Below are 112,290 nucleotides of genomic sequence, written 5' to 3' on the forward strand. Positions count from 1 at the left end.
TCACCGGGGATCATTTTTTCATCCTGTGCAATTCGTTTTCCGCTTCTGAGGTCGGCCAATGCATCGTCGTAGGAAAACCGCCCGGAGGGATGATTGCATACGACTATAATCGACTTTCGACGCTTTGCGACAAAAGGCCTGCTCGCTACGTTAAGGTATTCAAGGCCTTCGATATCCTTCAAAAACCAAGGTTGATTTCGCACGCCTAACGCGATGACAAAGTCGGGTCGGAGTTGATCCAAAACCTCCAAAAGGATCGGACGTGATCGTATCACCGCTTCTTCGTCGGGCAGAGACCAGTGTTCAGGTAGGTAAGACGTGAGAAAATTGTAGAAAGCGATCCTCCGGAAAGCTTCTTTGGGGCTGAACCCATTTCCTGCAACTTCCCAACCCGCGAACAATGCAGCCAAACCGCCAGCCTTGGCCCAAAAGCGGTGCGTATTCGTTCCGTCGACATAGGCTTGGGTATAATCTTTGGTCCAATTGCGCTCATCTCCTCTTGGCAAGCTCATCGTATCGACGCCCTCGCCGTAGTGCGAGGCACCAAGTATCATGATTTTCTGAGCCTGCTCATGATACTCTTCTCCGACCCAAGGGAAAAAGCCTTCCTCCAATTCTACCAAATTCGTCTCCTCACCTGATCGGCTCGTGCACGGTCACCAGCTTGGTGCCGTCGGGGAAGGTTGCTTCCACCTGCACGTCGTGGATCATTTCCGGCACGCCTTCCATCACCTGGTCGCGGGTCAGCACATGGGCGCCGGCTTCCATCAGTTCGGCCACCGGACGGCCGTCGCGCGCGCCTTCCACCACATAGTCGGTGATGAGCGCCACGGCTTCAGGCCAGTTGAGCTTGACGCCTCGTTCCAGCCTGCGGCGCGCCACCATGGCGGCCATGGAGATCATCAGTTTGTCCTTTTCACGCGGCGTCAGGTTCATGCGTCACTCTCTCGCTGTCACAGCTTGCGGATTTCATAGATGCCAGACTTTCGGCAGATTTTCATTCTCCCGCAAGACCCTTAGGGCGGGAATCAGGCTTTTTCTCAACGCATAGCCGTCCGGGGCGACGACGCGGGCGACGAGCTTGCCGTTCCATTCGCTGGCCCCGCCGGCAGAAGCGCCCAGCGCCTCACGCACCTTCGGCATCAGCGCCTCGGCGCGCGGCCCGCAGTAGAGCAGCGTGGCAAAGGCGACATCGCCGCCAAGCACCGCCGTCTGCGACACGAGGTTCTCGATGTCGCCGGTCATGCGCACATCTTCCGCATGGAGCAGCGTGCCCTGCCGGCGCACACGCCAGCGATCACGGAACTGGCCGCGCTGCACAGCCTCGCCCATGGCCTTGCGGCCGAGAAGCACGGCTTCGACAGCCAGAAATTCGGCGGTTTCGGCAAGATCGACATCCAGCCGGCGGTTGAGCGAGGCATCATCGAAAAGGATGGTTTCCTGCGGCAACCAGTCGAGCCTCGCGCCCGCGCCAACACGCAATTCGCTGTCGATCGTCGCCGGGCCGCTGTCGGACTTGTAGATCTTCTCGCAGGCCTGCGTGGTGACCGTCAGCGCCGTGCCGGGCTCCGCCGTCATCGCCCATTGCAGCCTGTCGCCGCCGGTCAGCCCGCCGGAGGTGTTGATCAGCACAGCCTCCATCGACCCGTCGAAGCTCTCCGGGATGCGGATCTTGGCCGCACCTTCCTGATAGAATTCGTCAAGCCGCGTCTTGCCGGCCGAGAGCTTGGCCTTGACCTCGCCCCTTCCAAAGGTGCGCTGCGCCCGTCCCGGAATGTCTCGGATCAAGACGTCCACTCCGCCCTGAGGGGCGCTTCCTCCAAGCCGCATTTTCTCTGACCGCACATTGATTGACCTCGTATTTTTCACTCACACAAGGAAAAGCAAGTTTCGTGCCGCCGGTGAAATGAATTTCGTTTTTCGTTGAAAGCCGGGGCATTGATGGCTCCGGCACCCCGGTTTTGTGGACACAATAGCAGCAGATGCCTGCCCGGCGCGCACATTTTCTCCGCAGGCTGCGTGCGGAAGCATCAGACCGTCAGGTGGCGGCGCGCCTCGGGAGTGTCCAACGTCTCGGCGGGACCTTCATGCACGATCTCGCCGCGGTCCATGATGTAGACCTGATCGGCGAGTTCCCGGCAGAAATCGAGATATTGCTCGACGAGCAGAATGGCCATGCCGGTTGAATCGCGCAGGTAACGGATCGCCCGGCCGATATCCTTGATGATCGAGGGCTGGATGCCTTCGGTCGGCTCGTCGAGGACGAGAATCTTCGGCCGGGTAACCATGGCGCGGCCGATGGCAAGCTGCTGCTGCTGGCCGCCGGACAGATCGCCGCCCCTGCGCGACAACATCGATTGCAGAACGGGAAACAGGCTGAAGATGTCGTCGGGGATCGTCCGGTCTCGGCTTGCAAGCGGCGCAAAGCCGGTCTCCAAATTCTCCTTCACCGTCAAAAGCGGAAAGATCTCGCGCCCCTGCGGCACATAGCCGACGCCGAGCTTCGCCCGGCGATAGGGCGCCAGCCCGTCAAGCGGCTCGCCCTGAAAGGTGATGGAGCCGCCCGATGTCGGATGCTGGCCGGTGACGGCGCGCAACAGCGACGACTTGCCGACGCCGTTTCGCCCCAGAACGCAGGTGATCTTGCCCATATCGGCGGACAGCGAAACGCCACGCAATGCCTGCGCCGCGCCGTAATGGAGATTGACGTTATCGATGGTCAGCATGGCGGTGGACCTTTGTTCGGATGATAGACACTCTGGACATGTCAAATGGGCATTCTACCTGCGGCCTGGATCCTCGGGTCAAGCCCGAGGATGACACGTAGGGAAACAATTGCGCTTGAGCAAAATACGCTTTTGAGGATGACAGGCATGAGAATGTCGTCCTTGCCGCGCCTACCCTCACTGTGTCATCCTCGGGCTTGCCCCGAGGATCCAGGCAACACGACAAAACGCCATGGCAGGCTACGTCTACATCGTCACGAACCGGCCGCACGGAACGCTCTATATCGGCGTGACGTCCGATCTTGAGCGTCGCGTTTTCGAACACCGCGAGGGACTGATCAAAGGTTTCACGAGCCGCTACGGCTGCCGCAGGCTCGTCTGGTACGTGGAGCACTTCGAGATCGGCAGCGCGATCGCTCGGGAGAAAGCTTTGAAAGGCTGGAACCGCGCATGGAAAATCGCGCTTGTTTCTGATTTCAATCCCGGTTGGGATGACCTCTATGAGCGCTTTGTCTGAGCGATCCGGCCTGGATCCTCGGGTCAAGCCCGAGGATGACGCGGGTGGTGTGCGCGGTGGCACGAAAGCGGTCTCATCATTACTATCCTCCGCAAAAAAAGATGCAGAGAAAGCGCGAACCTTTCCTACCGTGTCATCCTCGGGCTTGACCCGAGGATCCAGGCGGTTTGACGAAGCCGTCCCTTGCACGTGGTCCACCATCCCTCACCGCCCCAGATAGTTCTCGATGACCTTCGGGTCGTTCGATACGTAGTCGATCGAGCCCTCGGCCAGTACGGAGCCCTCGGCGAGGCAGGTGACCTTGACGCCGAGGTCGCGGACGAAGCCCATGTCGTGTTCGACGACGACCACGGCGCGGGTTTTCGCGATCTCGCGCAAGAGGCGCGCGGTTTCCACCGTTTCGGCGTCGGTCATGCCGGCGACGGGCTCGTCGACCAGGAGAAGCTTCGGCTCCTGCGCCAGCAGCATGCCGATCTCGAGCCATTGCTTCTGGCCGTGGGAAAGATTGGCGGCAAGTTCGTCCTTGCGCGCGGTCATGCGGATCGTTTCGAGGATTTCCTCGATGCGGGTCCGGTCCTCACTGGTCAGCCGGTAGAACAGCGTGGAGAACACGCCGCGCTTGCGGTTGAGCGCCAGTTCCAGATTGTCCCAGACCGTGTGGCTCTCAAACACCGTCGGTTTCTGGAATTTTCGGCCGATGCCGAGCTGGGCAATGTCGGCCTCGTCCTTGCGGGTCAGGTCGATCGTGTCGGAGAAGAACACCTCGCCCGTATCCGGTCGGGTCTTGCCGGTGATGATGTCCATCATCGTCGTCTTGCCCGCACCGTTCGGGCCGATGACGGCGCGAAGCTCCCCGGGCTCGATGACGAAGGAGAGGCTGTTCAGCGCCTTGAACCCATCGAAGGACACCGAGACATTGTCGAGGTAGAGCAGGCTTTTTGCGCGTTTTTCCATCGGGCTCATCGTGCGCCCTCCTCGCTCGGGGTGACATCCATGCCGGCCTCGGCCTCCTCGGAACGTTCGTTGCGCGCCGCCGCGTCATTGCCGTTCTTCTTGAACCGGTCGGAAATCGTGCCGACGATGCCCTTTGGCAGGAAGAGGGTGACGGCGACGAAGAGACCGCCGAGCGCGAACAGCCAGAAGGCGGGGAAAAGCCCGGTGAAGATGGTCTTGCCGCCATTGACGAGGATGGCGCCGATGATCGGGCCGATGAGCGTTGCCCGTCCGCCGACCGCCGTCCAGATGACGACTTCGATGGAGTTGGCCGGCGCGAATTCGCCCGGATTGATGATGCCGACCTGCGGCACGTAGAGCGCGCCGGCAACGCCGGCCATCATGGCCGAAACGACGAAGGTGAAGAGCTTGTAGTTTTCCACCCGGTAGCCCAGGAACCGCACCCGGCTTTCGGCATCGCGCACCCCGACTAGAACCTTGCCGGACTTGGAGCGAACAATCGCCGAGGCAATGAAAAGCCCGATGGCAAGGAAGATGGCGGAGGCCGCAAAGAGCGCCGCGCGCGTGCCGTCGGCCTGCACGGAGAAGCCGAGAATATCCTTGAAGTCCGTCAGGCCGTTATTACCGCCGAAGCCCATGTCGTTGCGGAAGAAGGCGAGCAGCAGGGCATAGGTCATAGCCTGGGTGATGATCGAGAGATAGACGCCGTTGACCCTTGACCGGAAAGCGAACCAGCCGAAGGCGAAGGCCAGCGCGCCGGGCACGAGCAGCACCATCGCAATCGCGAACCAGAACATGTCGAAGCCGTGCCAGAACCATGGCAGTTCCTGGTAATTGAGGAACACCATGAAGTCCGGCAGGACCGGGTCTCCATAAACGCCGCGCGGGCCGATCTGGCGCATCAGATACATGCCCATGGCGTAGCCGCCGAGCGCGAAGAAGGCGCCGTGGCCAAGCGAGAGAATGCCGCAAAAGCCCCAGACGAGATCGAGCGACAGCGCCAGCAGCGCATAGCAGAGATATTTGCCAAACAACGAGACCAGATAGGTCGGCAGGTGAAACGGGCTTCCCCTCGGAATGACGAGGTTCAGCACCGGCACCAGCAGGGCGATGCCGAGGAGTATGGCGATCGCGATCGAGATCCTGCGGTCGAGCGAGCGGAAAACATAGGCCGTAATCATGATTCAACCGCCCTTCCCTTGAGTGCGAACAGACCGCGCGGCCGTTTCTGGATGAACAGGATGATGAAGACGAGGACCAGGATCTTGCCGAGAACGGCGCCGGCATAGGGCTCGAGGAACTTGTTCAAGATGCCGAGCGAGAAGGCGCCGACGAAGGTGCCCCAGAGATTGCCGACGCCGCCGAAGACCACGACCATGAAACTGTCGATGATGTAGGACTGGCCGAGATTGGGCGAGACATTGTCGATCTGGGACAGCGCGACGCCGGCAAGCCCGGCCACGCCCGAACCGAGCGCGAAGGTGAAGGCATCGACCCAGGGCGTGCGGATGCCCATGGAGGCGGCCATGCGCCGATTCTGTGTTACGGCGCGCATCTGCAGCCCGAAAGCGGAGCGTTTCATCAAGAGAAGCAGAGCGAAAAACACGGCAAGCGAGAAGACCACGATCCAGAGCCTCGACCAGGTGATGACGAGGCCGCCGAGATCAAACGCACCGGACATCCAGGAGGGATTGCCGACCTCGCGGTTTGTCGGGCCGAATATGGTGCGCACCGCCTGCTGCAGGATCAGAGAGACGCCCCAGGTCGCCAGAAGGGTTTCGAGCGGGCGGCCATAAAGGAAGCGGATGACGCCGCGTTCGATCACGAGGCCGACGGCGGCGGTAATCAGAAAGGCAACCGGAAGCGCAATCGCCAGCGACCAGTCGAACAGGCCGGGATAGGACGTGCGGATGACCTGCTGCACCATAAAGGTGGAGTAAGCGCCGAGCATCACCATCTCGCCATGGGCCATGTTGATGACGCCCATGACGCCGAAGGTGATGGCAAGGCCGATGGCTGCCAAAAGCAGCACCGAGCCGAGCGACAGCCCGTACCAGACGTTCTGCGCGGCATCCCAGAAGGCAAGGCGCTTTTCGATCTTTGCCTGTGCCGCGTCGACCTCATCCTGCAGTTCCGGATCAAGCGAACCGCGCGCCGAGAGAAGGATGGAGATCGCATCGCGTCCGCCAATCGCGGCGATGTCGTTGATCGCCTCGGCCTTGGCCTCGATCGGACGGGAGGAATTCAGGATGGAGATGGCGCGGGCCTGGCCGAGGACCGCGGCAATCTCGCCGTCCTCCTCTGCTGCGAGCGCCTCTTCGATAAGCGCCAGATTGTCCTCGCTCGGCGCATCCATCATCGATCGGGCGGCCGAGAGACGAACCGCGGGATCGGGGCTCATCAGCGTCATGCCGGCAAGGGCGGCATCGATGGCGCTGCGCAGATTGTTGTTGACCTTGATCTTCTCGAGGTCGCGCTTGGACATCTCGCCAAGCTCTTCGCCGGTCAGCGGGTCGATCAGACGCAGATTGCGGCGGGATTCGCCGTCGGCGGTCATGAAGACCTTGCCGTCATCCTCGCGGTAGTAGAGATCGCCATCGGCGAGCGTTTTCAAGACCGGAATAACCGCCGGATCACCGGTGGCCGCAAGCGCCTTAACAATGTCTTCCGTCTGGTTGAAATTACGGGCTTCGGAGAACCGGTCGATCAGCGATCCGACGTCATCGGCAGCCCGTGAAAGCGAGGGCGCACATGCCAGTACCAGTATTGCAAATAAGATAAAGGTTCTGAAATAGCGCGGTAGTAAAGAAATGGACATGTGCGCCCCCAACGTTGACAGTCCGCCTCAAAAAGGACTGTCCCCCTGTTCACCCGGCGCGAAACACGCGCCGGGAGCCGAGTTGCCGTTCTTATTCAGCAGCCATTCCGCCGCACTGGCCGGTTTCGACATTGAAGTTGCCGCACGACATCGGCGCGCGCCAGTCGGCAATCAGGTTCTTCGAATCCGGCAGGTAGTCGGACCAGGCATCGCCGGCGACGAGACCGGGCGTTTCGTAAACGATGTCGAACTGGCCATCATCCTGGATCTCGCCGATCAGCACCGGCTTGGTGATGTGGTGGTTCGGCATCATGGCCGAATAGCCGCCCGAAAGGTTCGGGACCGAAACGCCGACAAGCGCGTCGATGACGGCATCCGGATCAGTGGTGCCGGCCTTTTCAACCGCCTCAACCCACATGTTGAAGCCGATATAGTGGGCTTCCATCGGATCGTTGGTCACGCGGGCATCGTCGCCGGTAAAGGCATGCCAGGCGTCGATGAAGTCGTAGTTCGCGTCCGTGTCGACGGACTGGAAATAGTTCCAGGCGGCCAGATGGCCGACGAGCGGCGCGGTGTCGAGACCCGCAAGCTCTTCCTCACCGACGGAGAAGGCGACGACCGGGATATCGGATGCGGCGATGCCCTGGTTGGCGAGTTCCTTGTAGAAGGGCACATTGGCGTCGCCATTGATGGTGGAGACCACGGCCGTCTTCTTGCCTTCGGAACCGAAATTCTTGATGTCGGAAACGATCGTCTGCCAGTCGGAGAAGCCGAAGGGCGTGTAGTTGATCATGATGTCTTCTTCGGCAACGCCGTGATCCTTGAGATAGGCTTCGAGGATCTTGTTGGTCGTGCGCGGATAGACATAGTCGGTGCCGGCGAGCACCCAGCGCTCGACACCTTCATTCTCCATCAGGTAATCGACGGCGGGAATGGCCTGCTGGTTCGGCGCCGCACCCGTGTAGAAGACGTTGCGCTGGCTTTCCTCGCCCTCATACTGGACGGGATAGAAGAGGATGCTGTTCAGTTCTTCGAAGACCGGCAGAACCGATTTGCGCGACACCGAGGTCCAGCATCCGAAGACAGCCGAAACGCCGTCGCCTTCGATCAGCTCGCGCGCCTTTTCGGCAAAGAGCGGCCAGTCGGAGGCCGGGTCGACGACAACGGCCTCAAGCTGCTTGCCGAGAAGACCGCCCTTTTCGTTCTGCTCCTCGATGAGCATCAGCATGGCGTCCTTCAGCGTCGTTTCCGAAATCGCCATGGTGCCGGAGAGCGAGTGCAGGATGCCGACCTTGATCGTGTCTTCCTGCGCCAGCGCGCCAGTCGCGGTCGACGCGGTGAGTGCGGCCAGAAGAGCAGCACCAGTCATTGCCTTTTTGAAATTCATGTTTTTCCCCTCAACGGATTATCGCCTTCAAGGCGTTTGGAAATCGCGGCGTCCGTCAGAAAACGCCTGCGACAACTATCGTTGAGGGAGAGAGAACCCCACATACGTCATTTGACGTAGGTGGGGTGGAAGTTTGTTGATGATGGTCTTTACCGCTCACATCCGGCATGCCGGCCTTGAGCCGGCATCCAGAGCCAAATGCTGAAGACCATCGCGCTTGAGACACTGTCGCAAAGGGTGTTTTTTGTGGCCCTGGACCCCGGATCAAGTCCGGGGTGACGGGTAGACAAGCGCCTTCTGTCTACACAAACGGCCCGCAGGGTTTGCTCAAGGCCTGTTCCTGAGCGCCTCGGCTTCGGCATAAAACTTCTTTTCCCAGTCCTTGTGGTTGTCGAGGCCTTCGCGGATGAAGGGCGTGAAGATCGCCATGTTCATCAACAGCCAGTTGACGAACTTCGCCGGAAAGCGCGTCGGCTTGACGAAATCGACGAACAGCACCACACGGGTCTTGTCCGTATGGTTCCAGGCCTCGTGCTCATAGGCATCGTCGAAGATCAGCACCTTGCCCTCCTCCCAGTGGCAGATCTGGTCCTTGACGCGGATTGCCAGTTCGTCGGGACCTGCCTCCGGCACGATCATGCCGAGATGAAGGCGCAGCACGCCGTTATAGGGGCCGCGATGGGCCGGCAGGTGTTTTCCAGGTTCGAAGATCGAGAACATCACGGTGGTGAGACCGGGTATCTTCTGCGTCGCCTCCCAGGTCTTCGGGCAGGCCTTGATGTTCTGTTCCGATTTCAGCCCGTAGCCGAGCAGGAAGAAGGTCTTCCAGTGATTGTCGTCGGAAATCGTCTTCACGTCGGTGGAGATATCCTGGAAGCTCGGAAGCTCGCTCTGGCGTTCCAGCACCTTGTCGAGTTCGGCGCGGATGGCAGGTGCCGCCGCCTCGATCTCGTTTGACCAGGGAAAGGTTGCATTGTCATAAACGGGCGGATTGCCGTAGATCGCATGCTTGTAATTGAGCTTTTCCGCCCAGTTGACGACGCCCATGAAGAACCGCGTCACCGCGCTCGGACGCTCCATCGGCGCGATGCCGTCGGTCCCGAAGCTCTGGCCGTCATTGTTTTTCGTTTCGGTGTTCGTCATGAACCTCTCCTATTTGCGGCTTTGCAGCTTCGAATGAACGCTTTCATCCTAACATTCCCCGGAAAAAGGAAAAAGTGCGGCGAATGGCGCGAATCGGCCCGCGATTTCGCTTGCCATCGAAAGCCATTGCCTGAACATTCGAAAAAGCCAAGTTTCTTTTCAAGGGCCGCCACCGCACACGCTCCATGACACCACGCCAACGCATCATTCCCGTCCGGCGCGAATATAACCGCTGGGTCGCCAACCAGACGCTGGAAGATTATGCGTTGCGCTTTACCGCAAAGAGCGCGCGCCGGTTTTCCTCCAGCCGCATCTCGCAGACGGCCATCGGCGCGATCTCCTTTCTGGCGCTGGAAGCCATCGGCGGCACGATCACGCTGTCCTATGGCACGACCAATGCCTTCTTCGCCGCCATCGTCGCCTCCGCCGTGATGCTGCTTGCCGGCCTCCCGATTGCCAAATACGCGATCCGTCACGGCGTTGACATTGATCTTCTGACGCGCGGCGCCTCCTTCGGCTATATCGGCTCGACGGTGACATCGCTGATCTATGCGAGTTTCACCTTCATCCTGTTTGCCATCGAAGCCTCGATCATGTCGGGGGCGCTGGAGCTTGCCTTCGGCATTCCCTTGTGGATCAGCTATATCATCTCCGCCGTGCTGGTGATCCCGCTTGTGACCTACGGCGTGCAGATGATCTCGCGATTCCAGATCCTGACCCAGCCCTTCTGGATCATCCTCAACATCCTGCCCTTCATCTTCATCGCCTTCATGGACTTCGAAAAGTTCGAGCTGTGGCGGGCCTTCGGCGGCATCAGGGCGGAAAGCGCGGCTCCCGGCTCGGCAGCCCCCTTCACGCTTGCGGGCTTTGCGGCGGCGGCCGGCGTCATCTTCGCGCTGATGCCGCAGATCGGCGAGCAGGTCGACTTCCTGCGCTTCCTGCCGGCAACGGGCAAGCGCAAGTTCCGCCATCGGCTGGCGATCTTCCTCGCTGGCCCCGGCTGGGTCGTCGTCGGCGTGCCGAAGCTGATGGCCGGCTCGTTCCTGGCTGTGCTGGCGCTTTCCACCGGCATGCCGGCAACGGCGGCGGCCGATCCCGCGCATATGTACCTGACCGCCTTCGGCTACATGATCCCGAATGAGACCGCCGCGCTTCTGCTGATGGCCGCCTTCGTCGTGGTCTCGCAGTTGAAGATCAATGTGATGAACGCCTATGCGGGCTCGCTTGCCTGGTCGAACTTCTTCTCGCGCCTGACCCACAGCCATCCGGGCCGGGTCGTTTGGCTGGTGTTCAATGTGGCAATCGCGCTGCTTCTGATGCAGCTCGGCATCTACCGCCTGCTGGAAGCCTCGCTCAGCGTTTTCTCCATCGTCGCCATGGCCTGGCTGTCGACGATCTCGGCAGATCTCTTCATCAACAAGCCCCTCGGTCTGTCACCGCCCGGCATCGAGTTCAAGCGGGCGCATCTTTATGATATCAACCCCGTCGGCCTCGGCGCCATGGCGCTTTCCGGCGGCGTTGCGCTCGCCGCCCATTTCGGACTGTTCGGCGCGCTTGCCGTGTCCTTCGCGCCGTTCATTTCGCTTGTCGTCGCGCTCATCGCCTCGCCGCTGATCGCCTGGGGCACGGGCGGGCGTTATTATCTGGCGCGCAGGCAGCGCAAGGGCTGGCAGTCGAAAACGTCGATCACCTGCTCGATCTGCGAACATCCCTTCGAGCCGGAAGACATGGCCTGGTGCCCCGCCTATGCCGGACCGATCTGCTCGCTCTGCTGCTCGCTCGACAGCCGCTGCCATGATCTGTGCAAGCCCAAGGCCCGGCTCAACACCCAGATCGCGACCGTTGCCGGCGCGCTGCTGCCCGGCCGTGTCGTCGAGCAGCTCTCCACCCGGCTTGGCCGCTACGGCATCACGGTCGCGCTGTCGATCACCTTCATCGGCGCGATCCTGTTCATGATCGCCTACCAGATGGCGCAGGCCGCGCCGGAAACCAGTTCGGTGGTCTACGACACGGCACTGATCGTGTTTTTCGTCTTTTCCATGCTCGCCTGCATCGTCGCGTGGTTCTACGTGCTCGCTCATGACAGCCGCATGGTGGCCGAGGAGGAATCCTCGCGCCAGACGACGCTGCTCCTGAAGGAGATCGCCGCGCATGAGAAAACCGATGCCGCGCTTCAGGCTGCTAAGGAAAGCGCCGAAGCCGCCAACCGCGCCAAGAGCCGCTATGTCGTCGGCCTCTCGCACGAGCTTCGAACGCCGCTCAACGCCGTCTCCGGCTATGCACAACTGCTGGAGCGCGATCCGGCCATTCCCGAGGCCCGTCAGCCCGCGATCAAGTCGATCCGCCGCTCCGCCGACTATCTGTCGGGCCTGATCGACGGCCTGCTCGACATCTCCCGCATCGAATCGGGCCGGCTTCAGGTGTTCTCCAACGAGATCAACCTCACCGAATTCCTCGACCAGATCATCGACATGTTCGAAACCCAGGCGCGCGCCAAGGGGCTTTCCTTCGAGCACCGGCTCGACCGCAACCTGCCGGCCTATGTGCGCACCGACGAGAAGCGGTTGCGCCAGATCCTCGTCAACCTGCTCTCCAACGCGGTCAAATTCACCGACAGCGGCAGCGTCACGCTTTCGGCGCGCTATCGCAGCCAGGTCGCGACCTTCACCGTCACCGACACGGGCAGCGGCATCGCCACGCGAGACCTCACCCGCATCTACGAGCCGTTCGAGCGCGGCGGCGGCAGGAGCGAGAAGCCGGGCCTCGGCCTCGGCCTCACCATCACGCGGCTGCTGGTCAATACGCTCGGCGGCGAAATCGAGGTGGAAAGCGAAGAAGGCGCCGGCACGAGCTTCACCGTGCGCCTCATGCTCGCCTCCATCGAGCGGCCGCAGCCGGCGCGCATTGCCGGAGAAACCGCTGCGAAAACCGGCTATGACGGGCCGCGGCGCACGATCATGGTGGTGGACGACAACGCCGATCACCGCGCGATGATGAAGGATATTCTCAAGCCGCTCGGGTTTGACGTGCTGCTTGCCGAAAACGGTACGGCAGCGCTTGCGTGTCTTGAGACCGAAATGCCCGATCTCTTCCTGCTCGATATCCGCATGCCCGGCATGAACGGCTGGCAACTGGCGACACGGCTGCGCGACGCCGGCATTGCCAGACCAATCGTGATGCTTTCGGCCAATATCGGCGATGACGCGATCATCGGCCACGGTGACGACAGCCACAATGATGCGCTTTCAAAGCCGGTCGACCTCAAGCGCTTGCGCGACGTGCTGGCGCTCCATCTCGGCCTGGTCTGGCGGGATCACCCCGCAGCGCTCCGCGATGAGACGCCCGAGCCGCCGGAGGACCCGCCCGCGCCGCCGGATTCCGACCTTGAGGAATTGATCCGGCTTGCCGAGATCGGCTATCACCGTGGCGTAAGGGAAAAACTGGCGACACTCTCGGCGGAAGGAACCTACGAGCCTTTCGCACTACGCGCTTCCGCCTTTGTTGCCCGTTTTGACATGGACGGCCTTATTACCCATTTGAACTCGTACAAATCCGGCGCGGCCGGAAAGGATATCGCCCACGATGGCTGAGAACGCCGCACAGGAAATCGTCCTTTTGGTCGACGACAGTCCGGAGGCGCTCAGCTTCCTGACCGAGGCGCTCGAGGCGAGCGGCTATTCGGTGCTGATCGCAACCTCCGGCGAGAGCGCCATCAATATCGTCGCACGGATCACGCCCGATATCGTGCTGATGGATGCGGTGATGCCGAAGATGGACGGGTTCGAGGCCTGCCGGCGGCTGAAAACGGGACCGGCAGCCGAAAGCCCCGTCATCTTCATGACCGGTCTTTCGGAGACCGAGCACATTGTCCACGCGCTGGAATCGGGTGGCGTCGATTACCTGACCAAGCCAATCAATATCGATGAACTCAGGGCCCGCATCCGCGTCCATCTCGCCAATGCCCGATCGGCCCAGAGCGCGCGCGTGGCGCTCGACGCAACCGGCCGCCATCTGCTTGCCGCGGGACCGGACGGCATGCCGCGCTGGATGACGCCTCAGGCCGGCAGGCTGATCGGCGATGCAACCGGCGGTTCGCCGGACATGAAGATCGTCGGCAGCCGGATCGCCGCCTGGCTTGCGGAAGGCAATGCGGAAGCAGCCCCCGGCAGCCAGCCGATGCTGCCGGTCAACGCAAACGGCAAGACACTGTTTCAACTCGCATTCCTGGAGAGGACCGGCGCGGACGAATTCCTGTTCCGCGTCACCGCAGCCAACCCGGTCAGTGATGACGAGACGCTGAGAAAACACTTTCCCCTGACGATGCGTGAATCCGAAGTGCTGCTGTGGATCGCCAAGGGCAAGACCAATCGCGACATCGCCGACATTCTCGGCCTTTCAACGCGTACGGTGAACAAGCATCTGGAAACGATCTATGTGAAGCTCGGCGTCGAAAACCGCGCCTCCGCCGCAGTGAAGGCGGCCTATGTGCTGCATGATATTTAGACGCTGCTCCCTGACACCGTCATGCCGGCCTTGAGCCGGCATCCAGGGCCAAACGATAATACCTTCTCGACCGGAATTCACTGATACGCCCGTCATGTCGCCCTGGACCCCGGATCAAGTCCGGGATGACGGCAGAGTGTGGGGCATTCGTCGGTGGAGACAATAGCCTCCTGCAGCCACAAAAAAGGCGCGGGGACCAAACCCCGCGCCTTCAACATTCACCTATTCGGCGAAACTTACGCCCCGAGCCCTTCAAACAGCGCCGTCGACAGATAGCGCTCGGCAAAGGACGGGATGATGACGACGATGGTCTTGCCCTCGTTTTCCGGGCGAGAACCGACTTCGATTGCGGCCTTCAGCGCGGCGCCGGAGGAGATGCCGACGGGCAGACCCTCGACGCGGGCCACTTCGCGGGCAAGGGCGAAGGCATCGTCGTTTTCGACCTGGACGATCTCGTCATAGACCGAGGTATCGAGCACGCCGGGCACGAAACCCGCGCCGATGCCCTGGATCTTGTGCGGGGCGGGCGAGCCGCCGGAAAGCACCGGAGAGGCGGCGGGCTCGACGGCCACGACCTTCACCTCCGGCTTCTTCTGCTTCAGCACCTGGCCGACGCCGGTGATCGTGCCGCCCGTGCCGATGCCGGAGACGAAGAAATCGACAGCGCCGTCCGTGTCGTTCCAGATTTCTTCCGCCGTGGTGTTGCGGTGGATTTCCGGGTTCGCCGGGTTTTCGAACTGCTGCGGAATGACGGCGTTCTCGATCTCGGCGGCCAGTTCCTCGGCCTTGGCGACAGCGCCCTTCATGCCCTTCGGCGGTTCGGTCAACACCAGTTCGGCGCCGAGAAGCGCGACCATCTTGCGGCGCTCGATCGACATCGATTCCGGCATGGTGAGGATCAGGCGATAGCCCTTGGCCGCGGCCGCGAAGGCGAGCGCGATACCGGTATTGCCGGACGTCGGCTCGATCAGCACCGACTTGCCGGGCGTGATCTTGCCGGCCTTTTCCAGCGCGTCGATCATGGCGAAGCCTATGCGATCCTTGACCGAAGAGATCGGGTTGAAGAATTCGAGCTTGGCCAGAAGATTGGCCTTCACGCCCTTCTCCTTCGCCAGCTTGTCAAGACGGACGATCGGCGTGTCACCGATCGTGTCGAGAATAGAGGAATATACCTTCCCGCGTCCGGGCTTGCCGTTCTGTTCCATGGTGTTTGCTCCCTGAGTGAGTTATCTTCTAGGTAGGGTTCGGCAAGGGAAAATACGAGGCACGAAACAGCGCTCCCTGGCCAGGTTCAGGAATGTCATTCCAACCTTGAGCGCTTTCAAGAAATCCCATTCCCGGCATCGCCGTTTCGCCAACGCCTACCCCGCGAAATTGACGAACAGCCAGAAACCGACCCCGCCGACGGCCATCACCGCGAGCGTGACCAGCCCAAGAAACCGGCCATAGACGCGCGTGCCGCTGCCAAGGGCGAGCACCACCTTGGTGATGAGGTTGGAGGCTGCCGCGATCAGCACGGCGAAGGCGGCCGTCTGGACCGGGAGCGCGCTGCCGGCCATGTGGGCGGTCGACAGCGTGATCGCATCGAGATCGGGAATGCCGGAGACGAGCGCAATGACCGTGATGCTGTCCGGTCCGAGAAAATGCACCAGCACCCTGGCAATGAAACCGACAGCACCAAGCAACGCCCCGAAACGCAGCACCGCGCCGAGTTCGAACGGGTTGGAAAGCTCTATCCCGGCCTTGGCGTCAACCGCGCGGTTGCGCCCGATCAGGATCAGGCTCGCCGCGACGAAGACCAGGAGGCCCGGCGCCAGCGCTGCGGCCAGCGGCACGATCAGCGCCGGGGCAACGGCCGAGCCGATGATGAAACAGCGCACCAGCGACAGCCCGCCGGCAATCGAGGCGGCCCCTGCCAGTTGGCGCGAAAGCGCGGGTTCGGCGGTGGAGATATGGGCAAAGGACAGCGTCGTCGCCGTCGACGAGACGATCCCGCCGGTCGCGCCCGCAAACAGGATGCCCCGTTCCGGACCGGCGACCCGCATCGCCACATAGCCTGCATAGGAAAGGGCCGCGATCATGATCGTCATCAGCCACACGGTGAACGGATTGAACCCGCCCCACGGGTCGATCGCCCGGTTCGGCAGAAGCGGCAGCGCCACGAAGCTCATGGTGAGAAGCACCAGCGCCGAGCGCAGCTCCACCCATGTCATGGTTTTGAGGAAGCCATGCAGGCTGTGGCGCGCGGCGAGCAAAACGGTCGTCACCACGCCGCCGGCGGCGGCCAACCGCATATCGCCGGTCGCCGAGACAATGCCGAGGGCAAAGACCACGAGGGCCGCGATCACGCCGGTCACGGAAAAATCATTGCGCGGCGTTGCGGCGCGATAGGTAAAGACGATGAAGGCCGCCATCAGCCCGATGCCGAGCGCTGCCGGCACGACCGGACCGGAAACCGCGCCGAGATAGCCGGCAAGCCCGCCGAGCAGGCCGACCAGCGCAAAGGTGCGGATGCCGGCGGCGCGTTCGCCATCGGCCATCTCGCGCTCCTGCCAGCCGCGCTCGATCCCGACCAGAAGCCCGATCGCGAGCGCCAGACCCACGCGCTGAAACGCTTCCATCATATCCATGGGCAAGCCTCCCAAAAAACGAAAGATTGCAGGCTCACCGTCCTTGCACGCGAGAGACTAGCGCATTGGCCGAGAAACGAAAACCGCAAATGAGGCCCGGCATCCTGCCTTGCCGGTCTTGCTATCCCGACGCTTCCCGCTACAAACGGAAGCATTGCGAGGAAGCCGCCATGCCCGAACCACACCACCTTCTGGCCTTCATCCTCATCGCCCTTGCGATGGTGATGACGCCGGGTCCCAACATGATTTACCTGATTTCGCGATCGATCTGTCAGGGCCCTGCGGCCGGCCTGGTCTCGCTTGCCGGTGTCGGGCTCGGCTTCGTCATTTACATGCTCTCGGCGGCGTTTGGTCTGACGGTTCTGCTGATGGCAGTTCCTTACGCTTATGACACGATCCGGTTCCTGGGGGCCTGCTATCTGCTCTACCTCGCCTGGAACGCGGTCAGGCCCGGCGCTGAGCCGGCCTTTGCCGTGCGCAGGCTTCCATCGGACAGCATCCGCAAACTCTTCGTCATGGGACTGGCCACCAATCTCCTGAACCCGAAATCGGCGGTGCTGTACCTTTCACTTCTGCCACAGTTCATCGATCCTGAACGCGGGCATATCCTGTCGCAGACGCTTGTGCTGGGCTTTGCGCAGATCGCCGTCAGCCTTGCGGTGAACACGCTGATCGTGCTCGGCGCAGGCGCCATCGCCGTCTTTCTGGCAAAGCGGCCGCTCTGGTCGCGCATCCAGCGCTATCTGATGGGCACGGTTCTCGCAGGCCTTGCCGCACGCATGGTGTTCGAGGCGCGGCGCTGATTGCCGCTGCGCCGACCGGCCGGACATCAAACGCCCGTCGAGCCGAAGCCGCCTGCCCCGCGAACCGTCTCGGTCAGGTCGTCCACCACGGTCACCGGCATCTGCGTCACCGGCGCGATGATGACCTGGGCGATACGCATGCCACGCTCGATGGCAAAATCCTCGGTCCCGAGATTGACGAGCAGCACCTTCACCTCGCCGCGATAGTCGCAGTCGATGGTGCCGGGCGTGTTGAGGCAGGTGATGCCGTGCTTGAAGGCAAGGCCGGAGCGCGGGCGGACCTGCGCCTCGAAACCGTCCGGAATTTGAAAGATGAAGCCGGTCGGCACCAGCGCGCGGGCGCCTGGCTTCAGCACCAACGGCTCGGCCTCGGGCACGGCGGCGCGGATATCCATGCCGGCGGACCCCGTCGTCTCATAGGCCGGCGGCGCGATGCCGTCCGCGTGTTCCAGGCGTTTGAGTTTCAAAGTCATTGTGCTTTCTTTTTCCATCGTGTTTTCGGCCTGTCTCTTCTCTCCTCCGTCATGCTCGGGCTTGACCCGAGCATCCAACCACCTTTGTCGCGAGCGGAACCTGCGGCTTGCATCAATGGCCGGGCCGCGACACGCCCGTCGCGTGGAGATGTGCTTGGATCCTCGGGTCAAGCCCGAGGATGACGCCAGAGCGGGCGGAGGGACAGCGTCCCAAATCCGTTTACGATATTGCGCCTCGCGCATCGAAATTCTCTCGCCCGCATCCTTGCCATGCCTCACAAACAGGTCAATTGCATCTTGGCCCTCAAATCGCTAGATAGGCCCCCATCAACAGGATATTGCATCGATGCCCGAAACGCTTGCCGAGGCGGTTGCCCGCCGCCGAACCTTCGCGATCATCTCGCACCCGGATGCCGGTAAAACCACGCTCACTGAAAAGCTGCTACTGTTCGGCGGCGCCATTCAGCTTGCCGGCGAGGTGAAGGCGAAGAAGGACCGCATCCAGACGCGTTCCGACTGGATGAAGATCGAGCGCGAACGCGGCATTTCGGTGGTCACCTCGGTGATGACGTTCGAGTATGAGGACACGGTCTTCAACCTGCTCGACACCCCCGGCCACGAGGACTTCGCCGACGACACCTATCGCACGCTGACGGCGGTGGATGCGGCGATCATGGTGATCGACGCGGCCAAGGGCATCGAGCCGCGCACGCTGAAACTGTTCGAAGTCTGCCGCATGCGCGACATCCCGATCATCACCTTCGTCAACAAGATGGACCGCGAGGCCCGCGACACGTTCGAGATCATCGACGAAGTGGCCGAAAAGCTGGCGCTCGATCCCGTGCCGATGACCTGGCCGATCGGCCAGGGCAAGAGCTTCGTCGGCACTTATCACTTACGCGACAGCGCCATTCGACTGGGCGACAGCGAACGCGAGCTCACCAAGGTGAACGGCCCGGAAGTGGTCGCCGAAAAACTGCCCGAACATGAACGCCAGGACTGGGCGGAAATGGCCGAGCTTGCCATTGACGGTTATCCGGCCTTTTCCCGCGAGGCTTTCCTCGAAGGGCACATGACGCCGGTCTATTTCGGCTCGGCGCTGAGGAATAACGGCGTGCGCGACCTCATTCACGCGCTGTCCGAATTCGGCCCGCCGCCGCGCGCGCAGGTCGCCGATGTCCGCACGGTTGAGGCCACCGATCCGAAGATGAGCGCCTTCGTCTTCAAGATCCAGGCAAACATGGACCCCAACCACCGCGACCGCATCGCCTTCGTTCGCGTCTGCTCGGGTGAACTGAAACGCGGGATGAAGGCGCGGCTTTCGCGCACCGGCAAGCAGATGGGGCTGACGGCGCCGCAATTTTTCTTCGCCTCGCAGCGCCAGCTTGCCGACACGGCCTATGCCGGCGATGTCGTCGGCATTCCGAACCACGGCGCGCTGCGTATCGGCGATACGCTCACCGATGGCGAACAGCTCGTCTTCCAGGGCGTGCCGAACTTCGCGCCGGAAATTCTCCGCCGCGTCCGGCTTGAAGACGCGATGAAGGCGAAGAAGCTGAAGGAGGCCCTACAGCAGATGGCCGAGGAAGGCGTGGTCCAGCTCTTCACCCCGGAAGACGGCTCGCCGGCGATCGTCGGCGTGGTCGGCGCGTTGCAGCTCGATGTCCTGAAGGAGCGGCTGAAGGCGGAATACGGCCTGCCGGTCTCCTTCGAGATGGCGCGTTTTTCCATCTGCCGCTGGATTTCGGCGGAAAAGGCCGCAGACCTCGACAAATTCGTCTCGTCCCATCGCGGCGATATCGCCCGCGACCTCGACGGCGATCCGGTGTTTCTGGCGCAGGACGGTTTCTCGCTGAACTATGAGAGCGAGCGCGCCCCGGAGATCAGGATGATCGCGATCAAGGAATATCACCAGGCAAAGGCGGCGTGAGGCGATGAGCGAGAAGGAAGTCATCGGCATTTGCGGCATCGGGCGGATGGGAAGCGCGATCGCCGACCGTCTTGCGGCAAGAGGGTTTCGCCTCGTGCTTTGGTCGCGCAGCGGCGTAACGGATGAATTCGCCGACAAGAACCGCGCCGAGATCGCCCTCAACGTCGCCTCGCTCGCCTTCAAGTCCGACATCATCATCACCTCGCTGATCAATGACGCGGCGGTGGAAGCCGTGCTTGAGAAGCTTGTCGAAACCTCGCTGCCGGGCAAGCTGGTCGTCGAGGCGTCAACGGTAAGGCCGGACACGCTGAGACGCTTTTCGGAGAAGATCAAGGCCAAGGGCGGCAGCGCCATCGACGCGCCGATCTCCGGCGGCCCCGAACTCGTGCGCGAAGGCACGGCAGGCGTCTATGTCGGCGGCGCCACGATCGATTTCAAGCGCTATCTCCCGGTCGCCGAAGCGCTCTCCGACCGTATCCACCATACCGGCGCGCTCGGCGCGGGCGCTGCCGCCAAGATCGTCAACAACATGATGCTCTGCGGCTACTGGGAAGTGCTGAAGGAAGCGCTCCTGACCGGCAAGAAGGCCGGGCTTTCGGTCGAGACCATGCTGGACGTGCTGTTGACCAGTCCCGGCGGATCGCCGGCGCTCAAATTCCGCGCACCGCGCATTCTGGGCGAGGACAAGAGCGTCGGTTTTCCGGCAAAAGGCGCGCTCAAGGACGCAACGCTCTTTGCCGAAGTCGCCGAAAACTTCGGCATCGAAACCCCCGCCATCAAGGCGGCGCTCGAAAGCTACCGCGCCTGCATCGCGGACGGCCACGGCGACGAGGACCTGTCGGCAATGGTGCGAACGGCGCTCGCAAAGGGGTGAGCATATTGCGGCGTTTTCGCTGCCGCTCCGAGGTCGGCCACTCTCCGTCATACCGGCCTTGAGCCGGTATGACGGCGAAGCTGCAGTCAGCAACCGATGGCATGCATCGAAGGAAATCCGACTTCCCCCTTCAAAAGCGGAAGTTGGATTCCCGCCCCGCTACCGTGCATAAAGCCTGTCCAGCCGGACGAAGCGGCCGACGACTGCGAGCAGCGCGATGGTCAGCAGGATCAGCACGGAGGAGAGCGCGTGCGCCGTCGGTCTCAGCTCGAAGGAGGCTTCGGCGTAAAGGCGCACCGGCAGCGTCGTCAGCCGGGCGGTGGTGAGGAAACTCGTCACCGTCACCTCGTCGAAGCTTAGGAGGAAGCCGACGATCGAGGTGGCGAAAAGGCCCGGCAACAACCCCGGCACGATCACCAGCAGGAAGCGCTTCCAGCCATTGGCGCCGAGGCTTGCGGCCGCCTCTTCCTGCGCCTCGTCCAGCCCGATCACCGACGCCGTCAGAAGCGTGATGGCAAAGGGCAGTATCACCACGACATGGATTGCGACGAGGCCGATGAAGGCAGGCACCGCAACGTAGATCTGCAGCAGTTTCAGCATGCCGACGCCAAGCGCGACATGCGGCAGCGTCAGCGGCAGCAGCCAGAAGGCGAGCAGCGCCGAGCGGCCACGGAAGGGAAAGCGCGCCAGCGCGAAGGCCGCAGGCACCGCAATGACCAGCGACACGGCAAGGGCCGCGAGCGCCACCTTGACCGAAACGATGAAGGAATCCGTGTAATAGCCGGAGACGAAGACCTCGTGATACCAGCGCAGCGTGAAACCGCGGAAGCCGGCAGCGGTCGCAAGTTCCACGTCGTTGAAGCTTTGGACAAAGACGAGGCCGAGCGGCAGCAGCAGCAACACGACGGAAGCGGCAAACAGCAGCCAGGAGATGATCGGGCCGGCGAAGTTGACGACAGGCTCGACAAAGCGCGGCAGCGCGATCGGCCGGCTCTTGCCGCCGTAACGCCATGTCATCAGCCGGTTGAGCGCGAGCGTCGCGAGCACGGCAAAGGCAAGGCCGGTAACGGTCATCACCAGCGCCAGCGCTGCAGCAAGCGAGGTGTTGAGATTGTGCATGGCCTCCTGCAACACCAGCATGCCGGTGGTCCAGACCTTCTTGCCGCCCAGCATGGTGGCGGAAACATAGGAGGTCGAGGACATCAGAAAAACAACGATCGTGCCGGATTTGAGCCCCGGCAGGGACAGCGGAAGATCGACCGTCAGAAAGCGGATCGCGGGCGAGGCGCCGAGGCTTTGGGCCGCCTCATGCACGCGCGGCGAGGTGTTCTGCAGATTGTCGTAGAGCGCCAGCACCATGAAGGGCATGAACACCTGGGTCAGCGCCACAATCACCGCGCCGTGGTTGAACAGCATGGTCTTGACCGGCGGAATGCCGAACCAGCCGGTGACGATGTTGATCAGCCCTTCCGGCGACAGCAGAAGAATGATGCCGAGCGAGCGCACGACGACATTGGTCAGAAGCGGAATGAGAACGATGGCAAAGGCAAGAGCGCGGTATTTCCCCGGCATGCGCGCCAGCCAGTAGGCCACCGGATAGCCGAGCAAAGCGGAGGCGATGGTGACCGCGACCGACAGCCAGATCGTCTCGAACACGACCCGATAATAGAAACTGTCGGAGGCGATATCGATGAACTGCTGCAGCGAGGGCGTCTGGATCAGCGGTCCGAACGGGTCGGAATATTCATGCAGGGACAGGAATACCACCGCGACGAGCGGCGCGGCAAAAGCGATCAGGAGCCAGATGGTGACCGGCGCTGAAAGCGCCGGCCCAAGCCATTTCCTCATCCGGCAATCTCCCGGTCGTAGATGGACTGCCATTTGTTGCGGTTGCTATTGATGTAATCCCAGTCGAAGTCGACAAGCGTGTCGATCTGGTCAGGCATGATCAGCTTGCTCTGAATGTCTGCCGGGATATCGGCATTGGTAACCGTCGGGGAGTAGTAGATCTCCTTGGCATAGGCCTGCATGACTTCCGGCGACAGGTGCAGGTTGACCCATTCTTCCGCAAGCTTCTGGTTCTTCGTGCCCTCGGTGATGCAGGCAACGTTCATGGCAAGCGCCTTGCCTTCTTCCGGATCGGCGAGCGCGAAATCGGGGTTCCGCTCCTCGATATACTTTTCGCAGAAGCTGCCGAACTCGACCGACAGATCGGCAATGTCCTGGTCGAACATATCGAAAAGCTGTGCCTGGCTGCCCTGGATGGCGGCAAACGGCTTCAGTTCCTTGACCTTGTCAAAACCTTCCGGCGCCATCTTGGTCTGGTCGCCGAACCATGAAAGCGTCGACATCATCAGCGCGGAGATGCCTTCGGCGCCGAGGCCGTTCGGCCAGGCGATGCGGCCCTGCCATTCCGGCTTCCACATGTCCTTCCAGGACGTGATCGGCGCGGATGCCTTGGTCTTGTTGTAGACGATGGTGCAGGGGTTGATGGCAACGCCGTAACCGCCCTTCCTGGCGATCGGGTAGAGATACTGGGCGTTTTCGACCGCATCGGTTGCCGGCTGGGTGACGCCATCCTTCACCGCCTGACGGCTTTCGAAGATATTGAGGTAGAGGACGTCGAAGCTCGGGCGACCGCGCTCGGCATAAGCGCGGGCGCGGCGCTCGACGGTGCCGCCGAGAACATAGGAGATCTTGCAACCGTATTTGTCGACCAGAACCGGCTCGATATACTGTTTGACGATCTTTTCCTGGGTGCCGCCCCAGATGCCGACGACGAGTTCGTCACCCGGCTTCGGGTCCGGCGTCTGCGCGCGAACGAAGGAATAGGGAGCGGCAAGCGTGGCGGCCCCGCCCAGAATGAGTTTGTTGAAGGAACGTCTCTTGATGTTCATGACAGCTGTTCTCCTGGTTTTATGTTTTTAGATAAAGGTGGTCCCGCCCGGTTCGGCGGTGACCCGGCATGCAGTGCCGACCGGCGGCGGCGGCGTATCGGACGGAACGACAAGCCGGATCATGCCGCAGGCGGCCTGGATATCGGCCTCATAGGTCTCGCCAAGATAGGCTGCATTGACGAGCGTTCCTGAAACCGAAAGCGGAGAATTCTCCTGGCCGAAGCGCAGCCTTGAGGCGCGCAGCACCAGCTTGGTGGCTTTTGCCGGCGCACCGGCGCAGGTGATGCCGGGGGCGGAAAACACGCCGTTTTCCACCTTGCCGTCGATCACCGTGCGGTGGCCGAGGAAGGTCGCGGTAAACGGGCTCTTCGGCTGATCGCAAAGCGCAAGCGGGGTGCCGATCTCGCTCATCACGCCTTTGCTCATCACCGCCACGCGATCCGACATGGAAAGCGCTTCGGACTGGTCGTGGGTGACGAAAATGGTGGTGATGCCGAGGCGCTGCTGCAGCGAGCGGATCTCGTTGCGCATGTCGGCCCTGAGATTGGCGTCGAGGTTGGAGAGCGGTTCGTCGAGGAGCAGCACGTCCGGCTCGATCACCAGCGCGCGGGCAAGGGCAACGCGCTGCTGCTGGCCGCCGGAAAGCTGGCCGGGATAGCGGTCGGCATAGGGACCGAGGCCGACGGTTTCCAGCGTCTTCGCCGCCCGCTCCCGCCATTCGGCCCGCGAGGCGTTGCGCATCCTGAGGCCGAAGCCGACATTGTCGATCACGGTCAGATGCGGAAACAGCGCATAGGACTGGAAGACGACGCCGATATTGCGCTTGTGCACCGGCTTGTGGCTGATGTCCTTGTCGTTGAGGATGATACGACCGCCCGACGGCTCGACGAAACCGGCAATCATCCGGAGCGTCGTCGTCTTGCCGCAGCCCGACGGACCAAGAAGCGACAGAAGCTCGCCCTTGGGCACTTCGATCGTCAGCCCGGAAACGGCCGTGGTATCGCCATAGGTCGCCGAAACATTGTCGAGGGTGAGATAGGGCTTAGGCGCCATTTGCGGTGTCCTCATTCAGAACGGAAAGCGCGAGACGGCTGGCCGCGTGACAGATCGTCAGCGTCTGCGGCTGAGCGTTCATCCCATCGGCAGATGCCGGGTCTTGTGCATGGAGAGAAAAGGCGGGCCAGGCGGCGGCCTGAAGCGACAGGCGGAGGCTGAAGCCCGCCGGCACTGTGACATAGGCCGCGCGCAAACCGACGCTCACCGGCGCACCCGTCATTTTTGTCCGGGTTATTCCGGTCTGGATCACGTTCGCGCTTCCGGTGGGAGATACCAGAGAGAGCGTGGCAACGAGATCGAAGACCGATGCTTCCGTAGATATGGTGATGTCAGCCCTGACGGGCCCGCAAAGGGTGAACGGAGTCGCCTGAGGCGCGGTGGTATAGACGGCGACATCGGAACGATCGTCGGCCGGAGCCCGGTCGACGAAGCCCGCGGGTTCCCCCGCATGACCGCCGACAAGCGGCGCCGGGCGGAAAGGATCGCTGACGAGCACGTCCTCGCCATCGCCCGGTTCATCGGCAAGCCTGCCGTCATTGGCAAAGGTTGCGGCAAGCCCGCCGGAGCAGGGTGCCATCGTCGTCTCGGTCGTGGAGGGCCACCGATGATACGCCCTCCAGGCGCGCTCGCCCATATCGAACAATGTGAGAGCCGACGGCGGGTCGCCCTTGCCTTTCAGATAGAAATCGAAAAACGCGACATTGGCCCGATCGACCGAATAGGCTTCGGCCTCCGGCATGCGAACCGAACCGCTCGCCCCGTTCCACGGGATATGCGTCCATGGGCCAATGGCAAGATGGGTGGTTTCGGGCGAGGCGTTGCGGAAGGCGCTGTCGGCGGCAAGCGTGCCCTCCAGCATGAAATCGTACCAGCCGCCGGTATGCAGCACCGGAATGTCGAGAGAAACCTCCCGCAGGAGACGTGCGGGCGAAACCTGGTCCCAGTCCGCTTCGAGGTTATCCATCCAGCGTTTGAGATGGGAGAGGTCGGGCCGGTCCATAAGGTATCGCGCGGTTTCCGCCAGACCGCTCAAGGCTGCAAGGGCCGCGTGCGTCTCGCGATCACCGTCATGGGCGGCCTTCAGCAACGCCATCTGCAGCGCCCAGCCAACCATGCCGGCATAGCGCGGCGCGCCGCCCTCATAAGCCCAGTCCCTCTCCGGTGCGAAGGAGCCCATGGCCGGCGCCATGGCATCGACTTGTCCGCCGCCGGCCAGCGCCAGATATTGCGTGATCGCCTGATAGGAAAAGCCGTAAAGCCCGATCTTTCCGTTGCAGCCGTCCAGGCCCCGCGCCCACGTCACCGTCTCCGCGCCATCGCTTACTTCCTGGCGAAGGCAGTCGAAATCCCCTTCCGACGCGCCCATGCCGCGCACATCCTGCACCACCACGAGATAGCCGTGGCGGGCGTACCAGGAGGGGTGGGCGAGCACGACGGTGGAGGCGATTTCCTTGCCATAGGGCTGGCGCATCAAAAGAACCGGCCAGTCCCCCTCGCCCGCCGGGCGATAGACATCCGCCGCCAGCGCCACACCGTCTTTCAGGGTGAGGTGCTCGACGCGCTTTGAAACAGCAGATGTCGGGTTTCGGGCGAGCAAAGGATCAGTCCTTGAACATGGTCTTCTGGGTGAGCCTCTCCATCGGGAAGGCGAGAACCTCTTCTGCAAGCGCCACAAGGCTTTGCGCCGAGCGCTCGACATGGATCCTGCCGCGTTCGGCGTCGGCGGCGGCGGCATTGCCGCAGGCCCCGGAGGGGTGCAGGTCCTGGGTCTGCCAGCCGAAACCGATCCGGCCCTCAGCCGTCAGCACCTGATTGCCGCGCTCCATCTCCACCGACATGGGCTGGAAGTCATCGGCGTACTGCATGTCGACCAGATCGGGATGCAGATGCAGCATGGTCGAGGTTTCGGATTCGCCGCCATGAATGCCGTGTTTCAGCTCGTGTTCACTGTAGAGATCAGCCTGGCTGGCCCCTGCAGAAACCCATGAGGAGACGGCGAACATGCCGCATTTGATGCGAAGCTCGCGGCAGACGATCTCCATCACCTGCGGCTGGCCGCCGTGGGAGTTGGCAAAGATGATCTTCCTGCAGCCGGCGCGCGCCACGCTCTCGCCGATCTCGAACCAGAGCCGGGCAAGCGTTTCGTAGGACAGCGTCAGCGTGCCCGGATATTCCAGATGTTCGACCGACTTGCCGACCGCCTGCATCGGCAGAACCAGAACCTTCATGTCGTCCGGCATGATTTCGACGGCGCGGTTGATGATGCCGGCATTGATGGCGCTGTCGACGCGAACGGGAAGATGCGGGCCATGCTGCTCTACGGCTGCCACCGGCAGGATCGCGACGAATTCCGACATGTCCATATCGGTGAAGTCCTTGGTCGTATGGTCCCACCACCAGTGCGATTTGAGCGGCATTTGGCCTTCCTTCCATCCAATCGTCCGGGCAAAGCTTCGCCGGCGGCGCGAGCGACGAGGCTCGGCACGGCAGAAACCGGACTAAGTTTTATGCAATTTCGATTTGTGCCTACATTATGATCACGGCATTTGACATTCCGCAATTCCGCCTTGGGTTATATGCGGTATAGGCTCAGGCTTATACCGCTGCGAGCGCGGCAAGACCGGCCATGGCGGCAGGCGTCGGCCGCGCGTCCAGGTCCGCACCGTAACGCCTTGAAACATCACGGATAAGATTGCGCACCCAGCGATTGGCCGGGCTCTTGTGCGCGCGTTCGTGCCAGAGGAGGTAAAGCCGCATATTGCCGAAATCGCGCGGCGCGGGGACGACGCAGAGGCCGTAATCCGGATAGCGGTCCACAACGAACTCGGCATAGGGACGCGCCGTCGTGAAGATCAGGTCGGTGCGAGCGACCACCGGCGGCACCAGCGCATATTCAGGGACAGACAGCGCCACCCGGCGATTGACGCCAAGCTGCTTGAGCCGACCGCCGATGGGACTGAAGGCGGGACGCACGACCGAACCGAGCGAGAGATGCGGCAGGTCGAGATAATCATTGAGTGACATGCTGCCGTTTCCGGCAAAGGGATGATCGGCCCGCATGATGCAGGCCGTCTCGCAATCGAAGATCGTGCTGGAGCGCAGGCTTTCATGCGGCGCCGGCCAGTTGGCAACAAGCAGATCGGACGCGCCGGAACTCAGTTGTTCGGTGAGATCGTCATTTTCCGAGGGCGCGAAAAAGTCGATCGAAGCGGCCGGGGCCTCCCTGCGCAGCCGTTCGGCGATCGGCGGAATGAGAAAGCCGTTGAAACAGCTCATCGCCGAGACCCGCATGGCGAATGCGGTGGTGGCTGGATCGAAGGCCTCTTCCGGACTGATGGTCTCGCTGAGTTCCGCCAGGATGCGGCCAAGCGAGGTCCGCACCGTCTCTCCCCGCTCCGTCACGGCCATGCCCTGCCCGCTCCGGACCAGAAGCGGATCATCGAAAACCTGCCGCGCGCGCTTCAGCACCGCGCTGACGGAAGGCTGGCTCTGGCCGAGCCTGGATGCGACGCGCGAGACATTCTGCTCGCTCAACAGAAGGAAGGTCGTGCGTAAAAATCGGACATCAATCGTGCCGTTCTGATCCGTGATCATGCAAATCGCCTTTCACATGCACAAAACGGTCTCCCGGAATCTTGAAATGCAATTTCCGTGCCGAACGGCGAGGAATCAGCGCTTCACGCGCCGGGCGAACAGAAAATCCGGGCTGGCGGACGCTCGAAGGTCTTTTTCCCGTTTCGCCAGCCACAAAGGGCCGGCGCCACCGTCGCCACGGCCTCGGCCGGGGTTTCGGCATCAAACAGCACCACCGTCGCCGGACCGCCTTCCACAATGGCGGCGGGCTCTCGTCCCAGCAGACGGTCGGCCTGCCCGGTCATCATGTCGTAGACGGTCGCAAGATCGTCCGGCGTTCCGAGCTGGGCGATATTGGCATAGAGGTTGGCCATGCGCATCAGCGAGGCATCGCCGAAAGGGGTGAACGGGTTCAGCACGTTGTTGGTGGAAAGCGTGGCGATGCCGCCTGCCGCAATCAGCCTGTGGCCGGGCGTCATGCCGCGCGGCACCAGATGCGTGAATTCGCGGCCATTGAGATAAAGATCGGTCGCCGGCAACACGGTCAGCGCGATGCCCGCCTCGGCAAGTCCCGCAAGCGCTTCGGCAAAGGCGACCGGTTCAAGCACGGACAGCTTGGTGACGTGACCGATGGAGACGCGCCCCTGATAGCCGCGCCGCTTCGTCTCGGCGATGATTGCGCCAAGATTGGAGCCCTCCGGCTTCAGGTCGAAATCCACATGGAAATCGACATTGACGCCAAAGCGCTCGGCGAGATCGAAGATTTTCGTTACATGGACCGCCGGATCGGCATCGGTATAGGGGCAGCCGCCAACCTGATCGGCGCCGTTTGCGAGCGCCTCGGCCAGCATTTCCTCTGTGCCCGGATCGTTCGTCAGCCCCTCCTGCGCAAAGGCGCAGATGATGATCTCGATGGCATCGGCATAGTCGCGCCGGATCGCCTTGATCGCCTCGAAGGAGCGGAAACCCGCGCGCGGATCGATCTCCACGAAGCTGCGCATCAGCGTCGTGCCATGCGACATCGCCTGCTCGACGACCGTTGCCGCGCGCGCGTAGACATCCGCCTCGGTGAAGGCCGCCTTGGCCTGCGCGGTTTCCCGCACGGCTTCGGCAAGCGTCCCCTCGCAAAGCGCGCAACGACCGATGATTCCCGCCTTGTCGAGGTGGATATGGGTTTCGGTGAGCCCCGATGTGGCCAGCCTGCCCTCAGCGTCGAAGGACGGCGCATCACAGGCGATGCCGCTTGCAACGGAAGCGATGCGGTCGCCGGAAAAGGCGATATCCACCGGCGTCGGATGGCCTGCGAGGCGGGTATTGCGGATCAGGAAATCGATATCAGCCATAGCTCACACCAGTCTCCCGGCTTCGGCGACCTTGCGCCCGGCCTTGAAGACGGTGCGGGCCACGGGGCGCTCGGCCAGCGTCTCGGCAATGCTGCCGCAATCGACCAGAATGAAATCGGCAGGCGCACCGGGGGAAAGCGGGTCGCCCCGACCGAGCACCGCGCCCGACGCCCCGGTCACCAGCGCAAAGGCCCGTTGCAGATCATCGTCGGCGCGAAAATCCTGCCGGTCGCAGATGATGCCGGCGCGCTCGATCAGATCGCCATTGCCGAAGGGCGACCATGCATCGCGGATATTGTCGGAGCCGACAAAAACGCGCACGCCGGCTTCGGCCAGCCGCTTGACCGGCGGCATCGGCACCGGACCGGGGCCGTTGGTCATTATCGACACGCCGGCGCGCGCCAGAAGCGAAGCCGTCCTGCCGAATTCCGCATCATCCAGTTCGCCAAGGCAGAAGGCATGGCTGACGGCCACCCTGCCCTGAAGCGAAGAGGCAATCGTGCGCTCGGCAATCTGGCGCAGCTCAAAGGCACCAAGTGACCCGCCGTCATGCAGATGCAGATCAACGCCGACATTGTGTTTTTCGGCAACGGCAAACACGGCATTGAGATGACCCTCGATATCATTGTCGATGCCGGCCGGATCCAGCCCGCCGACAAGGTCAGCGCCAGCCGCAACAGCCTCGTGCAGCAGCTCTGCCGTGCCCGGATCACGAATAATGCCGGACTGCGGAAAGGCAACAATCTCGATGTCGATCAGATGACCATGGCTTTCTCGCAGCGACAGCACCTGTTCGAGCCCTTTCAGCCCGATCTCGGTGTCGATATCGACATGGCTTCTGACGGCGACCGTCCCCAGCGCCGCGATCTTCTCGATCAGCGCCCCGCCGCGCGCCGTCACCGGAAGCGCGACCGTGCGGCGCAGCGCGCGCTCGGCGGCAATCCGTTTGGCTACCGTCTCGCCCGGAATATGCGGAATGAAGGGAAGGCCGATCAGCGTCTTGTCGAGATGGATATGCCCGTCGACAAGCCCCGGCAGGATCATCTTCCCGCCGCCGTCGAAGCGCTCGGCCGTATCGGGAGCATCAACCGTCCCTTCCGGCGCAAATCCGTCGACAAGCCCTTCCTTGATCAGAAGCGAAACGCTTTCGCCCTTCGCATTGCGGATATTTTCAACGGCGATATGTGCAGGCAAGGGCTTTCCTCAGTCGATCAGGCGAAGGCGGCGGGCGGCGGCAACGCGGTAGAGCCGGTCTCCGCCCCATGCTTTCTGCTCTTCCGACGCCGAGAAGGTCAAGCTGACATCATGCTCGTCGTAGGAGGCAATGGCCGCCGCCTTGATCTCCGGCCATTCGGGCGCATCGCGTTCGCGCATTTCCTGCACCTGGTCTGCCGTCGGAAACACGGGAAAACCGATCTTGGGGATAAGCGCGGCAATCACCTGCCAGAAGGCGCGGTAGAGCGGCTCGACCTTGTCCTCATCCACATGCGGGGTGACGAGGCGCATCCAGTGCATGCCGGTAACCGCGTGCAGCGCGGAGAAATCCAGCGTGAAGGCAAAGGCAACGAGCGACACCTCGGTCATGCGCCGCACCGTGTTGTCGCGAAATCGCAGCCGATCGATCACCGGCGCAAAGCCCGGAAGCGCACCGACAGCGCGGATGTTGTGCCACAAAAGATCAGTCTCGGTCTCGTAATCACGGATGCCCTCGATCTCGGCGATCCCGGCAAGCACCTCCGCCGGATCATCCGTGTTGGCTTCGAACCTGCCCGGCCCCGGCAGCGGCAGATAGGTTGCCGCCCAATAGCCGAGCGCATGACCGACTTCGCGGGCATCGTTCTTCAATACGCCATAGGCAAGCCGCATCAGCGGATGCGTGGCGCTTCCGGCAATCCCCTGCGTCATCGCCGGGAGATAGGTGCGGATTGCCTTGTCGATGCCGAGCCGCTGCGCCTCGCCGACGAAAAAGCCGCGATAATCGGCCTCGCGCGCGCGCTCACCGAGCGCTTCCTGCCAGTTGCCGGGGTCAATCGGCGCGACGGGCGCGGCGACCGGCGGCACGGCATGGGCGTCGCGATAGGTCTCGTACCACTCGTCCAGTCGTTCAGGCGTGGCGCCAAGCCGATCGAGCGCGATCAGCACCATCGGCACGTGATTGGCGAGCATATAGGGAAATTCGAAACTGCGCGTCTGGGCCTTGGCCAGCACGGCGTCGAGTGTCAGCGGTGTCGTCATTGTGTCCTCCCCGACCTCTCAGGCCGAGACCTTTCCGCGCGGATTGAAATGCGGTTCGCGATAACCGGCAAGCTCTTCCCGGAAGCGCGCGGCGTCCTCCAGGAAAAAGGCCCGCGTCAGGCCATCGGCGATGCGGGCGATGCCGTATTTGACGCCGGTGATGCCGTTTGAAACCGGCCCGAGGCTTGGCACCGCGCCGCCATTGAACATGTGGATACGCGAGACCCAGTGATCGCGCGCCGCATCCATCGGCGTCAGCTCGAATGTGCGCCCGAGATAGGGCGCCTGCAAGACCGGCGGACAGTCTTCGCCTTGAGGCGGCGTGAACCGGTCGCGCCAGTGGGCAAAACGCCCCTCAAGGGGGAGAAGCTCCGGCCGCATGGAAAAATCGACGCTGTATCCGGTGCCCAGCAGAATATGATCGGCCATCAGCGTGCCGTTCCTCGTCTCGGCGCGGATGCGACCATCCTCGACGGCAAGCGCATGTATGCCGCTGCCGAGCTCCATCGCGAAATTCGGATAGGCGGTGGCGCGGTCATACTGGTCCTGCGTCGGCGGCACTTTCAGATCGTAATAATGCCGGGAAAACCGCCATTTCTCTGCATCCGGCAGTTCGGCGAAAGCGCCGAGATAGCCGGGGAAATTGGTCCATGCGAGCACCTCGGTGCAGGCAAGTTCTTTTGCGCGGGCGACCATGGTCACGCGGCGTGCGCCCGCTTCCAGCGCAACCACCGCCCAGTCGAAACTGGAGGTGGCCGAGCCGAGAACGATCACATCCTTGCCCTGAAGATGACTGTCATCGGCCTCTTCACCGCTATGGGTCCAGAATGCCTTGGGAAGTGCGGCGACATTCTCCGGCACATAAGGACCGCCACAGCCATCCATGCCATTGGCCATGATCAGCCGGCGGCAGGTGATCTCGCGGGGAAGCGTTCCGTTGCCGGAGATCGTCAGGCGCAAGCCATCTTCCGCCTCGGCGACAGCCTCAAGCCGGGTTTCGTTATGAACCGTCACGCCGCTGGCCTTGCGGAACCAAAGCATGTAGCGCATCCAGTCCTCGCGGCCGATTTTCTCAAGCCCGGCAAAGGTCTCGGCGCCATAGACGGCCTCGTACCAGGCGCGCGGACTGAGGCTTGGAATGCCAAAATCGGGGCCGGCCAGCGTCTTCGGCGAGCGCAACGTCTTCATCCGCGCAGACGTGACCCATGGCCCCTCGCGCCCGGCTTCCGCCTTATCGATGACCAGAACGCCCTCTATGCCGCGACGCCTCAGCGCAAAGGCGGCAGACAGCCCGTTCAACCCCGCGCCGACGATCACGACATTATAATGCGCCGCCTCTGCCGGTTTCTTCAGCCAGACCGGCGCTTCGGCCTCGATGCAGGCCATCTCCCAGGCCGCGCGTGCGGCAAGCTGTTCGAGTCGCTGCTCAAGACCGCCGGAAAGAGACGGCGAAAGGTCGGATAGGCACTGCATTCTGGTTCCCGATCAGGCGTTTGCTCAAAATCAAGGCAAAACCGGCTAGAATTGTCTGATTTTTGGGCGATTATGTTCTTTTTTGTGATTTTTTCTCTGAATCCTTTTTTTGTCAAGTGCGCTTGAGTGCGTTTTTGTTTGATGTATAGTGCTTATCGATCATGACATTCATGAGAACAACAGATGCATGATATCAAAGGGGAACAGTATGAAAAACGCAGACGCCGCAAAACTCGCGACGGCGGGGCTTCTCGCCTGCCTGATGGGCTCGACCGCCCTTGCGCAGGACAAGCCCTTTTCGGGCATCACGCTCACCATCGCCTCGCAGAATGACCAATTCGCGCCGGTGATCGCCGAGCTGGCGCCGAAATTCGAGGAAGAGACCGGCGCCACCGTCAAGGTCGACATTCTCGATTACGGCTCGCTTCTGACCAAGACCACCGCCGATTATATCGGCGATACCGAAGGCTACGACCTCGTCACCATGGACATCGTCTGGGCCGGCGAATATGCCGAAAACGGCTATTCGGTCGAACTTTCCGACCTGATCGAGCGCGACGCCGAGGAGATCGACGTCGACGATATCTATCCCAACCTGATGATGGGTCTCGGCAATTACGAAGGCCAGCAGGTCGCCTTCCCCTTCGCCGGTTATGCCAATGTGCTGGCCTATAACAAGACCCGCCTGGATGAGGCCGGCCTCGAAGCGCCGACGACCATGGAAGAATTCGTCGCCGCCGCCGAAAAGCTGACCGACCCGGATGCCGGCCTCTACGGCTTCGTTGCCAACGGCCAGAAGGGCCCAGCCAGCGCCCAGGACTGGATGCAGTATAACAGCGAAATGGGCGGCGCGATCATGGGCGAGGACGGCATGCCGACGCTCAATTCCGATGCCAATGTGGAAAGCCTCAAGGTCTATCGCGATCTGTTCCGCAAGGCGGCCCCTCCCGGTGCTGCCGGCTATGACTGGGGCGGACGCGAGGAAAGCTTCCGCCAGGGCGTCGCAGCGCTGATGCAAACATGGTCGGTTGGCGCGCCCGGCTATTACAATCCGGAAATCTCCAAGGTCGTTGACGATGTCGCCATCACCACCGCGCCGCATTCGGGCGACATGGCGCCAAGCTACGGCATTGGCGGCTGGGGCATGGCGATCAATGCCGATGTCTCGCCGGAAGAACAGGAAGCCGCCTGGGCCTTCATCAAATGGCTGACCAGCCCCGAGATCCACAAGGAATTCAACATGCTCGGCGCCGGCAGCTTCCTGCGCAAGAGCGAGATGACCGATCCGGACCTGTTGGCAAAATTCCCGTTCCTGCCGGTGCTTGCCGAAACCTTCGAGAACGGCAATTATGATTACCGTCCGCGCATTCCGGAATATCCGCAGATCCAGGATTTCCTCGGCACGGCGGTCAATTCCGTACTGGTCGGCGACGCCGATCCGAAGGAGGCGCTCGACGCCGCGCAGGCGCAGGCCGAAGACCTGTTCTGATCGGATACCGCATTTCCCGGGCCGCCTGCCGAAATGCCGGGCGGTCCGGCTCTCGCATGCATAGTGAAATCGGAGAGACGCGCCGTGAGTGCGATCGCAGATCATCCGGGCATTGAACTTGTCGAACCCAGGGGCATGCCCTTCGCCGCCCGGCGAAAGCTGTTTCTCGTCGTCATGGCCGTTCCCGTGGTCGCCTATGTGCTGGTCGTCGGCATCTGGCCGCTGGCGCAGGGCATCTGGTACAGCCTTTACGACTACAACCTGATCCGCCCGCAGCGGACGAAATTTGCCTGCCTCGACAATTATGTCGAGATCATCACCGATCCGGTGAGCCGGCAGGCGCTGATCAACACCGCGATCTTTACCCTCGGCGCGGTGTTCTTCGAGCTTCTGCTCGGCTTCATGCTGGCGCTGGCGCTCTGGCGCGACGACCGGTTCAACCGGCTCGCGCTGGCGCTCATTCTGATCCCCGTCACCATCACGCCGCTGGTTGTCGGCCTCATCTTCAAAGGGCTGCTCGCCGCCGATTACGGCATGATCGGTTATTTCCTCGCCGAATGGGGACTGACGGATCCGCGCGGACTGCTCGCCGACCAGCACGCAGCGCTTGCCACCCTCATCTTCATCGATGTCTGGGAATGGACGCCGCTTGTGGCGCTGATCCTGCTGGCGGGCCTCAAGGCCCTGCCCTCCGACATCCTCGAGGCCGCCTCCGTCGATGGCGCCACGGGCCTGCAGAAACTCCGGATCATCGTCATCCCGCTGATGCTGCCGGCCGTGCTGCTGGCGCTGATCCTGCGCACCGTCGATGCCTTCCGGGTGTTCGACACGGTCTATGTGGCAACCGGCGGCGGGCCGGGCAATGCCACCAACACGCTGATGCTGCACGCTGTGAAGCAGGGGCTTGAATTCTTCAACATCGGCCGCGCCTCGGCGATCGCCAACCTCACCCTCTTGATCATCGCGGTCATCGCAGCGGCTTTCGTGATGATGATCCGCCACGCAGACAAGAAGGCGAACGGAAAATGACGGCAAAATACTGGTTCCAGGCGGGCCGCCGTGCCTTTCTCGTCGCCATGCTGGTTTTCTTTCTGGCACCCTTCCTGTGGCTTGCAACCACGGCCTACAAGCCCTCCAGCGCGATCTTTTCCATCCCGCCAACCTTCGGCTTTTCGCCGACGCTCGATCAGTTCCGGACAATCTTCCGGCTGTTCGATGTCTGGAGCCTCTTGCGCTCCAGCGTCCTGATCGCCGCCGGTTCGGTGATCCTGTCGCTGGCGCTCGGCGTTCCGGCGGGCTATGCGCTGGCGCGCTCGAAAAGCCGCTATGCCATGGGCATTGCCTATTTCCTGATGGCGATCCGGATGATCCCGTCAGTTGCGGCCCTCATTCCGTTTTATCTGATGATGCGCGATATCGGCCTGCTCGGAAGCTGGATGTCGGTGGTGCTGATCAACTCCATGCTCAACTCCGCCTTCGTCACATGGCTGATGTTTTCCTACTTCCGCGGCCTCCCGCCGGAGTTGGAAGAGGCGGCGCTGACAGATGGCTGCAGCCAATTCGGCGCCTTCTTCAAGGTGGCCCTGCCCGCCGTTCGGGCCGGCATCATCGCGTGCATTCTCTTCTGCCTGATGTTTTCCTGGAACGACTTCCTCTACCCGATGTTCCTGACCCGGCTGGAATCAAAGCCGCTCTCCGTGGCGCTCCTGTCCGCCTATGGCACCAAGGACATCACCTGGGGCACGCTCGGCGCGCTGGCGCATTTCTCCACCATTCCGATCGTGGTCGTGATCCTGTTTTTGAACCGCTATTTCGTGCAGGGGCTGACCAAGGGGATCCACTGAGGGCGGGCATTGCCCTGCCGGGCTTGGAGACGACAGACCGTCGAGACAGGCGGCAGGTTCGGAAGGCCGAAGAAGGCCCCGACCTCTCATCTCCGTCATGCCGGCCTTGAGCCGGCATCCAGGGCCAAATACGGAAGACCATCGAGCTAAAGTATTGTCACAAGGGTATTTTTTTTGCGGCCCTGGACCCCGGATCAAGTCCGGGGTGACGGACAGTGGGGTGGCTGGCTCAACTTGTCCGCAGCAGGCCTTGGCCAGAGGACTGAAGCCGCCGCCAAAGGCAGCGACTTGTTGGCAGCCTTCGACCTCTGATCAACCGATCTTCGGCGAAAGCGAGCCGTCGGCGTAGCGCCTGGCCATGTCCGACAGCGGGATCGGCTTGATCTTTTCGGCGTGACCGGCCGTGCCGAAGGCCTCAAAGCGCTCGATGCAGAGCTTGGTCATCGCTTCCATGGCGGGTTTGAGATATTTGCGCGGGTCGAACTCCGACGGGTTTTCGGCGAACACCTTGCGGATCGCGCCGGTCATGGCCATGCGGTTGTCGGTGTCGATATTGACCTTGCGCACGCCGTGCTTGATGCCGCGCTGGATTTCCTCGACCGGCACGCCCCAGGTCGGCTTCATCTCGCCGCCATACTTGTTGATGATCTCCTGCAGCTCCTCCGGCACGGAGGATGAGCCGTGCATGACGAGATGCGTATCCGGCAGGCGGCGGTGGATCTCTTCGATCACGTTCATCGCCAGCACTTCGCCATCCGGCTTGCGGGTGAACTTGTAGGCGCCGTGGCTGGTGCCCATGGCAACGGCAAGTGCGTCGACCTGCGTATCCTTGACGAACTGAACGGCCTGGTCTGGGTCGGTCAGAAGCTGGTCGTGGTCGAGCTTGCCCTCGAAACCGTGGCCGTCTTCCTTCTCGCCCTCGCCCGTTTCCAGCGAACCGAGAACGCCGATCTCGCCTTCCACCGAAACGCCGGCCCAATGCGAGAAGTCACAGACGCGCTTCGTCACGCCGGCATTGTAGTCGTAGTCGGCCGGGGTCTTGCCGTCGGCCTTAAGCGAACCGTCCATCATCACCGAGGTGAAGCCGTACTGGATCGCCGTCATGCAGGTGGGCTCGGAATTGCCGTGGTCGAGATGCATGACCAGCGGAATGTCGGGATAAAGCTCGGCCAGCCCGTCGATCAACTTCGCCAGGATCAGGTCGTTGGCGTAGGCGCGCGCGCCGCGGCTTGCCTGGATGATCACCGGCGAGGACGTCTTCTGGGCCGCCGTCATGATCGCCAGCCCCTGCTCCATATTGTTGATGTTGTAGGCGGGCACGCCATAGCCGTGTTCGGCGGCGTGATCGAGCAATTGTCTCAAGGTAACCCGGGCCATAACAAATTCTCCTGTTGCCTGACCAACGCCATAGCCGACGCAGGTTCGAATGTGATTGCCAAGCGTCAAGCCGCTTCCGCGGCACAAGGCTTTATTGTGGGATAATGATACTGCGGGAATACGAAATCACAAGATTATTTTATAATTATCATATAATATGTTATTTTAATCGTTTCTATATGTGATATATACCATCGCACTTGGTGTTATATCAAAATGGCGACAACATCCGGCTGGGAGAAAAGGCATTGAAGGCGGACGAAAGACGCGCGGCGATGATGGCGCTGCTGATGGAACGCGGCGCTGCGAGTGTTGAGGAGTTGAGCCAGCGCTTCCGCATCTCGAAGATGACGGTGCATCGCGATCTCGATGAACTGGAGGCCTCGGGGCAGTTGCGCAAGGTGCGCGGCGGGGCTTCGGTGCAGTCTTCGGCGATGTTCCAGGCTGATTTCCGCTATCGTCAGAAGATCGCGGCCGGCGAGAAGGCCCGGATCGCCGCAGCCGCCGCCGCTTTCATCGAGCCCGGCATGACGCTGATGATCGACGATTCCTCGACCGCCGCGAACCTCGCGACCCACCTGCCGCAGCGCCTACCCTTGACTGTGATATCTAACAATCTGAGTGTTATATCGGAGCTTGCCGGCGTGGCAGGCATCGAACTGATGGCGCTTGGCGGCCAGTACAGCCGCAAGTTCAACGGTTTCTTCGGGCTTCTGACCGAGGATGCGCTGCGCGGCTTGCGCGCCGATATCAGCTTCATCTCGGCCTCGGCGATCTATCAGGGCGAGGCCTTCCACCAGGATCCGGAAGTGGTCCAGACCAAGCGGCTGATCGTCAAGGGCGCGGAACGCCGCGTGCTTCTGGCCGACCATACGAAGTTCGGTCGCCCCGGCCTGCACTTCCTGACCGGTCTCGAGACCTTCTCCGCCGTGCTTACGGGCGACGAACTGGACGCGGCTCAACGCGCGGTGCTGACCGAAAAAGGGGTCTCGCTGCATTGCATCGCCGCCTGAAATGGTTACATCGGTTGTGTGAAGCAACGATCCGGGCATGACGCGATGAACGCGAAGGAAACGATAAGCCTCTACGAGGCCATTGGCGGGGCCGACACGGTCGAGCGGCTGACGCGCCGTTTCTACGAACTCATGGACACGCTCCCGGAAGCGGCCCATTGCCGGGCGATCCACCCCGAGGATCTTTCCGGCTCTGAGGCAAAGTTCCGCGACTACCTGACCGGCTATCTCGGCGGCCCGCCGATCTATGTGGAAAAACACGGCCATCCCCGGCTTCGCATGCGTCACATGCCGGCGCCGATCGGACCGGAGGAGCGCGACGAGTGGCTCCTGTGCTTCCGCCGCGCACTGGAAGAGACCGTGCCCGACATGAAGCTGAGGGCGATCATCCTGCCACCGGTGGAGAAGCTCGCCCATCACATGCAGAACAAGGCCTGACCCATGACCGTCCTGACGCTTCCTGCCCGGATATTGCTGTTCTTCGCCGGCCTCACGGGCGCTGCCGGCATCATGTTGGCGGCAGCCTCCTATCACGGCGACAGCGCGGTTCTGCTTTCCGCCGCCCTCGTCTGCCTTGCCAACGGGCCGGCGCTGATCGGCCTTGCCCTGCTCTCCATGCGCACGGCAGCCGCTCTTGCCGCTGGTACTCTGATGGTTTTCGGGACGGTGATGTTTGCGGGAGACCTTGTGGCGCGCGCCTATCTGGGCTTCGGCTTCTTCCCTATGGCCGCCCCCATCGGCGGCACCTCGGTGATTGCAAGCTGGCTGCTGGTTGCCCTTGCCGCCCTGATGCCCGCGCGCAAGGGCTGAAGCCCGAGGGCTATTCCGCTTCGCCCGGAATGCGCCCGAACCGCAACAGATTGCCGTGCGGATCGTAAACGTAGAATTCCTTCATGTTCCATTCGCGCACCTCAAAACCGCGCTCATGCACGATGCCGCGCATCGAGAATTCGGCGTGAAGCGCTTCGATCCCGCCGCCGCGAATATAGATCGAGGTGTTTTCGCAAAGTCCGCGGTCGTCCGTCAGCCAGAAGTGCAGTTCGATGCCCGGCCGTCTGAGGATGAGGTAGGTCCCGTCCTCGTGCACGACTTCGGACAGGCCAAGCTTCTCCGTGTAGAACGCCTTGGTCTCGGCAAGATCGAGCGACGGCAGGACCGGCAGCACGGCAATGTCGGCATGATCAGCCATTCAGGCCCCCTCGATGCTGTTGAATCCCTCGAATTCCGGGTGTCCAAGATAGTTCACCTTGCGTTCGCCGGCGTTCTTGTGGGCATCGCGGAACTGCTCGGACTTCGTCCAGGCCGTGAACGCCTCTTCATTCTCCCACAGGGTGTGGGAAGCATAAAGCGTGTAGCCTTCCTCCTCAAGCGTCTTGCCCTTGAGGAGGTGGAAGGAGATGAAACCCGGAAGCTCGGAAAGCCGCGAATCGCGTCCTTTCCACATGGCTTCGAATTGATCCTCCGATCCGATGGCAATCTTGAAGCGGTTCATCGCGACATACATGGGGCACCTCAGGCGTTTTGTCCTACAGAAAGAAAGTGGTTGCGCCGTCGGGCGAGGTCAATCACCTCGGCCGGGCTTTTACCGCCGGGCGGCGGTCTTTTGGTTTTTCGCGGGGCAAAGGGAAGGATGGCGGCGTGTCCCGGTTTCACGCGGCATGCGCCTTCGATCGTCACACAACCGCAGCCACGCCACGGGTGCAGCCCGATCAGTCCGACCGCCCGACCATCAAGAACGCCGCCGATCACGAATTGCGCTCGCTCATGGTCTGCAGCGCGCGTTCCAGCGAGGATTTGGAGCCGTTGCGTAACGGAATGAAGGCCTTGTTGAACTTCTTGCAGCCGCTTTTGACCCGCACGCAGGCATCGTGGCTGATACAGTCGATCGGACAGAAGACACAGTCGACAGAGGGCAGCACCCTGTCGATACGCGAGACCGCCTCGCGAAGCCCGCCATCGTGATGGATCAGTTCGGCGCCGTAATCATCGGCCACCGCGCGCAGATGAGCGACCTGACAATCCCGCCCGCCAACATAAAGAAAGCTGCGACCGTTGAGCCCCTCGGGCGCTTCTGCGACGCGGGTCACGTCCTGCGTGCCGCCGCCCGCCGGGCTCTTCGCCTGTTTACGCTTGTTCTTCTTCGCCAATTTCGCCCTCCCGGCCTTGCCGTTCCGTTGATGACGGGGTGACCCTATAAAACCTGATCAAAAAGGTAAAGTATAAATATGAGTAATAAACTCATGTTTTATCTCACGGTCGCAGGACTGCCTCTCGCAGGCGGACGATGCTTCTTTCGCTGGCCTTGCCGCGTCGACCGCGCTAAAAAGGCGCAAAATGGAGGCCTTAAATGCTCGACAAGATCGAAGACCTGCCGGAAAACATCATCGGCTTCACCATCCACAATGCGCTGAGCGCCAATGATTATCAGAACGTTCTGCTGCCTGCGCTTGAAGAACACAGCTCCAGTCATGACGGCCTGCGGCTGCTGCTGGTGACAGCGACGGATTTTGCCGGTTCCGATATCGGATCGGCCATGGGCGGCCAGCCTTTCCGCCGCTCAGAACCACTGAACTTCAAGAGCATCGCCATCGTCAGCAGCAATCGCGGCTTCACCCAGGCCGTCCAGATGTTCGGCATGCTGTTCCACGCGGACGTGAAGGTGTTCGAGCCCGAACAGCAGGACGCGGCCGTCACCTGGCTGGAACAGTAGGGCCCAGGCGCCTGCAAGCGCATAAATCCGGATTGAAGCAAGCCGAAAAGGCGTTATTTCGCCACGAAATTGCGCTTGTTTCGCATCTTTCAATCCGGAGATGCACCATGATCAAAATGATGAACGACCTGCCCGAAACTGTCGTCGGCTGGACCATGAGCGGCAAGGTCACCGCTGAGGACTATGAGACAATCCTCATCCCGGCGCTGGAAAGCCGCCTCGGCAAAGGCAAGATCCGCTGTCTGATCGCCACCGGCGAAGATCTTGAGGGTGTCGAGGCGAAGGCGATGTGGGATGACACGAAATTCGGCCTCGGCCATTTCTTCGACTTCGAACGGATCGCCTTCGTCACCGGCGACCACACTCTGGCGCGCATCGCCCATATGTTCGGCGTGCTGATACCGGCCAAGGTGAAGCTGTTCCGGCCCGAAGCGATCAACGAGGCGAGACGTTGGGTCGCTGCTTGAGTCCCGCGGGAAAACGTCAGCGGCAATAGCGATAACCCCGGCTGCGCTCGATGACGTCGAGATGCATGTGGTCCTGATGGGTCGCGTCACTGCCGGGCGAGAGCACCGTCGAAAAGAACAGGCAGGCAGACGCGCTTGCCGTGCGCTGGAAGGCGCCGGTGAAGCTGCCGTCCTCCTTTCGCGGCACCATGTCGATGGTCTCGCCGTTCGAAAACGTTAAGGAACGGATATCGACGGCATTGCCCTTGGCATGCTCGGAGATCTTGCCGTCAGACCGACTGTTGCGGTTGCGGCAGACATAGGTGGAGGCCTGGCGCACTTCCATCAGCTTCGTGCCCTGGCCGAAGGCGATCTCGGCCGAGGGCGCGACATAGGCGGCAAGCCAGTTTGCCAGCGCCAGCGCGGTCTTGCAGCGCATTGTGCCGGCAGGCTCAAGCGGCACGTCGCCGACCGCCATGGTGACCTTGAGCGGCCGTCCTATGCCGCACTGGCCGGGATCATCGATCGTCTCGAGAACCTCGTATTCGACGCCGAGCGCCGTCAGTGCCGCGGTGCAGCGGGCAAATTCACCATCATCTTCCATCGGGGGCGCAGGGTCTTCGGGCGCGACCTCTTCCGTCGCCTCTTCGTTTGTTACCGTCGCCGCGGGCTCGGCCGCCTCACTCTGCGCTTCAGTCGCAAGATCGTCCGGGCGCTGTTCCGGTACGGGCGGGTTCTCGGGCATCTCCATGCTCATGGTCGCAAGGCCCGCGACAATGAGAAACGGGTACACAAAGAGCGGGCGGACAAGCGTCACGGCAGTTTCCTCATGATCAATCGTCTGAGTTGAACGCCGGAGCGCATGTGGAGGTTCCGTGGGCCACGGAGCGCCCGCGAAAACGAAAACGCCCCGGACTTCTGCAAGGCCGGGGCGTCGGAACGCGTTTGCGGACCGATCAGTCCATCGCCTTGACGATGTCTTCGGTCATCTTCTTGGCGTCACCCAGCAGCATCATCGTGCCGTCCTTGTAGAACAGCTCGTTGTCGATGCCGGCATAGCCGGAGCCGAGCGAGCGCTTGACGAAGAGGCAGGTCTTGGCCTTGTCGACGTCGAGGATCGGCATGCCGTAGATCGGCGAGGCCTTGTCATCGCGGGCAGCCGGATTGGTGACATCGTTGGCGCCGATCACATAGGCCACATCGGCCTGGGCGAATTCGGAGTTGATGTCTTCCAGCTCGAACACCTCGTCATAGGGCACGTTGGCTTCGGCGAGCAGCACGTTCATATGGCCCGGCATGCGGCCGGCGACCGGGTGAATGGCGTATTTGACCTCGACGCCCTTCTCCTTCAGCAGATCGGCCAGTTCCCTGAGCGCGTGCTGGGCCTGGGCGACCGCCATGCCGTAACCGGGCACGATGATCACCTTGGAGGCGTTTTCCATCAGGAAGGCGGCATCGTCCGCCGAACCGGTCTTCACATTGCGCTCGACCTGATCGCCGCCGCCCGAGGACGCCGTCTCGCCGCCGAAGCCGCCGAGAATGACCGAGATGAAGGAGCGGTTCATGCCCTTGCACATGATGTAGGACAGGATCGCACCCGAGGACCCCACAAGCGCGCCGGTGACGATCAGCGCCATGTTGCCGAGCGTGAAGCCGATGCCGGCGGCCGCCCAGCCCGAATAGGAGTTCAGCATCGAGACCACGACCGGCATGTCTGCGCCGCCGATGGGGACGATGATGAGAACGCCGAGCACCAGGGCAATGATGACGACCAGCCAGAAATGGATCGGGCTCGCCGTTGCTGAAAGCGACACGACGAAGACGACGAGCGCCACCAGAAGCGCGATGTTGATCGCGTGACGGCCCGGCAGCATGATCGGCTTGCCGGACATGCGGCCATCGAGCTTGAGGAAGGCAATGATCGACCCGGTAAAGGTGATCGCGCCGATCGCCGCGCCGATGGCGAGCTCGATCAGGGCCCTGAGATGAATGTCATCCGGCACGCCGATATTGAAGCTTTCCGGCGAATAGAGCGCGGCAGCGGCCACCAGAACGGCGGCAAGGCCGACGAGCGAGTGGAAGCCAGCCACCAGCTGCGGCATCGCCGTCATCGGAATGGTGCGGGCGATATAGGCGCCGATGCCGCCGCCGATCGCCAGCGCCAGCACGATGAAGACCAGCGCCGAGAAACCGGGCTTGGCCAGAAGCAGGGTCGTGCCGATGGCGATCGCCATACCGACCATGCCGTAGATATTGCCCTTGCGGCTGGTCGAGGGATGCGACAGGCCGCGCAGCGCGAGAATGAACAGAACCGCTGATACGAGGAACAGCAAGGCTGCGAAATTGACTGACATGTTCGAACCGCCTTACTTTTCCTTTTTCTTGTACATCGCCAGCATGCGCTGGGTGACAAGAAATCCGCCGAAAATATTGATGGCGACGAGAATGAGCGCCACGAAGCCGAAGCCGGTCGCAAGGCCGCTCGCCGAAAGGCCGACGGCCAGAAGCGCGCCGACGACGATGACCGAGGAAATGGCGTTGGTAACCGCCATCAGCGGCGTATGCAGCGCCGGCGTGACCGACCAGACGACGTAATAGCCGACAAAGACGGCGAGTACGAAGATCGCCAGCTGGAAGACGAAGGGATCGATCGCACCGCCCGTCGCGCCATGGGCAAGGGCTGCCAGCGAACCGTCCTCAAAATTGCCGAGCGCGGTCTTGGCCTGTTGCAGCGAATTGATCGCCTGATCGATGGATGTGTTGACATCTTCAAAAGCCATCAGGCCTCTCCCCCGGCGGCAGCGCCGCCGAATTTCGGATGAACGACCGCGCCTTCATGCGTCAGAAGCGTGGCGGCGATGAGTTCGTCCTCCCGGTTGATGTTGATTGCGCCGCTTTCCTTGTCGACCAGAGTCTGGAAGAAGGTGAGCAGGTTCTTGGCATAGAGCAGCGAAGCGGAGGCCGCGATCCGGCCCGGCAGGTTGACATAGCCGATGACCGAAACGCCTTCGACGGTGGCGACCTTGCCCGCTTCCGCGCCCTCGATATTGCCGCCGCGCTCGACAGCGAGATCGACGGCGACCGACCCGAGCTTCATCGCCGACAGCATCTTGCGGGTGACAAGCCGCGGTGCGGGACGACCCGGGATCAGCGCCGTGGTGATGATGACATCCTGCTTGGCGATGTGCGCGGCCACCAGTTCGGCCTGCTTGGCCTTGTATTCGTCCGACATCTCCTTGGCATAGCCGCCGGCGGTCTCGGCCGCCTTGAACTCGTCATCCTCGACGGCGATGAACTTCGCCCCGAGCGAGGCGACCTGCTCCTTGGCCGCGGGGCGAACATCGGTTGCCGAAACCACGGCGCCAAGCCGGCGCGCGGTCGCGATCGCCTGGAGACCGGCAACGCCAGCGCCCATGACGAAGACGCGCGCGGCCGGCACCGTGCCCGCCGCCGTCATCATCATCGGCATGGCGCGGTCGAACACGGCCGCCGCCTCGATGACGGCCTGATAACCGGCAAGGTTTGCCTGCGAGGACAGCACGTCCATCGACTGGGCGCGGGTGATGCGCGGCATCAGTTCCATGGCAATGGTCGAGATCCCCTTCCCGGCCATGGCGGCAAGCGCCTCCTCGTTGCCGTAGGGGTCCATCATCGCAATGACGATCGCGCCGCTTTTATAGGCTTCATACTCGTGGGGTTCCGGCCGACGGACCCTGAAGATCACATCGGCGTTGGCAGCGGCATCGGAACCGGCGATTTCGGCGCCGGCATCCCTGAAGGCATCGTCATCGATCCCCGAGGCGAAGCCTGCGCCGCTCTCGATCACGATGTCGAGGCCGAGCGCCTTTAGTTTTTTCACTGTGTCCGGCGAGGCCGCCACACGCGTTTCCGCGAAGGCCGTCTCTTTCGGCACAAAGAGTGTCTTGCTCAAGCTTGTCTCCCAAAGACAGGTCGAAACGCGCAACCAAGCCGCGCAGCAATGCGTCTGCCATGCCGCGTTTCAAGGAAAAGATACGCCCGGACGGACGCTCAGCGAAGAATATAAAGACCGATCGCGCTGATGAGAATGAAAATGATCAAGCTGCTGATGAATCCGAACGGGCCGACAAGCCCTGCGGCCATGGCCACCAGAAGCGCCCCGATGATGACCGTGCCGTATTTGGCGCCGCTCAGGAAAAGCTTGTAGGTGTTTGCGTGTTCCGCATAGTCCATCTCGTCTGCGGGCTGGGACGTTTCGACGTTCTGCATCAATCATTTCCTCCTTTGCGGCACACGCATGCTGTGATTGCCCGCGCCATGGCCGGCAAACTCCCCTGACCACCTGATTAGCATATCTTGTCCGTGCCTTTCAACAAAGCCCGCTTTCCTGCCGACCATTCAAACGGTTCATAATCAGCGTATTGACTCATGAAATTAACGTTGACATCAACGTAATTGAGGTCAAACCAGACGAAACTTGGTTGGCTTTTACGAGGGCGGGGCGTTTCATGCAGGAAATTCGATATCGATGGGTCTTGGTCGCCTCCGGCGCCGTGCTCGGTTGCCTCGCGATCGGCGTCGTCTTCTCACTGCCGGTCCTGCTCCGGCCGATAGCGGCCGACACCGGCTAGTCGACGACCGGGATTTCGGCGGCAATGACGATCGGCTTCATCGCCTCGGCGCTCGCGAGCATGGCCATGGGATCGCTCTCCGACCGGTTCGGTCCCCGCCCGGTCGTGGTTTCCGGCAGCGTGCTGATGGCGGCGGTCTCGATCTATTCGATCGGGGGCTGGCAGGTCTCGGCGGCCGTGTCGTCTTCGGCGTTCTCGGCGACAGGCTCGATGCCAAGAAGGTGCTGGTCGCAGGCCTTTTCGCTCAGGCTTTCGGCGCCCTCGCCTATGCCTTCGCCACCTACACCTGGATGTATGTCGGCGCCTGGGGCATGGGCATCGATCGGCGCGACCCTGATGGCGCTCACTTTCCGCTCGCGCGCGAGCCGCGGCGATGCCTTGCCGCAGCCCGCCTGAATTTCCGGGACCGCTTCAAACGCCGGCGCTGCTGCCGCCCTTGGCCGGCAGGATGGCGCCGGTGGTCCAGCGAGCCTCGTCCGACAACAGAAACAGCGCCACGCGGGCCATATCGTCCGGATGGGCGATGTAATTCATCGGCGAACTGGCCGCGATTTCCTCACGCGCTTCTTCGGTCGGCATCCAGCTATCGAACATTTCCGACCGGGTCGATCCCGGGGCGATCGCGTTGACGCGGATGCCTTGCGGACCGTAGCCGGCCGCGGCGGCTTTCGTCAGCCCGGCGACACCCCATTTGCTCGTCGAATAGGCCGCCAGCGAGGAAACGCCGATCAGGCCGCCGATCGAGGAAGTATTGACGATCGAGCCGCCGTCGCCCTGCTCCAGCATCGCGGCGATCTCGTGTTTCATGCAGAGAAACACGCCGCGCAGGTTGACGGCGATGATCCGGTCGAAATCCTCTGCGGACGTCTCATGAACCGCTCCCGCGCCGCCGACCCCGGCGTTGTTGAAGGCGAGATCTATGCGGTCGAAATTGTCGCGCACCGCCTGTACCGCCGCGCGCACCGATGCTTCGTCCGAGACATCGCAGGCGACAGCCGCCGCCTTGTGCCCGTTTTCACGCAGGTCTTCGACCAGCCTCGTCAGCCGGTCCTCGCGGCGCGCGGCCGCGACGACGCGCGCGCCCTCTTCGGCGAACAGCCGCACGGCGGCCTCGCCAATGCCGCTCGTGGCGCCCGTGACCAGCACGGACTTGCCCTCAAGCCGGCGATAGGTGGTTTCAAGTTTTTGAGGATGGTTATAAGTCATGAAAGATGCTCCGATGTTGACGCCGTCAACATGGTAACGAATGTTGACAATGTCAACATCCGCGCGAAATTCAGCGATGAGGACGTTCATGACCGATACCCGTACACGTCTGGTGGAGGCCGCCGCGGCGCTGCTCGACAAGGGAGGCCCGGCGGCGGTGACGCTGCGCGCGGTCGCCGGCACGGTGGGCCTTTCCCACAATGCGCCCTACCGGCATTTCAAGGACAAGGACATGCTGCTGGCCGCCATCGCCGAGCGTGAGCTTGTTCAGTCGCGGAAAAAATGGCAGGCGGTCTTCGACGGCAGGATGTCTCTGATCAACGCCCTTCGCGCGCATGTCAGATGGGCCATAGAATGGCCGGAGCGCTTCCGCCTGACCTATGGACCATGGCCCGCCGAGGTGAGGGCCGCGCTGACGGCCGGGACCGACGCCAAGCTCGCGTTCGTCGCAGCGGTCGAAGCCGCCCAAGCGCGCGGCGAGTTGCCGCCCAGCGAACCCGAGCGCCTTGCACGCCTCCTTCTGGCAACCGCGAATGGAGCCGCCACCCAGTCTCTGAACGGCCACCTGGCGCGCGGCGGAAAATGGGACGGTGACGCCGAGGATGTGGTTGCCGACCTCTTGGACTTTCTCAACCGCGACTGAGCCGCGCTATTCTGCCGAACGCGGCCTGACCGCAATATTCCTGTCGCCGGACAAGCGAATTGGGTTGCAAGATTTCAATTTCTGGCGTTTTTCGGCCTGTATTGGACCAAAGGCATGTTGCGTGGCCTTGACAACTTCCATTAAGGAGGTCGGACGGTTTGGAGGCCCCAATGAAACCACTGATAACAATAAGCCGAACCATCGACAGGCTGAATGAATTCATCGGACATTCGGTGTCCTGGCTGCTCCTCGTGGCAGTCCTCGTCAGCGCCGGCAATGCGGTAAGCCGAAAGCTCTTCTCGCTTTCGTCCAATGCCATGCTGGAACTGCAATGGTATCTGTACGGCGCCGTCTTCATGCTGGCGGCTGCCTATGCGCTGTTGAAGAACGAGCACATCCGCATCGACATTCTCTCGTCGTCGTGGAGCAAGCGCACCCGCGACTGGATCGACCTGATCCTGCACACGATCTTCCTCGTGCCCTTTGCCGGCATGATGATCTATCTGGCATGGCCGTGGTTCTGGCGCTCCTTTGCAAGCGGCGAACACTCGACCAATGCCGGCGGGCTGATCCTCTGGCCGGCGAAATCCTTCATTCTGATCGGCTTCATCCTGCTTCTGCTGCAGGCCTTTTCGGAAATCATCAAGCGCGCGGCCGTTCTCTCCGGACATCTCAAGGAAGACGATGCGCTTTATTCGGACGCCGGCAATGCCGCCCATATGATGACCGAGGATATGCCGAATGATTAACCTGATCGCGCATAATCTCGCCCCCATCATGTTCATTACCGTGATGGCGATGCTGCTTCTGGGCTATCCCGTCGCCTTCACGCTCGCTGCCGGCGGGCTCGCCTTCTTCGTGCTCGGGGTCGAGTTTTCCTCGATCTCGCCAGAGATCACTCTGTTCTGGCCGCTGCTGCAATCCCACCCGGATCGCTTCTTCGGCGGCATCATGTCGAACGAGACGCTGCTGGCGGTGCCATTCTTCACCTTCATGGGGATCATCCTCGAGCGTTCGCGCATGGCAGAGGACCTGCTGGACACGATCGGCCAGCTGTTCGGCCCGGTGCGCGGCGGCGTCGCCTATGCCGTGGTGCTCGTCGGCGCGCTTCTTGGCGCGACCACCGGCGTTGTGGCCGCCTCGGTGATGGCCATGGGCCTGATCTCGCTGCCGGTCATGCTGCGCTACAGCTATGACCGCTCGTTTGCCACCGGCACGATCGCCGCGTCGGGCACGCTGGCGCAGATCGTCCCGCCCTCGCTCGTGCTGATCGTCATGGCCGACCAGCTCGGCCGCTCGGTCGGCGACATGTATGTCGGCGCGCTCTATCCCTCGTTGATGGTGATTGCTGCCTACTGCCTGTACGTCTTCATCGTGACGATGGTCCGACCCAAGGCAGCCCCCGCCATGCCGACGGCCGCACGCACGCTCGGCAGCGGCGTCATCTCGCTCTTCGTCATGATCGCGGTGGCTGTCGCACTCTATTTCCTCGGCTACCATGTCCTGTTCACCGGGCTCGGCGATGCCTGGCGGCTTGTGGCGGCCATGGTGTTCGGCGTGGTCATCGTCTATCTCGTGGCGATCGCCAACGACCGGATGAAGCTCAATCTCCTGTCGCGGCTCAGCCAGCAGGTGATCATCGTCCTGGTTCCGCCGCTCGCGCTGATCTTCCTCGTGCTCGGCACGATCTTCCTCGGCATTGCGACGCCGACGGAAGGCGGCGCCATGGGCGCGACCGGCGCGCTCATCCTGGCGCTCGCCAAGGGTCGGCTCGACCTGAAGTCCCTGAAGAACGCACTCGACAGCACGACCAAGCTTTCCGCCTTCGTGATGATGATTCTGATGGGCGCGCGCGTCTTCAGCCTCACCTTCTACGGCATCAATGGCAATGTCTGGATCGAGGAGCTGCTGACGGGCCTGCCGGGCGGCGAATACGGCTTCCTGATCGTCGTCACCATCATCGTCTTCATTCTTGGCTGCTTCCTCGACTTTTTCGAGATCGCCTTCATCATGGTGCCGCTTCTGGTGGCGCCGGCGCAGGCTCTGGGGATCGACCTGATCTGGTTCGGCATCATTTTGGGTCTCAACCTGCAGACCTCGTTCCTGACGCCGCCCTTCGGCTTCTCGCTGTTCTACCTGCGCTCCGTCACACCGGCCGGCGAGTGGACCGACAAGGGCACGGGGCGGATCATGCAAGGCGTGCGGACACTGCAGATCTACAAGGGCATCATCCCCTATATCGTGATCCAGTTCCTCGCCATCATGGCGGTGATCTTCTTCCCGAAACTCGTCACCCACTACAAGGACGAGATCGTTACCGTCGATCCCGATTCGGTGACAATCGAGATGCCCTCCTTTGGCGGCAGCGTCGACGATCCGTTCAATCTCGATTTCGGCGGCGGTGACGGCGGCGCGAGCGATCCTTTCGCGCTCCCGGACTTCGGCGATAATCCGGACGGCGGCTCGAACGGCGACAGCCTCAATCTCGACGATCCGCCCAGCCTTAACTTCAACTGAAGCACACCTCTCGCGCGACACACGAGACCCCGGAAGCGACTGCTTCCGGGGTCTTGTCATTTTTTTGAGGGACATTTCGACCACAACGCTGCCAACGCCCCAGCCCCGCACCGCCGTCATCCCGGCCTTGAGCCGGGATCCAGGGCCGCAGGGCAAAGACTCAACAATCAGCAACGCAGCCTGCGATGGCCTTGCCATACGGCCCTGGATGCCGGGATGAACCCGGCATGACGGAAATGCAGGGGATCAGCAAAATCAGTTCCGCCAATGCGAAAGCCCCGGAAGCGATCGCTTCCGGGGCTTTCGATTGCACAAAGAAAACTTCTGTCAGATCAGGCGAGCGGCTTGATCTGGCCGGCGTTCTGCAGGGCCATCATGAACTGGTCATAACGGAACTCGCAGGTCTTCAGCCAGCCATAGGCGGCGTTCTTGTATTCGGTCTGATCGTTGTAGATCTTCTTGAAGGTCGCGTTCTCGGCGCCGAGTTCGGCATAGACTTCCATGGCCGCATTGTAGCAGGCCTGCATGATCTCGGTGCTGTAGCCCTTCATGACCGCGCCTTCGCCGATCAACTCACGAATCGCGACCGGGTTCTTCACGTCGTATTTCGCCATCATGTTGGTGTTGGCGAAGGCGCAGGCATCATCAAGCGCGGCCTGGTAGTGCTTCGGCAGTTCTTGGTATTTGGCCTTGTTGAAGAAGCCGTGGATGACCGGGCCGCCTTCCCACCAGCCGGGATAGTAGTAGTACTTGGCAACCTTGTAGAAGCCGAGCTTCTGGTCGTCATAGGGGCCGACGAATTCGGCTGCGTCGATCGTGCCCTTTTCCAGAGCCGGATATATGTCGCCGCCGGCGATCTGCTGCGGCACGACGCCGACCTTCTCCATGACGCGGCCGGCAAGCCCGGCGATACGCATCTTCAGGCCCTTCAGGTCGTCGACGGTGTTCACTTCCTTGCGGAACCAGCCGCCCATCTGGGCGCCGGTATTGCCCGCCGGCAGGCCGTAGACGCCGTAGGTATCGTAGAACTCGTTCATCAGCGTGTTGCCGTTGCCTTCGTAGAACCAGGCATTGGACAGGCGCTGGTTGAGGCCAAAGGGAATGGCCGTGCCGATGGCGAAGGTCGGATCCTTGCCCCAGAAATAATAGGAGCAGGTATGGGCCGCCTCGACCGTGCCGCTCTGCACCGCATCGAAGGCCTGCAGGCCGGGAACGATCTCGCCGGCGGCATAGCACTGGATTTCGAAATTGCCGCCGGTGGCAGCGGAAACGTGATTGGCGATGTCTTCAGCGCCGCCATAGATCGTGTCGAGCGATTTCGGAAAGGACGAGGTGAGACGCCAGGTCACTTTCGGGTTTTCCTGCGCGATCGCAGGCGCAGCAAGCGCGGTTGCCGCAGCAGCGCCAACGCCACCGGCGCCGACCTTTTTGATAAACGAACGACGGTCCATAGATTCCTCCCAAAATGTGATGCGTCCGCGCAAACTCTCCTCCGGCGGACGTCCAAGCGAAGAAAGCACTTTGCTTGACGTGTTTCAACTCTCGCCAGCAGGCGGACGGGACTTTTCTGCCTCTAAACCGGGGCCGATACGACCAATGTCTAATGTCCCCGATCGTCGGGCGTTATCGTCCGATCACAATTTGCCATGGGCAGACGGAACGGATTCGTTTGACAGATACCATCCAAGGCGACATCACTGCGAAAAACAAACGCCGGAGCCTTCATGTCAAAACCGATCGTCGCCGTTCCCGCCGATACCTGTTTTTTCCGCGAGACCACCTGGCATGCCGCGCAGCAGCAATATGTCGGCGCGGCGCTGGATGTCGCCGGCGCGATGAGCTTCATCATTCCCGCACTCGGCGCGGCGCAGGATATCGACGCCATGCTCGACCGGGTCGACGGGGTGATGATCACCGGCTCGCGCTCCAATGTGGCCCCGGCGCTCTACGGCAAGACGGAGGAGGAACGCGACGGCCCCTTCGATCCCGGCCGCGATGCCACGACACTGCCGATGATCCGCCGCGCGATCGAGCGCGGCATGCCGCTTCTGTGCATCTGCCGCGGCATCCAGGAGCTCAATGTCGCCCTTGGCGGCACGCTGGTGAGCGAGGTGCACGAGCTCGAAGGCCGCATTGACCACCGCCAGCCGCCCGAAGGCGACCGCGACGCGCTGTTCGTCATTCGCCAGCCGGTGCGTGTGAAGGAAGGCACCTGCCTTGCCGATATTCTCGGGCCCGGCGAGGTGAAGGTGAATTCCCTGCACCGCCAGGCGATCGGCGACGTCGCGCCGGGTCTTGCCGTCGAGGCCATCGCGCCCGACGGCACGGTGGAAGCGGTTTCCGTCATCAGCGCTAAGAATTTCGCCGTCGGCGTCCAGTGGCATCCGGAATACTGGGCGAAGACCGACGAGACCTCGCGCAGACTGTTTGCGGCCTTCGGCGACGCCGTTCGGGCTTATGCCCGGCCGAAGGACCGGGTCGGCGCTGCCACTCAGTAAAGCCAGGCAAAAGCGCGCTTCAGAAACGCCTGCCCATCCCGCCGCACCGGCGCGCCGTGGGCGAACAGCACCTGTACCGTCGGCCATTGCAATATCCGCCCTACCTTTTCCCGCGTAGCGGCGCGATCGCTAAAGGCGACGCGAAATTTGCGAGGCACTGCGGGTTCCGCGCCCTGCATGGCGTCGAGCCGGGCGACGGCACCGCGCCATCCCGAGAACCAACTGCGTTCGAAATGCTGGATCAGGTCTGTGAAGATCGCCGTCCCGCTGTCAGGGTGGAAGAACACGACCTCCGTCATGATCCGGTTGCCGTCAACCACGACGCGCTCGATCTCTCCCGACCATTGCGCAACCACAGCTTCATCCTCGAGAAACCCGGCGAAGGCGATGTCGCTGCGCTTTTGAGCAAGCGCGCGCGGACCAAATATATCGGCTGCGGGAAAGGACTCGGCCCATTCCTGCAGGAAAAGGTGGTGGAGCGTATTGGGCGCGACAATGAAGCGCGGCGCGCCGAGCGACGTGACCGCCCCGACCAGCGCAGGAGAGGCTGCAACCGGCGACCAGATCACCAGTCCGCCGTCCTTAAGGCGGATTACAGCCATCCGCGTGGGATAGCGAAAGCCCATATTCGCCGTGACGACCGGACCGTCCGAAATCCACAGACTGGGGCCGAATTCCTTAAACATCAGAGACAACCCTTATTTACACACGTGTAAAAATATATGATTGTGTAAAAATGGCAAGAACACCACGCAAAGAGCGCTCTCGTTTATCGATTCTCTCTTCCGCCGAGGAAATGTTTCGACGCAAGGGCTTTTCCGCGACCACGATGGAGGAGATCGCGGAAGGGGCGGGGCTGACGCGCAAGACGGCTTACAATCTGTTTTCTTCCAAAGAGGATATCGCACTCGCGCTCATCGCGCGGGTCGAGGCCGATGACAGCCGCTACCGCGGCAGGATTGCGGCCGGGGAGGACGCGGCGGTGCTGCTCGCCGCGATCTTCTGCGACAGCGCCGCCTGGTGTCGCGCCAACCCCACCCTTGCGGAACTTGCGTTGCGGCCCGCGCACCGTCCCGGCCTTGCGCCGCCCGAGGACCGGCCATCGTTTCAGGGGCTGGTGTGCGACGTCGTTGCACTCGGGCAGGATCAGGGAAAATTCCGTCGTGACGAGGCACCGGAATTCATGGCGCTCATCCTGCTTGCCGTCTTCGGCCAGGCCATGCTGAACGCGCTTGCCGGCGATCCGCTGACCGAAGAGGGGATCGCTGACATCGTGCGCATCCTCACCGAGGGCATTGGGACCTGACGGCAAGGTGAAGCCTTCACCGGCGCCTTGCCGTCATCCGCCGCCCGTCGCGGATGTTCAACCCCATCAGCGTGATGTTGATCGCGCCGAAGACGAGTTCGAGCGCCTGCACGACATAGAAGGACGCGTCAAACGCGCCTGCCTGCGCCTTTGAGGCGAGAAACAAAGCGCAGGGGATCAGCACGATAATGCCGTTGATGGCGATGATCGGCATGCGCTTGCGCTTTGCCGCCACAAGCGGCCCACGCATTGGCCGCGCCAGGCGGAAGCCGGAAAACCCCGCGAGCGCCAGAAGCGGCACAAGCAACAAGAACCCCCAGGGGATCGATGTCTTGACCAGCGTGACGAGCGCCGGCCCCGCAAGCGTTTCCGCGAGAACGGTCGAAAGCCAGAATGCGATGATGAGAGCCAGGGCCAGGCCTCCGGCGACGGGATGCAGGGTCTTCAGCATGTCAGTGCTCCATTCTTTATTATATAGCTTGCTATATATAATTGCATAGCTTGCTATGCAAGTGTTATCGAACATCATGACCTTTTCAAAAGATAATTCCGCCGGCTATCTCGCCAACCATATGGCGCGCCTTTTCGAGCGCGGGCTTGCGGCGCGCATTCGCCCGCTCGGCCTGACAACCGGCACATTTCCGGCACTTCTGGAATTGTGGGAAAATGACGGGCTGACGCAGAAAGAACTGGTGGAGCGGCTCGACATCGAGCAGGCGACCATGGCCAACACGCTGTCGCGCATGGAGCGTGACGGATTGATCAAGCGGGAAAGGGACCTTGAGGACGGCCGCGTTCAGCGCATAAGGCTGACGGAACGCGCCCGCGCCCTGCGTGATCCGGCGGTTGAAGCTGCGACAGCCGAAAACGAAGACGCCCTCTCCGGCCTTTCGGCGGAAGAGAGCGCGCAATTTCTCAGTCTCATGCAGAAGATCATCGCGGCCCGAAGGCAGCGGTCCTGACGTCAGGCTTTCGGCGGGACCGGCGTCTCCGGCACGGGCGTGACAGGGCGGCCTTCGGCAAACCAGCCCTTCAGATTGTCGGCCACAAGCTGCGCCATGCCCTGGCGCGTCGGCACGGAAGCGGAAGCGACATGCGGCAGCAGGCTGACATTGTCGAAACCGCGCAGCTTCTCCGGCACGTGCGGCTCCTCATAGAAGACATCAAGGCCCGCGCCGCCGATCGTTCCGGCCTCGAGCGCTGCGATCAGCGCGTCCTCGTCGACGCTCCAGCCGCGACCGACGTTGACGAGGATGCCGTCAGGGCCGAGCGCGGACAGGATTTCGGCATTGACCACCTTGTGGGTCTCAGGCGTCTTCGGAACGATGCAGATCAGCGTGTCGACCGCTTCCGCAAGAGAGGCCAGCGTCGGGTGATAGGCATAGTCAACGCCCTTTTTCGGGCTGCGGGTGTGATAGGAAATATCGACCTTGAACGGCTCCAGCCGGCTTGCGATCTCAAGCCCGATGCGGCCGAGACCGTAAAGCCCGACCTTGCGCCCCTTCACCGAAAAAGGCGAAAGCGGAAAGCTTCCCTCGGTCTCCCATCGCCCTTCGCGTAGATAGCGCTCGGCCGCGTAAAGCCGACGCACGGCATTCAGAAGAAGGGCGATTGCGGTGTCGGCCACCTCGTCGTTCAGCACGTTTGGGGTATGCGTTACAATGATGCCCCGTTCTGCGGCATGGCTCGTGTCAATGCCGTCATAGCCGACGCCCGGGCAGGCGATGATCTCGAGATTGGGCAGGGCATCCATCTCTACGCCGGAGAACCCGCCAAAGGCGACGACGGCCCGGATGTCGGCGGCCTTTTCGCCCAGCGCGCCTGGCCCGCCCTCGGGCATGGTCACCAGTTCGTAATCGTCCTTCAGCACGCCCTGCACAAAGGGATTGAGGTTCTGCGACAGCATGACGGTTTCTTTGGGCATGGGGCCTCCCGAAAATGTTCTGGTTCTGAAATGGACATAGAAACATGTAGCAGAGCGCTACAGCGCGAGATAGCTCTCGGCGGTCTCGCGGTAGGGGCCAGTGGACTGGCGGATGCGCATCTCCGGCTTGATCAGGTGCATGCCGTTCGGCGCGTTCGAGCCGGCCAGCCTGTCGAGCAGCGCGCGTGCGGCCAGTCGCCCGACCTCGGCCTGGCCGTTCCAGACGGTGGTCAGCGACGGCGTGGAAATCGAGGCCTCTTCCAGATCGTCATAGCCGGTAACGGAAATATCGGCGCCCGGCGTCAGCCCCGCGCGCGAGATGCCGTTCATCAGGCCGATCGCCACCAGATCGTTCCAGCAGACCGCCGCCGTCGGCTTCTGCGGCAGTGACAGAAAATGCACCGCCGCCTCGAAACCGCCCTGCTTGGTGCGCGGCCCCGGAATGCGCAGGCCCGGATCGACCGGGATATTGGCCTTCTTCAGCGCGTTGACATAGCCCGCATAGCGGTCGCGCCCGGTCGAGGTCTGGTCCGTGCCGCCGATCATGGCGATGCAGCGGTGCCCGAGGCCGATCAGGTGGTTGGTGGCCAGCGCAATGCCGTAGCTGTCGTCGCCGCGATAGGTCGGCAGGTCCAGTTCCTCCATGGTGCGGGCTACGAAAATCGCTGGCATGCCGTTGTCCTCGGCCAATTGCACATCGGCCGGCGGCGTACCGATGGCCGGCGACATGATCACCCCGTCGCCGCCGAGTTGCAGCAGCGTCTCGATGAAATTGCGCTGCTTTTCGACAGAGTCGTAATGGTTGGAGAGAATGAAAGTGTGCTGGTTGCGATCGAGCTCGCTCTCGATGGCCTTGAGGATTTCGCCGTAAAACGGGTTCATGATGTCATGAACGACAACGCCGATAATGCCCGAACGCGATGTCCGGAGGCTGGCGGCCCGGCGATTGTAGATATAGCCGAGCGTGCGGGCCTGTTCCTTGATCCGCTCGCGCGTGGCGCTGGCCACAAGCGGGCTGTCCCTGAGCGCCAGCGACACCGTGGCCGTCGAAATCCCCAGAGATTCGGCAATAGTGGAAAGTTTGACTTTCTGGGCCACGGCATTTCTCCCGGTGATTGAACGCCTCGCGCTGCATATCTTGATTTAAAATTTTAATTCAAAAACCGCGAAGATTTCAACATAAAAGCAAAAATCGGTTTAATTTTCCGGGGAAACCGCCGTGGAACCCGGCTTTTCGCAGCAAGGCCGGGCAATGCCCCGCCTTGCTGCCCGCCATCATCACCCTTATATAGTCGGAAAATCCTTCAAAGGAACGAGCATGACTGACACGCAAGCTGCAAAACCCATTCCGGTGACCGTGCTGACGGGCTATCTGGGATCGGGGAAAACCACCCTGCTCAACCGGATTCTCTCCGAAAACCACGGCAAGCAATATGCGGTCATCGTCAACGAATTCGGCGAGATCGGCATTGATAACGACCTGATCGTGGAATCCGACGAGGAAATCTACGAGATGAACAATGGCTGCGTGTGCTGTACGGTGCGCGGCGACCTGATCCGGGTTGTCGAGGGCCTGATGCGGCGCCCGCGTTTCGACGGCATCATCGTCGAGACCACCGGCCTTGCCGATCCGGTTCCCGTGGCCCAGACCTTCTTCATGGATGACGACGTCAGGGCCAAGACGGCGCTCGACGCGGTGATCGCGCTGGTCGACGCCAAGCACCTGCCGCTGCGTCTCAAGGACAGCCGCGAGGCGGAAGACCAGATCGCCTTCGCCGATATTGTGCTGCTCAACAAGACCGACCTCGTCAGCGCCGACGAACTGGCCGATGTCGAAGGTCTTGTGCGCGCCATCAATCCGGCTGCCCGCATCTTCAAGACGGAACGTTCCGGCATCGAGCTGGAGCGGATCCTCAACCAGAACGCCTTCGATCTGAAGCACGTCCTGGAGGACGACCCGCACTTCCTCGATCACGATCATGACGACCATGTCTGCGGCCCCGATTGCGACCACGACCACCATGATCATGATCACCACGACCATCATCACCATCATCATGGTCTCTCCGATCACCATGATGTGACGGTGCAGTCGGTCTCGCTGCGCGGCGGCGCGCTTGATCCCAACCGCTTCTTTCCGTGGATCCAGTCGGTCACTCAGAACCAGGGTCCGAACATCCTCCGCCTCAAGGGTATTCTCGCCTTCAACAATGACGACGAGCGCTATGTTGTCCAGGGCGTCCACATGATCATCGAAGGCGATCACCAGCGCCCGTGGAAGGATGGCGAGGCGCGCGAAAGCCGGCTCGTCTTCATCGGCCGCGACCTTGACCGCGAAAAGCTGGAGAAGAGCTTCCGGGCCTGCGAGGTCCGCAGCTGATGCCGAGCGTTGCGCCCGTCGACATTGACGATCACGTCATCGCCGCCGCCTTCCTCGGCGGAATTCCGTTCTTTGCCACGGCCGGAGGCCTGATCCACCGGCTCGACGACGGCGAGAAGGTGACGGAGGCCCATGATGGCCTCCTGACCTGCGTGCGCGACCCCTTCAGCCAGTCACTGATCACCGGCGGCGAGGACGGACGCGTCCTTCGCGTTGCCAAAGACGGCTCTTTCGAGGAGCTGGCAAGCGTGCCGCGCAAGTGGATTTCCGTCGTTGCCGGCGGCCCGCACGGCGCCGTCGCCTACGCCGTCGGCAAGGAAACGCGGGTGATCGCCAGCGGCGCGTCGCATCTCTTCACCGAGGAACGCAGCGTTGAAGCGGTCACGTTCGCTCCCAAGGGGCTCAGGATTGCGGCCGCGCGCTATAATGGCGCCTCGCTGCACTGGGTCGCGGGTTCCGCTCCGCCGGTCGATCTGGAATGGAAGGGCGCCCATATCGGCATCACCTTCTCGCCGGACGGGCGCTTCCTCGTGACTTCCATGCAGGAAAACGCGCTGCATGGCTGGAAGCTCGACGGAAAGCTTTCGGCGGAAGCGCGCCACATGCGCATGAGCGGCTATCCGACCAAGGTGAAGTCCTGGTCCTGGTCGCCCAAGGGCAAGTGGCTCGCAACCTCCGGCGCGCCGGCGGCCATCGTCTGGCCATTTTCCGGCAAGGACGGGCCGATGGGAAAGGCGCCGCTCGAACTCGGGACGCGGGCCAATATCCTGGTCACCCAGGTCGCCTTCCACCCGACGGAGGAAATGCTCGCCATCGGCTTCATCGACGGCATGATCCTGGCCGTGCGCCTTTCCGACCACAAGGAAGCGCTTCTGCGCCGCCAGGGCAAGGGCGCGATCACCGCGCTGTCCTGGGACGAAGCGGGCCAGCGCCTGGCCTTCTCCTCCGAGGCCGGCGACTGCGGCCTCGTCACGATTTCAGGCTGAACCGTTCTCGCGCCGCGGTCGGCCATCCGGGTGGTTCTTCAAGACGCCCGCCAGTTCTTCTGCAGGCACCGGCATGGCGTTGAAATAGCCCTGCACGGCATCCGCGCCATGCTCACAGATCCAGTCCATCTGGACCTTGTCCTCGATCCCCTCCGCGACCGTCTTCAGCCCGAGCGCCCGGCACAGCTTGATGGTCGAGGCAACGATCTCGTCGCTTTGCGGATCGGTTCCGACGCCGGAGATGAAGCTGCGGTCGATCTTGATCCGGTCAAAGGGCAGTTCGCGAAGCTGGCGCAGGCTGGAATAGCCCGTGCCGAAATCATCAAGCGCGACGCGAATGCCCTCCGCCTTAAGACGCAGGATGTTTTTGCGGGTGGTATCGAGATCGACCACCAGCGCATCCTCGGTCACCTCCAGTTCCACACGGGAAGGCGGAAAATGACCCCGGCGCAGGATGTCGAGCACCTCTTTGGCAAAACCGGGATCGCACAGCTGGTGCGGCGTTACATTGACCGCGATCGCCGTTGAAGCCGGCCATTGGTGCGCATCCTTGCAGGCCTCAGTCAACACCGTCTCGAACAATTGCGGGATCAGCCCCGCCGCCTCGGCATGGGGAACGAAGTCGCCGGCGCTCAGCACGCCGAGCTTCGGGTGTTTCCAGCGCGCCAGCACCTCGACAAGTACGACATCGCCGGCATGGCAACTGCTGATCAGCTGGTAATAGGGCACGATCTGACCCGACGAGAGCGCATCGGAAAGATCAAGCTCAAGCATATGTTCGGCCTCCGACCCGCCATCCATATCGTCGCTGAAGGCAACGATGCGACGACGCCCCTCCTCCTTGGCCCGGTACATCGCCGTATCGGCCCTCTTCAGCAAGGTGTCGCGGTTCGTGCCGTCCTTCGGATAGGATGCAATGCCGATGCTGACCGAAGGCGTGATCTCGCGCCCGAGCAGCCTGACCGGGCGGGACACATCCGCCAGAAGTCGTGATGCCACGTTCTCGGCGGTATCCCCGTTCCCACCGTCATGCATGAGGATCGCGAATTCGTCGCCGCCAAGTCGACCGAGAAAATCTTCGGGGCGAACGGTCTTCTTCAGCCGGTCGGAAACAACCTGCAGCAACCGATCTCCCGCCTCGTGGCCGAGATTGTCGTTGATCTGCTTGAAACGGTCGAAATCGATGAAAAGAAGCGAAAACCGGTCGGATTGACGGCGTGCCCGCGCCAAACGCCGCTCGCATTCCTCCTCGAAATAGCGGCGGTTGGCAATACCCGTCAGCGGATCCTGCCGGGCCAGAGCCTGCGCCAGCCGCTCGGCCTCATGCCGGCTCGCTATCTCCTTGCGCAATGAACGCGTGCGGCGGACCAGCAGGAACAGAAGCCCGATGCTCGCAACCATGAATGCGGTAAAGAACTCGTCAAGTTCCCAGCTCTCATGCGAGCGAGAGAAGTCGCTCAGCCGTTCGAAGGATTCGAAATAGACGAGAAAGGCCAGAATCGGCGCGGCGATCAATAAAACGACCACTATATCATTGCGCAGTTTCTTCTTTAGGTTTGACATTCACATCCGCACCCTGAAATCGCATTTGGCGAGGCTTTTCTTTTGTTTTGTTTCACCTCCGCACCGCGATCTATCCGTCGGAATTACGCTTTGGTGAACGACCCGGATGAAGACAATAGCCAGAAAACGTAAAAAGCCGCAGCTAAAAAAGCTGCGGCTCATACGATTTCACAAGCAATTCAGTGCGGGGTCAGCCCGGGAACACCGTCTCGTTCAGATGCGTCAGCTCGTTCATCATCTGCTCGATGGCGCTCTTGTGCTCGCGATGGCTTGCATCGTCGAGTTCCTTGCGCAGCGATTTGATGCGGTGCTCGATGGCATCCGAAGCCTCGCCGATCGGAACCGCCGTTTCGGCCAGAAGCGTGCAGGCATTGCCCTGAATATCGGCAAAGCCGTGGAACACCAGGAACTGGAACTCCTTGCCGTCGTGATTCTTGAACTTCACCATGCCGGGACGGACCGTCGTCATGGTCGGTGCATGATCCGGCATCACCGTCATTTCGCCTTCCGCTGCCGGGATGACGACAGCATCCGTTTCAGCAGAGGCGAGAAGCTTTTCAGGGGTCACCAGCTCGAAAATCATCGTGTCAGCCATGACGTTCCAATCTCTTGTCTTGCAAAATCACCGAGAACCGATGGGCGGCGCGTGCGCCGCCCGCCCGAATGATCAGGCCGCTTCGGCGAGTTTCTTGGCCTTGGCGACGGCGTCGTCGATCGTGCCGACCATGTAGAAAGCGGCTTCCGGAAGATGGTCGTATTCGCCTTCGACCAGGCCCTTGAACGAGCGGATCGTGTCTTCCAGCGAGACCAGAATGCCCGGCGAGCCGGTGAAGACTTCGGCAACGTGGAAGGGCTGCGACAGGAAGCGCTCGATCTTGCGGGCGCGGGCAACCGTGAGCTTGTCTTCTTCTGAAAGCTCATCCATGCCGAGGATGGCGATGATGTCCTGAAGCGACTTGTAGCGCTGCAGCGTCGACTGAACCGCACGGGCAACCGCGTAATGCTCTTCACCGACGATCATCGGGTCCAGCATGCGCGACGTGGAGTCGAGCGGGTCAACAGCCGGATAGATGCCCTTTTCGGCGATCGAACGCGACAGCGTGGTCGTCGCATCCAAGTGGGCGAACGACGTGGCCGGCGCCGGGTCGGTCAGGTCGTCGGCGGGCACGTAAATGGCCTGAACCGAGGTGATCGAACCCTTGGTCGTCGTGGTGATGCGCTCCTGCAGGGCGCCCATGTCGGTCGCCAGCGTCGGCTGATAGCCAACGGCCGAGGGAATGCGACCGAGAAGGGCCGAAATTTCCGAACCGGCCTGGGTGAAGCGGAAGATGTTGTCCACGAAGAACAGAACGTCCTGACCTTCATCACGGAAGGATTCCGCGATCGTCAGACCGGAAAGCGCTACGCGGGCACGCGCGCCGGGCGGCTCGTTCATCTGGCCGTAGACCAGCGCGCACTTCGAACCTTCGGCCGAACCGTTGTTTTCCGCGGGATCGACGTTCACGTTGGATTCGATCATTTCGTGGTAAAGGTCGTTGCCTTCACGCGTACGCTCGCCAACCCCGGCAAACACGGAATAGCCACCATGTGCCTTGGCGATATTGTTGATGAGTTCCTGGATAAGAACGGTCTTGCCAACGCCGGCGCCGCCGAAAAGGCCGATCTTGCCGCCCTTGGCGTAGGGTGCCAGAAGGTCGACGACCTTGATGCCGGTGACCAGGATTTCCGCTTCGGTCGACTGATCGACATAGGGCGGGGCCTCCTGGTGGATGGCGCGCTTTTCCTTGGTCTTGATCGGGCCGACCTCGTCCACCGGCTCGCCGATGACGTTCATGATGCGGCCGAGCGTTTCGACGCCGACCGGAACCTGAATCGGCGAACCGGTGTTCTTGACCTCCTGGCCGCGAACGAGACCTTCGGTCGCGTCCATGGCAATGGTGCGGACTTCGTTCTCGCCGAGGTGCTGGGCGACCTCGAGAACCAGCCGGTTGCCGTGGTTGTCGGTCTCAAGCGCGTTCATGATGGGGGGCAGTTCGCCGTCAAAGGCGACATCCACAACGGCGCCAATAATCTGCGTCACTTTACCTTTAGAGGCCTCAGCCATGATAAAACCCTCTTTTCAAGCTCTTACAGCGCTTCCGCGCCGGAAATAATTTCAATCAGTTCCGTGGTGATCTTTTCCTGACGCTGACGGTTATAGGAAAGCGTCAGCTTGTCGATCATCTCACCGGCGTTGCGCGTCGCATTGTCCATCGCGGTCATCTTCGCGCCCATTTCGCCGGCGGCATTTTCCAGCAGAGCGTGGAAAACCTGCACACGAATGTTGAGCGGTACGATCTCGGACAGGATCGTTTCCGCGTTGGGCTCATAGTCATAAAGCGTCGACTCGGAACGTTCTTCTGCCCCTTCCGGCGCTGCCGCCGGGATCAGTTGATGCCCGGTCGGAACCTGCGAGATCACGGACTTGAATTCGGAATAGAACAAGGTGCAAACGTCGAATGCGCCTTCCTCGAACATCTCCATCACGCGGTTGGCGATATCCTCGGCATTGTCAAAGCCGATCTTGCGCACATCGCGCAGTTCGGTCCGCTCGACGATCAGGTCGGCGAACTCGCGACGCAGCGCGTCATAGCCCTTGCGGCCGACACAGAAGATCTTGACCGTCTTGCCCTTGGCGATCAGGTCACGCGCGGCAAGGCGGGCGTGGCGCGCGATCTGTGCGTTGAAACCGCCGCAAAGGCCGCGTTCAGCCGTACAGACCACCAGGAGATGAACATCATCCTTGCCGGTTCCGCTCATCAGCTTCGGCACTTCCTCGCCCTCGCCGACAGCCGCCGTCAGGTCGGCCATGACGGTGGCCATGCGTTCGGAGTAAGGCCGCGCATTTTCGGCGGCCTCCTGCGCGCGACGCAGCTTCGCCGCGGCGACCATCTGCATCGCCTTGGTGATCTTCTGCGTCGCCTTCACCGAGGCAATGCGAAGCTTCAGATCTTTCAATGAAGCCATGGGTTATAAATCCCCGCTAAGATTACCTGGTTACTTGGAGAAGTTCTTCGCGAAAGCGTCGATTGCCGCCTTCAGCTTGCCCTTCAGATCGTCGCTCAGCGCCTTTTCCGTCCGGATGCCGTCGAGAACGTCGCTCGCCTCGCCGCGCATGTAGGACAGCAGTCCCTGTTCGAACTTGTTGACATCGCTGACCGGCAGCTTGTCGAGGTAGCCGTTCACGCCGGCAAAGATCACGACCACCTGCTCTTCCGTCTTCAGCGGCGAGAACTGCTGCTGCTTCAGAAGCTCGGTCAGGCGCGCGCCACGGTTCAGAAGACGCTGGGTCGCAGCATCGAGGTCGGAACCGAACTGGGCGAAGGCGGCCATTTCACGATACTGGGCAAGCTCGCCCTTGATCGAGCCGGCAACCTGCTTCATCGCCTTGATCTGGGCCGACGAACCGACGCGCGACACCGACAGGCCGACGTTCACGGCCGGACGAATGCCCTGGTAGAACAGATCGGTTTCAAGGAAGATCTGGCCGTCGGTGATCGAGATCACATTGGTCGGGATGAACGCCGAAACGTCGTTGCCCTGTGTCTCGATGACCGGAAGCGCCGTCAGCGAGCCGGCGCCGCGCTCTTCCGAAAGCTTCGCGGCGCGCTCGAGAAGGCGCGAATGCAGGTAGAAAACGTCGCCCGGATAGGCTTCGCGGCCCGGCGGGCGGCGCAGCAGCAGCGACATCTGACGATAGGCGACGGCCTGCTTGGAAAGGTCGTCATAGGCGATCAGGGCGTGCATGCCGTTGTCGCGGAAATATTCGCCGATGGCGCAGCCGGCGAACGGCGCGATGTACTGCATCGGGGCCGGATCGGAGGCGGTGGCGGCGATGACGACCGAATATTCAAGCGCGCCGCGCTCTTCCAGCGTCTTCACGAACTGGGCAACGGTCGAACGCTTCTGGCCGACGGCGACGTAGACGCAGTAGAGCTTGTCGTTGTCCGGGCCGTTGTCGTGGATCGGCTTCTGGTTCAGGAAGGTGTCGAGGATGATCGCGGTCTTGCCGGTCTGGCGGTCGCCGATGACGAGCTCGCGCTGGCCGCGGCCGATCGGGATCAGGGCATCGATGGCCTTCAGGCCGGTCGACATCGGCTCGTGAACCGACTTGCGCGGAATGATGCCGGGCGCCTTGACGTCGACAACGGCGCGGTGGTCCGAAGCAATCGGACCCTTGCCGTCGATCGGGTTGCCGAGCGCGTCGACAACGCGGCCGAGAAGGCCGGGGCCGACCGGCACGTCAACGATGGCGCCGGTGCGCTTGACGACGTCGCCTTCCTTGATCTCGCGGTCGGAGCCGAAGATAACGACGCCGACATTGTCGCTTTCCAGGTTGAGCGCCATGCCGCGCACGCCGCCGTTGAACTCGACCATTTCGCCGGCCTGGACATTGTCGAGGCCATAGACGCGGGCGATGCCGTCGCCGACCGAAAGCACCTGACCGACTTCAGAGACCTCAGCCTCGTCGCCGAAATTTTTGATCTGTTCTTTCAGAATTGCGGAAATTTCCGCGGCCCGGATATCCATCAGCCAACCTCTTTCAGTGAAAGCTTAAGTTTGGAGAGTTTCGTGCGCAGCGACGTATCGATCTGACGCGAACCGACCTTGACGATCATTCCGCCGAGGAGCGACGCATCTTCGGTGATCTGAAGGGACACATCCTTGCCCGTCACATCTTTCAGCGCAGTCTTCAATTCCTGTTGTTGTTCATCAGACAGGGCATGGGCCACTGTCACTTCAGCCGTCGCCTGACCACGATAGGCGGCAACCTCGCCGCGATAGGCCGAGATCATGCCGGGCAGGACGAAAAGACGGCGGTTTTTCGCAACCAGCTTGACGAAATTGGCGACATAGCCGCCGATCTCCGCCTTGGCGAGAATGGCGGTCACCGCCTTCAGCTGCTCGTCGGCGCTGAAGACCGGGCTCATCACCAAACGCCGGAAATCGTCGCTTTCATTCAACAGCTTCTCGACACGGTCGATATCGGCGCCCACGGCGTCGATGCTGTCGTCTTCCTTGGCAAGTTCGAACAGAGAGACAGCATAACGCTGCGCCACGTTCGACACAGATTGGGATAGGTCTGCCACAGGCACAAATTCCCCTTAAAAAATCGGCGCGGGCCGTGTCGTCGCCGGCACTGCCCGAAGCCCTCAAAACCTCACAATATCCCCGGGAAACAGCAGGAAAAACATGCTGGCCCTCCCAATAGTCGGGGTTCGTCTAGCACAGGTAAAAGCGACTCGCAACACGCTCAAAGCCCGTTTGGAGCATTGGCATGCGTTTCTCGTCACAAAGTCGTAAAACCCTGAAACGCAGTGCTTTTGAATGCCTTTTTCGTTTACGCCCAGCCAAGGCCGTAAAGCAGCATGAATACGCCCGCCACCGCCTGGCAGACGAGGAATATGCCCCCCTTGATCGACCGGCTCCCGGTCGTGCCCATCCACAACAGCCTGGTCAGAAAGCCGAAGATCAGCGCTAGGCCGAAGGTGCGATAGATCATCGGCTGGTCAAACAGCAGCGCCATCAGCGACATCGCCGCGTAGGTCCCGCCGATCATCGAGCGGATGTGGATACTCGCGCCGCTCTCCTCCTTCAGCCCCGAAAACCCCGCGAGACCCAGAAGTTTCAGCGGCGCCAGCGCCACGACGAGCCCCCAGATCAGAATCACGACCGCCATGAACAGGGCAATCTGCCCGATGAAACTCTCCGGCCAGTAAAAACTCATCTGGACACTCCCTTGCCATTTTCGGCGCGAGTTCCCCGCGCTTCTTCAAAATCAATCTATCTAGAGAAAGCTCTGCGGGTCAATGTCAAGCTGCACGCGGACGCTGCCACGTTGTCGCGGCCCGTTTTCGAGCATTTCCCTCAAAAAAGTCTGGATGTCATCGGCCCGGCTGCCATGCACCAGCAGGCGGAAGCGGTAGCGGCCGCGCACCAGCGCCAGCGGCGCCTCGGCCGGACCAAGCACCGAGATCGAGCGCCCGACGGGAGCTGCTGCCCTTAAGCCCCTCGCATGCGCCTCGGCGTCAGAACGATTGTCGGCGGAGATGATGACGGCCGCCAGCCGACCGAAGGGGGGAAGCCCGCTCTTTTCCCGCTCGGTGATCTCCCGGTCGTAAAATGCCTCGGCATCGCCGGAAACGATCGCCTGCATCACCGGGTGCGCTGGCTGGTAGGTCTGGATCAGGCCCTTGCTCGCAAGCCCCGTACGCCCTGCCCGTCCCGTCACCTGAGCGAGAAGCTGGAAGGTGCGCTCGGCCGCGCGCGGATCGCCATTGGCAAGGCCGATATCGGCATCGACCACGCCGACGAGCGTCATCAGCGGAAAATTATGCCCTTTCGCCACAAGCTGTGTGCCGATGATGATGTCGGCCTCGCCATTGGCGACGGCTTCGAGCTCCAACCGCAGCCGCTTGACCCCGCCGGCCATGTCGGAGGACAGGATGATCGTGCGCTTTTCCGGAAAATGCTGGTCGACTTCCTCGGCGATGCGCTCCACCCCCGGCCCGCAGGCAACGAGATGATCAAGCGTGCCGCATTCGGGACAGGCTTCGGGAACCGGTTCGCCATGGCCGCAGTGGTGGCACATCAGCCGGCCGCGAAACCGGTGCTCGACCAGCCAGCTCGAACAGTTCGGGCACTGGAAGCGATGCCCGCAGACCCGGCAAAGCGTGAGCGGCGCATAGCCGCGGCGATTGAGAAACAGCAAGGCCTGCTCGCCGCGCCCGACCGTCCTGTCGATCTCCGACAGCAGCGTGGGCGACAGGAAACCGCCCCGCTTCGGTGGGTCGCGCCTCAGATCGACCGTCTTCAGGCTGGGCAATGCCGCCTCGGCGAAGCGGCCCGGCAGGTGGATCCGGCGGTAACGCCCGGCAAGCGCATTGACCTGGCTTTCGACGGAGGGCGTGGCAGAGGCCAGCACCGCCGGAAAGCCGCCGATGCGCGCCCGCACCACCGCCATGTCGCGAGCGTTGTAGAAGACGCGGTCTTCCTGCTTGTAGGCCGTGTCATGCTCCTCATCGACGACGATCAGGCCGAGGTCCTCGAACGGCAGAAACAGCGCCGAGCGTGCCCCGGCCACGACGCGGATCGCCCCCTCCGCCGTCTGCCGCCAGACCTTTTCGCGCATGCGCGGCGCGAGATCCGAATGCCATTCGCCGGGCCGCGTGCCGAAGCGGGTTTCGAACCGGTCGAGGAAGCTCGCCGTCAAGGCGATTTCCGGCAGCAGGATCAGCACCTGCTTGCCTCTGGCCAGCGTTTCGGCCACGGCCTCGAAATAGACCTCCGTCTTGCCGGAACCGGTGACGCCGTCGATCAGCGTCACATTGAAACCGTCCGCTGCCACGGCTGCGCGCAAGTCGTCCGCCGCCGCATCCTGGTCGGGCGACAGCGTGGGCCGCGCATAATCGGGGTCAGGCGTGCCGAAAGCAGGCGGCGGCGGTAAAAAGACCGTGTCGAACACCCCCTGCTTCATCATCGTCTCAACAACGCTGCTGCTAACGCCGGCAGCGCGCGCAAGCCCGAGCCGCGTCCACCCGGCGCCGTCTTGCGCCAGTTCGAGAACACGCTTGCGCGCCGGCGTCATTCGCTCGGGCACCGTTCCCGTCAGCGTCAGCCCCTCGATCATCGGCTCCGGCTCAAGGGCCGCAGGCGCGCGGACGGCCATGCGCGCCACAAGCCCCGGCGGGGTGAGCGTATAGGCGGACACCCAGGCAATGAAACGGCGCATCTCCTCCGCCACGGGCGGGCAATCGAACACATGTTCGATCGGCCTCAGCCTCTTCGGGTCAACCGCATCACCCGCCTCGTCCCAGACGATGCCGATCACCTTGCGCGGGCCGACCGGCACCTGCACGACGGAACCGGGCATCACCGCCATGCCCTCCGGCACGGCATAGGAATAGGGCCCTGCGACGGGCAGCGGCACCATCACGGGCACGCTGCGCACGACGGCGGGGTCGATGCGTTTTCCAAAGAGGTCGAGCGAATCTGAGGTCATGGCTGGCAAGCTTGCCTGCCGCCCCCTTCAAAGTGAAGCAGAGAATTCAAGATGCGTCCGAGACGACCGGAGCGGGCTTGGGCTTTTCCAGGACGAAGGTCGCATCCGGATCGGCGGCCAGCGCATGCACGGTGTGGCGCTCGAGCGCCGCGGTCACATCGGCGGGCTCGCCCTGCAGTTCATGCGGCATGATCATGTTGCCGACGGTGAAGTCGAACCGGTCGCCCTTCTTGTTCAGAAGCTCGTGGAAAACCGTCATGTCGCGCAGTTCCGTCGACCATTTGGCGAACCAGTAGAACAGGCCTGAATTGCGCGCCTTCAGATGCACGGGCAGGATCGGCAGGTCGTATTTGCGGGCAAAGCCGATCGCCGAGGTCTTCCACGGGCGCTCATTGAGCTTGCCATCGGCCCAGTAGGCAATGCGACCGGAGGGAAACAGCACCATCGCCTTTTCCTGCTTTATGGCGTTGTTGGTGACCTGCAGCGTCTCGCGCGCCTTCAGCTTGCTCTTGAATTCCTCGCGCCACTCGACCGGGATGATCATCTCCACCAGACGCGGATTGACGCGCACGGCGTCCCGGTTGGCGAAGAACGTCATGTCCGGACGGTGCTCTTTCAGGAGGTCGAAAACGGCCACCCCGTCGGCAATGCCGGTCGGATGGTTGGAAACCATCACGAAACCGCCCTTTTCCGGGATGCGCTCTCTGCCGACGCAATTGATGTCGAGGGTCAGCCGGTTGGAGATGTAGTCGAAGACCTGATATCCGTCCATGGACTCGATATCATTGGCGAAATCGATCGCCTTGCCGTAGCCCAGCAGCAGGTGAAGAAAGGGCCGCATCACCGGCCAGAACGGATTGTGGACGATCTTCTGGCCGCGTTCGGCGATCAGCGTGTCGACGATATGTCCCGGTTGCCCCTGGGAGACAAGCGCCACAGCCTCAGCGAACTGCGCCAGGGCGGATGATGAATCACGACGCGCCATAAAACTTCCTGCTTTTGCTGAGGAGCCTATATCGCAATTCCGTGTGAAAAGACAATGACACCTCCCGGAACCCTTAGCGTTTTTGTAACCCAATTTACTGCAAAATCGCGCCGCGGCAAGAAGTTCCTGAGACGGTGACCCATGGGCGAAATACTGGTGCCTGCTGATGATGCATTGCTTGGCTTGCGTCAAGAGTGGCTACAAGCGCTTGCCGGCGAGCGCCGGCTTTCGGCAAAGACGACCGAGGCTTACGAACGGGACACGCGGCAGTTCCTCGCTTTCCTGTGCCGCCATATCGCACGTCCCGTGCGGCTTTCCGACATTGATTCGCTGAGGCCGGCGGATGTGCGCGCCTATCTTGCCTTCCGCCGCCGCGAGGGCGCCGGCGCGCGCACGCTCGGACGCGATCTGGCGGGCATCCGCTCATTTCTGCGCTGGCTGGAAAAACGCGGCCTTGCCAATGCCGCCGGCGTGCGCGCCATGCGGGCGCCGAAACAGCCGAAATCGCTGCCCAAGCCCTTAAGCGCCGAGGAGGCGCTCGCGGTTTCAGCGGAGCAGGGCCAGTTGGCGGAAGAGCCGTGGATTGCCGCGCGCAACGCCGCCGTCTTCTGCCTGCTTTATGGCTGCGGCCTTCGTATCTCCGAAGCGCTGGGGCTGACGCCTGATGACTTTTCCGGCAATCCGACAAGCCTCAGGATCACCGGCAAGGGCAACAAGACCCGCCTCGTGCCGCTCCTGCCGGCAGCGCTTGAGGCGGTGCGGCATTATGGCGCGCTCTGCCCGTATCATCTGGCCGGGGAGAAGCCGCTTTTCCGCGGACTGCGCGGCAAGGCATTGCAGCCGGCGATCATCCAGCGGGAGATGCAGGCCCTGCGCGGCGCACTTGGCCTGTCCGACAAGGCCACGCCGCACGCGCTCAGACATTCCTTCGCGACCCATCTTCTGGCCGCCGGCGGCGATCTCAGGACCATTCAGGAACTGCTCGGCCACGCCTCGCTTTCGACGACGCAGGTCTACACCGGCGTCGACACCGGGCGGCTTCTGGAGATTTACGACAAGGCGCATCCCCGCGCCTGATGAATGCAAAGGGGCCCCGCCTTCAAAGCGGGGCCGCGTCGCTGTGCTCAGTTGTTCAGATCGTTGTAGCTGAAATCGATCAGCTTCGGCGTGCCGTCAGGCTGGACCTTGTAGGTCTTGACCGCATGCCAGTTGCCTTCATCCATCACCGAGGTCGAAAAGACATCGCCGGGCGCGGCGATGCGGGCGATATCCCTGTCGGCGGCCGTGACCTTGGGACCGTAGAAAGAGGGGTTGAGCGGCTGGGCGGCGAAGGCGGCGCCTGCGCCGACGATCAGTGTTGCAAGCGAAAGTGCGATAATCTTCTGCATCGGGTCTGTCCTTGCGAGGTTTCAGCGTTCTCGTTGACGGAAAGGACCATCCCTTTCCTGGCTCCAACTACAGCCGATGATTGTGTTCGCTATTGGAATTTCGCCGCCGAAAGTCCGTTAAATTTCTGTAAATATTATATTTTTCTAATTCCATAGTCAGTGCGTCTTAGTCTGGCGCACACGGGGCGGACGGGCGGCGACCGCCGCGCCGAGGCCGATCATCGCGAGTCCGGCAACTTCCAGGCCTGACGGTCGTTCTGCGAAAATAACGATGCTCCACAGTGCCGCAAACACGAGATAGGCATTGTCGAACAGGCCGACGACCGGCGCCGGGGCTGTGCGGTAAGCGCCGGCGACACCCGTGGTAATGGCCACAAGGAAGAGCGCGAGAAGCCCGATCAGCGCCCAGTCCGACACACCGAGCGGTCGCCAGGCGGTTAGCACGAATCCATCGCCCGCCGGAAACAAGAGAACGCACGCCATGCCCGCCGCGCCCGATACGGCAAGCGCGATATTGAGATTGAGCGCCATGGCGAAAGGCGCTTCGCCACGACACTTGTCCCAGGTGATGATCGCCGCAAGAGCGTAGAAAAAAGCAGCAAGAAGCGGAAGCAGCAGGAAAGGCGAGACGGCTCCGGCCGATGGATTGACGCTGACGACCACGCCGGAAAGCGCAAGCAGAATGGCGCACCACCGCACAAGACCCACCGGCTCTCCAAGATGAAAGCGGGCAAGGAGCGCCATCCACAACGGCGATGTATAATAGCAGGCTGCAGCCAGCGACAGCGGCAGGTGTGGAAGAGATGCGTAATAGCAGAACCACATGGTAACGAGGCAAAGGCTGCGAGCCGTCACCCACCCAGGGTGTTCGGGAATGAGTCGCGCGCCGCGCGCGAACAATTTCAGCCCGAGCGCGAGAAGCATCGCTGCAAATGCGGATCGCAGGAAGATCAGTTGGGCAAGACCAAAACGCACGCCGGACAGCTTGACCAGCGCATCGGAGAGCGAAAGGAGGAAGACCGAAGCGGTGATCAGCGCGATCCCTGCTGCCGGACCGGCGGCAAAGATGGATCCGGTTGTTTTGTAAGCCATGGCCCAAGAAAAAAGGATTTTGCGCGCCATGAACAACGAATTTTACTGAAGTCTTGGATCAACGACGCGAATGACGGCGCCGGACGCATGAGAAACGACCCCGCAGTACGGGGCCGTATCAAACCTTCGGTCAGGAACGCCCTTCGGCGCCGGCCCCTACATGTGGATCGGCTTGAAGAAGGCGGCGAGCGCTGCTTCCTTCACCGCTTCCGACATGGTCGGATGCGCGTGGCAGGTGCGGCCGAGATCCTCGGCCGAGCCGCCGAATTCCATCAGCACCGCTGCCTCGTGGATCATCTCGCCGGCGCCGAAACCGACGATGTGGACGCCGAGGACGCGATCGGTTTCCTTGTCGGCGAGCACCTTGACGAAGCCGTCGGTGGTTTCCATGGCGCGGGCACGGCCATTGGCCATGAACGGGAATTTTCCGACGTTATAGGCAACGCCGTCCTTCTTCAGCTCTTCCTCGGTCTTGCCGACGGAGGCGACTTCCGGCTGCGTATAGACGACGCTCGGGATCACGTCATAGTTCACGTGGCCGGCCTGACCGGCGAGGATCTCGGCAAGCGCCACGCCTTCATCCTCGGCCTTGTGCGCGAGCATCGGGCCCTTGACCACGTCGCCGATGGCGTAGATGCCGTCGACATTGGTCTTGAAATGACCGTCGATCTCGACCCGCCCGCGATCATCGAGCTTGACGCCGGCTTCTTCCAGACCGAGGCCCTCGGTATAGGGCTTGCGGCCCGTGGAGATCAGCACGATGTCGGCCTCGAGCGTCTCGGCGTCGCCGCCCTTGACCGGCTCGAACGTCACCTTCGCGCCGTTCTCGCCCTTTTCGACAGCGGTCACCTTGGCCGACAGCTTGAAATCAATGCCCTGCTTGGCGAGGATCTTCTGGAACTGCTTGGAGGCTTCGCCGTCCATCGGACCGAGGATCTTGTCGAGGAACTCGACGACCGTGACCTTGGCGCCAAGGCGCGACCAAACCGAGCCGAGTTCCAGACCGATGACGCCGCCGCCGACCACGATCATCTTCTCCGGCACCTTCTTCAGCGCAATGCCGCCGGTCGAGGACACGATCGTCTCCTCGTCGATTTCGACATCGACACCCGGAATGCCGGCGACGTCCGAACCGGTGGCGATCACGATGTTCTTGGCTTCAAGCTCCTCGGTGGCGCCGTCTTCCTTGGTCACCTGCACCTTGCCGGGGGCAACGATCTTGCCGGTGCCCTGAATGCCGTCGATCTTGTTCTTCTTGAACAGAAAGGCAACGCCCTCGACATTCGACTTTACCACCGCGTCCTTGTGGCCCATCAGCTTTTCGTGGTCGAGTTCGACGCCCGAAAGCTTCACCCCGAGGCTCTCCATGCCGTGGGCGGCATGGGCGTACTGCTCGGAGGCATGCAGCAGCGCCTTGGAGGGGATGCAGCCGATATTCAGGCAGGTGCCGCCATAGGTGGCGCGCTTTTCGACGACGGCGACCTTCATGCCGAGCTGCGACGCCTTGACCGCGCAGACATAGCCGCCGGGGCCGGAACCGATTACGATGAGATCATAGGACATCTGATTTCCTTCTCTTTATTGAGGTCATCGCCGATGCGAAGGATGGGCGCTGCATGACCGTATTTCCTGGCGGCCAATGGCCGTGTTTCTAGTCGTCGGCTCAGCCCGCCTTTTCCGTTGCCAGCTTCAGGCCGAAGGCAATGAACACCGCCCCGCTTGCGCGATTGATCCAGACGCTCGCCTTTTCAAACCCAGACCGCATGCGCGGCGTGGTCAAAAACAGCGACACGCCGACGAACCACGCAATCAGGCACGTCGCCATGACGAGGCCATAGCCGAACTTCACCCCTGCCGGCGTTTCATGACTGACCACGGTCGAAAAGATCGACAGGAAGAACAAGACTGGCTTCGGATTCAGCGCATTGGCGAGAAAGCCGAGCGAAAAGGCCTTTCCCGCTCCCTGTCTTGCCGTCGCGCCGGCTTGGGCTGCGGGCGAAACATCGGCCTTGCCGGAACGCAGCGACTGGATGCCGAGATAGATCAGATAGGCGGCACCCGCCCATTTGATCACATTGAACACCATGATCGACTGCGAAATGATCAGCCCCAGCCCCATGATCGTGTAGCTGACATGGAACATCAGCGACGTGCCCACGCCGAAACTGCTGAGCACCGCCGAACGCCTGCCATGCACAAGCGCCTGCCGGATGATCATCGCGGTATCCGCGCCGGGCGCGACGATGGCGAAGGAGAAGATCGCCATCAGCGATGCGAGCTCAATCAGGTATTGATGCTGCATGAAGAGCGTCCCGGTTTATTGCCTGCTGAGCGCGAGCTTAACGCCGAAACCGGCAAAGGCCAGCGCCACGCTCCGCCGCATCCACGCCATCGCCCGGTCGCTCGAAAGCACCCGGTCGCGCATCAGGCCGGAGAACTGGCCGTATAGCACGAACACCGCGAAGGTCATCGCCATGAACACGGCCGACATAACCAGCATTTCAAGTATGGGCGAGGCGGCGGCGGGCGACACGAATTGCGGCAGGAAGGCGAGGAAGAATACCGAGAGCTTGGGGTTGAGAATATTAATGAGAAAACCGTTGCGGGCGATCGCCAACAGACTGCGCCGGGGCGTCCCCTCCCCCGAAACCCTCAGCGTGCCGCGATCCTTCAGCGTCTGCCAGGCGAGGTAGAGCAGATAGGCGACGCCGGCGAACTTGACCGTCTGGAACAGAAGCGCGCTGGTGTGAAACAGCGCGGCAAGGCCGAAGACGGAAGCGAGGATTGCCGGAATGATGCCCAGCGTGCAGCCGAAGGCGGCGGCAACGCTTGCCATCCTGCCCTGCGCCAGACCGGTCGCCAGCGTGTAGACCACGCCCGTGCCGGGAGCCAGAACCACAATCAGCGCCGTAATCAGAAATTCGATGCTCATGCTTTCCGGCCCCCCGGTTTTGTTGATCAGAGATCGAGAACGAGACGTTCGGGATCTTCCAGCGTTTCCTTGACGCGGACGAGGAAGGTCACGGCTTCCTGACCATCGACCATACGGTGGTCATAGGAAAGCGCAAGATACATCATCGGTCGGATGACGACCTGGCCGCCGATCGCCATCGGCCGCTCCTGGATCTTGTGCATGCCGAGAATGCCCGACTGCGGCGCGTTCAGGATCGGCGAGGACATCAGCGAACCGTAGACGCCGCCATTGGTGATGGTGAAGGTGCCGCCCTGCATGTCTGCCATGGACAGCTGGCCGCTGCGGGCCGCCTTGGCAAGACGCGCGATCTCGGCCTCGATCTCGGCGATCGACATCTGGTCGGCATCGCGCACGACCGGGACCACCAGGCCCTTGTCCGTGCCAACGGCCATGCCGATATGGCAGAAGTTCTTGTAGATGATGTCCGTGCCGTCGATCTCGGCATTGACGGCCGGGATCTCCTTCAGCGCATGACAGACGGCCTTGGTGAAGAAACCCATGAAGCCGAGCTTGACGTCGTGCTTCTTCAGGAACAGGTCCTTGTACTTGGAGCGCATTTCCATGACGGCCGTCATGTCCACCTCGTTATAGGTGGTCAGCATGGCTGCGGTGTTCTGCGCATCCTTCAGGCGCTTGGCGATGGTCTGGCGCAGGCGCGTCATCTTCACTCGCTCTTCGCGATCGGCATCCTCAACCTTGGAGGGCGCGCGCTGCGGGGCCTTGGCCGGCTCGGCGGCCGGGGCGGAGGTGCCCTTGGCGGCAGCGGCAATCACGTCGCCCTTCAGCACCTGACCGCGCTTGCCCGAACCTTCCACCTGATCGGCGGAAATGTTCTTTTCTTCCATCATCTTGGCTGCGGACGGCGCTGCCGGCATATCGGATCCGCCGGACTTCGGCTTGTCTTCGGCCTTGGTCTCTTCCTTCTTGGGCTCTTCCTTTGGCGCCTCGGCCTTCGGCTCTTCCTTTGCGCCGCCTGCAGCAGGCGCATCACCCTCGGCGATCTGGCCGAGCAGGGCGTCGAGTTCGACGGTCTCGCCTTCGCCGGCGACGATCTCGGAAAGCGTGCCGGAAGCAGGTGCCGGAACCTCGATGGTCACCTTGTCGGTTTCCAGTTCGACAATCGGCTCATCGGCGGCGATGGCGTCGCCGACCTTCTTGTACCAGGTGCCGACCGTTGCTTCGGTAACGGATTCACCCAAAGTGGGAACGCGGATTTCAGTGGCCATGTCAAAAGTCCCGATATTGATAAATGTGGTGTCCGGATCGCCTTGAAGCGGTCGTTCACGTGCCGGGCTTTGAAGGTCCGGCACGCTGTTGCTCGTGTTACTCGCCGAGCGCGTCGTCGAGGAAGGCCGCAAGCTGCGCCTGGTGGCGCGACATCAGGCCCGTCGCCGTCGAGGCGGCCGCCGCCCGTCCGGCATAGCGGACCCGGCTGTGCTTGGCGTCGATATGCGTCAAGACCCATTCCAGATAGGGCTCGATGAACGACCAAGCGCCCATATTCTTCGGCTCTTCCTGGCACCAGACCATTTCCGCGTTCTTGAAGCGCGAAAGCATGTTGATCAGCGCCTTGGCCGGGAACGGATAAAGCTGCTCGACGCGCAGCAGGTAGACATCGTCGATGCCGCGCTTCTCGCGTTCCTCGAACAGATCGTAATAGACCTTGCCCGAGCACATCACGACGCGGCGGATCTTGGAATCCTTGACCAGCTTGATCGGCGTATCCTGCTCGACCGCATCATCCCAAAGGAGACGATGGAAGGCGGTCTCGCCGGCCATTTCCGAAAGCGTCGACTGGGCGCGTTTGTGGCGCAGCAGCGATTTCGGCGTCATCAGGATCAGCGGCTTGCGGAAATCGCGTTTCAGCTGACGGCGCAGAATGTGGAAATAGTTCGCCGGCGTGGTGCAGTTGGCGACCTGCATGTTGTCTTCGGCGCACATCTGCAGCCAGCGCTCCAGACGGGCAGACGAGTGCTCCGGGCCCTGCCCCTCATAGCCGTGCGGCAGGAGGCAGACGAGACCGGACATGCGAAGCCACTTGCGTTCGCCGGACGAGATGAACTGGTCGAAGATCACCTGGGCGCCGTTGGCAAAGTCGCCGAACTGGGCTTCCCACAGCGTCAGGGCGTTCGGGCGGGCCAGCGAATAGCCATATTCGAAGCCGAGCACGGCCTCTTCGGAGAGCATCGAGTTGACGACTTCGTAGCGGCCTTGGCCGGAGCGGATGTTCTGCAGCGGCAGATAACGCTCCTCGGTCTCCTGATCATAGAGCACCGAATGGCGCTGGGAGAAGGTGCCGCGCTCGCAATCCTGACCGGAGAGACGAACCTTGAAACCCTCATAGCAGAGCGAACCGAAGGCCAGCGCCTCGGCCATGGCCCAGTCGATCCCCTCGCCGGTCTCGATCATCTTGGCGCGGTTGTCGAGGAAACGCTGCACGGTGCGGTGGACGTTGAAGCCCTCCGGAACCTCTGTCAGCTTCTTGCCGATCTCCTTGAGCGTCTTCATCGGCACGGAGGTCTTGCCGCGCCGCAGTTCGTCGGCATTGTCGGCGGCGCGCAGCCCCGACCATTCGCCGTCCAGCCAGTCGGCCTTGTTCGGCTTGTAGGAGGACCCCGCCTCGAATTCCTGCTCGAGGAAGCTCTTCCAGTCGGCGAGCATACCCTCGAACTCTTCGTTCGTGATCAGCCCTTCCTTGATCAGACGATCGGCATAAAGCTTGGTGACCGTCTCATGACCGCGGATAACCTTGTACATCTTCGGCTGGGTGAATGCGGGCTCATCGCCCTCATTATGGCCGAAGCGACGGTAGCAGAACATGTCGATGACGACCGGCTTGTGGAACTTCATCCTAAATTCGGTCGCGATCTTGGCCGCATAGACCACGGCTTCCGGATCATCGCCGTTCACATGAAAGATCGGCGCTTCGATCATCTTCGCCACATCGGATGGATAGGGCGAGGAGCGCGAGAAGGCCGGATTGGTGGTAAAGCCGATCTGGTTGTTGACGATGAAATGCACCGTGCCGGCAACGCGGTGACCGCGCAGGCCGGAAAGGCCGAGAATTTCGGCAACCACGCCCTGGCCGGCAAAGGCGGCATCGCCGTGCAGCAGCAGCGGCATGACCTTGGCGCGCTCGGAAAGCGGCACGATCTCGCCCTCGCGGCGGGTGGCGATAATATCCTGCTTGGCGCGGGCCTTGCCCATGACGACCGGGTCGACGATTTCCAGATGCGAGGGGTTCGCCGTCAGCGACAGGTGCACATTGTTGCCGTCGAACTCGCGGTCGGAGGAGGCGCCGAGATGGTACTTCACGTCGCCCGAACCTTCGACATCATCGGGCTTGAACGAACCGCCCTTGAATTCGTGGAAGATGGCGCGGTGGGTCTTGGCCATCACCTGGGAAAGAACGTTCAGGCGACCGCGATGCGGCATCCCGAGCACGATTTCCTTCAGGCCCAGAGATCCGCCGCGCTTGATGATCTGCTCCATCGCCGGGATCAGCGATTCCGCGCCGTCGAGACCGAAACGCTTGGTGCCCTTGTACTTGGTGTCGAGAAACTTCTCGAAGCCTTCGGCCTCGATCAGCTTCTGCAGGATCGCCTTCTTGCCGTTCTCGGTGAAGGTGATGCTCTTCTCCGGTCCCTCGATGCGCTCCTGGATCCAGGATTTTTCTTCCGGATTGGAGATGTGCATGAACTCGACGCCGAGCGTGGTGCAATAGGTGCGCGTCAGGATGTCGAGCATTTCCGGAATGGTGGCGTATTCCAGGCCCAGAACATTGTCGAGGAAGATGCGGCGGTCGTAATCGGCCTCCGTGAAGCCATAGGCCTTCGGCGACAGCTCGTTGTAATCGTCATCCGCCATGCCGGCGAGGCCGAGTGGGTCGAGCTTGGCGTGCAGATGGCCGCGCATGCGGAAGGCGCGGATCATCATCAGCGCGCGGACGGAATCGCGGGTGGAGCGCAGCACGTCCTCGTTGGAGACGGCGGTGCCTTCCGCGGCAGCCTTGCCGCGCAGCTTCTTCTCGACCACCTGCTCGACATCGGCCCAGTTGCCGTCAAGCGCCGCCGTCAGGTCGTCATTGGGCTTGACCGGCCAGTTGTCCTTTTTCCAGGACGCGCCTTCGGCCGCCTTGCGCACCGCATCCGGATCGTCGCCGAGCGCCTTGAAGAAGTCTCGCCACTCTTCCGAAACCGAGTTCGGGTCATCTTCATAGGCCGCGTACAGATGCTCGATATAGGTCGCGTTGGCGCCATCGAGGAACGAGGTCAGAAGAAATTGTTCGTTGGCTTCTTGCCTTGACATATGCACCGCGCGGATCGAAATCCGCCTCCCGCTTGAAACGACGAAACCGGCTCTTGGCCGGACCATCCGATGAAACACCGATTGTGACGACCGTCAAATGGCCACAAAAACGGTAAAATCGTGACGGCCCATCCGAAAAAAGGCCGTCACGCATCTGTTCTTAAGGTGGATCAGCCCTTCAGGACTTCAACCAGCGTCTTGCCGAGACGCGCCGGAGACGGCGACACCTTGATGCCGGCCGATTCCATCGCCTCGATCTTGTCTTCAGCGCCGCCCTTGCCGCCGGAGATCACGGCGCCGGCGTGGCCCATGGTGCGTCCGGGAGGCGCGGTACGGCCGGCAATGAAGCCGACCATCGGTTTCTTGCGGCCCTTCTTGGCCTCGTCCTTCAGGAACTGCGCGGCTTCTTCCTCGGCCGAACCGCCGATTTCACCGATCATGATGATGGATTCGGTGGCATCATCCGCCAGGAACATTTCCAGCATGTCGATGAACTCGGTGCCCTTGACCGGGTCGCCGCCAATGCCCACGGCCGTGGTCTGGCCAAGGCCTTCATTGGTGGTCTGGAACACGGCCTCATAGGTGAGCGTGCCGGAGCGCGACAGAACGCCGACGGAGCCCTTCTTGAAGATCGAGCCCGGCATGATGCCGATCTTGCATTCTTCCGGCGTCAGGACGCCCGGGCAGTTCGGCCCGATCAGGCGCGACTTGGACTTGTCGAGCTTCGCCTTGACCTTGACCATGTCGGCAACCGGAATGCCTTCGGTGATGCAAACGATCAGCGGAATTTCAGCTTCGATCGCTTCGAGGATCGCAGCGCCCGCGCCTGCCGGCGGAACGTAGATGACGGATGCATCGGCGCCCGTCTTTTCCTTGCCTTCGGCAACGGAGGCAAAGATCGGCAGATTGGTGCCGTCAACGCCGGAGGACCATTCGGTGCCACCCTTCTTCGGATGGATACCGCCGACCATCCGTGTGCCGTAATAGGCAAGCGCCTGCTCGGTATGAAACGTGCCGGTCTTGCCGGTGAGGCCCTGAACCAGAACCTTGGTGTCTTTATTCACCAGAATTGACATACATGTGACTCCTAGGTCTCAGTTCGTCTTCGAATTTCTTACGCGTATCATCAGCATTTTCAGCCGACCGAATTCCGCACCATGATCATTTAAAGCCGCTGACCCGTCCGCCGATCACGAACAAGGCCGCTAGAGCAACCGTCCCCCAATACATCAGATGGAGGATGGCCACCGCCATTCCCGCCGCTCCTTCAGCCCCATCCGCTGCCGCCAATAACCAAGCCTCGATAAGGCTAGAGCCCCAGACAACGAGCGCAACTAAGAGGCATCCAGAGAGCACCTCACCTTTCCAACCGTAGCACCAGCGGCCGAATATCATCAGCGCGCCGAACACCGCTGCCAGAATCATGGCCACAAACACAGGAACGAGCAGGACCACGAAGGCGAAGATGATGATCATGGAAGCAGTTTTCAGCCCTCCTTCACTGCAGCAACAATCTTTTGGGCCGCGTCGTCGAGATCGTCGGCGGAGATGACGTTGAGGCCGCTCTCGTCGATGATCTTCTTGCCGAGTTCGACATTGGTGCCTTCGAGACGGACGACCAGCGGAACCTTGAGGCCGACTTCCTTGACGGCCGCGATCACGCCTTCGGCGATAACGTCGCAGCGCATGATGCCGCCGAAGATGTTGACCAGAATGCCCTTCACGGCCGGATCGGCGGTGATGATCTTGAAGGCCGCCGTGACCTTTTCCTTGGAAGCGCCGCCACCGACGTCGAGGAAGTTCGCGGGCTCGGCGCCATAGAGCTTGATGATGTCCATGGTCGCCATGGCGAGGCCTGCGCCATTGACCATGCAGCCGATATTGCCGTCGAGCGCGACATAGGCGAGGTCATATTTGGAAGCCTCGATCTCCTTGGCGTCCTCTTCCGTCGTGTCGCGCAGCGCGCGAACGTCGTCGTGGCGAAACAGCGCATTGCCGTCGAAAGAGACCTTGGCGTCGAGAACGCGCAGATGGCCGTTTTCCATGACGATCAGCGGGTTGATCTCGAGCAGGCTCATGTCCTTTTCGACAAAGGCCTTGTAGAGGATCGGGAACAGACGCTCGGCATCCTTGGCGGCCTCGCCCTCAAGCTTCAGCGCTTCGCAAAGCGTCTTGACGTTGGAGGCGGTCACGCCGGTATCGGGATCGATCGCCACGGTGACGATCTTGTCCGGGGTTTCCTCGGCCACCGTCTCGATGTCCATGCCGCCTTCGGTCGACACGACGAAGGCCACCTGTCCGACGGTGCGGTCGACGAGCAGCGAGCAGTAGAGTTCGCGGTCGATATCGGCGCCGTCCTCGATGTAGAGGCGGTTGACCTGCTTGCCGGCAGGGCCGGTCTGCTTGGTCACCAGCGTGTTGCCGAGCATTTCGTTGACGAAGGTCTTGACCTCGTCGGCGGACTTGGCGAGGCGAACGCCGCCCTTGGCGTCAGCCGGCAGTTCCTTGAACTTGCCCTTGCCGCGGCCGCCGGCGTGGATCTGGCTCTTGACCACGTAGAGCGGACCGGGAAGCTTGCCGACAGCGGCCTCGACCTCATCGGCGCTCAGGATGGCAACGCCATCGGCGACCGGCGCGCCATAGCCCTTCAGAAGTGCCTTGGCCTGGTATTCATGAATATTCATGCGGATATCCGTCCTTTTTGCAGAAAGCGGCTTATTTCAGCGCGGGTGCGATTTCCTTGCAGGCGTCGCAGAGACCCTTGACGGCGTCCACCGACTTGTCGAAGCCGACCTTGTCCTCGCCCGTGAGCTCGATTTCGACGATGCGTTCGACGCCGCCTTCGCCGATAACGATCGGAACGCCGACATACATGCCGTCAACGCCGTACTGGCCGGTGAGATGGGCAGCAGCGGGCATGACGCGCTTCTTGTCCTTCAGGTAGCTCTCGGCCATGGCGATGGCGGAAGCAGCCGGCGCGTAATAGGCCGAGCCGTTCTTCAACAGCGCGACAATCTCGCCGCCGCCGCCGCGCGTGCGGGTGATGATGGCGTCGAGCTTTTCCTGGGTGGTCCAGCCCATCTTGACCAGATCGGGCAGCGGAATGCCGGCAACGGTCGAATACTGCGCGACCGGAACCATGGTGTCGCCATGGCCGCCGAGAACGAAGGCGGTGACGTCTTCAACGGAGACGTTGAATTCTTCGGCGAGGAAGTAGCGGAAGCGCGCCGAGTCGAGCACGCCGGCCATGCCGACGACCTTTTCCGCCGGAAGACCGGAGAACTTCTGCAGCGCCCAGACCATGGCGTCCAGCGGGTTGGTGATGCAGATGACGAAGGCGTTCGGCGCATACTGCTTGATGCCCGCGCCGACGGCTTCCATCACCTTCAGATTGATGCCGAGAAGGTCGTCGCGGCTCATGCCCGGCTTGCGCGGCACGCCGGCGGTGACGATGCAGACGTCCGCGCCTTCGATTGCCGAATAGTCGGAAGCGCCGGAAAGCTTCGCGTCAAATCCATCGACCGGCGAGGATTCCGCGATATCGAGCGCCTTGCCCTGCGGCAGGCCATCAGCGATATCGAACAGGACGACATCGCCCAGCTCCTTCAGCCCCGCCAGATGCGCGAGCGTTCCCCCGATCATGCCCGAACCGATCAATGCGATTTTATTGCGCGCCATGAATGTATCCTCTGAAAACTCATTTCTGGACGATGGTCAAAACCGTGCCCATGACGAGGTTGGGATATCGGCAAACGGGGCATTTTTCAACCGGTTTTTACGAAGCCAATATTTTCAATCGGTTATATATGTTTTAATTGACGTTTACGTCAAAATATAGAGTAGCTGCGCCCTTATTTCGCCCACTTTTCCTTGTGCGCTGCGAGATAATCCGTGCTGCGCATCTCGAAAAGCCGCGAGGCGGTGCGCTCGAATTCAAACCCTTCCCGCCCCTTGCGATCAACCAGAAGTTCCTCCGGCATGGCTTCCGCCGAGATCACCGTGCGGATCGTGCGGTCGTATAGCGTATCGACGAGAATGATGAAGCGTTTGATTTCATTGCGCTGATCGGCGGTGAGCACCGGCACGTCGTCAATGAAGACGGTCGAGAAGCGGTCGGTGATCGCCATATAGTCGGCAGCGCCCAGCGGCTTCCTGCACAGATCGTCGAAGGTGAAGCGGGCAAAGGCGCCGCCTGCGTTTGGCACATGCAGCACGCGCCCGCGCAATGCAATCTCGTCCGGCCCCGTGTCGGCCCCGCGCGTCGCCACATTCCAGGTCTCGTCCATCTTCCGTCGGGTCTCGTCGTCAAGCGGCGTCAGGTAGACCGGACGCCCCTCGAACTTCTCCATGCGGTAGTCGGTATCCGAGTCGAGTGTCGTTACCGTGACATTCTGCTTCAAGATCTTGATGAATGGCAGGAATAGCCCGCGGTTGAGACCGTCCTTGTAGAGATCATCGGGCGCGACATTGGAGGTCGCGACGAGAATGCAGCCGCGCTCGAACAAGGCGGAGAAGAGCCGCGACAGGATCATCGCATCGGCAATGTCGGTGACGGTGAACTCGTCGAAGCAGAGAAGCCGGTTCTCGCCGATGATCTGATCGGCGACGGGGCCGATCGGGTCGGCCTCCTTAACCTCGCCCGCCTTCAGCTTGCGCCGATGCGCGTTGATGCGCTCCTGCACATCGGCCATGAAGGCGTGGAAATGGGCGCGCCGCTTGTCGGCAATCGGGGCCGCCTCGAAGAACATGTCCATCAGCATGGTCTTGCCGCGCCCGACGCTGCCGTAAATGTAGAGCCCCTCCACCAACGGCCCGCCCTTCTGCCGCGAAAGGCCGAAAAGACGCGAGATCAGCCGCCCGCCCTTTTCCGCCGGCTTGACGTTCGAAAGCCCGTCCAGAACGCGGTCAAGTTCACCGGCGACGGCCAGTTGCGCAGGGTCGGCCTTGAGCTGGCCCTTCTCGGTCATTGTCTCAAGTCGTTGGGTGACGGTCGTCATTGCGGCCATGAAAAATTCCGGAACAAGGATGAACATGCCGCAGGCAGCGCGGCGAGGGAGCCTGATACGGCTCTATCTGACAAATGCGCAACAAAAAAGGGCCCGCCTGAGCGAGCCCTTGTCATATTGCCGGACCTAGCGGCTCAAAACGACCTGCTGGCCGGAGCTGCTCGTGCCCTCAATGCGATTTTCCGCGGTTTTGTACAGCCTGGCGATCGCGTAGCCATTGGCATCATTCAGCACCAGTTGATCGCCATTGATGCCCCAGGACTTCATCGTCGACAGACCGCCGGTGCAGCCGCGCGTGCCGCCGCGCAGCCCCTCGCCGAGATTGGTCAGCGTCAGGAACATGTCGCACTGGACGCCGCCCTCATTGGCCTTCCAACTGCCAACGAGCCCGGCATTGGAGAGGGCCATCGCGCCCGCGGGCGCTGCGACATTGCCCATGCCGCCATTGCCTGTGGGCGCGCCGGGCGCTGCCGGGAACTGATCGGCATTGCCGGCCGTCGTGGTATCGACCGGCAGCGAACCCGAATTATAGGTGCCGCCATAGGTGCCCTGCTGCGCGCCGCCGGGCGGCGGAAGATTGCTGCTCTGGACCTGGCCCGCGGGCGCAGGCGTCAAAGGCTGCGGCTGGGGCGCCACCGGCTGGGAATAATCATAGCTGGTCCGCTGGCAGGCGCTCAGCGCCAGGACCGAGGCAATCGCCGTTGCGATCAGAACCTTGTGAACCATTTATCCGAAACTCCCGCTCATGCTCGGCCACTCGTCAATGCCAGCAATCATATCGTGCGTTTTCATGGCCCTGCAAGAGGCCGGCCCGAAAAGACCGGCCGCTTGTCCCATTCCAACAGACTCAAACCGCGCGCTCGACCAGCATCTTCTTGATGCCGGCGATGGCCTTGGCCGGGTTCAGCCCCTTCGGACAGGCCTGCGTGCAGTTCATGATGGTGTGGCAGCGATAAAGCCGGAAGGGGTCTTCCAGATTGTCGAGACGCTCGCCGGTTGCTTCATCGCGGCTGTCGATCAGCCAGCGATAGGCCTGCAGCAGCACAGCCGGGCCGAGATAGCGATCACCGTTCCACCAGTAGGACGGACAGGAGGTGGAGCAGCAGGCGCAGAGAATGCACTCGTAAAGCCCGTCGAGCTTGACGCGGTCCTCATGGCTCTGCTTCCATTCCTTCGCCGGCGGCGGCGAGACGGTCTGCAGCCAGGGTTCGATCGAGCGGTGCTGGGCGTAGAAATTGTTGAGATCCGGCACGAGGTCCTTGACCACAGGCATGTGCGGCAGCGGGTATATTTTCACCGCGCCCTTGATCTCATCCATGCCCTTGGTGCAGGCGAGCGTGTTGGTGCCGTCGATATTCATCGCGCAGGAGCCGCAGATGCCTTCGCGACAGGAGCGGCGGAGCGTCAGCGTCGGATCGATATTGTTCTTGATGTACAAGAGCGCGTCGAGAACCATCGGCCCGCAGTCGTCGAGATCGATAAAATAGGTATCGATCGACGGGTTCTCGCCGGTATCCGGGTTCCAGCGATAGATCTTGAACTCGCGCAGATTGGCGCCACCCTCGGGCTTCGGCCAGGTCTTGCCCGTCTTGATCTTCGAGTTCTTGGGAAGCGTGAATTCAACCATCAGGCTTTGCCTTTTCCTGTTCTCTTCGCCGACGCTCTTTCAACGGCTGGCATCAGATCATTGTTTTCTTCGATACGAAGCATGCGAATGTCCCGAACCGAAGCCGCAAACCACTCAAATCCGTCCGTCAACTCTTGTATCGTCAGAACACAACTTACGGCGTCGACGGTATCATCGCCGAAATAAGTGCTTCCCTGCTGCCAGCCGAAGCCACGTTCAGCAAGGAAACTCCGTATCTCGTAATAGGCGTTGTTCCACGACGCACCCGGATAAACCTCCTTCAGGCTGTTGGGATCCAGGTCGAAAACGATCGCATACATGGAACTGCCTTTCGAAGAGTGCGGCACTCGTCTGTTATGTCCGATCACGTTCATGGCAATATCCTTTCACCGCCATGATACCATATCTTCAGGCTGACACGATCAGTAGACACGCGCCTTCGGCGCGATCTTCTTGATGTCGATGCCGTCTGCGATCAGGTCCTGGTGAACCGGGCGATAGTCGAGCTTCACCTCGCCGGCCTCGTTCACCCAGGACAGCGTGTGCTTGCGCCAGTTCTCGTCGTCTCGACCGGCGAAGGGGCCGTCGGCATAGTCCTCGCGCGCATGGGCGCCGCGGCTTTCCTTGCGGGCTTCCGCGCCGTAGACGGTGGTGATCGCGCAAGCCATCAGATTGTGCAGTTCGAGCGTTTCGACGAGGTCCGAATTCCAGATCATCGAACGGTCGGTGACCTTGACGTCCGGCAGTTCGCCCCAGATTGCCGAAATGCGCTGGCAACCCTGTTCGAGCGTTTCCTGGGTGCGGAAGACAGCGGCATCTTCCTGCATGGCGCGCTGCATCTTGTCGCGCAGAACCGCCGTCGGCTCGGAACCATCGGCATGGCGGATACGGTCGAAGCGTTCCATGATCCTGTCGCAGGCAGCGGTGTTCAGCGCCGGGATCGGACTTTCGCGGTCGATCACCTGACCGGCGCGGATCGCCGCAGCGCGACCGAAGACCACGAGGTCGATCAGCGAGTTGGAACCGAGACGGTTGGCGCCGTGCACCGAAGCGCAGCCGGCTTCGCCAACGGCCATCAGGCCGGGCGCCACGCGTTCCGGGTTCTCGCTGTCGGCGTTGAGAACCTCGCCCCAGTAATTGGTCGGGATGCCGCCCATATTGTAGTGAACCGTCGGCAGAACCGGGATCGGCTCGCGGGTCACGTCGACGCCGGCAAAGATCTTGGCGCTCTCTGAGATGCCCGGAAGACGCTCCGCCAGGATGGCCGGATCGAGATGGTCAAGATGCAGGAAGATATGGTCCTTGTTCTTGCCCACGCCGCGGCCTTCACGGATCTCCATCGTCATGCAGCGCGACACCACGTCACGAGAGGCAAGGTCCTTGGCCGACGGCGCATAGCGCTCCATGAAGCGCTCGCCTTCAGAATTGGTGAGGTACCCGCCCTCGCCGCGCGCGCCCTCGGTAATCAGGCAGCCCGCGCCGTAGATGCCGGTCGGGTGGAACTGCACGAACTCCATGTCCTGCAGCGGCAGGCCGGCGCGCGCGATCATGCCCGCGCCGTCACCGGTGCAGGTGTGGGCCGACGTTGCGGAGAAATAGGTGCGGCCGTAACCGCCGGTCGCCAGCACCACCATCTTGGCGGAGAAGCGATGGATCGTGCCATCATCAAGGTTCCAGGCAACGACGCCGGTGCACACGCCGTCATCGCTCATGATCAGGTCAAGCGCAAAGAACTCGATGAAGAACTCGGCATTGTTGCGGAGCGACTGGCCGTAAAGCGTGTGCAGAATGGCGTGGCCGGTGCGGTCCGCAGCCGCGCAGGTGCGCTGCACCGGCGGGCCGTCGCCGAAATTCTGCATGTGGCCGCCGAAGGGGCGCTGGTAGATCTTGCCCTCTTCATTACGCGAAAACGGCACGCCGTAATGCTCAAGCTCATAAACCGCCTTCGGCGCTTCCATGACCATGTACTGCATGGCGTCGACATCGCCGAGCCAGTCGGAGCCCTTGACCGTGTCATAGAGGTGCCACTGCCAGCTGTCGGGCGTCATGTTCTGCAGCGATGCGGCAATGCCGCCCTGGGCGGCAACCGTGTGCGAGCGTGTGGGGAAAACCTTGGTGATGCAGGCGGTCTTGAAGCCCTGTTCGGCCATGCCGAGCGTGGCGCGCAGACCCGCGCCGCCGGCGCCGACGACGACCACGTCATAGGCGTGATCGACATACTCGTAGGCTTTACCGTTCTTTTCGGGAGAGGAAGTTGCCATCTGCTCGTTACCCCACAAATGCGATCTTCAAGAGGGCGAAGAGACAGAAGCCGCCCACAAGAACTGTGAAAAAATTGTTCGCCATCAAGGCGGAGAGCTTCAGAAGCTCATTGTGAACATAGTCATCGATGACCTCCTGCATGCCGATGCGCATGTGGATCAGCCCGGCGATCACCATCATGCCCATCAACACGGCGATGAAGGGATTGGCGAGCGAGCCGACAACGGTTTCGTAGGACGCGCCCAGATGGGCGATGACGAACAGGATGAAGACGATGAAGAGCGGCACGAGGGCAACCGCCGTCATGCGCTGCATCCAGAAATGGTGAGTGCCCTCCTTGGAGGAGCCGAGGCCGCGGACCTTTTTCAGCGGTGTGCGCATATCCATTCTTTGTTTCCTCCTACCAGGCAATCAGGCCGATGATCCACAGCACCACGGTGATGCCGACGGAGACGAAGGGGAGCGCGATCGCCATCTTGGTGGTAACCTCCTTGCCGAGCCCGTGGCCGAAATCCCAGGCGAAATGGCGAAGCCCGCCGAGCAGGTGATGCACCAGCGCCCAGGTGTAGCCGAACATGATCAAGAGCCCGAGCCAGGAGCCAAGGAACCAGCTCACGCAATCGAAGGCCTCCTTGCCCATGGCGGCTGACACCAGCCAGGCGGCCAGAAGAACGGTGCCGAAATACAAGGCCACGCCGGTGATGCGATGGATGATCGACATCGCCATCGTCGGGATGAACTTGTAGACTTGAAGATGCGGCGACAGGGGCCGGTTGCTGGTCGGTGTGGCCATCAAAACCTCGCGGGTGTTCAAAAGGCGCATAGCATGATGCGGGCAGCCGTCGCCGGAGCGGCGGACAAAGCCGTTGTTCCACGGTGGTTTACCCATGACAAGGCATCGCGACAAGCCGATTCACGTCCGCCCGCCCGATTTAATCGGTTTGACGAAACAGGGAATCGACAAAGCGCCCGTCCTCCATCGACCGTGTGGGCGGAAAGTCGCACGGCTTCGGCTTTGAGTCTACTCGATTCGTTTTATATCAATAGCTTAACATGAGTAAAAAGATCACCTTTAGAGTGAAACGGGGGACGCGTTGTGATCAAAGAAACCGCCAGACCGTGGTCTTCTTCACTTCGCCGTCCTCCAGAACCCGTGTGACCGGCACCTGATACTGCGCCAGCCTCTCCAAACGCGAAACCGGGCAATAGGCGCGGCCCGGGTCGCCGACGAGAACGGTGATGCCGGCATCGGTCAGCGCCTCGAACCAAGGGATCAGTCGATCCGCCCAGTCGGCGTCATAGAAGACATCGCCAGCCAGAAGCACATCGCAATCAAGCGCTTCGCCCATGAGATTTTCGCCGCAATAATCAAGAACAACATTGTTGAGTTCAGCATTGAGCGCCACGGCGGAGCCGGACCAGTGGTCAATATCGGCAGCCAGCACGGAGGAGGCATCGGCCTTCGCCGCAGCAATCGCAACAATCCCCGAACCCGTGGCAAAATCGACAACCCGCTTTCCGGCAACCCATTCAGGATGGTCCAGCACATAGCGCGCGAGCCCCTGCCCGCCGGCCCAGGCAAAGGCCCAGAATGGCGGCGGCAGGCCGATTTCCTCCAGCTCCGCCTCTGTCTTCATCCAGAGATCGTGCACTTCGCTTGCGAGCCGAAGCCGGATTTCAGGCACATGCGGCGGCGTCAGGATATCGGTGTTTTCGAGGATGAAGGCTTCGGGGTTGGTCATGACCGTTCGCGGCTGGCATGTTACGTCGGTTGGCAAGGGTTCGGACCGCACCTGGTAGTTGGATGCTCTTCTTCTCGCCCCCGAACCGGGTCATCCTCGGGCTCGACCCGAGGATCCAGGCCGCACGAGAAACAGCAGCGAAAATTAATCTGAATTCAATGAATTGAACCGCCTGGATGCTCGGGTCAAGCCCGAGCATGACGCAGGTGGAGAGCAAGCGAACACCGAGAGGGCCGAGGTTCGGCGTCAAGGGCGACCATCACCGCGGCGGATTGTCCAGCCCGCCCATGCGGCAGACTTCCAACCACTCGTCTTCCTTCACCGGCTGCACCGAAAGGCGCATCGATGTCACCAGCGCCATATCGGCGAGTTTCGGATTGGCTTTCACATCCTTCAGCGTCACCGGCTTCGGCATATCGGCCACGGCGCGGATATCGACGCATTCCCAGCGCGGGTCGTCAGTGGTCGAGTCATGATGGGCGAGCGCGCAAACTTCGCAGATGCCGACGACTTCCAGCCCTTCATTGGAGTGGTAGAAGAAGCCCTTGTCGCCGATTTCCATGGCCCGCATATTGTTGCGCGCCTGATAATTGCGCACGCCGTCCCACTCTTCCCCGGCCGCGCCCTTGTCCTTCAGCATCTGCCAGGAAAACTTGAACGGCTCGGACTTGAACAGCCAATAGGCCATGCCTCACGCCTCCGGGTTGTTGTAGAGCCATTTGTAGGCCTTGACCTCGACCTTTTCGAACAGGCCGGCCTTGCCATAGGGATCCTCGGCCGCGATCGCTTCCGCGTCCGCCTGGCTGTCGGCTTCGATGATCAGCATCGAGCCGCAGGGCTTGTCGTCGCCGTCCAGAAACGGACCGGCGATCTTCAGCGTGCCCTTTTCATTCAGCCCGTCGACCCATTCCAGATGGCGCGGGCGCGTTTCCATGCGGACATGGATATGGTCGGGCTTGTCCTTGCACAAAACGGCGAACAGCATCGTTTTCTCCTTCATTCGGTCGTGATCGGCCGGGTCATAAGGTCTTCGAGCGCCTGCGGAATGCCAAGCTTGCCGTCGAGCACGCGGGCCACCGCATTCGATATAGGCATCTGCACACCATAGCTTCCCGCAAGCTCGCTGGCGACGGAGGCAGAATAGACCCCTTCGACGAGCGCCGCATTGATGTTGTCGAAATTGCCCTCGGCAAGCGCCACGCCATAGCGGAAATTGCGCGACTGGCGCGAGGAGCCGGTCAGCACCAGGTCGCCGAGGCCGGAGAGGCCGCGCACGGTCTCCGCCTCGCCGCCCATGGCGACGGCAAGCCGCGACATTTCCGCAAGGCCGCGCGCAATCAGCGCCGCACGGGCCGATTCGCCGAGTTCCGCGCCCTCGACAATGCCGCAGGCAATCGCCAGAACGTTTTTCAGCGCCCCGCCGATCTGCACCCCGACGGGATCGCCGGAGGCATAGATGCGGAAGGTCCGGCCGGAAAGGATCGTCGCCGTCTCGCGCGCCAAGGTCCGGTCGCGGAAGGCCAGCGCCATGGCAATCGGCTTGCCGCCCGCCAGGTCAATGGCGAAGCCGGGACCGGACAGCGCGCCGGCATGGTGATGCGGCAGCGCCTCGTTCAGAACATCGGTGATCAGCCTGCCGCTTGCCCGCTCGATCCCCTTGGCGGCGGAGACGATAACGGCGTCCTTGCTCAGATAGGGCGCATAATAGAGCGCGGCGGCCCGCTGCGCCTGGGCGGGAACGGCAAGCACAACCGTATCGGCCACGCCGAGGATTGACGGATCGATCGTGTAATTCAGCGCTTCCGGCAGGGTGATGCCCGGCAACACCGCCTCATGACGGCGGCTTTCGCGCATCGCCTCGATCAGCCCGGCATTGCGTCCGAGTAGCGTTACCTTGTCCTCGCCCTCATGGGCAAAGACGGCGGCCAGCGCCGTACCGAATGCGCCCGAGCCAATGACAATGGTCTTCTTCTTCTCATTCATGCTTTCGCACCTTTCCTTCCGCTGCCGATCAGGGCTGCGGCCTTGGCATCAAGCGGCCAGCGCGAGCGCACGGGCATGTCGAACCCATTGGCGGGAAAGCCGGCAGCAGCCCGCTCGAGCCCGGCCCAGGCGATCATCACCGCATTATCCGTGCATAGCCTGAAAGGCGGCGCCACGAAGGCGAAGCCCTGGCCATCGCACAATGATGTCAGCACCGCCCTGATGGCGCTGTTGGCGGCAACGCCGCCGGCGACAACCAGCGCCGGGCGGTCTTCTGCCGAAAGCCCTTCCGCCTTGAAGCGGGCAAGCGATCGGCCGACGCGATCTTGCAGCGTTTCGGCAACGGCCAACTGGAAGGCGGCGCAGAGATCGGCAACATCCTGCTCGCTGAGCGGCGCAAGGTTCTGCGCCGCCTGCCGGACGGCGGTCTTCAGGCCGGAAAAGGAGAAATCGAGCCGCGCCTCGCCCTTCATCGGGCGCGGCAGTGCAATGCGTTTCGGATCGCCGGTCTTCGCCGCCGCTTCCACCTGCGGGCCGCCGGGGTAACCGAGGCCCAGGAGCTTCGCCGTCTTGTCGAAGGCCTCGCCCAGCGCATCGTCGATGGTTGTGCCCCAGCGCTCATACTGTCCGACGCCCTTCACCAGAACGATCTGCGTGTGACCGCCGGAGACCAGCAACATCAGGAAAGGAAATTTCACGCCGTTTGTCAGCCGCGCCGTCAGCGCATGGCCTTCGAGGTGATTGACGCCGTAAAAGGGCTTGTTCGCCGCATAAGCCATCGCCTTGCCGCTCATGGCGCCGACGATGAGCCCGCCGATCAGCCCCGGACCGATGGTCGCGGCAACGCCGTCCAGTTCGCAAAGGGAAAGGCCCGAGCGTTCGAGCGCCTCGGCAATCAGCCGGTCCATCGCCTCCACATGGGCGCGGGCGGCGATTTCCGGCACAACGCCGCCGAAGGCTGCATGTTCTTCGAGCTGGCTCAGCACCACATCGGCGAGGATTTCGCCGCGCCCGTCCGCATCGCGCGCGACAATGGCGGCGGCGGTTTCATCACAGCTCGATTCAATACCGAGAAAGACAGACTTCTTGTTCATGGGCTCAGACGAACATTTGCGGCGGCGCGCAATCCGGTTTACGAAACACCCGGTAACAACGGTGGACGCAGGATGCAAACGAAACCTTTGAGGATCGGCACGCGCGGCAGCCCGCTGGCGCTCGCCCAGGCCCATGAAGCGCGCGACCGGCTGATGGCGGCGCACGGCCTTTCCGAAGACATGTTCGAGATCGTGGTGCTTTCTACCAAGGGCGACCGGATCACCGACCGGCCGCTTTCGGCGATCGGCGGCAAGGGGCTTTTCACCGAAGAGCTCGAGGCGCAGTTGCTCTCGGGCGAACTCGATTTCGCCGTCCATTCATCGAAGGACATGCCGACGACACTGCCGGAAGGTCTGGAACTTTCCACCTTCCTGCCGCGCGCCGACCCGCGCGACGCCTTCATCGGCCGGGACGTGAAAAAACTGGCCGATCTGCCGCAAGGCGCGGTCGTCGGCTCCTCTTCGCTGCGTCGCCAGGCGCTGATTCGCCGCCTGAGACCGGATATCGAGGTGGTTCTGTTTCGCGGCTCCGTGCAGACGCGGCTGCAGAAGCTGGCCGACGGCGTGGTCGACGGCACGTTTCTCGCCAATGCCGGCCTCAAGCGCCTCGGCATGGACGATGTGGCGACCGAGGTTTTGAGCGTGCGCGATTTCCTGCCCGCCCCCGCCCAGGGCGCGATCTGCATCGAACAGCGCAGCGGTGATCAACGCATCGGCGACCTGCTCGCGCCGATCAATGACGAGGATACGGCAATCGCGGTGTCCTGCGAACGCGCCTTTCTCGCCGCCCTCGACGGATCCTGCCGCACGCCGATCGCGGCCTATGCCCGCTGTTTCAACGAGCGCATCTCCTTTTCCGGAATGATTCTGACCCCGGACGGAGCGACGGCGCACGACATCCTCACCGACGGCATGCGCGGGGAAGCGCAGAAAATCGGGCGTTGGGCCGGCGAACAGCTGAAGAAACGCGCGGGGCCGGGCTTCTTCGAAGACTGGACCTGAACCATGCGCGTTCTGGTGACCCGACCGCAAGAGAAGGCGGAACGCACCTGCGCACGCCTCGCCGCCATGGGTCACGAGGCCTTTTCCTTGCCGCTCTTCCAACCCGTGCATTTCGACGATGTTGTGAAAACAGCCCTTCGGGCTGGAAACTGGCGGGCGCTGGCGATCACCAGCGCCGAGGCGCTTGAAAACGTTGAAGCGAGCCGCGATGCGCCCGGCTTGAACTATGTGCCGGTTTTCGCCGTCGGCAGAAAAACCGCCGAAGCCGCCCGCGCCGCAGGCTTCCTCCAGGTCATCGATGGCGGCGGCGACGGCGAACGTCTGGCCAAGACCATCGCGGCCTTCCCGCCCCCAGACGATGGCCCGTTGCTCTATCTGGCCGGAGACCCGCGCGCGCCCGTCTTCGAGGAGACGCTTCGGTGGCTCGATGTGGCTTTCGAGACCGTGACCGCCTATGCGATGCGGCCCGTCACCGACTTGCCTGTCGAAACCGTTCTGGACGCGGCAAAGCCTGAGGCGGTGCTGTTTTATTCGGCTGCGGCGGCCGCGCGGTTTTTCACGCTGGCATCGCCGCTATTGCTTGCGGAGCACGGGCTGAACCTGCAATTCCTATGTCTCAGCGCCAAGGTGGCGGCGGCTGTTCCCCCCTCCCTTTCCTCGTCCGCCAGAATTGCAGGCGCGCCAGACGAGGACAGCCTGCTTTCGCTCCTTAATTGACGGTGTTTTGCCGGCTACGAACTTTCGCCGGGAACAACAAGCCCACAAAGACCTTTTCTAAACAGCGCGCGCCCTCTAACTTAGCGGCAGGAAGCGCAAAAGAGGTACCCATGGTTTCGGACACGCCGTCACAGCCCCCGAAGAACGACAAACGCGACGAGAATGCCGTGACGCCGGCAGGCGAAGCCGGCCGCGAGCCCGCAAACCCGCCGGTTGCGCCGGAAGAAAACGACGCCGCCGTGAAGACGGCGATGGCCGACGTGGCCGCCGCGATCAAGCGCCATGAGGAACACGGCGACGAAGAGCCGCCCGCCGAAACGGAAGACGAGACGGATGAGACGGCGACCCGCGCCGAGAATGGCGAAACCGCCTCGGATGGCGGCATCATGCCGCCGCCGCCAACAAACGAAGAGCCGCCGGAAGACAACCATCGCGGCCCCGGCGCAGGGCCTCTTCTTGCTGCCGGGCTTGCCGGCGGCGTGATCGCCCTTGCCGGAGCCGCCGCGCTTTTCTATTCCGGCGTCCTCAGCCAGACCGGGCCATCGGCAAGACTGCAGGATGAACTTTCTGCGCTCCGACAGGAGGTTGCGGCGCTGAAATCCGGCGACCAGTCGGGCGCCGTCAGCGCGCTCCAGTCAGACCTTTCGGCGCTCAAGAACCGGGTCGAAAGCCTTTCCGGCAGCGGCGGCGACAGCCTCTCCGCGCTCCAGAGCCAGGTCGCAGAGCTTCAGAAGACGGTTCAATCGGATGCAAGCCAGCTGCAGTCGCTATCCAGGGAAAACGACAGCCTAAAGAGCGCGATCAGTTCTGATCAGCAGGCCATTCAGCAGAAACTCGCCGCCCTCGAGCAGAAGGTGAACACGCCCGGCAAGGACCTTGCCGTCGCCCGCGCCATTGCCGCGGCCGGGCTGAAATCGGCCATCGACAGGGGCGATGATTTCGCGAGCGAGCTTTCGACCTATGCCGAGGTCGCGCCGCAGGGCACCGATCTTTCGGCGCTGCAATCACTGGCGCAAGAGGGCGTACCGACGCGCGAAGCCCTGAGCGAACAGTTCTCCGCGCTCGCCAATGACATCATCGAGGCAGCCGACCAGCCCCCGCCCGACACCGGCATTTTCAACCGCCTTGTCGACAGCGCCAAGGGCCTCGTCAACGTGCGGCCCGTCGGCGATGTCGAAGGCGACAGCGTGCCGGCGATCGTCGCGCGCATCGAGAACGACCTGAAAGACGGCAAGCTCAAACAGGCCGAGAAGGAATGGCAATCGCTTCCCGAGATGGCGAAGACGGCCTCGGCGACGTTCCAGAGCGCGCTTTCCGCCCGCATCAAGGCCGATGAACTGGTCTCGGAAACGCTCTCCAGCGCGCTTTCCAGCACCGCCGGCGCACCGGCCACCGGCGCCGCGACAGCACCGGCCAATTAAGGGAGGAACGACATGATCAGGCTGCTCATCTTTGCACTCGTCGTTCTCGCCTTTGCGCTTGGCTTCTCCTGGTTCGCGGATCGCCCCGGCGAGCTGACGCTGACATGGCAGGGGCAATTGTTCCAGACGCCGCTGACCACGGCGCTTGCGCTGCTGATCGCGCTGATCTTCGTGGTCATGGTCGTCTGGTGGCTGGTGAGCGCGCTGTGGACCTCGCCCAACAGCGTTCGCCGTTATTTTCGTGCCCGCAAGCGGGATCGCGGCTATCAGGCGATCTCCACCGGGCTGATTGCGGCCGGTTCCGGCAATCTGGTGATGGCACGCAAGATGAGCACGCGCGCCCATGCGCTTCTCAGCGTCGATCAGGAGCCGCTCATTCATGTGCTCGATGCGCAGGTTGCCCTGATCGAGGGCAATCACGACAGGGCGCGCCGGTTGTTCGAGACCATGGCCGAGGACCCGGAGACGCAGGAACTCGGCCTGCGCGGGCTCTACCTTGAGGCAAAACGCGTCGGCGCGGATGAAGCCGCCCAGCAATATGCCGAGCGCGCCGCCGACAAGGCGCCCTATCTCGCCTGGGCCGCCAAGGCGACGCTCGAGGCCCGCACCCGCCAGGGTCGCTGGGACGACGCCATCCGCCTGCTGGATCAGCAGCGTTCAGCCAGGGTGACCGACAAGCAGGAGTCCGCCCGCCTGAAGGCGGTGCTTCTGACGGCGCGCGCCGAAAGCAAGCTCGACACCGACCCCAAGGGGGCTGCCACCGATGCGCTTCAGGCGCTGAAGCTGCGCGATGACTTCCACCCCGCCGCGATCATTGCCGCCAAGGCCTATCTGGCGCAGGCCAATGTGCGGAAATCGGCGGGCGTTCTGGAGATGGTGTGGAAGAAGGAACCGCACCCGCAAACCGGCGCGCTCTATGTGCGCGCGCGCGGCGGCGATACCGCCGTTGACCGGCTGAAGCGGGCCGAAAAGCTTGAGGGGCTGAAGCCGAACAACCCGGTCTCGCTGATGGTGGTTGCCCGCGCAGCGCTCGACGCGCGCGAATTCGAAAAGGCGCGCACCAAGGCGGAGGCCGCCGCCCGCATGCAATCGCGCGAAAGCGCCTTTCTGCTGCTGGCCGATATAGAGGAAGCTGAAACCGGCGACCAGGGCCGCGTGCGCCACTGGATGGCGCAGGCGCTGCGCGCCGAGCGGGACCCGACCTGGGTGGCCGACGGCCTGGTGTCCGAATACTGGCGACCTTTCTCGCCGGCAACCGGCAAGATTGACGCGTTCGACTGGAAAGTGCCCTATGGCGCGATCGAAGGACCGGTCGAGGAAGGCTCGGCGACCCGTCTGGACGAGGCCCTGAAGAGCCTGCCCCCCGTCGGTGGCGCGAAGGCTGATGAAGACAAGCCGGCCGACGATGCCCCGATCTTCGATGACGCGGCAGAGGCGGAAGCCGAGGCCATGGCAAGCGATGCGCCGAAGGGCCCGACGGGCGACCGCCCCGAAGCGCCGACGGTGATCGATGCCGCAGCCGCAGCCCCGGCGGCCGTCGTCGAGGCAGCGCATATCGCCGGGGCAGAGGATGCCAAGCCCGCCCGAGCCGAGGAGAAGGCCGATCACGAGCATCCGCAGGCCCCGGACGAGGAAGCCGAAACGGTCGACGCGGCGGCTGATGAAAAGCCGGCGGAAGAAGACCTCGCAAGCAAGGATGAGACCACCGCAGTAAAAGACGCGGTTGCGGACGATGAGGTGGAAGTGCCGCCGCGACCGGCCGAAAGCGCAGCGGATGAAGAAGACGACGACGAAAGCAAGTCCGGCTATTCGCCCTTTGGCGGGCGCACGCCGGATGATCCGGGCATCGATGATAGCGATGAGGACGACACGCCGCCGACGAAGAAACGCCGTTTTTTCTGACCAACCTTTTGCCCGCCCGGAATAGACGATTGTCATAACTGTAATTTGACCGCGCGGGGGCAATTGGCCTATTGGCGAGGAGACTTCCGCGCGCAATGATGCATCACGACCCACCAGCAAGGCATAATCCCGCATGTTCGAAAAAATCAGCAGGTTCCTGCAGGACATCACCAATGACGGCGCGGATGAAGGCGCCCGGCCGAACGACGCCCGTGTCGCCGTTGTCGCGCTTTGCTATCAGGTGATGGAAGCAGACGGGGTGATCAGCGAGAGCGAACAGAAGCGTCTTCGCGAATTGATGGAAAACCAGTACGGCCTGCACGGCGCGGGGCTGGAAGACCTGATCTCGGCCGGAGAAGAGGCCGGCAGCGAGGCCGTCGACTTCTACCGCTTCACCTCCGACGTGAAGCGCCATCTCGACGAAGACCAGCGCATCCGCCTGATCGGCCTGCTGTGGGACATCGCCTATGCCGACGGCAGCCGCAGCGAAATGGAAGACAATGTGGTCTGGCGGATTGCCGAACTGATCGGCGTTTCCGGCCGTGACCGCGTGCTGGAACGGCAGGCGGCCCTGAAGCGGGCCGAGATCGCTGACGAGAAAGACGCCGAAAACGATGAGTGACAGAAAGAAACCGGTCCTGATCATCCTGCATCAGGAGCGTTCGACGCCCGGCCGGGTCGGTCAGCTTCTCATGCAGAAGCATTTTCCGCTCGACATCCGCCGCCCTGCGCTCGGCGACGCCCTCCCGGAAACGCTTGAAAACCACTCCGGCGCCGTCGTCTTCGGCGGCCCCATGAGCGCCAATGACAACGAGGACTATGTTCGCCGCGAGATCAACTGGCTCGACGTGCCGCTGAAGGAGAACCGGCCCTTTCTCGGCATCTGCCTCGGCGCGCAGATGCTGGCCCGGCAGCTCGGCGCGAAGGTCTACGGCAATCATGACGGCTCGGTGGAGATCGGATGGTATCCGATCGAAGCCACGAATAATGGCCGGATGCTGATGAAATGGCCCTCCATGGTCTACCAGTTCCACCGCGAGGGTTTTGAACTGCCGCATGGTGCCGAGCTTCTGGCGCGCGGCGACCTTTACCCCAACCAGGCCTATCGCTACGGCAAGAAGGCTTACGGCGTGCAGTTCCACGCCGAGCTGACGCGGATGATGATGCAGAGCTGGGTGGTGCGCGGCGCAAGCCGGTTCACCCTGCCGAAGGCCCAGCCGGGCAGCGCGCACCTGGAAGGCCGGATGCTGCACGACCGGGCGCTGAAAGCCTGGCTCGACAATTTCCTCGACATCGTCTTCGACGAGGCCGGCTGACCGGATCGCCTACCGCCCGACGAGGTGGTCGGGCGTTTCCAGGCTGTCGACATTGCGAAGCTTGGTGAACTTCGCCGCCCAGATACCGGCGACAGCCAGCGAGCCGATGCCGCCGAAGATGACGGCGGGGACGGCGCCGATGACATGGGCCATGGTGCCGGCGCGGAACTCGCCGAGTTCGTTGGAGGCGCCGACGAACACCATGTTCACGGCATTGACCCGGCCGCGCAATTCGTCCGGCGTCCACAGCGCGATCAGGGTTTCGCGCACATAGACCGAGATCATGTCCGCACCGCCCATCACCGCAAGCGCCGCGATCGAGATCCACGGGCTGGCGGAAAGGCCGAAGACGATCGTTGAGATGCCGAACACGGCAACGCCTGCAAACATGTAATAGCCGGCATGGTGGCGGATCGGCACGCTTGCCAGAACCAGCGCGACGAGCACGCCGCCGACGCCGGGCGCTGCGCGCAGAAGGCCGAGCCCCCAGGGGCCGAGATCGAGAATATCGCGAGCAAAGATCGGCATCAGCGCCACCGCGCCGCCGAGAAGCACGACGAAGAGATCGAGCGAGATCGCCCCGAGAACCACCTTTTCCGTGGTGATGAAGCGGAAGCCGGCAAGGATGCTTTCAAGCGAGACAGCGCTGTGCGGCTTCCGGCTTGCGGGCTTCGGCACCATCAGCATCAGCAGCGTGGCGCCGCCGAAAAGCGCCAGGGCCGACGAATAGGCCAGCACCGCGCCGCCGCCATAAAGTAGGCCGCCGGCAACCGGCCCGACGATGGAGGCGATCTGCCAGGAAGACGAGTTCCAGGCAATCGCGTTTGCAAGGTCCTTTTCCGGCACCAGATTCGGCGCCAGAGATTGCAGCGCCGGGCCGGAAAAGGCCCGCTCCGTGCCGAAGACGGCGAGAAGCGCAAAGACCGGCCAGGGCGAGAACAGTCCGAGCACGGTAATCGTCAGCAGCGCGGCGGCACAGGCGGTTGCCACGCCGAAGCAGATCGCCGCGATCATGCGGCGGTTGTAGCGGTCGGCAACCGTGCCGGTCACCAGCGTCAGCAGCAGCGAGGGCAGGAACTGGAACAGCCCGATCAGGCCGAGATAGAACGCATTGCCGGTCTCGTCATACATCTGCCAGCCGACGGCAACGGAAACGATCTGGACGGCGAAGGTGCCGAGGAAGCGCGAGAAGAAGTAAAGGGCGTAGCTTCGGTGTTTGAAGGCGTCGAAGCGCGCGCCGGTCTCAGAGTTCATCATCTGGGTCAGGCTTTCCGGAATGCGAATGACGGGACTGTCTCCGGTTTTCCAACGATCCCTCCCGATGAAAACCCAAGCCCCCTTGCCCGTTTAGATTTGAATGTCTAAATGTTTGCAAGGAAAAAACGGGAGTTATCTATGATCGCGCTATTCGAGACGATTTATTACGCACTTGAAATCTATAAGTGGGTGATCATCGCCAGCGCCATATTCTCCTGGCTCTATGCGTTCAACATCATCAACGCGCGCAGCGAATTCATCAATTCGATCGGTCGCGCGCTCTACGCCATCACCGAGCCGGTCTACCGTCCGATCCGCAATTTCCTGCCCAACCTCGGCGGGATCGACATTTCACCGGTGATCGTTCTGCTGATTGTTTTCTTCCTGCAGCGCCTGATCGTGACCGGCCTTATCCCTCAGTTCTTGTAAGAAAGCTGACAGACGTCACGAGTTTTAGCGCCCGTCGACAGCCTGTCCTTGAAAAACAAAACGCCGGGCCCTTTCGGGACCCGGCAAGCTTTCATCCGGACAAGCCCGCAGATGCGGGCTTTCGAAAGCCTCAGCCCTTCTGTTTGGCACGCTCGATCGCCTCGACGATCAGCTTCTTGGCTTCGTTGACATCGTGCCAGCCGAAGATCTTGACCCACTTGCCGGGCTCCAGATCCTTGTAGTGCTCGAAGAAGTGCTCGACCTGCTTCAGCTGGATGTCCGGAATATCGGTGAAGTTCTGCACCTTGTCGAAGCGGGCGCTGACATCCTGCGAGGGAACGGCGATGATCTTCTCGTCCTTGCCGGAATTGTCTTCCATCATCATCACGCCGATCGGGCGGACATTGATCACGCAGCCGGGCATGAGCGGACGGAAATTGCAGATCAGGACGTCGATCGGGTCGCCGTCATCGGAAAGCGTATGGGGCACGAAGCCGTAATTGCCGGGATACATCATCGGCGTATACAGGAAGCGGTCGACCACCAGAACGCCGGCGTCCTTGTCCATCTCGTACTTGATCGGCTGGCCGCCCATCGGCACTTCGACAATAACATTGATGTCGTCCGGCGGGTTCTTGCCGATGGAAATCGCTTCAATACGCATAGGTGCCTCCAAACAGGGAAAATATCGCGACTTGGATAATCAAAATGGCCCGACAAAGCAATAACGCGAAATGACTTCCGTTAATTTCCCGGTCCGCGCCGGGCGGCCGTCAGTCCCAGACGTAGGAAATTCTGCCGATCAGCCGGTCGCCATAGTGCTCCTCGGCGAAGGCGAGCGGCTTGCCGCCGAGCCCGCTGAAGAAGAAGGCGGCCTGATCGAGCGTGTCGATCGCCCAGCAGATCGTGCCCTTGCAGCCGAGCGAGTTCAGCAGCCGCCGCGCCGCCTCGAACAGTTCGCGACCGAAGCCGAGGCCTTGATATTCGGGCAGAAGGTAGATTTCGTAGATCTCGCCTTCCTGCGGCAATGTCTTCACCCGGTTGAGCCCGACGCTGGCATAGCCGACCGGTTCGCCCTCGACCTCGAGCACCAGAAGCGTTTCCTCGCACGCGATCGCCCGCCGCCACCAGGCGAGATTGCGCTCGGTGATCATCGTCTGCAGAACGGCGTGGGGAATGATGCCCGCATAGGTATGCTGCCAGGCGCGCCAGTGCACGTTTGCGATCTTTTCCGCATCGTCCGCTTTCGCGGGGCGTACGTCGCCAGACAATATCCTCATGGCACCCTACCGATTTTCTTGGTCTCTCGGCACAGGCCGAGAATACGACAATCGACCGCATTTGCCCACACCAAATCGAACCGCGAATCCGGCGGCTTCGGTTCCGCCCGATCAATCCGGCGCGTCGCCCCGTCGTTTGAAAGCGTCGGCTGCGGCTGAAACCAGGCAGTCGGCCATCATCGGGTCTTCGAAAACGGCGGTGATCTCCAGAACCGCGCTCAACGCGCGCAGGGCTGCAAGATCGCGGTCCGTCGCGCCGGAAAGCCGCGCCATATCCTTGGCAGTCGTCACTGGCAGAAGCGCGCCGTCGCCCGTCTGTGCCAGGAGTTTTCGGGCGAGCGCCGGCGTGATCGCTTCGTGGTCGGCAAGCCGCACGCGTTCGGCAACGACAGCGCCGAGCCCTTCTAGCGTATCGAAGAACTTGTCGGGATCGCCGATCCCGGCATAGGCAAGCACCCGCCGTCCGGCGAGCTTTGCGGCCCCATCGCCATCAGGCGTTTGGCTAAAGCGCTCCATAGGCATATGCGCCTGTCGGGCAAGGGCTGTCACATCGGCCGCGCATGCGCCATCGCCGTTCAGAAGAATGACGTTCGTCTTCGGAAGCTGGGCGGCAAGCGGCGCCCGCAACGGTCCTGCCGGCAGGCACAGCCCGTTGCCGAAGCCGCGCTTGGCATCCACCACCGCGACCGCGAAATCGGGCCTCAACCTGCCGCTTTGCAGCCCGTCATCCATGATGATGAAGTCGACGCCCTCACTCACCAAGAGCTCCGCCGCATCAACGCGCGCCGGGGAAACAGCCACAGGCGCGGTCCGCGACAGCATCAGCGCCTCGTCGCCGACATCGGCATGGGTGTGCTTTGCCGGGTCCACCAGACGCGCCGAGGCGACCTTCGCGCCATAGCCCCGCAACACGAAGCCGGGCCTTCGCCCGGCAGCAATGGCCGCTTTTGCCAGCGCTTCGGCAACCGGCGTCTTGCCGGTTCCGCCAACGGTGAAATTGCCCACGCACAGGACCGGAACGGAAACTGTCGCCCCTTTCGCCCGCCGCATGCGGCGCCCGGCGATCGCCCCGTAAAGGCGCGCGAAGGGCCAGAGAATGCGGCTCAGCACATGGCTCTTGCGCCACCAGAATGCATGGATTGTCGTCTGCATGAAAAAAAGCCGCCCCCGTTTGACGACAAGACGGAAGGGCGCGCCTTCAGCGAAGAGCCTTGCGCAGGTCCTGGCTTGCGATCTTGTCCTTGATGTTGACGGTGCGCTTCTTTTCCGGAACGGGTCTCGGCCGGGCAAAGAAACGGGCCTCCAGCCTCAGGGGCGCGAGAAAGCGCTCCATCCCCTTCATCGTCTTGATCAGCGCGCCGCGCATGTCGCGCACGCCGGCATAGCCGGCCGAAATCATCAGTCCGCGCGCATCCCGGTCGCTCAAGAGGAAATCGACCGACTGCATCAGCGCTTCCGCGCTTTCGACGGTCCGCACAGCGCCGCGCTGGCGAAGCTGCCTGTAGGTGTCGCGGAAATTGTCGACATTGGGACCGGTGATCACCGCGGCCCCGAGCATGGCCGGCTCAAGCGGGTTCTGTCCGCCCTTGGCGATCAGGGAGCGGCCGACGAAGGCGATCTCCGTCAGGCGCAGGTAAAGCCCCATATCACCCATCGTGTCGCCCAGAAGAATGTCCGTCTCCTCCGCCGGTATCTCGTCGCGCGAACGCCGGCAGACATTGAGCCCTTTCGCGGCGAACAATCCGGCCAGAACATCGCCGCGATCGGGATGGCGCGGCACAATGATGGTCAGGAGGCCACGATGCTTGCCGCGCAGCGCCACATGCACGTCGGCGGCGATTTTTTCCTCGCCGTCAAAGGTCGAAATCGCGGCCCAGACGGGTCGATCCCCGATCGCCTCGCGCAAGGTCCGGACAAGCTGGTCATCGGCCGGCGGCGCGTCGCGATCGACTTTCAGGTTGCCGGCCACCGTGACATGCAGGGCACCGAGATCGGAAAAGCGCTCGGCATCCAAATCGGTCTGGGCCATGACCAGGGAAAAGCGGGAGAACAGGCTGCGCGCCAGTTCCCGGCGATGCATCCAGCGCTCGAAGGAACGATCGGAAATCCGGCCGTTGACGATGATCTGGGCGATCTTGCGACGGGCGAGCTCGCCGATCGTGACCGGCCACACCTCCGTCTCCACATTGACGGCGAGGTCCGGCCGCCAGTGATCGAGGAAACGGGAGACGGCCGGCATCGCGTCGATCGGCACATATTGATGGATCACGTCGCCGCCGAAACGCTCGGCAGCCAGCCTTGCGGAGGTCACCGTTCCCGTCGTCAGCAGAATGGAGAGACCGCAGCCTTTGATCTGCTCGATCAACTGTGTCACGGCCAGCGTCTCGCCGACGCTTGCCGCATGGATCCAGACCAGCGGCCCGTCGGGCCGGGGGAGACCGGACCGCCCGAAACGCTCTCCGAGGCGACCGCGCTCTTCCTTTCCCTTGTGCTTGCGATACTGAAGTATCGCCCACAACAACGGATAGCCCAGAACACCGCCGAGCCAATACCCGTTTTTGGCGAGCCAAACTGAAAGGCCAGTTTTCATACCTTCGTCCGCATCCCCGTTCTCAAACCTAAGGACAGGCAGCCGCACCGCTACCAAAACGCGAATCACCTGTTCCTAGAAATACCATCAAGCGGGAATCCGGACCAAGCCAACAATTTCGAAAAATGCCGTTTTGCCGATGCGTTCAACAAGAAACGCAAAGTAACGCAGGGCTCTACTTACACAGAACGCGCTAATCTGCAGAACCGCTAAAACACATCTGTGCGGCGAAAAGAAGGAGGCCGACCCGCCGTAGGTTAGCTTTCGGGATCGAGAAGGCGGTGCAGGTGAACGATGAAATAGCGCATATGGGCATTGTCGACCGTCTGCTGGGCCTTTGATTTCCAGGCCGCATGCGCGCTCGCGTAATTCGGATAGATGCCGACGATGTCGAGCGCGTCGAGATCGGTGAATTTCGTGCTCTTCAGGTTTTCCAGTTCGCCACCGAAGACGAGATGCAGCAACTGCTTGTTTTCAACCGTATCAGCCATGTTGAGCCTCACTTGTTCGTTTGCCTCAAGTCCTCCGGCCTCTGTGTCGAAGGTTTGATTGCTCTTGTCAAGATTGTCCGGACGGGCCGAATTGCCGCAACAGCGTGTCGACCAGCGCGCGGTTGCCGGCAAAGAGCGTACCGTGACGCACGCCCGAGCGGTTGTAGCTGAGCGCCCTGCCCGCGTCATCAACGAGAGCGGCCCCGGCGCGCGCGAGAATAATGTCGGCGGCGGCAAGGTCCCAGTCATGGGAATTCGGCTTGACCAGCGTGCCGTCAAGCCGACCTTCGGCCACGAGCGCAAGACGATAGGCCAGCGAGGGAATATAGGCCGCCCGCCTCAGTCTTTCGCGAAAGCGCGGATGAAACCTGTCGGCCAGGCTTGCGGGCAGGCAGAGTTCGAGCTGCTCGCCGTCCGCGCCGCCCCGGTTTTCGGACGCCTGGATCGCCGCGCCGTTCAGCATGGCTGGCCCGCCGTCCATCGCGGTGTAGACATCGCCGAGCGCCGGCGCCACCAGCACGCCGGCCACCGGCCGCTTGCGGCTGACCACGGCGACGCTGACCACCCAGTTCGTCTGCCCGCCGAGAAAGCCACGCGTGCCGTCGATCGGGTCGACGACGAAGGCGCGCTCGGTGTCAAGGCGGCGCAAATCATCCTGACTTTCCTCCGAAAGCCAGCCATAGTCCGGCCGCGCCTTCATCAGGATCGCCTCCAGGCATTCATTGGCCGCGTAATCCGCGGCGCTGACCGGCGACTGGCCGCCATTCTTCCACCAGACTTCCGGGTCTTGCCCGAAATGCGACAGCGCCACGGCGCCCGCCTCCCGCGCCGCATCCTCGATGAGCGCAAGATCGGACGACCAGTCCTCGCCGGTGGTTTCATAGTCAGTCAATCGTATCTGCCTTTCCGGGACCGTCCCGGTCATTCGGCCGGGACGGCCGGTTGGGGACGAGAGGAAGATATAGAGCTTTTCCGGAATATTGCGAGCCTATCTAGCGCCCGGCCAGCGTCAGCCCCTCGACAAGGATGCTGGGCGCAGCAATCGAATAGAGGCGATCAAGGTCGGTTGCCGGCGTCATGGACAGGAACATGTCCCTGAGGTTGCCGGCAATCGTGACCTGAGAGACCGGATAGGCGATCTCGCCGTTCTCGATCCAGAAGCCGCTCGCGCCGCGCGAATATTCGCCGGTCACCATGTTGACGCCATGGCCGATCAGTTCGGTCACGTAGAGCCCGGTCCCGATCTCCCGCATCAGCTCTTCCGGGCTTTTTGCGCCCGGCTCAAGGGAAAGATTGGTCGGAGACGCGGAAAGCGAATTGCCCGAGCGCGTGCCGCGCCCGTTGGTCTCAAAGCCCAGCTCGCGTCCAAGTGCGGTGGACAGGAACCACTGCTGCAGCACGCCATCCTCGACCATTGCCAGCCTGCGGCTTTCCACGCCCTCGCCGTCGAAGGGCTGCGAGCCCGCACCGCGCAGGATCGACGGGTCGTCGATCACATTCACGCCGGCCTTCAGGACCTGCTTGCCGAGCCTGTCGCGGAGGAAACTGGTCTTGCGGGCAACGGCAGAGCCTGAGATCGCGCCGGCCAGATGACCAAGGAGGCTGCGCGCCTGCTTGGCCTCGAACAACACGGCAGCGCCCTTGCGGGTTTCAAGCTGGCGCGGTGAAAGCCGCGCGACCGCGCGTTCGCCGGCCTCACGACCGATCTCCGCGGCCGGGCGCAGATCGCCGTCATGAGAGCGCGCGTCGCTGTCATGGTCGCGTTGCATGCCGGCGCCCTCGCCCGCGACGACCGAGACCGAGGTGGACGAATAGGATCGGCGATAGCCGCCGGCAAAGCCGTCCGAGGTCACCAGCGCGAAGGCCACTTCGCCGTGCGCCGCCCCGGCGCCGGAGCTTCTCGTGACGCCCTCGACCGAAAGCGCAGCTTCCTCGGCGGCGAGCGCGCGAGCGGCGAGCATCTCGGTTGAAACCTCGGTCGGATCGTAAAGATCGAGATCCGGAACCGCGCGCGCCAGCCGGTCGGGATCGGCGAGGCTTGCGAAGGGGTCTTCCGGCGAGACCCTCGCCATCGCCAATGCGCGATCTACCAGCGTTTCCACATCGTCATCGGTATTGGTCGAGACGCTGGCGACCTTCGCGCCGGAAAACACGCGCAGCGAAAAGCCCCGGTTTTCGGAGGCCTGCGCGTTTTCGCGCTTTCCCTCGCGCACAGAGACGCTATTGGACGCCCCTTCGGAGACGACCACATCGGCAGCGTCGGCGCCTTTTTGTTTCGCAACTGCGAGGATCCGCGCCGCGCTCTCGATCAGTTGACCGGAATCTTTGTGCGATAGTTTCGATGACATGGGCATTGGCCTTTCCTTGGGCTTCCATTTATTGTTCACTTTCCATCGCATCAAGTATCGTTCACTTCGGTCGTTCGATTTCTTCACATTCAGGGATCAGTATATGGCGACGACGCAGAGCCTCTTCACCGAAACCGTATGGATGCTGGGGGCGGCCGCGATTGCCGCGCCGATCTTCAAGCGGCTGGGGCTAGGCACAGTACTCGGCTACCTTGCCGGCGGCGTCGTCATCGGCCCGGTTCTGCAACGCATCACGAATGGCGAGGAGGTTCTCCACGTCGCCGAACTCGGCATCGTCTTCCTGCTGTTCATGATCGGGCTGGAGTTGAAGCCGGCGCGTCTGTGGACCATGCGCAAGGATATTTTCGGCCTCGGCCTTGCCCAGGTCACGGTCACCGCCGCCATCCTGGTCCCGCTCGCCCATCTCGGCGGCGTGGGCAACTGGAGCGCAGCCGTGATCGCCGGCTCCGGCCTCGCCCTGTCGTCAACGGCCTTCGCCATGCAGATCCTCGACGACAGCGGCGACGTCAACACCCGCTACGGTCAGCGTTCCTTCTCCATGCTGCTGTTTCAGGACATCGCCATCGTCCCGCTTCTGGCGCTTGTCAGCATTCTTGGCGGCGGCGTCGAGGAGGCGACGACCTCCGACATGCTGACGAGTGCCGCCCTTGCACTTCTGGTGGTCGCGCTGATGGTCGCCGCCGGCCGCTATGTGCTGACGCCGGTTTTCCAGATCATCGCCGCGACCGGCGCGCGCGAGGTGATGATCGTCGCGGCGCTGTTCCTCGTCATCGGTTCGGCCATGGCCATGCAGATGGTGGGCCTCTCCATGGCGATGGGCGCGTTCCTTGCCGGCGTGATGCTCGCCGAATCATCCTACCGCCATGAGCTCGAGGCCGATATCGAGCCCTTCCGGGGCGTGTTTCTCTCGATCTTCTTCATCGCCGTCGGGCTCTCGCTCGAGCTCCAGGTGGTCTATGACAACCTCCTGCTCATCGTCATCGCCGTGCCGGTGCTCCTTGCCGTCAAGGCAGCGGTCATCTACGGCCTCTGTCGGGTCTCGGGCTCGGGACATGACGAGGCGATCCGCATTGCCGCCCTCCTGCCCCAGGGCGGCGAATTCGGCTTCGTCATGTTCTCGACGGCGGCTGCCGCCGGGGTGCTGTCGAACGCCATTGCCTCGGTGCTGATCGCGGTGGTGACGCTCTCCATGGTCGCGACGCCGCTTTGCGTGCGGCTGGCCGAGCGGATCACGACGCGCCAGGAGGGCCACGAGGAGATGGAGGAGGATTTCGATGGCGCCGACGCCGACGTGCTGATGGTCGGCTTCTCCCGCTTCGGCCAGATCGCGGCGCAGATCCTTCTGGCAAGCGGCCGCGACGTCACCATCATCGACTATTCTGCCGAACGTATCCGTCAGGCATCGGCCTTCGGCTTCCACATCTATTTCGGCGACGGCACCCGCAAGGAGGTGCTTGTCGCCGCCGGCATCGAGAAGGCCAAGATCGTTGCCGTGTGCACCCAGAAGCGCGAAATCACCGACCGGGTGATCGACGTGGTGCAGGAGAATTTTCCCCGCGCCCACATCTACGCCCGCTCCTATGACCGGGGCCACACGCTGGCGCTGCGCCAGCGCGGCGTCGAATACGAGCTGCGCGAGACGCTGGAGTCCGGCCTCGTCTTCGGCAAGGAAACGCTGATCGCGCTCGGCACGAGCGAGGACGAGGCGACCGCGATCACCGACGACATCCGCCGTCGCGACGCCAAGCGGCTGGAAATCCAGGCGGTTGAGGGCATCATGGCCGGCTCCGACATGCTCCACACCCACCCCGTCAGCCCTGAACCGCTGATGCGGCCGAAGCGCAACCGGATCGATCCGACCGTCAAGGTCACCGGCAAGGATATGGCCTGAGCGGCTTCAGGCCACCTTGCGCAGTTCGCTCACCAGCGGCACGCCGCAGCGCTCCGCCATACGCGTGCGGTATGCCTCAACAGGCTCGGGCACGGCGAGGTCCGGCAGGATCGATAGCGAACGCAGCGTCGGAAACAGCATGATGTCGTCGATGGTCGAGGCTTCGGCGTCGGGCAGAAAGGACGACAGCGCCCCAAGACCTTTGAGGATTTCGGCCTTGTGGGTTTCGGTTTCGGCCAAAAGCCCGTCGAAGGCGCCGAACGTGGCTTCTTTCTTTTCGGTGAAATAGGCGCGGGCCGAAGCGGTCCGGAACTCGGGAAAGACCGGATCCGGCGTGCGCGGGATCACCAGCGCGTTGACAGTGCTGCCCCAGGTCTTCAGCCAATCGGTGATCTCCTTGCGTGGCGTGCCGGCAAACAGGCGCTCGCCCGAGAGACCATCAACCTTGTGAACGATATCGAGGCTTTCGGCCAGATGTCCGTCATCATCCTCCAGGATCGGCGCCATCTTCTTGCCGATCATTGCGATCGGCGTTTCCTCGTCGTCATTGGCCATGAAGGCAAGCTCGAAGGGGATGTTCTTCAGCCCAAAGGGCATCCGGGCTCTCACGCAGAACGGGCAATGGTCGTAAACATAAAGCTTCATCAGTATTTCCTTCCTGTTTGAGAGTGCGCCCCCGAAAACACGCTGCGATCAGAGCGCCCGGGCGGCCCATAGCAGTCCACGGGTCAATATGGCGCGCACATTGGGGATTTCGAGCTCATCCGCCGTGTGGCCGAGCGAGGAGTAGAACACCCTGCCCTTGCCATGCGTCGTGGTGAAGACCACCGGCATGACCACATTCTTGCGCCAGGGATGGAAGGCGCCGGAAAAAGTCGTGGACGCCAGCACCTCAACCGCAGGATCGTAATTCAGGTAATATTGCTCGGACGTGTGTTCGAAACTCTCGATGCCGTCCATGATCGGGTGATCGGGACGGGTCACATCGACCCGATAGGTGATGATGTCGCCGGGATGGGAGACCCAGTAGCAGCTTGCGGCATAGCGGAACGGCACGCTGGCGCGAAAACTCGTCGCAAGGCCCATGTGATATCCGGCAAGCCCTGTGCCTGCCTGAACGGCGGCGATCAGCTTCGCCATCTTCTCCTTTGAAAGCTCGCCATCCGTGATCACCGGCACCACAAGCGCGTTGGTCCCGACATCCTCGGCGCCGAGCGCGTCATAGTCATCGGTCACATCGACCGTGAAGTCATGGGCCTCCAGAATATCGCGGACC

At 62.2% G+C, this 112,290-nt stretch carries 109 protein-coding genes and 2 pseudogenes (2 of these 111 cut by a window edge); 32 read left to right on the forward strand and 79 right to left on the reverse strand.

Going from position 1 to position 112,290, the window contains the following annotated elements:
* From FF124_RS11375 to urtE, 4 genes are all read right to left on the reverse strand, one after another.
* Window positions 1-14, reverse strand: the 5' portion of a protein-coding gene (locus FF124_RS11375) for an urease subunit beta (protein WP_138748904.1). The gene continues 292 nt to the left of window position 1, outside the view; only the first 14 of its 306 coding nucleotides appear in the window; its start codon is at window positions 12-14; its stop codon lies beyond the left edge, outside the window.
* A gap of 619 nt (window positions 15-633) precedes the next feature.
* Entirely contained in the window at window positions 634-936 is a 303-nt protein-coding gene (locus FF124_RS11380) for an urease subunit gamma (RefSeq protein ID WP_138748617.1), read from the reverse strand.
* Window positions 937-969: 33 nt separating this feature from the next.
* On the reverse strand, window positions 970-1,830 hold the full coding sequence (locus tag FF124_RS11385) for an urease accessory protein UreD (protein WP_138748905.1): 861 nt from the start codon (window positions 1,828-1,830) through the stop codon (window positions 970-972).
* A gap of 200 nt (window positions 1,831-2,030) precedes the next feature.
* Window positions 2,031-2,726, reverse strand: coding sequence for an urea ABC transporter ATP-binding subunit UrtE (urtE, locus tag FF124_RS11390; RefSeq protein WP_138748618.1), 696 nt, complete (start codon window positions 2,724-2,726; stop codon window positions 2,031-2,033).
* A gap of 232 nt (window positions 2,727-2,958) precedes the next feature.
* On the opposite strand from urtE, the gene FF124_RS11395 reads away from it, so the two are divergent.
* Window positions 2,959-3,243, forward strand: coding sequence for a GIY-YIG nuclease family protein (locus FF124_RS11395; protein WP_138748619.1), 285 nt, complete (start codon window positions 2,959-2,961; stop codon window positions 3,241-3,243).
* A gap of 204 nt (window positions 3,244-3,447) precedes the next feature.
* Here FF124_RS11395 and urtD read toward each other — a convergent pair whose 3' ends face one another.
* From urtD to olsC, 5 genes and pseudogenes are all read right to left on the reverse strand, one after another.
* Window positions 3,448-4,206 carry an urea ABC transporter ATP-binding protein UrtD gene (urtD, locus tag FF124_RS11400; RefSeq protein WP_138748620.1) on the reverse strand — a complete coding sequence of 253 codons (759 nt, stop codon included), beginning with the start codon at window positions 4,204-4,206 and terminating at the stop codon, window positions 3,448-3,450.
* 101 nt (window positions 4,207-4,307) lie between these two features.
* Window positions 4,308-5,378, reverse strand: a pseudogene (gene urtC, locus FF124_RS11405) (urea ABC transporter permease subunit UrtC); the annotation flags it as partial.
* Entirely contained in the window at window positions 5,375-7,015 is a 1,641-nt protein-coding gene (urtB, locus tag FF124_RS11410; protein WP_138748622.1) for an urea ABC transporter permease subunit UrtB, read from the reverse strand. The pseudogene urtC and the gene urtB, both read right to left, overlap by 4 nt.
* 91 nt (window positions 7,016-7,106) lie before the next feature.
* Window positions 7,107-8,402, reverse strand: coding sequence for an urea ABC transporter substrate-binding protein (gene urtA, locus FF124_RS11415; protein ID WP_138748623.1), 1,296 nt, complete (start codon window positions 8,400-8,402; stop codon window positions 7,107-7,109).
* A 327-nt stretch (window positions 8,403-8,729) separates the two neighbouring features.
* Entirely contained in the window at window positions 8,730-9,545 is an 816-nt protein-coding gene (olsC, locus tag FF124_RS11420; protein ID WP_138748624.1) for an ornithine lipid ester-linked acyl 2-hydroxylase OlsC, read from the reverse strand.
* Window positions 9,546-9,730: 185 nt separating this feature from the next.
* Here olsC and FF124_RS11425 point away from each other — a divergent pair, with 185 nt between their 5' ends.
* Entirely contained in the window at window positions 9,731-13,135 is a 3,405-nt protein-coding gene (locus FF124_RS11425; protein ID WP_138748625.1) for a hybrid sensor histidine kinase/response regulator, read from the forward strand.
* Window positions 13,128-14,048 (forward strand): response regulator transcription factor, encoded by a 921-nt coding sequence (locus FF124_RS11430; protein WP_138748626.1) that lies wholly within the window; start codon window positions 13,128-13,130, stop codon window positions 14,046-14,048. The genes FF124_RS11425 and FF124_RS11430 overlap by 8 nt, the downstream gene beginning before the upstream one ends.
* Before the next feature lie 236 nt (window positions 14,049-14,284).
* Here FF124_RS11430 and cysK read toward each other — a convergent pair whose 3' ends face one another.
* Together cysK and FF124_RS11440 are read right to left on the reverse strand one after the other, a co-directional pair.
* On the reverse strand, window positions 14,285-15,253 hold the full coding sequence (gene cysK, locus FF124_RS11435; protein ID WP_138748627.1) for a cysteine synthase A: 969 nt from the start codon (window positions 15,251-15,253) through the stop codon (window positions 14,285-14,287).
* Between the two features lie 156 nt (window positions 15,254-15,409).
* Window positions 15,410-16,678 (reverse strand): MgtC/SapB family protein, encoded by a 1,269-nt coding sequence (locus tag FF124_RS11440; protein WP_138748628.1) that lies wholly within the window; start codon window positions 16,676-16,678, stop codon window positions 15,410-15,412.
* Between the two features lie 170 nt (window positions 16,679-16,848).
* On the opposite strand from FF124_RS11440, the gene FF124_RS11445 reads away from it, so the two are divergent.
* Window positions 16,849-17,481 carry a LysE family translocator gene (locus FF124_RS11445; RefSeq protein WP_138748629.1) on the forward strand — a complete coding sequence of 211 codons (633 nt, stop codon included), beginning with the start codon at window positions 16,849-16,851 and terminating at the stop codon, window positions 17,479-17,481.
* Window positions 17,482-17,507: 26 nt separating this feature from the next.
* Here FF124_RS11445 and dut read toward each other — a convergent pair whose 3' ends face one another.
* Entirely contained in the window at window positions 17,508-17,954 is a 447-nt protein-coding gene (gene dut, locus FF124_RS11450; RefSeq protein WP_138748630.1) for a dUTP diphosphatase, read from the reverse strand.
* Window positions 17,955-18,300: 346 nt separating this feature from the next.
* Here dut and FF124_RS11455 point away from each other — a divergent pair, with 346 nt between their 5' ends.
* Window positions 18,301-19,884 (forward strand): peptide chain release factor 3, encoded by a 1,584-nt coding sequence (locus tag FF124_RS11455; RefSeq protein WP_138748631.1) that lies wholly within the window; start codon window positions 18,301-18,303, stop codon window positions 19,882-19,884.
* Between the two features lie 4 nt (window positions 19,885-19,888).
* Window positions 19,889-20,758 (forward strand): NAD(P)-dependent oxidoreductase, encoded by an 870-nt coding sequence (locus FF124_RS11460; protein ID WP_138748632.1) that lies wholly within the window; start codon window positions 19,889-19,891, stop codon window positions 20,756-20,758.
* 159 nt (window positions 20,759-20,917) lie between these two features.
* Here FF124_RS11460 and FF124_RS11465 read toward each other — a convergent pair whose 3' ends face one another.
* From FF124_RS11465 to FF124_RS11510, 10 genes are all read right to left on the reverse strand, one after another.
* Window positions 20,918-22,606 carry an ABC transporter permease subunit gene (locus tag FF124_RS11465; RefSeq protein ID WP_138748633.1) on the reverse strand — a complete coding sequence of 563 codons (1,689 nt, stop codon included), beginning with the start codon at window positions 22,604-22,606 and terminating at the stop codon, window positions 20,918-20,920.
* The gene (locus FF124_RS11470) at window positions 22,603-23,655 is read right to left on the reverse strand and encodes an ABC transporter substrate-binding protein (protein ID WP_138748634.1); all 1,053 of its coding nucleotides are present in this window, start codon (window positions 23,653-23,655) and stop codon (window positions 22,603-22,605) included. Before FF124_RS11470 ends, FF124_RS11465 begins: the two co-directional genes overlap by 4 nt.
* 27 nt (window positions 23,656-23,682) lie before the next feature.
* Entirely contained in the window at window positions 23,683-24,708 is a 1,026-nt protein-coding gene (locus FF124_RS11475; protein WP_138748635.1) for an ABC transporter ATP-binding protein, read from the reverse strand.
* Window positions 24,698-26,308 carry a CocE/NonD family hydrolase gene (locus FF124_RS11480; RefSeq protein ID WP_187326905.1) on the reverse strand — a complete coding sequence of 537 codons (1,611 nt, stop codon included), beginning with the start codon at window positions 26,306-26,308 and terminating at the stop codon, window positions 24,698-24,700. Before FF124_RS11480 ends, FF124_RS11475 begins: the two co-directional genes overlap by 11 nt.
* Before the next feature lie 4 nt (window positions 26,309-26,312).
* A complete protein-coding gene (locus FF124_RS11485) occupies window positions 26,313-27,128 on the reverse strand; it encodes a creatininase family protein (RefSeq protein ID WP_138748637.1) in 816 nt (271 codons plus the stop codon).
* A gap of 178 nt (window positions 27,129-27,306) precedes the next feature.
* Window positions 27,307-28,305 (reverse strand): LysR family transcriptional regulator, encoded by a 999-nt coding sequence (locus tag FF124_RS11490; protein ID WP_138748638.1) that lies wholly within the window; start codon window positions 28,303-28,305, stop codon window positions 27,307-27,309.
* Window positions 28,306-28,388: 83 nt separating this feature from the next.
* Window positions 28,389-29,627 (reverse strand): amidohydrolase family protein, encoded by a 1,239-nt coding sequence (locus FF124_RS11495; RefSeq protein WP_138748639.1) that lies wholly within the window; start codon window positions 29,625-29,627, stop codon window positions 28,389-28,391.
* Between the two features lie 3 nt (window positions 29,628-29,630).
* Window positions 29,631-30,821: an amidohydrolase gene (locus FF124_RS11500; protein WP_138748640.1), complete on the reverse strand. Its 1,191-nt coding sequence runs from the start codon at window positions 30,819-30,821 to the stop codon at window positions 29,631-29,633.
* 9 nt (window positions 30,822-30,830) lie between these two features.
* Entirely contained in the window at window positions 30,831-31,862 is a 1,032-nt protein-coding gene (locus FF124_RS11505) for a questin oxidase family protein (RefSeq protein ID WP_138748641.1), read from the reverse strand.
* Between the two features lie 18 nt (window positions 31,863-31,880).
* Complete coding sequence (locus tag FF124_RS11510) at window positions 31,881-33,335, reverse strand: NAD(P)-binding domain-containing protein (protein WP_138748642.1); 1,455 nt, start codon at window positions 33,333-33,335, stop codon at window positions 31,881-31,883.
* Window positions 33,336-33,543: 208 nt separating this feature from the next.
* On the opposite strand from FF124_RS11510, the gene FF124_RS11515 reads away from it, so the two are divergent.
* The 3 genes from FF124_RS11515 to FF124_RS11525 all read left to right on the forward strand — a co-directional run bounded on the left by FF124_RS11515 (window position 33,544) and on the right by FF124_RS11525 (window position 36,668).
* Window positions 33,544-34,824 (forward strand): ABC transporter substrate-binding protein, encoded by a 1,281-nt coding sequence (locus FF124_RS11515; RefSeq protein ID WP_138748643.1) that lies wholly within the window; start codon window positions 33,544-33,546, stop codon window positions 34,822-34,824.
* A gap of 135 nt (window positions 34,825-34,959) precedes the next feature.
* On the forward strand, window positions 34,960-35,853 hold the full coding sequence (locus tag FF124_RS11520; protein WP_138748906.1) for a carbohydrate ABC transporter permease: 894 nt from the start codon (window positions 34,960-34,962) through the stop codon (window positions 35,851-35,853).
* Window positions 35,850-36,668 (forward strand): carbohydrate ABC transporter permease, encoded by an 819-nt coding sequence (locus FF124_RS11525; protein WP_138748644.1) that lies wholly within the window; start codon window positions 35,850-35,852, stop codon window positions 36,666-36,668. Before FF124_RS11520 ends, FF124_RS11525 begins: the two co-directional genes overlap by 4 nt.
* A 312-nt stretch (window positions 36,669-36,980) precedes the next feature.
* Here FF124_RS11525 and fba read toward each other — a convergent pair whose 3' ends face one another.
* A complete protein-coding gene (fba, locus tag FF124_RS11530; protein WP_138748645.1) occupies window positions 36,981-38,045 on the reverse strand; it encodes a class II fructose-bisphosphate aldolase in 1,065 nt (354 codons plus the stop codon).
* A 248-nt stretch (window positions 38,046-38,293) separates the two neighbouring features.
* On the opposite strand from fba, the gene FF124_RS11535 reads away from it, so the two are divergent.
* From FF124_RS11535 to FF124_RS11545, 3 genes are read left to right on the forward strand one after another with little or no spacing between them, the layout of a single operon-like run.
* On the forward strand, window positions 38,294-39,058 hold the full coding sequence (locus FF124_RS11535) for a DeoR/GlpR family DNA-binding transcription regulator (protein ID WP_187326906.1): 765 nt from the start codon (window positions 38,294-38,296) through the stop codon (window positions 39,056-39,058).
* Between the two features lie 45 nt (window positions 39,059-39,103).
* Window positions 39,104-39,496 (forward strand): group II truncated hemoglobin, encoded by a 393-nt coding sequence (locus FF124_RS11540; RefSeq protein WP_138748646.1) that lies wholly within the window; start codon window positions 39,104-39,106, stop codon window positions 39,494-39,496.
* Window positions 39,497-39,499: 3 nt separating this feature from the next.
* Window positions 39,500-39,868 (forward strand): DUF423 domain-containing protein, encoded by a 369-nt coding sequence (locus FF124_RS11545; RefSeq protein WP_138748647.1) that lies wholly within the window; start codon window positions 39,500-39,502, stop codon window positions 39,866-39,868.
* Between the two features lie 10 nt (window positions 39,869-39,878).
* Here the strand turns inward: FF124_RS11545 and FF124_RS11550 are convergent, their stop codons facing one another.
* The 3 genes from FF124_RS11550 to FF124_RS11560 form a co-directional block, all read right to left on the reverse strand.
* Window positions 39,879-40,247 carry a bleomycin resistance protein gene (locus FF124_RS11550; RefSeq protein ID WP_138748648.1) on the reverse strand — a complete coding sequence of 123 codons (369 nt, stop codon included), beginning with the start codon at window positions 40,245-40,247 and terminating at the stop codon, window positions 39,879-39,881.
* On the reverse strand, window positions 40,248-40,562 hold the full coding sequence (hmuQ, locus tag FF124_RS11555) for a heme-degrading protein HmuQ (protein WP_138748649.1): 315 nt from the start codon (window positions 40,560-40,562) through the stop codon (window positions 40,248-40,250).
* 241 nt (window positions 40,563-40,803) lie between these two features.
* Window positions 40,804-41,145 carry a DUF2325 domain-containing protein gene (locus FF124_RS11560; protein ID WP_246072409.1) on the reverse strand — a complete coding sequence of 114 codons (342 nt, stop codon included), beginning with the start codon at window positions 41,143-41,145 and terminating at the stop codon, window positions 40,804-40,806.
* A gap of 260 nt (window positions 41,146-41,405) precedes the next feature.
* Here FF124_RS11560 and FF124_RS11565 point away from each other — a divergent pair, with 260 nt between their 5' ends.
* Together FF124_RS11565 and FF124_RS11570 are read left to right on the forward strand one after the other, a co-directional pair.
* Window positions 41,406-41,768, forward strand: a complete 363-nt coding sequence (locus FF124_RS11565; RefSeq protein WP_138748651.1) for a SpoIIAA family protein — start codon at window positions 41,406-41,408, stop codon at window positions 41,766-41,768.
* A 107-nt stretch (window positions 41,769-41,875) separates the two neighbouring features.
* Complete coding sequence (locus FF124_RS11570; RefSeq protein ID WP_138748652.1) at window positions 41,876-42,235, forward strand: SpoIIAA family protein; 360 nt, start codon at window positions 41,876-41,878, stop codon at window positions 42,233-42,235.
* Window positions 42,236-42,251: 16 nt separating this feature from the next.
* On the opposite strand, the gene FF124_RS11575 is transcribed toward FF124_RS11570, so the two are convergent.
* The 5 genes from FF124_RS11575 to FF124_RS11595 form a co-directional block, all read right to left on the reverse strand.
* Window positions 42,252-43,031, reverse strand: coding sequence for an extensin-like domain-containing protein (locus FF124_RS11575; protein ID WP_246072386.1), 780 nt, complete (start codon window positions 43,029-43,031; stop codon window positions 42,252-42,254).
* A 139-nt stretch (window positions 43,032-43,170) separates the two neighbouring features.
* On the reverse strand, window positions 43,171-44,568 hold the full coding sequence (locus FF124_RS11580) for an NAD(P)(+) transhydrogenase (Re/Si-specific) subunit beta (RefSeq protein ID WP_138748653.1): 1,398 nt from the start codon (window positions 44,566-44,568) through the stop codon (window positions 43,171-43,173).
* Window positions 44,569-44,580: 12 nt separating this feature from the next.
* Window positions 44,581-44,994, reverse strand: a complete 414-nt coding sequence (locus FF124_RS11585) for a proton-translocating transhydrogenase family protein (RefSeq protein ID WP_138748654.1) — start codon at window positions 44,992-44,994, stop codon at window positions 44,581-44,583.
* Window positions 44,994-46,145, reverse strand: coding sequence for a Re/Si-specific NAD(P)(+) transhydrogenase subunit alpha (locus FF124_RS11590; protein WP_138748655.1), 1,152 nt, complete (start codon window positions 46,143-46,145; stop codon window positions 44,994-44,996). Before FF124_RS11590 ends, FF124_RS11585 begins: the two co-directional genes overlap by 1 nt.
* Window positions 46,146-46,243: 98 nt before the next feature.
* Complete coding sequence (locus FF124_RS11595; RefSeq protein WP_138748656.1) at window positions 46,244-46,462, reverse strand: aa3-type cytochrome c oxidase subunit IV; 219 nt, start codon at window positions 46,460-46,462, stop codon at window positions 46,244-46,246.
* A 239-nt stretch (window positions 46,463-46,701) separates the two neighbouring features.
* Here FF124_RS11595 and FF124_RS21025 point away from each other — a divergent pair.
* Window positions 46,702-47,099 (forward strand): annotated as a pseudogene (locus FF124_RS21025) (MFS transporter); the annotation flags it as partial.
* Window positions 47,100-47,235: 136 nt separating this feature from the next.
* Here the strand turns inward: FF124_RS21025 and FF124_RS11605 are convergent.
* Window positions 47,236-48,030 (reverse strand): SDR family NAD(P)-dependent oxidoreductase, encoded by a 795-nt coding sequence (locus FF124_RS11605; protein ID WP_138748657.1) that lies wholly within the window; start codon window positions 48,028-48,030, stop codon window positions 47,236-47,238.
* Between the two features lie 88 nt (window positions 48,031-48,118).
* On the opposite strand from FF124_RS11605, the gene FF124_RS11610 reads away from it, so the two are divergent.
* The 3 genes from FF124_RS11610 to FF124_RS11620 all read left to right on the forward strand — a co-directional run bounded on the left by FF124_RS11610 (window position 48,119) and on the right by FF124_RS11620 (window position 51,190).
* Window positions 48,119-48,673 (forward strand): TetR/AcrR family transcriptional regulator, encoded by a 555-nt coding sequence (locus FF124_RS11610; RefSeq protein ID WP_187326907.1) that lies wholly within the window; start codon window positions 48,119-48,121, stop codon window positions 48,671-48,673.
* Window positions 48,674-48,843: 170 nt separating this feature from the next.
* On the forward strand, window positions 48,844-49,422 hold the full coding sequence (locus FF124_RS11615) for a TRAP transporter small permease subunit (RefSeq protein ID WP_138748659.1): 579 nt from the start codon (window positions 48,844-48,846) through the stop codon (window positions 49,420-49,422).
* Window positions 49,415-51,190, forward strand: coding sequence for a TRAP transporter large permease (locus tag FF124_RS11620; RefSeq protein ID WP_138748660.1), 1,776 nt, complete (start codon window positions 49,415-49,417; stop codon window positions 51,188-51,190). The genes FF124_RS11615 and FF124_RS11620 overlap by 8 nt, the downstream gene beginning before the upstream one ends.
* Window positions 51,191-51,522: 332 nt before the next feature.
* Here FF124_RS11620 and FF124_RS11625 read toward each other — a convergent pair whose 3' ends face one another.
* Entirely contained in the window at window positions 51,523-52,641 is a 1,119-nt protein-coding gene (locus tag FF124_RS11625; RefSeq protein ID WP_138748661.1) for a TRAP transporter substrate-binding protein, read from the reverse strand.
* Between the two features lie 273 nt (window positions 52,642-52,914).
* On the opposite strand from FF124_RS11625, the gene FF124_RS11630 reads away from it, so the two are divergent.
* A complete protein-coding gene (locus tag FF124_RS11630; RefSeq protein ID WP_138748662.1) occupies window positions 52,915-53,688 on the forward strand; it encodes a gamma-glutamyl-gamma-aminobutyrate hydrolase family protein in 774 nt (257 codons plus the stop codon).
* Here FF124_RS11630 and FF124_RS11635 read toward each other — a convergent pair.
* Window positions 53,682-54,374 (reverse strand): DUF4336 domain-containing protein, encoded by a 693-nt coding sequence (locus tag FF124_RS11635; RefSeq protein WP_138748663.1) that lies wholly within the window; start codon window positions 54,372-54,374, stop codon window positions 53,682-53,684. The two genes, FF124_RS11630 and FF124_RS11635, sit on opposite strands and share 7 nt — an antisense overlap.
* A 50-nt stretch (window positions 54,375-54,424) precedes the next feature.
* Here FF124_RS11635 and FF124_RS11640 point away from each other — a divergent pair, with 50 nt between their 5' ends.
* Window positions 54,425-54,994: a TetR/AcrR family transcriptional regulator gene (locus FF124_RS11640; protein WP_138748664.1), complete on the forward strand. Its 570-nt coding sequence runs from the start codon at window positions 54,425-54,427 to the stop codon at window positions 54,992-54,994.
* 16 nt (window positions 54,995-55,010) lie between these two features.
* Here FF124_RS11640 and FF124_RS11645 read toward each other — a convergent pair whose 3' ends face one another.
* Complete coding sequence (locus FF124_RS11645) at window positions 55,011-55,445, reverse strand: hypothetical protein (protein ID WP_138748665.1); 435 nt, start codon at window positions 55,443-55,445, stop codon at window positions 55,011-55,013.
* 76 nt (window positions 55,446-55,521) lie between these two features.
* Between FF124_RS11645 and FF124_RS11650 the strand changes: the two genes are divergently transcribed.
* Window positions 55,522-55,956 (forward strand): MarR family winged helix-turn-helix transcriptional regulator, encoded by a 435-nt coding sequence (locus tag FF124_RS11650; RefSeq protein WP_138748666.1) that lies wholly within the window; start codon window positions 55,522-55,524, stop codon window positions 55,954-55,956.
* 2 nt (window positions 55,957-55,958) lie between these two features.
* Here the strand turns inward: FF124_RS11650 and FF124_RS11655 are convergent, their stop codons facing one another.
* Together FF124_RS11655 and FF124_RS11660 are read right to left on the reverse strand one after the other, a co-directional pair.
* A complete protein-coding gene (locus FF124_RS11655) occupies window positions 55,959-56,918 on the reverse strand; it encodes a 2-hydroxyacid dehydrogenase (RefSeq protein ID WP_138748667.1) in 960 nt (319 codons plus the stop codon).
* A 57-nt stretch (window positions 56,919-56,975) separates the two neighbouring features.
* Window positions 56,976-58,016: a LacI family DNA-binding transcriptional regulator gene (locus FF124_RS11660; protein WP_138748668.1), complete on the reverse strand. Its 1,041-nt coding sequence runs from the start codon at window positions 58,014-58,016 to the stop codon at window positions 56,976-56,978.
* Window positions 58,017-58,236: 220 nt separating this feature from the next.
* On the opposite strand from FF124_RS11660, the gene FF124_RS11665 reads away from it, so the two are divergent.
* Window positions 58,237-59,298 carry a CobW family GTP-binding protein gene (locus tag FF124_RS11665; RefSeq protein ID WP_138748669.1) on the forward strand — a complete coding sequence of 354 codons (1,062 nt, stop codon included), beginning with the start codon at window positions 58,237-58,239 and terminating at the stop codon, window positions 59,296-59,298.
* On the forward strand, window positions 59,298-60,284 hold the full coding sequence (locus FF124_RS11670; RefSeq protein ID WP_138748670.1) for a WD40 repeat domain-containing protein: 987 nt from the start codon (window positions 59,298-59,300) through the stop codon (window positions 60,282-60,284). Before FF124_RS11665 ends, FF124_RS11670 begins: the two co-directional genes overlap by 1 nt.
* On the opposite strand, the gene FF124_RS11675 is transcribed toward FF124_RS11670, so the two are convergent.
* The 9 genes from FF124_RS11675 to FF124_RS11715 all read right to left on the reverse strand — a co-directional run bounded on the left by FF124_RS11675 (window position 60,276) and on the right by FF124_RS11715 (window position 70,873).
* Window positions 60,276-61,847: a putative bifunctional diguanylate cyclase/phosphodiesterase gene (locus FF124_RS11675; RefSeq protein ID WP_138748671.1), complete on the reverse strand. Its 1,572-nt coding sequence runs from the start codon at window positions 61,845-61,847 to the stop codon at window positions 60,276-60,278. The genes FF124_RS11670 and FF124_RS11675 overlap by 9 nt on opposite strands.
* 190 nt (window positions 61,848-62,037) lie before the next feature.
* A complete protein-coding gene (locus FF124_RS11680) occupies window positions 62,038-62,442 on the reverse strand; it encodes a F0F1 ATP synthase subunit epsilon (protein WP_138748672.1) in 405 nt (134 codons plus the stop codon).
* Between the two features lie 72 nt (window positions 62,443-62,514).
* On the reverse strand, window positions 62,515-63,951 hold the full coding sequence (gene atpD, locus FF124_RS11685; RefSeq protein WP_138748673.1) for a F0F1 ATP synthase subunit beta: 1,437 nt from the start codon (window positions 63,949-63,951) through the stop codon (window positions 62,515-62,517).
* A 23-nt stretch (window positions 63,952-63,974) separates the two neighbouring features.
* Window positions 63,975-64,853 (reverse strand): F0F1 ATP synthase subunit gamma, encoded by an 879-nt coding sequence (locus tag FF124_RS11690; RefSeq protein WP_138748674.1) that lies wholly within the window; start codon window positions 64,851-64,853, stop codon window positions 63,975-63,977.
* A gap of 30 nt (window positions 64,854-64,883) precedes the next feature.
* On the reverse strand, window positions 64,884-66,416 hold the full coding sequence (gene atpA / locus FF124_RS11695) for a F0F1 ATP synthase subunit alpha (protein WP_138748675.1): 1,533 nt from the start codon (window positions 66,414-66,416) through the stop codon (window positions 64,884-64,886).
* A complete protein-coding gene (locus tag FF124_RS11700; protein WP_187326908.1) occupies window positions 66,416-66,982 on the reverse strand; it encodes a F0F1 ATP synthase subunit delta in 567 nt (188 codons plus the stop codon). Before FF124_RS11700 ends, atpA begins: the two co-directional genes overlap by 1 nt.
* A gap of 245 nt (window positions 66,983-67,227) precedes the next feature.
* On the reverse strand, window positions 67,228-67,614 hold the full coding sequence (locus tag FF124_RS11705) for a hypothetical protein (protein ID WP_138748677.1): 387 nt from the start codon (window positions 67,612-67,614) through the stop codon (window positions 67,228-67,230).
* A 60-nt stretch (window positions 67,615-67,674) separates the two neighbouring features.
* Window positions 67,675-69,888 carry a primosomal protein N' gene (locus FF124_RS11710; RefSeq protein ID WP_138748678.1) on the reverse strand — a complete coding sequence of 738 codons (2,214 nt, stop codon included), beginning with the start codon at window positions 69,886-69,888 and terminating at the stop codon, window positions 67,675-67,677.
* Window positions 69,889-69,934: 46 nt separating this feature from the next.
* Window positions 69,935-70,873, reverse strand: a complete 939-nt coding sequence (locus FF124_RS11715) for a GNAT family N-acetyltransferase (protein ID WP_138748679.1) — start codon at window positions 70,871-70,873, stop codon at window positions 69,935-69,937.
* A 141-nt stretch (window positions 70,874-71,014) separates the two neighbouring features.
* Here FF124_RS11715 and FF124_RS11720 point away from each other — a divergent pair, with 141 nt between their 5' ends.
* A complete protein-coding gene (locus FF124_RS11720; protein ID WP_138748680.1) occupies window positions 71,015-71,950 on the forward strand; it encodes a tyrosine recombinase XerC in 936 nt (311 codons plus the stop codon).
* Window positions 71,951-71,997: 47 nt separating this feature from the next.
* On the opposite strand, the gene FF124_RS11725 is transcribed toward FF124_RS11720, so the two are convergent.
* The 23 genes from FF124_RS11725 to tsaD all read right to left on the reverse strand — a co-directional run bounded on the left by FF124_RS11725 (window position 71,998) and on the right by tsaD (window position 94,349).
* The gene (locus tag FF124_RS11725; protein ID WP_138748681.1) at window positions 71,998-72,261 is read right to left on the reverse strand and encodes a hypothetical protein; all 264 of its coding nucleotides are present in this window, start codon (window positions 72,259-72,261) and stop codon (window positions 71,998-72,000) included.
* A 156-nt stretch (window positions 72,262-72,417) separates the two neighbouring features.
* Complete coding sequence (locus tag FF124_RS11730; protein WP_138748682.1) at window positions 72,418-73,353, reverse strand: DMT family transporter; 936 nt, start codon at window positions 73,351-73,353, stop codon at window positions 72,418-72,420.
* 156 nt (window positions 73,354-73,509) lie between these two features.
* The gene (gene lpdA / locus FF124_RS11735) at window positions 73,510-74,916 is read right to left on the reverse strand and encodes a dihydrolipoyl dehydrogenase (protein WP_138748683.1); all 1,407 of its coding nucleotides are present in this window, start codon (window positions 74,914-74,916) and stop codon (window positions 73,510-73,512) included.
* A gap of 100 nt (window positions 74,917-75,016) precedes the next feature.
* On the reverse strand, window positions 75,017-75,655 hold the full coding sequence (locus FF124_RS11740; protein WP_138748684.1) for a LysE family transporter: 639 nt from the start codon (window positions 75,653-75,655) through the stop codon (window positions 75,017-75,019).
* A 15-nt stretch (window positions 75,656-75,670) separates the two neighbouring features.
* A complete protein-coding gene (locus FF124_RS11745) occupies window positions 75,671-76,285 on the reverse strand; it encodes a LysE family translocator (protein ID WP_138748685.1) in 615 nt (204 codons plus the stop codon).
* Between the two features lie 26 nt (window positions 76,286-76,311).
* Entirely contained in the window at window positions 76,312-77,553 is a 1,242-nt protein-coding gene (gene odhB / locus FF124_RS11750; RefSeq protein ID WP_138748686.1) for a 2-oxoglutarate dehydrogenase complex dihydrolipoyllysine-residue succinyltransferase, read from the reverse strand.
* A gap of 97 nt (window positions 77,554-77,650) precedes the next feature.
* Window positions 77,651-80,635, reverse strand: a complete 2,985-nt coding sequence (locus FF124_RS11755; protein WP_138748687.1) for a 2-oxoglutarate dehydrogenase E1 component — start codon at window positions 80,633-80,635, stop codon at window positions 77,651-77,653.
* Window positions 80,636-80,805: 170 nt separating this feature from the next.
* Window positions 80,806-81,711: a succinate--CoA ligase subunit alpha gene (gene sucD, locus FF124_RS11760; RefSeq protein WP_138748688.1), complete on the reverse strand. Its 906-nt coding sequence runs from the start codon at window positions 81,709-81,711 to the stop codon at window positions 80,806-80,808.
* Window positions 81,712-81,796: 85 nt separating this feature from the next.
* On the reverse strand, window positions 81,797-82,111 hold the full coding sequence (locus FF124_RS11765; protein WP_138748689.1) for a hypothetical protein: 315 nt from the start codon (window positions 82,109-82,111) through the stop codon (window positions 81,797-81,799).
* An 11-nt stretch (window positions 82,112-82,122) separates the two neighbouring features.
* Window positions 82,123-83,319 (reverse strand): ADP-forming succinate--CoA ligase subunit beta, encoded by a 1,197-nt coding sequence (gene sucC, locus FF124_RS11770; protein ID WP_138748690.1) that lies wholly within the window; start codon window positions 83,317-83,319, stop codon window positions 82,123-82,125.
* Between the two features lie 31 nt (window positions 83,320-83,350).
* A complete protein-coding gene (gene mdh / locus FF124_RS11775; protein WP_138748691.1) occupies window positions 83,351-84,313 on the reverse strand; it encodes a malate dehydrogenase in 963 nt (320 codons plus the stop codon).
* 173 nt (window positions 84,314-84,486) lie between these two features.
* Window positions 84,487-85,641 carry a cell division protein ZapE gene (gene zapE / locus FF124_RS11780; protein ID WP_138748692.1) on the reverse strand — a complete coding sequence of 385 codons (1,155 nt, stop codon included), beginning with the start codon at window positions 85,639-85,641 and terminating at the stop codon, window positions 84,487-84,489.
* Window positions 85,642-85,767: 126 nt separating this feature from the next.
* Entirely contained in the window at window positions 85,768-86,367 is a 600-nt protein-coding gene (locus tag FF124_RS11785) for an AprI/Inh family metalloprotease inhibitor (protein WP_138748693.1), read from the reverse strand.
* Window positions 86,368-86,488: 121 nt separating this feature from the next.
* Complete coding sequence (locus FF124_RS11790) at window positions 86,489-87,268, reverse strand: succinate dehydrogenase iron-sulfur subunit (RefSeq protein WP_138748694.1); 780 nt, start codon at window positions 87,266-87,268, stop codon at window positions 86,489-86,491.
* Entirely contained in the window at window positions 87,268-87,642 is a 375-nt protein-coding gene (locus tag FF124_RS11795) for a virulence factor (RefSeq protein WP_246072390.1), read from the reverse strand. Before FF124_RS11795 ends, FF124_RS11790 begins: the two co-directional genes overlap by 1 nt.
* A 48-nt stretch (window positions 87,643-87,690) precedes the next feature.
* A complete protein-coding gene (sdhA, locus tag FF124_RS11800) occupies window positions 87,691-89,529 on the reverse strand; it encodes a succinate dehydrogenase flavoprotein subunit (protein WP_138748695.1) in 1,839 nt (612 codons plus the stop codon).
* 7 nt (window positions 89,530-89,536) lie between these two features.
* Entirely contained in the window at window positions 89,537-89,917 is a 381-nt protein-coding gene (sdhD, locus tag FF124_RS11805) for a succinate dehydrogenase, hydrophobic membrane anchor protein (protein WP_138748696.1), read from the reverse strand.
* Window positions 89,918-89,930: 13 nt separating this feature from the next.
* Complete coding sequence (sdhC, locus tag FF124_RS11810) at window positions 89,931-90,323, reverse strand: succinate dehydrogenase, cytochrome b556 subunit (protein ID WP_138748910.1); 393 nt, start codon at window positions 90,321-90,323, stop codon at window positions 89,931-89,933.
* A gap of 307 nt (window positions 90,324-90,630) precedes the next feature.
* A complete protein-coding gene (locus FF124_RS11815; protein WP_138748697.1) occupies window positions 90,631-91,272 on the reverse strand; it encodes a class I SAM-dependent methyltransferase in 642 nt (213 codons plus the stop codon).
* Window positions 91,273-91,531: 259 nt separating this feature from the next.
* Window positions 91,532-91,960, reverse strand: coding sequence for an EVE domain-containing protein (locus tag FF124_RS11820; protein WP_138748698.1), 429 nt, complete (start codon window positions 91,958-91,960; stop codon window positions 91,532-91,534).
* A 3-nt stretch (window positions 91,961-91,963) separates the two neighbouring features.
* Window positions 91,964-92,257, reverse strand: coding sequence for a YciI-like protein (locus tag FF124_RS11825; RefSeq protein WP_138748699.1), 294 nt, complete (start codon window positions 92,255-92,257; stop codon window positions 91,964-91,966).
* An 11-nt stretch (window positions 92,258-92,268) separates the two neighbouring features.
* Entirely contained in the window at window positions 92,269-93,255 is a 987-nt protein-coding gene (locus FF124_RS11830) for an NAD(P)H-dependent glycerol-3-phosphate dehydrogenase (protein ID WP_138748700.1), read from the reverse strand.
* Complete coding sequence (tsaD, locus tag FF124_RS11835) at window positions 93,252-94,349, reverse strand: tRNA (adenosine(37)-N6)-threonylcarbamoyltransferase complex transferase subunit TsaD (RefSeq protein ID WP_138748701.1); 1,098 nt, start codon at window positions 94,347-94,349, stop codon at window positions 93,252-93,254. The genes FF124_RS11830 and tsaD overlap by 4 nt, the downstream gene beginning before the upstream one ends.
* 72 nt (window positions 94,350-94,421) lie before the next feature.
* On the opposite strand from tsaD, the gene hemC reads away from it, so the two are divergent.
* From hemC to FF124_RS11865, 6 genes are all read left to right on the forward strand, one after another.
* Window positions 94,422-95,351 (forward strand): hydroxymethylbilane synthase, encoded by a 930-nt coding sequence (hemC, locus tag FF124_RS11840; RefSeq protein WP_138748702.1) that lies wholly within the window; start codon window positions 94,422-94,424, stop codon window positions 95,349-95,351.
* Between the two features lie 3 nt (window positions 95,352-95,354).
* Window positions 95,355-96,068, forward strand: coding sequence for a uroporphyrinogen-III synthase (locus tag FF124_RS11845; protein ID WP_138748703.1), 714 nt, complete (start codon window positions 95,355-95,357; stop codon window positions 96,066-96,068).
* A 110-nt stretch (window positions 96,069-96,178) separates the two neighbouring features.
* Entirely contained in the window at window positions 96,179-97,489 is a 1,311-nt protein-coding gene (locus FF124_RS11850; RefSeq protein WP_138748704.1) for a COG4223 family protein, read from the forward strand.
* 12 nt (window positions 97,490-97,501) lie between these two features.
* Complete coding sequence (locus tag FF124_RS11855; RefSeq protein WP_138748705.1) at window positions 97,502-99,391, forward strand: heme biosynthesis protein HemY; 1,890 nt, start codon at window positions 97,502-97,504, stop codon at window positions 99,389-99,391.
* A 133-nt stretch (window positions 99,392-99,524) separates the two neighbouring features.
* Window positions 99,525-100,013, forward strand: a complete 489-nt coding sequence (locus tag FF124_RS11860) for a tellurite resistance TerB family protein (protein WP_138748706.1) — start codon at window positions 99,525-99,527, stop codon at window positions 100,011-100,013.
* The gene (locus FF124_RS11865; protein ID WP_138748707.1) at window positions 100,006-100,707 is read left to right on the forward strand and encodes a glutamine amidotransferase; all 702 of its coding nucleotides are present in this window, start codon (window positions 100,006-100,008) and stop codon (window positions 100,705-100,707) included. The genes FF124_RS11860 and FF124_RS11865 overlap by 8 nt, the downstream gene beginning before the upstream one ends.
* A 9-nt stretch (window positions 100,708-100,716) precedes the next feature.
* On the opposite strand, the gene FF124_RS11870 is transcribed toward FF124_RS11865, so the two are convergent.
* On the reverse strand, window positions 100,717-101,964 hold the full coding sequence (locus FF124_RS11870; RefSeq protein WP_138748708.1) for an MFS transporter: 1,248 nt from the start codon (window positions 101,962-101,964) through the stop codon (window positions 100,717-100,719).
* A 138-nt stretch (window positions 101,965-102,102) separates the two neighbouring features.
* On the opposite strand from FF124_RS11870, the gene FF124_RS11875 reads away from it, so the two are divergent.
* The gene (locus tag FF124_RS11875; protein WP_138748709.1) at window positions 102,103-102,393 is read left to right on the forward strand and encodes a YggT family protein; all 291 of its coding nucleotides are present in this window, start codon (window positions 102,103-102,105) and stop codon (window positions 102,391-102,393) included.
* A 130-nt stretch (window positions 102,394-102,523) separates the two neighbouring features.
* Here FF124_RS11875 and ppa read toward each other — a convergent pair whose 3' ends face one another.
* The 7 genes from ppa to FF124_RS11910 form a co-directional block, all read right to left on the reverse strand.
* Complete coding sequence (gene ppa, locus FF124_RS11880; protein WP_138748710.1) at window positions 102,524-103,057, reverse strand: inorganic diphosphatase; 534 nt, start codon at window positions 103,055-103,057, stop codon at window positions 102,524-102,526.
* A 109-nt stretch (window positions 103,058-103,166) separates the two neighbouring features.
* On the reverse strand, window positions 103,167-103,673 hold the full coding sequence (locus FF124_RS11885; protein ID WP_138748711.1) for a GNAT family N-acetyltransferase: 507 nt from the start codon (window positions 103,671-103,673) through the stop codon (window positions 103,167-103,169).
* A 111-nt stretch (window positions 103,674-103,784) separates the two neighbouring features.
* Window positions 103,785-104,825, reverse strand: coding sequence for a tetraacyldisaccharide 4'-kinase (lpxK, locus tag FF124_RS11890; protein WP_138748712.1), 1,041 nt, complete (start codon window positions 104,823-104,825; stop codon window positions 103,785-103,787).
* Window positions 104,826-104,871: 46 nt separating this feature from the next.
* Window positions 104,872-106,263, reverse strand: coding sequence for a 3-deoxy-D-manno-octulosonic acid transferase (locus FF124_RS11895; RefSeq protein ID WP_138748713.1), 1,392 nt, complete (start codon window positions 106,261-106,263; stop codon window positions 104,872-104,874).
* A gap of 257 nt (window positions 106,264-106,520) precedes the next feature.
* Window positions 106,521-106,754 carry a DUF4170 domain-containing protein gene (locus FF124_RS11900; protein ID WP_138748714.1) on the reverse strand — a complete coding sequence of 78 codons (234 nt, stop codon included), beginning with the start codon at window positions 106,752-106,754 and terminating at the stop codon, window positions 106,521-106,523.
* Between the two features lie 67 nt (window positions 106,755-106,821).
* A complete protein-coding gene (locus tag FF124_RS11905; protein ID WP_138748715.1) occupies window positions 106,822-107,679 on the reverse strand; it encodes a 3'(2'),5'-bisphosphate nucleotidase CysQ in 858 nt (285 codons plus the stop codon).
* A gap of 67 nt (window positions 107,680-107,746) precedes the next feature.
* The gene (locus tag FF124_RS11910) at window positions 107,747-109,102 is read right to left on the reverse strand and encodes a TldD/PmbA family protein (protein WP_138748716.1); all 1,356 of its coding nucleotides are present in this window, start codon (window positions 109,100-109,102) and stop codon (window positions 107,747-107,749) included.
* 103 nt (window positions 109,103-109,205) lie between these two features.
* Between FF124_RS11910 and FF124_RS11915 the strand changes: the two genes are divergently transcribed.
* Window positions 109,206-111,014, forward strand: a complete 1,809-nt coding sequence (locus tag FF124_RS11915; protein ID WP_138748717.1) for a monovalent cation:proton antiporter-2 (CPA2) family protein — start codon at window positions 109,206-109,208, stop codon at window positions 111,012-111,014.
* A gap of 6 nt (window positions 111,015-111,020) precedes the next feature.
* Here the strand turns inward: FF124_RS11915 and grxB are convergent, their stop codons facing one another.
* Both grxB and FF124_RS11925 read right to left on the reverse strand, forming a co-directional pair.
* Entirely contained in the window at window positions 111,021-111,659 is a 639-nt protein-coding gene (gene grxB, locus FF124_RS11920; protein WP_138748718.1) for a glutaredoxin 2, read from the reverse strand.
* A gap of 48 nt (window positions 111,660-111,707) precedes the next feature.
* A protein-coding gene (locus FF124_RS11925; RefSeq protein WP_138748719.1) for a ThuA domain-containing protein crosses the window boundary here: on the reverse strand, window positions 111,708-112,290 show its 3' portion. It continues 71 nt past the right edge of the window; 583 of the gene's 654 nt are visible here — the last part of the coding sequence; the start codon falls outside the window, past its right edge — the gene reads right to left on this strand; the stop codon is at window positions 111,708-111,710.

The organism is Martelella lutilitoris (genome assembly GCF_005924265.1).
GTDB lineage: Bacteria > Pseudomonadota > Alphaproteobacteria > Rhizobiales > Rhizobiaceae > Martelella > Martelella lutilitoris.

Excerpts from the sequence above, each read along its gene's own strand:
- FF124_RS11380 (WP_138748617.1), bottom strand. The coding sequence starts at position 936 with ATGAACCTGACGCCGCGTGAAAAGGACAAACTGATGATCTCCATGGCC.
- FF124_RS11385 (WP_138748905.1), bottom strand. The coding sequence starts at position 1,830 with ATGCGGCTTGGAGGAAGCGCCCCTCAGGGCGGAGTGGACGTCTTGATC.
- urtE (WP_138748618.1), bottom strand. The coding sequence starts at position 2,726 with ATGCTGACCATCGATAACGTCAATCTCCATTACGGCGCGGCGCAGGCA.
- FF124_RS11395 (WP_138748619.1), top strand. The coding sequence starts at position 2,959 with ATGGCAGGCTACGTCTACATCGTCACGAACCGGCCGCACGGAACGCTC.
- urtD (WP_138748620.1), bottom strand. The coding sequence starts at position 4,206 with ATGAGCCCGATGGAAAAACGCGCAAAAAGCCTGCTCTACCTCGACAAT.
- urtB (WP_138748622.1), bottom strand. The coding sequence starts at position 7,015 with ATGTCCATTTCTTTACTACCGCGCTATTTCAGAACCTTTATCTTATTT.
- urtA (WP_138748623.1), bottom strand. The coding sequence starts at position 8,402 with ATGAATTTCAAAAAGGCAATGACTGGTGCTGCTCTTCTGGCCGCACTC.
- olsC (WP_138748624.1), bottom strand. The coding sequence starts at position 9,545 with ATGACGAACACCGAAACGAAAAACAATGACGGCCAGAGCTTCGGGACC.
- FF124_RS11425 (WP_138748625.1), top strand. The coding sequence starts at position 9,731 with ATGACACCACGCCAACGCATCATTCCCGTCCGGCGCGAATATAACCGC.
- FF124_RS11430 (WP_138748626.1), top strand. The coding sequence starts at position 13,128 with ATGGCTGAGAACGCCGCACAGGAAATCGTCCTTTTGGTCGACGACAGT.
- cysK (WP_138748627.1), bottom strand. The coding sequence starts at position 15,253 with ATGGAACAGAACGGCAAGCCCGGACGCGGGAAGGTATATTCCTCTATT.
- FF124_RS11440 (WP_138748628.1), bottom strand. The coding sequence starts at position 16,678 with ATGGATATGATGGAAGCGTTTCAGCGCGTGGGTCTGGCGCTCGCGATC.
- FF124_RS11445 (WP_138748629.1), top strand. The coding sequence starts at position 16,849 with ATGCCCGAACCACACCACCTTCTGGCCTTCATCCTCATCGCCCTTGCG.
- dut (WP_138748630.1), bottom strand. The coding sequence starts at position 17,954 with ATGACTTTGAAACTCAAACGCCTGGAACACGCGGACGGCATCGCGCCG.
- FF124_RS11455 (WP_138748631.1), top strand. The coding sequence starts at position 18,301 with ATGCCCGAAACGCTTGCCGAGGCGGTTGCCCGCCGCCGAACCTTCGCG.
- FF124_RS11460 (WP_138748632.1), top strand. The coding sequence starts at position 19,889 with ATGAGCGAGAAGGAAGTCATCGGCATTTGCGGCATCGGGCGGATGGGA.
- FF124_RS11465 (WP_138748633.1), bottom strand. The coding sequence starts at position 22,606 with ATGAGGAAATGGCTTGGGCCGGCGCTTTCAGCGCCGGTCACCATCTGG.
- FF124_RS11470 (WP_138748634.1), bottom strand. The coding sequence starts at position 23,655 with ATGAACATCAAGAGACGTTCCTTCAACAAACTCATTCTGGGCGGGGCC.
- FF124_RS11475 (WP_138748635.1), bottom strand. The coding sequence starts at position 24,708 with ATGGCGCCTAAGCCCTATCTCACCCTCGACAATGTTTCGGCGACCTAT.
- FF124_RS11485 (WP_138748637.1), bottom strand. The coding sequence starts at position 27,128 with ATGCCGCTCAAATCGCACTGGTGGTGGGACCATACGACCAAGGACTTC.
- FF124_RS11490 (WP_138748638.1), bottom strand. The coding sequence starts at position 28,305 with ATGATCACGGATCAGAACGGCACGATTGATGTCCGATTTTTACGCACG.
- FF124_RS11495 (WP_138748639.1), bottom strand. The coding sequence starts at position 29,627 with ATGGCTGATATCGATTTCCTGATCCGCAATACCCGCCTCGCAGGCCAT.
- FF124_RS11505 (WP_138748641.1), bottom strand. The coding sequence starts at position 31,862 with ATGACGACACCGCTGACACTCGACGCCGTGCTGGCCAAGGCCCAGACG.
- FF124_RS11510 (WP_138748642.1), bottom strand. The coding sequence starts at position 33,335 with ATGCAGTGCCTATCCGACCTTTCGCCGTCTCTTTCCGGCGGTCTTGAG.
- FF124_RS11515 (WP_138748643.1), top strand. The coding sequence starts at position 33,544 with ATGAAAAACGCAGACGCCGCAAAACTCGCGACGGCGGGGCTTCTCGCC.
- FF124_RS11520 (WP_138748906.1), top strand. The coding sequence starts at position 34,960 with ATGCCCTTCGCCGCCCGGCGAAAGCTGTTTCTCGTCGTCATGGCCGTT.
- FF124_RS11525 (WP_138748644.1), top strand. The coding sequence starts at position 35,850 with ATGACGGCAAAATACTGGTTCCAGGCGGGCCGCCGTGCCTTTCTCGTC.
- fba (WP_138748645.1), bottom strand. The coding sequence starts at position 38,045 with ATGGCCCGGGTTACCTTGAGACAATTGCTCGATCACGCCGCCGAACAC.
- FF124_RS11540 (WP_138748646.1), top strand. The coding sequence starts at position 39,104 with ATGAACGCGAAGGAAACGATAAGCCTCTACGAGGCCATTGGCGGGGCC.
- FF124_RS11545 (WP_138748647.1), top strand. The coding sequence starts at position 39,500 with ATGACCGTCCTGACGCTTCCTGCCCGGATATTGCTGTTCTTCGCCGGC.
- FF124_RS11550 (WP_138748648.1), bottom strand. The coding sequence starts at position 40,247 with ATGGCTGATCATGCCGACATTGCCGTGCTGCCGGTCCTGCCGTCGCTC.
- hmuQ (WP_138748649.1), bottom strand. The coding sequence starts at position 40,562 with ATGTATGTCGCGATGAACCGCTTCAAGATTGCCATCGGATCGGAGGAT.
- FF124_RS11565 (WP_138748651.1), top strand. The coding sequence starts at position 41,406 with ATGCTCGACAAGATCGAAGACCTGCCGGAAAACATCATCGGCTTCACC.
- FF124_RS11570 (WP_138748652.1), top strand. The coding sequence starts at position 41,876 with ATGATCAAAATGATGAACGACCTGCCCGAAACTGTCGTCGGCTGGACC.
- FF124_RS11580 (WP_138748653.1), bottom strand. The coding sequence starts at position 44,568 with ATGTCAGTCAATTTCGCAGCCTTGCTGTTCCTCGTATCAGCGGTTCTG.
- FF124_RS11585 (WP_138748654.1), bottom strand. The coding sequence starts at position 44,994 with ATGGCTTTTGAAGATGTCAACACATCCATCGATCAGGCGATCAATTCG.
- FF124_RS11595 (WP_138748656.1), bottom strand. The coding sequence starts at position 46,462 with ATGCAGAACGTCGAAACGTCCCAGCCCGCAGACGAGATGGACTATGCG.
- FF124_RS11605 (WP_138748657.1), bottom strand. The coding sequence starts at position 48,030 with ATGACTTATAACCATCCTCAAAAACTTGAAACCACCTATCGCCGGCTT.
- FF124_RS11610 (WP_187326907.1), top strand. The coding sequence starts at position 48,119 with ATGACCGATACCCGTACACGTCTGGTGGAGGCCGCCGCGGCGCTGCTC.
- FF124_RS11615 (WP_138748659.1), top strand. The coding sequence starts at position 48,844 with ATGAAACCACTGATAACAATAAGCCGAACCATCGACAGGCTGAATGAA.
- FF124_RS11620 (WP_138748660.1), top strand. The coding sequence starts at position 49,415 with ATGATTAACCTGATCGCGCATAATCTCGCCCCCATCATGTTCATTACC.
- FF124_RS11625 (WP_138748661.1), bottom strand. The coding sequence starts at position 52,641 with ATGGACCGTCGTTCGTTTATCAAAAAGGTCGGCGCCGGTGGCGTTGGC.
- FF124_RS11630 (WP_138748662.1), top strand. The coding sequence starts at position 52,915 with ATGTCAAAACCGATCGTCGCCGTTCCCGCCGATACCTGTTTTTTCCGC.
- FF124_RS11635 (WP_138748663.1), bottom strand. The coding sequence starts at position 54,374 with ATGTTTAAGGAATTCGGCCCCAGTCTGTGGATTTCGGACGGTCCGGTC.
- FF124_RS11640 (WP_138748664.1), top strand. The coding sequence starts at position 54,425 with ATGGCAAGAACACCACGCAAAGAGCGCTCTCGTTTATCGATTCTCTCT.
- FF124_RS11645 (WP_138748665.1), bottom strand. The coding sequence starts at position 55,445 with ATGCTGAAGACCCTGCATCCCGTCGCCGGAGGCCTGGCCCTGGCTCTC.
- FF124_RS11650 (WP_138748666.1), top strand. The coding sequence starts at position 55,522 with ATGACCTTTTCAAAAGATAATTCCGCCGGCTATCTCGCCAACCATATG.
- FF124_RS11655 (WP_138748667.1), bottom strand. The coding sequence starts at position 56,918 with ATGCCCAAAGAAACCGTCATGCTGTCGCAGAACCTCAATCCCTTTGTG.
- FF124_RS11665 (WP_138748669.1), top strand. The coding sequence starts at position 58,237 with ATGACTGACACGCAAGCTGCAAAACCCATTCCGGTGACCGTGCTGACG.
- FF124_RS11670 (WP_138748670.1), top strand. The coding sequence starts at position 59,298 with ATGCCGAGCGTTGCGCCCGTCGACATTGACGATCACGTCATCGCCGCC.
- FF124_RS11675 (WP_138748671.1), bottom strand. The coding sequence starts at position 61,847 with ATGTCAAACCTAAAGAAGAAACTGCGCAATGATATAGTGGTCGTTTTA.
- FF124_RS11680 (WP_138748672.1), bottom strand. The coding sequence starts at position 62,442 with ATGGCTGACACGATGATTTTCGAGCTGGTGACCCCTGAAAAGCTTCTC.
- atpD (WP_138748673.1), bottom strand. The coding sequence starts at position 63,951 with ATGGCTGAGGCCTCTAAAGGTAAAGTGACGCAGATTATTGGCGCCGTT.
- FF124_RS11690 (WP_138748674.1), bottom strand. The coding sequence starts at position 64,853 with ATGGCTTCATTGAAAGATCTGAAGCTTCGCATTGCCTCGGTGAAGGCG.
- atpA (WP_138748675.1), bottom strand. The coding sequence starts at position 66,416 with ATGGATATCCGGGCCGCGGAAATTTCCGCAATTCTGAAAGAACAGATC.
- FF124_RS11705 (WP_138748677.1), bottom strand. The coding sequence starts at position 67,614 with ATGAGTTTTTACTGGCCGGAGAGTTTCATCGGGCAGATTGCCCTGTTC.
- FF124_RS11710 (WP_138748678.1), bottom strand. The coding sequence starts at position 69,888 with ATGACCTCAGATTCGCTCGACCTCTTTGGAAAACGCATCGACCCCGCC.
- FF124_RS11715 (WP_138748679.1), bottom strand. The coding sequence starts at position 70,873 with ATGGCGCGTCGTGATTCATCATCCGCCCTGGCGCAGTTCGCTGAGGCT.
- FF124_RS11720 (WP_138748680.1), top strand. The coding sequence starts at position 71,015 with ATGGGCGAAATACTGGTGCCTGCTGATGATGCATTGCTTGGCTTGCGT.
- FF124_RS11725 (WP_138748681.1), bottom strand. The coding sequence starts at position 72,261 with ATGCAGAAGATTATCGCACTTTCGCTTGCAACACTGATCGTCGGCGCA.
- FF124_RS11730 (WP_138748682.1), bottom strand. The coding sequence starts at position 73,353 with ATGGCTTACAAAACAACCGGATCCATCTTTGCCGCCGGTCCGGCAGCA.
- lpdA (WP_138748683.1), bottom strand. The coding sequence starts at position 74,916 with ATGTCCTATGATCTCATCGTAATCGGTTCCGGCCCCGGCGGCTATGTC.
- FF124_RS11740 (WP_138748684.1), bottom strand. The coding sequence starts at position 75,655 with ATGCAGCATCAATACCTGATTGAGCTCGCATCGCTGATGGCGATCTTC.
- FF124_RS11745 (WP_138748685.1), bottom strand. The coding sequence starts at position 76,285 with ATGAGCATCGAATTTCTGATTACGGCGCTGATTGTGGTTCTGGCTCCC.
- odhB (WP_138748686.1), bottom strand. The coding sequence starts at position 77,553 with ATGGCCACTGAAATCCGCGTTCCCACTTTGGGTGAATCCGTTACCGAA.
- FF124_RS11755 (WP_138748687.1), bottom strand. The coding sequence starts at position 80,635 with ATGTCAAGGCAAGAAGCCAACGAACAATTTCTTCTGACCTCGTTCCTC.
- sucD (WP_138748688.1), bottom strand. The coding sequence starts at position 81,711 with ATGTCAATTCTGGTGAATAAAGACACCAAGGTTCTGGTTCAGGGCCTC.
- FF124_RS11765 (WP_138748689.1), bottom strand. The coding sequence starts at position 82,111 with ATGATCATCATCTTCGCCTTCGTGGTCCTGCTCGTTCCTGTGTTTGTG.
- sucC (WP_138748690.1), bottom strand. The coding sequence starts at position 83,319 with ATGAATATTCATGAATACCAGGCCAAGGCACTTCTGAAGGGCTATGGC.
- mdh (WP_138748691.1), bottom strand. The coding sequence starts at position 84,313 with ATGGCGCGCAATAAAATCGCATTGATCGGTTCGGGCATGATCGGGGGA.
- zapE (WP_138748692.1), bottom strand. The coding sequence starts at position 85,641 with ATGGCCGCAATGACGACCGTCACCCAACGACTTGAGACAATGACCGAG.
- FF124_RS11785 (WP_138748693.1), bottom strand. The coding sequence starts at position 86,367 with ATGGTTCACAAGGTTCTGATCGCAACGGCGATTGCCTCGGTCCTGGCG.
- FF124_RS11790 (WP_138748694.1), bottom strand. The coding sequence starts at position 87,268 with ATGGTTGAATTCACGCTTCCCAAGAACTCGAAGATCAAGACGGGCAAG.
- FF124_RS11795 (WP_246072390.1), bottom strand. The coding sequence starts at position 87,642 with ATGAACGTGATCGGACATAACAGACGAGTGCCGCACTCTTCGAAAGGC.
- sdhA (WP_138748695.1), bottom strand. The coding sequence starts at position 89,529 with ATGGCAACTTCCTCTCCCGAAAAGAACGGTAAAGCCTACGAGTATGTC.
- sdhD (WP_138748696.1), bottom strand. The coding sequence starts at position 89,917 with ATGGATATGCGCACACCGCTGAAAAAGGTCCGCGGCCTCGGCTCCTCC.
- sdhC (WP_138748910.1), bottom strand. The coding sequence starts at position 90,323 with ATGGCCACACCGACCAGCAACCGGCCCCTGTCGCCGCATCTTCAAGTC.
- FF124_RS11815 (WP_138748697.1), bottom strand. The coding sequence starts at position 91,272 with ATGACCAACCCCGAAGCCTTCATCCTCGAAAACACCGATATCCTGACG.
- FF124_RS11820 (WP_138748698.1), bottom strand. The coding sequence starts at position 91,960 with ATGGCCTATTGGCTGTTCAAGTCCGAGCCGTTCAAGTTTTCCTGGCAG.
- FF124_RS11825 (WP_138748699.1), bottom strand. The coding sequence starts at position 92,257 with ATGCTGTTCGCCGTTTTGTGCAAGGACAAGCCCGACCATATCCATGTC.
- FF124_RS11830 (WP_138748700.1), bottom strand. The coding sequence starts at position 93,255 with ATGAATGAGAAGAAGAAGACCATTGTCATTGGCTCGGGCGCATTCGGT.
- tsaD (WP_138748701.1), bottom strand. The coding sequence starts at position 94,349 with ATGAACAAGAAGTCTGTCTTTCTCGGTATTGAATCGAGCTGTGATGAA.
- hemC (WP_138748702.1), top strand. The coding sequence starts at position 94,422 with ATGCAAACGAAACCTTTGAGGATCGGCACGCGCGGCAGCCCGCTGGCG.
- FF124_RS11845 (WP_138748703.1), top strand. The coding sequence starts at position 95,355 with ATGCGCGTTCTGGTGACCCGACCGCAAGAGAAGGCGGAACGCACCTGC.
- FF124_RS11850 (WP_138748704.1), top strand. The coding sequence starts at position 96,179 with ATGGTTTCGGACACGCCGTCACAGCCCCCGAAGAACGACAAACGCGAC.
- FF124_RS11855 (WP_138748705.1), top strand. The coding sequence starts at position 97,502 with ATGATCAGGCTGCTCATCTTTGCACTCGTCGTTCTCGCCTTTGCGCTT.
- FF124_RS11860 (WP_138748706.1), top strand. The coding sequence starts at position 99,525 with ATGTTCGAAAAAATCAGCAGGTTCCTGCAGGACATCACCAATGACGGC.
- FF124_RS11865 (WP_138748707.1), top strand. The coding sequence starts at position 100,006 with ATGAGTGACAGAAAGAAACCGGTCCTGATCATCCTGCATCAGGAGCGT.
- FF124_RS11870 (WP_138748708.1), bottom strand. The coding sequence starts at position 101,964 with ATGATGAACTCTGAGACCGGCGCGCGCTTCGACGCCTTCAAACACCGA.
- FF124_RS11875 (WP_138748709.1), top strand. The coding sequence starts at position 102,103 with ATGATCGCGCTATTCGAGACGATTTATTACGCACTTGAAATCTATAAG.
- ppa (WP_138748710.1), bottom strand. The coding sequence starts at position 103,057 with ATGCGTATTGAAGCGATTTCCATCGGCAAGAACCCGCCGGACGACATC.
- FF124_RS11885 (WP_138748711.1), bottom strand. The coding sequence starts at position 103,673 with ATGAGGATATTGTCTGGCGACGTACGCCCCGCGAAAGCGGACGATGCG.
- lpxK (WP_138748712.1), bottom strand. The coding sequence starts at position 104,825 with ATGCAGACGACAATCCATGCATTCTGGTGGCGCAAGAGCCATGTGCTG.
- FF124_RS11895 (WP_138748713.1), bottom strand. The coding sequence starts at position 106,263 with ATGAAAACTGGCCTTTCAGTTTGGCTCGCCAAAAACGGGTATTGGCTC.
- FF124_RS11900 (WP_138748714.1), bottom strand. The coding sequence starts at position 106,754 with ATGGCTGATACGGTTGAAAACAAGCAGTTGCTGCATCTCGTCTTCGGT.
- FF124_RS11905 (WP_138748715.1), bottom strand. The coding sequence starts at position 107,679 with ATGACCGGGACGGTCCCGGAAAGGCAGATACGATTGACTGACTATGAA.
- FF124_RS11910 (WP_138748716.1), bottom strand. The coding sequence starts at position 109,102 with ATGTCATCGAAACTATCGCACAAAGATTCCGGTCAACTGATCGAGAGC.
- FF124_RS11915 (WP_138748717.1), top strand. The coding sequence starts at position 109,206 with ATGGCGACGACGCAGAGCCTCTTCACCGAAACCGTATGGATGCTGGGG.
- grxB (WP_138748718.1), bottom strand. The coding sequence starts at position 111,659 with ATGAAGCTTTATGTTTACGACCATTGCCCGTTCTGCGTGAGAGCCCGG.